Consider the following 115,343-nt stretch of genomic DNA (forward strand, 5'->3'; position numbering starts at 1 on the left):
GATTTTGCTCGCATCAAAAGCAACTTCTTCCCCACTGCGCTTGATTACATTCATGTCTGCTATCCCTTCCTGATTCCATATAGCAATAGTTGCATATCCAACTATTTGCGTTAACAGCTATAACTATACGGTCCGAAACCGGGAAGATCAAGTGAAATCATCCCGGCAGAATCATAATCAGATCAGGAAATCTGCTTGTGCATGAAAATACATTCAGGCGATTTATTTCCCGCCGGGAAAAGAATCTCCAGGAATGCTTTCATACAGCCCTCCTGCAGTTCTGCTGTCTTGTTTCACAGGAATTTCTTTTCCCGCCGAAAAGAAAAAAGTCTGCCGCAGTGACAGACTTCAGAGAATCTCAGTCGCCGAAGCTGACGCCGATCAGCCTGGTCTCCTTGATGATCTTTGCTTTCGGATCGATGGTCTTGAGCTTGCCGGCAACATCCTTCAGCGGCACTTTGACCATTTCACGGTTCTTGTAGCCGATCATGCAGCCGTATTCCTGCTTCAGCACCAGCATGCCTGCCTCAGCACCAAGCCTTGACGCAAATACCCGGTCATAAGCATCCGGCGTGCCGCCGCGCTGGGTATGTCCCGGAACGGTGACCCGGACTTCACGGCCCGTCTCCTTCGTGATCTGGTCGGCCAGCTCATAGGAAACAGACGGGAACTCATAGTTGCCGAGCTTCTTGCGGTATTCTTTCTTGGAAAGCTTTGCATCGACTTTCGAGATTGCGCCTTCCGCACAGGCGATGATCGTGAATCGCTTGCCGGCCGCATCGCGCTTCTCGATGACATCGACAACGTTCTTCAGATCATACGGGATCTCCGGCAGCAGGATGATGTCAGCACCGCCGGCAATGCCCGCATTGAGCGTCAGCCAGCCGGTCTTATGGCCCATGATCTCCACAATGAAGACACGGCCATGGCTGTTGGCAGTCGTATGAATCTCATCGATGCACCGGGTGGCGATATCGACAGCTGACTGGAAGCCGAAGGTCATATCCGTTCCCCAGAGATCATTATCGATGGTCTTCGGCAGCGTGATGACATTGAGCCCTTCCTCGCTCAGCAGATTCGCCGTCTTCGTAGACCCGTTGCCGCCGAGCACGACCAGGCAGTTCAGCTGAAGCTTGTAATAGGTCTGCTTCATCGCTGCAACCTTATTGTTCCCGTTTTCATCCGGATCATGAATTGTCTTGAACGGAACCCGGGAGGTACCGAGAATCGTTCCGCCTATCGTAAGGATGTTGGAGAAATCCTCTTCGGTCAGCAGCCGGAACCTGCCCCGCATCAGTCCTTTATACCCATCTTCAAATCCATAGAATTCCACAGGTTCTTTGGAATTCAGAGTGACACACTTGAAGACTCCCCGCATCGCTGCATTCAGCGCCTGGCAGTCTCCGCCGCTGGTAAGCATACCTACTCTTAGCATAGTCAGTCTCCTTACGAATCTTGTTCTGCATTTATTTTAGTATCGATCTGCCCATTTAGAAAAGAAGAAGCGGATGCACATCTTCGCAAAGTGCATCCGCATACTCTTCTTCATTCAGATATCCGCATACCAGCATCCGGTGAAGCACCCATTCCTGGCGCTTCTTGGCAGCCTCGTATCCATCTGACAGCTGATAGACCGAAGGTGCATTCGGAATTCCCGCCAGCATCGCTGCTTCGGCCGCAGTCAGATCAGAAGGATCCTTCCGGTAGTAATGCATTGCTGCGTCTTGTATTCCATAACAGCCATCACCGTAATAGTTCATGTCGGCATAGACCGCAAACAGCTCCTGCTTGGAAAAAGACCATTCCAGCCGGTACATTACGAGCACCTCTGCTCCTTTCTGCTGCAGACCTCTCGGTTCCCTCTGGAAATAGAAGTTCTTTGCAATCTGCTGCGAGATCGTGCTGCCGCCTTCGACGATTCTGCCAGCTTCAAGATTATGAAGCATCGCCCGGAAAAAGGACAGCCAGTCAAAGCCATGGCGGATGAAGAATCTCTGATCCTCCGCTGCGATCACTGCATGCACGAAGTCCGGATCAATTTCCTCAAAGGATACTCCCCCTGCCAGCACTTCTTCCGCAAGCGGTTCCGGAGCCTGAATTGTGACTGCTTTCTGATAGAGCTCTGCACTGGCTCGGATACCGATGCCGCCAGCTGCACAGCAGGTCAGAAGCATGAACAGGAAGAAGATCCGGACCTGTTTCTTCATTCGAGATTCAGTCTGCGATCCAGGATCAGCCAGGTAATCGCTCCATAGAGCACAATCTGCAGCAAAGGAACCAGAAGCTCCGCCAGCATTGCCTGTTCATTCAGGATCGAATCCGGCACCAGCGAAAGGCCGATCTCTGAAATGAGCCAGAACACCAGGATCTGAAACCCGATGTACGCAAGGAAGGCACCAAGCAGACGATGGCCGCTCCAGAGATGACCGACAGAAATCGATGCGTAGATCCTGGTGACCAAAGCGGTAACCGTCAGAATACCAAGCACAATCGAGAACAGCAGCGTCTTCTGATCCTCAGGATTCAGATGTACCTGAAACATTGCATTCATCATTTCGCCGATGCCCTGGAATCCGCCAAGCGAAGGATCGAAAACCACGATCAGAACTCCCGAAAGAACAACCACGAGAACTCCGATCAGCCCCCAGATCAGCGCCGTCAGCACTTTGGCAAAGATATGCGTTCCGGTAGACACCGGGATCGTGAACATCAGATATCCCTGGCTGCCAAGCAGGTTCTGGCAGAACCGCTGGATCACCAGCACGACCGTCATCACCATCGCCGCAATCAGCAGCACAGAGTAGATGATCGCGATCGTCAGCGAAACATTCGTATTGCGGCTGGACAGACCAAGCAGAATCGCTGCCACCAGCATCGCTCCATAAACCGGAAACAGAATTCTGCCAATGGAACGGAAATCGTATTTCAGAAGTTTTCCTAGCATGCAAACACCTCCCGGAAATAAGAATCCACGCTTTTTCCGGTTTCTTCCCGGATCTGATCCGTGGTCTTATGAAGCAGAATCTTTCCCTGCTTCAGAAACACCGCTTCGTCAAGAATGCTCTCAACATCCGCAATCAGATGTGTCGAAATGATAATCAGCGCATCCTGCCGGTAATTCGCCAGGATCGTCTTCAGAATATAATCCCGTGCCGCAGGGTCTACCCCGGCAATCGGCTCATCCAGGAAAAACACCTTGGCATTCCTGGAAACTGTGAGAATCAGACGAACCTTCTCCCGATTACCCTTGGACAATTGCTTCAGTCTCTTTTCCGGATCAATCGAAAGATCAAAAAGCAGACCCTCCGCCCTCTGCCGGTCAAAATCATCGAAGAAGTCCTGATAGAACGACAGAGCTTCAGACACTTTCATCCAGTCCTGCAGAAATTCGCGATCCGGCAGATATGCGACGATATTTTTCGTCAGAACTCCCGGCTTTTCTCCGCCGATCAGGATTTCCCCGCTGCTAGGCTGCAGCAGCCGGCATGCAATCTTGATCAGCGTCGTCTTGCCCGAACCATTCGGACCGAGCAGGCCGACGATTCTTCCCTGTTCCAGATTTAGATTCACATGATCCAGCGCAGTAAGGCTTCCATAGCGCTTGGTCAGATCATGGCATTCGAAAATACTCATGAATTCCTTTCCTCCTTTGCGTACGCTTCGCAAGCCAGTAGGATTTCCTCCTGGCTTAAGCCAAGACCCGTCAGTCTTTCAAACAATTCTCCGATATACTTCCTGCCAAGGGTCACCCTCAGGGCAGAAAGCTTCTGCCGATCTTCGGTCACAAATCTGCCGCTGGTCCGCTGACTATGCAGCAGGCCGTCCCGCTCCAGCTCGGCAAAAGCCCGCTGGACCGTATTCGGATTGACTCCGGCTTCCAGAGCCAGATCCCGGACCGAAGGCATTTTCTGGCCAGGGGCATATGTCCCGGCCGCGATCCCGGTCTCCAGCTTCTCGATGATCTGAAGATAGATCGGGCTGTTTCCTTCAAATCTCCATCCCATTGTTTCTCCTTTCTTCAGTCTTATTGTATTAGTGTCTTAATACACTATGAATATAAAGCACTGATATCATTCTGTCAACCAGTTTTCCTAACAAAAAAGTGCCCGGAATGAAGGAACCGGACACCTGCATCAAGCTTTCCCGTTCAGATAGAAAAGCCTGCGGAATTCTTTTTTCGATAGAAGGACAGCAAGGATCGCCATGCCAAGATCTGCAGCCGGACCGCTCCAGAGAATGCCGTCGATTCCGAACTTCGACGGCAGCAGCAATAAGCAGATCGGCAGCAAGATCACCTGTCTCTGCATGCTCATCTTCGGTCTGCCCTGGGCCGAGAAGAACCCCCGACGGAGCTCTGCAGGCCATTCAGCGTGACCAGCGGTCCTCTTCTTCAAACAGCTCCGGATGTCTTCTGCGGTAACAAAGCAGAGACGCAGTAATTTCAAGCTCCCGTTTCTGCTCTGCTTCTTCCAGCAGCCTCAGAGACAGTTTCTGATCTACCAGCTCATGGCGCAGAAAATAATTCACGGCCGGAAGCCTGGATTTCCGGATTGTCTGAAAAAGGCATGTCTCTTTTTCTGTTTCAAGAGCTTCCTGATATTTCTTTCTCATCAGGAAAGGATACCGTTCCTCCTGCTCTGCATAACCAAGCAATGCGGCCAGATGAATGGACGGAGTATGAAATATCTCCTGATCCGATCCGGGACTTACCAGGATCACGAGCTTCTCATCGCCCTCAAACATCTGATCATCCATCGTCCGGACCGAGGAAGGAATCTCTGCATATTCCAGCGCTGTACATGCTGCAAAGGCATGGGCTCCGATCCATTTCACACCATCAGGAACATATAACTTCTGCAGCAGATGCTGATTCCGGAAGGCTCCGCTCTGAATGGATTCAGTTCCCTCGGGAATCCTCGCGATCGCTTCCTCGCGGATTCTTCCCAGGCAGACATGATCGATCATGAAATATCCTTCTGCATCTGCCAGCTTTTCGCATCCTGCAAATACCTGTCTGCCAGCCTCGAACATCCCCGGAATGCATGCCAGCCGAGGATCTTCGCATTGCCTGGCACCGTCACTTCGGTCAGCCCGGTGCACGATTCAAATGCGCGCCAGCCAATTTCAATGCAGGTGGAAGGAATAGAGATCTTCCTCAGAAGAACATGTTCCCGAAATGCATCGGCTGTGATCCGGACGGTTCCTTCAGGAATCCGTGCTTCCCGGAGACTTCTGCGTCCTTTGTACAGAACTTTTCCGAGGAAGCAGAAGTCTTCGTTCCAGCTTGTTTCATTCTCGCTGTAATACTGATCAAATCTTGTTCCGGCAAATGCATTCAGGCCGACCGCCATGATCAAATCCGGGGCATGCACGATCTCCAGGGCAGAACACCACTGAAACGCACCTTCTTCAATCCCTTCGCATCCTTCCGGAATCGTGACAGAGATCAGCGTCGTATCATCCTTGAATGCCCCTTCGCCGATCATCCTGACTCCTTCCGGGATCTTCACATTTGAAGCATCTCCGAGGTAGCGGATCAGCTTGTCTCCTTCGATCCGGAAATCTTTCTCAGAGGTCATGGATCTCATTCTCCTTCAGCACAAGCCGGATGGCCCATGTCGGCACTTCCGGGATCTCATGTCCATGATCGAGAAACACAAACGCCGTCGGATAAGCCGGAGGCATGGCCGGATAGGTTCCGTATCCATCCGTGAAATAGATCAGTCCACGGAAATTGGAGAACGCATGGCTGCGGATCAGCTCATTGACCTTCTCGAACACCGGCCGGAAGTCGGTTCCTCCGAATCCCTTCAGCAACATCATACTCTTCAGATAAGCATCCAGGTCTTCCTGGCTTTTGATGGAGACATCTTCTTCGACTTTCGCTCCGCATTGGAGAATATGGATATTCACGCGGGAGAAGAAACTGTCGGTCTGCTTCAGCATGTTCCAGGTCTTCTGCACGAATTGCTGCACCAGATCTCCGGATACTGATTCCGAGGTATCGATCGCAATCACGATCTCCCGGACTTTCTTCACTTCCTTGTATTCCAGCGGTTCGACCAGCGGCATATTGCCGTAGTGATCCATGCCGTAGATATAGTAGATATAGTCGAACTCATCTTCATTGGTTTCGAGATTCTCGCCCAGCGAAGCAAACTTCTTCAGAAATTCCCGGTAGTCATATGTCTCCCGGTTCAGCTCCTTCAGAGTCTGCTTCAGATTGCCGGCCTGTTCGAGAACTTCATCAGTGAGTTCCTTGCCCTTCAGGAAGGCTTCTGCCTTCGGAGCACGGATTGCATTGACAGCAACACCGCCCAATGCGATTCTGCAGTCTTCGATCTTCTTTCCATCCATGCGTACCCAGGCGGCAGTGCCGATGATGGCAAGATCCATCGCCTTGCGTACGGAGAGCTTGAGATAGGCAGAACCTTCATGCGGATTCAGTTCAGGAATGTAGATCTCACTGATCAGCTCGCCCTTGGACTTTTCCAGGTCGTATTTGCGGAAACCTTTATAGAACTCATTCATATTGATGGTTCTCGTGTTACCGTCTTTGTCATACGTTTTCACAGAAGCATGCTCACCAAGAGAATCGGGACGGTATCTGCAGACGGGGACGCATTGACGATGTTTCCTGCCATCGTTCCTTTTCTGCGGATCTGCGCAGAGGCAACATAATGAGCTGCCTGGGCAACTGCCGGAAGATGCTTCTTCACTTCAGGATCATTCTGAATTGCGTAGAGCTTGGCAAGGGAACCGATATGAAGGCCATCGCCTTCGACGAATTCCACTTTGTCCAGGCCCTGGATGCCCTTCAGATCCACTACCCGCTTCAGCCCCTTGAGGGCTTTTGCCTGCACGAGAAAAATGACATCCGTGCCGCCTGCCATGACGCGCACATCGTCACATGCATTCAGCGCAGCTGCTTCCGGAAGGCTCTTTGCAAGTACGTAATCGAACTCGGGTAAAGCCATCAATGAACTCGTCCTTCTTTTTGATCATCAGTAACATACGCGCTATGTTGTATTCATACCTTAGCAGAACCCCAGAAGAAAAACCGGTAGCCCAGGATACCGGTAGATCATATTTTCACACAAAAAAAGCTCTGGAATCTCCAGAGCAGAAATCATTTATTCTGAATACGTCTTCAGCAGCCAGCGGAATTCATGCGGCTTCATGGCAACTGCCTTCGCATCAGTCTCTTCACCAGTCAGAAGATCAGTATAGACCTCAGGTTCATTGAGCCATGCTGTCTGATCATTTTCAGAGAAGTTGAACAATGCCAGCAGCTTCTCGCCTTTGCAATATCTGCCAAGTGCAAGAATCGAATCATTGTATGGTTCCAGCACCCACGTATCCGCATGCGCATCAAAGACGATATGAGACTGCCGCAGCTCGATCAGCTTCATGAGCCGTTGAAACAGCATGCCTTGCCTGGTCGCCGGATCCTTGCGCATTGCGGCAAGATCCCAGTCGAACTTTCCGCGGTGCAGATAGCGGGAATCATCTTTCTTCAGCGGATCTTCATGGTAGCTGTAATCATTCAGCTGACCGATCTCATCACCAGAATACAGCACCGGAATGCCGCTCTGGGTCAGCAGGAATGCATGCAGCATCACATCGAGATCGATCGAAGCACGCAGCTTGAAGTCATTCTTCTCATAAACCGCTGCTTCCGTTCCGCACAGCGAAGCCGTCGTTCCGCACAGTCTTGCGTCTTTCAGCCGCGGATCGTCGTTATACAGCTCGCCTCTGGAATCAGATCCCCAGTATCTGCCAGTCAGGAACGCATTCAGATATTTCTTGTGCGCAGCCTGCTCGATGCCGAACTGCGCCAGGAAGTCATAATCGAGACCCCAGCCGATATCATCATGGCAGCGGAGATAATTCAGGAATGTATCCTGCTTCGGCAGGGCGCAGACGGTTTCCATCTGGCGTCTCAGAAGTCTGACATCTCTGGTTGCGACCGTATTCCAGGTACTCGCCATCGTCGTCACGTTATACAGCATCTGGCATTCCGGCTTCTCAGCAGTTCCGAAATACGGGACGACCTTGTCCGGCTCCATGACCACTTCGCCAAGCAGCAGTGTGCCCGGGGCAGCGATGTCGGCTGCCATGTGCATGATCCGTACCAGCGTATGAACCTGCGGCAGATTGCGGCAGGTGGTTCCCAGCGTCTTCCAGATATAAGGCACTGCATCCAGACGGACAATGTCCACGCCCTGATTGCAGAGATACAGCATGTTCTCGCACATATCATTGAAGACCGTCGGATTGCGGTAATTGAGATCCCACTGATACGGATAGAACGTTGTCATGACGACTTTGTTCGCTTCCGGACACCAGCTGAAATTGCCAGGAGCAGTCGTCGGGAATACCTGCGGAACCGTCTTCTCGAATTCATTCGGAATCGTCCAGTCATCAAAGAAGAAATAGCGGTCCTGGTATTCTTTCTCGCCAGCCTTAGCCCGCTTTGCCCATTCATGATCTTCGCTCGTATGGTTCATGACGAAGTCCAGGCATACGGAAATATCATGTTTATGGCAGGAATCCGACAGATGCGCAAGATCATTCATCGTGCCGAGCTCCGGTTCCACCTTCCGGAAATCAGAAACCGCATAGCCGCCGTCGCTGCGTCCTTTCGGCGTTTCCAAGAGCGGCATCAGATGCAGATAATTTACATGGCATTCCCGGATATAATCCAGATGTTTTTCCACCCCGGAAATCGTTCCGGCAAAGCAGTCGGTATACAGCACCATGCCGAGCATAGAGCCCTGCTTATACCAGTCGCCTGCCTTGGTGCGTTTCTGATCCCATTTCTGCAGCTTCTTCGGCCGCTGGCTGTAGCAGCGATAAAGCATCGTCAGAAAGTAATCAAACGCATGTTCATCATGATAGAGCTCATTGTATAGCCATTGCATCTCTTCATACGAAACGGCAAGACGCTTCGTGAATTCCTTGTCCCATTCCGGTCTTGTTTTCATGTACCTTCCCCCTCAGTGAACTGCTGCGATCAGTGCTCTGACTTCTGCTTCCGAAGGCATCACCGCCAGAGCGCCTTTGCGGGTGGTTACGATGGAAGCGGCGGCATTGGCAAACGTCAGAATCGAACGGAGCTTCTCTTCGTTCAGAGCCTCCATTCCTTCCCTGAGAATACCATGGAGCACGCATGCCCCGAACGTATCTCCTGCCCCTGTCGTCTCAATCGTATTCGGCTGCAGAAAGGCAGGAACTTCTACCATCAGGCTTCCCTTGTAAGCCCGGCTTCCATCCGGTCCCATCGATAAGGTGATCAGAGGAATATGATAGGTCTTCTGAAGCAGTTCAATGCCTTCATCAAAGTCTTCTTTTCCGGTGAACCAGCGGATCTCATTATCAGAGATCTTCAGGATATCGCAATGATGCAGACCATAGTCAAACGCAGCTTTGGCATCTTCTTCGTGATGCCAGAGCGGCAGTCTCAGATTCGGGTCAAATGAACGCAGGCACCCGCTTTCTTCTGCCGTCGCAATCGCCAGTTTCGTTGCGGACAGCACCGGCTCATCCGTCATCGACAGCGTTCCGAAATGGAAGATCTTCGCATTGCGGATCAGATCGAGGTTCACTTCTTCCGGCTTCAGATTCATATCTGCGCCAGGATTCCGGTAGAACGAGAAATCGCGGTCTCCGTTCGGCAGCTTATGAACCAGGGAGAGTGTCGTATGCACTTCAGGATCGAATACCAGGCCGCTGCCGTCAATGCCTGCTTTCGTGATCGCTTCTGACAGCTGGGTGCCGAAGCCGTCTTTTCCTACTTTCCCGATGAATGAAACCGAATGCCCGAGCTTTGCCAGCATCGCCAGCACATTGCAGGGTGCGCCGCCCGGGTTTGCTTCAAACATCGGATTGCCCTGTTCCGAAGTACCGTTCTGAATGAAATCGATGAGCAGCTCTCCAAGAGCCGTCACATCCAGCTGATTCTTTCCCATGGTCAGTTCCTCTTTTCTTAAGCGTTTTCATTATATCGTGACTGAAGCGTCAGTTGATACTCTGTTTCTTCAAACCTCATAAAAATACCGCAGAATCAGAGAGACAGAAAAAAGCCCTGGGAGGAGTGCACCGCATTTCATCGATGCTCTCCGGCCAGGACCATCCGAAAGAGATTACTCGAAATGGAATTCTCCGCTTTTTCCGCCGGTCTTTTCAACCAGATGGACATCCGAGATCACCATGCGCTTGTCGATGGCCTTGCACATGTCATACACCGTCAGCAAAGCTACGCTGACGCCGGTCAATGCTTCCATCTCCACCCCGGTCTTGCCATCGGTACGGACCGTGCAGAAGGCAGTGATCTCATGCGTCTTCTCATCTGCCTCAAACGTCACCGAAGCATGGGTCAGGTTCAGCAGATGGCACATCGGAATCAGCTCGCTGGTGCGCTTGACCGCCTGGATGCCGGCTACCATCGCAACGGTATAGACATCTCCTTTCACGACCTTCTTTCCTTCGATGGCATCGAATACTTCCGCTGAGACCTGGATCGTGCCTCGGGCAGTTGCTTCACGATGCGTGATCTCTTTTTCTGAGACATCCACCATGCGAGCATTGCCGTGTTCATCAAAATGCGTGAATTCCATTGTTGTCCTCCCTAGAGTCTTTCCTCAGCCATCCTGTCAAGAGAATCCATCGTAACTGATTCATCAGCGAACTTTGGGATCCTTCAGATACAGCATCCGCTTCATGTCAAACTGCAGATAGTCCGGCATACCCTTCTCCTGAAGAATCGGCCAGTCTTTACGCTGGACCAGCCAGGTGATCACGTCCTCGCGCTCATAATTCTTCCGGTTCTCTGGCGGAATATAGAAGTTCTTCTCAAACGGAAGGCTGCTTTCATCTGCACCCTTTGCATCGATGCAGTTTTCTTTTCTTTCCCCGTAGATCGGAATGAAGTCATGAGCCCGGAAGCCAAGATAGGAGAAGTCCTCCGGGAGCAAGTCATCGCTGTGCAGCGTGATGCCCCAGCTCTCTGCCTTCACGGTATGATCATCCACTCGGACTGCGGAAGACAGATTCTTGCAGCCGGTCAGGACGGCAGCTGCCTTCGTGCGCGGATCCGCAAATACTGCCTTCGCAGTACCATGCACTTCGATGCTGCCATGATCCAGGATCAAGAGATCCTCCGAGAAGCGGTATACTTCATCGCGGTTATGCGATACAAGCACTGCAATGCCAGTATACTCCTTCAGGAGATCCAGCGTCTCCTGCTGCACACGGTCGCGCAGATACGCATCCAGTGCCGAAAATGGTTCATCCAGCAGGATCACATCCGGCGAATAGGCCATGATCCTTGCTAAAGCCGTACGCTGCTGCTGGCCTCCGGACAGCTGGTCAGGAAAATGCTTTTCGAGCCCCTTCAGCGCAAACTTCTCAATCATCTCCTGCACTCTGGCATTCTGTTCCTCTTTATTCATGCCATGCAGACCGGAACGGATATTCTGTTCCACGGTCATGTTCGGAAAGAGTGCATAGTTCTGGAACAGATAGCCGACATGGCGCTGCTGCGGCTTCAGGTTGATGTGCTTCTCAGAGTCAAAGAGCACTCTGCCATTCAGGACGATTCTGCCTTCATCCGGAGTCACAATGCCGGCGATGCATCTGAGGGTCATGGACTTGCCGCAGCCGGATGCTCCGAGAATGCCGATATGGCCTGCATCGGACGCAAAATGCATATTGAGGCAGAACCCCCCGAAATCCTTGCGGATGTCTGCTTCCAGTCTCATGATTTCCTCGCTTTCCTCCGTTCCCGGTCTTCGAGCATGTTCACAGAAATCAGCACGACAGCCGAGATCGCGATATTCACGAGCACCCAGGTCACCGCTCCGGCTTCATCATTCGTCCGCCAAAGCTGATATACCGTCGTCGCAATGGTTGCGGTCTTTCCCGGCGTATACCCGATGAGCATGCTGGTGGCGCCGTATTCGCCTAGTGCTCTTGCAAAGGCAAGCACGGCTCCGGCCAGAATCCCCTGCCGGCAGGATGCCATCTGGATATGCCAGAAGATATACGTATTAGACAGGCCGAGCGTTCTTCCGGCATAGGTCAGATTGCGGTCATAGCTTTCAAACGCCCCGCGGGCTGTCCGGTACATGAGCGGAAAGGACACCAGGGCTGCAGCAAGAACACCGCCCGGCCAGTTCATGACAAATGAGAGATCAAACTGAGCCAGAAACATGCCGATTGGTCTTCTTGCCCCGAATACCCGCAGCAGCAGCCAGCCGCATACGGTCGGCGGAAGGACCAGAGGCAGGGTCAGCACGACATCGAGAATGCCCTTCAGCACCTTCGGAAGTCTGGCGGTTTCATAGGCCAGGAAGATGCCGAGGAAAAACACGATGACACTGCTGATTGCCGCAATCCTGAGCGAATTCCATAACGGGAACCAGTCCATGTCCCCTCCTTTCCGAAAATCAGCATTACTCAGCCGTTACAGCAGAGAAGCCGACACTCTCGAAGACCTTCATTGCTTCATCTGTCTGCAGATAGTCGAGGAACTTCTTTGCACCATCCGGATTCTTGCCCGTCTTCAGAACTGCTGCCGGATAGATGACCTGTCCGCACATTTCAGGAGTTGCAGAATCAACTGAGGTCAGGCCAGCAGAATATGCATCGGTCTCATAGATGACGCCGCAGTCCACGGAAGCTTCGGAGATCTGGGTAGTGACTTCCTTGACGTTGGTGCCGTAAGTGATCCTGCCCTCATTGGCAAGCGTGGTTTCATCAAGACCATAATAAGCCAGAATCTTCTGCGTGTACTGTCCGACCGGAACATCGCTGTTGCCCATCGCCATCAGCACATCGCCATTCTTCAGAAGATCAGCCAGCTGATCGAAGCTTTCAATGCCCTTCGGGTTTCCTTCCGGTACGGCCAGCGTGACTTTGTTTTCCAGCAGATTGATTCTCGTATCCGGATCGACGAAATCAAGGCCTTCGGTATTCACATCAGAAGAAGCAGTGATATCAAGCTGATTCATCTGCTTCTGACCAGCCGAGATGAATAAGTCGCAGTCAGCCCCTTCCTGAATCTGCGTCTTCAAGGTTCCGGAAGAGTCGAAGTTGAAGGTCATGGTAACACCCGGATTCTCTGCTTCATACGTTTCCTTGATCTGGTTCAGCGTCTCGGTCATCGAAGCTGCTGCGAAGACAATGACCTCGGAATGTTCAGCAGCGGAAGCAGTCGTTTCCGCTGCTTCGGATGCTGCTGCAGATGCGGCGGCAGTGGAAGCTGCAGCAGTCGCTGCAGAAGAGCTGCTGCTTCCGCAGCCAGCCAGAGCAAGTGCGATTGCTGAGGTGAGTGCAATGAGTCGTTTCATAGGTTTACTTCTTATCCTCCTGTTTTATCTCAGCCGTATGCTTTTTTTATAATATACGATTCTGATCATATAAGCCCGCATAGCGGGCAGTGAGGACTGTTCAGGCGTCCGCGGTACCGCGCAGGATCCCAAGCCCATGAGGCAGAGCCGGCATCAGGATATCGAGGTCTTCCCGGCAGGCTTTCGGGCTTCCGGGCAGATTGATGATCAGCGTCTGTTTCCTGATGCCGGCCGTCTGACGGCTCAGCATCGCTTTCGGCGTGATCTTCAGAGACTGTGAGAGAATTGCCATCGCAATGCCTGGGGCCATACGGTCGCAGACTGCTTCCGTGGCTTCCGGCGTGATGTCTCTCTGCGAGAATCCGGTTCCTCCGGTCGTGAAAACGACATTGACCTGACGCTGATCCGCTAGGCGGATGAGTTCTTTCTGCAGGAATGGCTTCTCATCCGGAAGCAGGATCTGTTCCAGAACCTGAAATCCTTTCCCTTCGAGATACTCCCGGATCGCAGGTCCGCTCTTGTCTTCATAGATGCCTTTGAATGCCCGGTCACTGAGGGTGATGATCGCTGCAGTGAACGGATGGTCTTCTGCTAAAGGCTCCACAATGATTTCATCACCCGGATGAATCATTCCGCCTTTCAGCACCTTTGCAAACACGCCTTCTCTCGGCATGATGCAGTCGCCTACCGCCTTGTAGATGGCACAGTGATCATGGCATTCCTTGCCGATCTGCGTCAGTTCCAGCAGGCAGTCACCGACATGGATCAGAGATCCGACCTGAATCGAACGCAGGTCGATGCCATTCACTATCAGGTTCTCGCCGAAGGCACCATAAGCCACATCGATCCCCTTCTTCCGGAATTCTTCAATCTTCTCTTTCTCCAGCAGGCTGACCTGGCGATGCCAGTTTCCGGCATGTGCATCGCCGACGATTCCCCAGTCGACTTTCAGTTCTGCTTCGGGAATCACGTATTTCGCGGTTCCGCGATGATCGCTGATGCAGATGGCCTCCAGAGATCCTTTTCTGATTTCGTTATCCGCCAATTTCAATCATCTCCTGTTCTTCGGTAATTCTGTTCAGCTGCTCAAAGCAATGAGCCTGCGGCTTTTCTGTGATTGCTTCTGCAATAGCTTGCTTCAATACTTCCTGATGATCGTTCTGATCTCTCAGGATCGATCTCAGATCGACCGTATCGCCATAGCAGAGACATGGCTTCAGCTTGCCCATCGAAGTGAGACGGATCCGGTTGCACGAACTGCAGAACTTTCCGTGAATCGCTCCGATGAATCCGATCGATCCAGCAAAGCCTGAAAGACGCACATATTCTGCCGGCCCGTTGCCATGAACCCGATGATCTTCTTCGATGGGTCCGAACTCTGCTTCGATCTGCTTCTTCAGGTCTTCATTCGATACCGGCGGATACTTCTTTCCGTACCCGATCGGCATCATCTCGATAAACCGCACATCGATCGGAAGATCCTTAGATAGACGTACGAGATCTTTCCATTCACCGTCATTGACACCGGTCTGAAGCACCGTATTCACTTTCGTGCGGATGCCGCCTGAAACCGAAGCCTCAATGCCTGCCTTTACTTCCTGCAGACGGTCGGAACCGGTGATCATCCGGAATACTTCCGGCTTCAGCGTATCGAGCGACACATTGATCGCATCGATGCCTGCTTCTTTCAGAGCTGGAAGATTCTGCTTCAGCAGAATGCCGTTGGTCGTCATCGTGACCTGCTCGATGCCGGGGATCTCTTTCAGCCGCTTCACGAGATCCGCACATCCAAGTCTGACCAGAGGCTCTCCTCCGGTCACCTTGATCTTCGTGATACCAAGCGAAGCAGCAGCTTTCGCAATCTCGAGGATTTCTTCATAGCTCAGAATCTCATGCATCTGAACCTGCTGAATTCCTTCCGGCATGCAGTACCGGCATCTCAGGTTGCAGCGATCCGTGATCGAGATTCTGAGGTAATTGATCTCCCGTCCGAAGGAATCCTTCATCCGTCGAACCTTTCCAGAAGGACATGGAGATCGCCGCCGCAGACTTCTCCTTCTTTCGAAGCCGCATCTGCCGTCAGCGAATCATGGAACAGCTCATTGCCAAGACCCGTATCGAGCATCTTCTTCGCTTCCTTCAGAACCAGGGCTTCCAGCAGTCCTCCGCCGATTGTGTTGATGCCGGTTCCGTCTTCGACAATCAGCATCTTCGTACCGACTTCACGCGGTGCAGATCCGCTGCGCCCGACAATTTCAGCAAGCACTTTCGGACCATCATGGTCATAAGCTCCCTGCAGAATATCCTGCGGATAGCCATACTGCTTTCTGGCATTGCGCACCTGAATGACCTGCGCCAGAACCGAGATGGCAATCTCTTCCGGCGTCTCAGAATTGATCTCAAGCCCGATCGGCGCATAGACACTATTCACCAGATCTGCATCGTTTCCCTCATCGGTCATCTTCTGCTTGACCATCTGGATTCTGCGCCTGCTGCCCATCATGCCGATATAGGCATGCGGCTTCTTCAGAATCATGCGCAGGCAGTCTTCATCCCACTTATGGCCTCTGGTCACAATCACGAAGAACGTATCCGGGTTTCCAGGAATCTCAGCCAGGGCTTCGGCAAACGGCTTAGCGATCACATGTTCTGCTCCTGCTTCTCTGGCATTTGCAGCGAATTCCTCGCGGTCATCAATGACCGTGACTTCCATGCCGACCGTCTGGGCAAGCTTCAGAATCGGGATTGCCACATGGCCCGCTCCGCAGATCACCATCTGACTCGTGCGTCCGAGGCGCTCGATGAATACCTGCTGGCCATCCACTTCATGGAGGCCAGTCTCCTTCATCGCCGCAAGCTCTGCTTCATGAGCCTTCAGAAACGTGCAGTCATCTGACAGGAATACGGTCTTTCCATCGCAGTACAGTGCTTTCTCCATCTTCTCAGAACTGATCAAAGAAGCGCTATGCATTTCGAGATATCCGTCCAGGGAACGGAATGCATCGAAATATGCAGATAATTTCGTCATGAAATCGCTCCCCCCCTTACTTTCCGAATCCGCAGTTCGGGAACGTGCACGGATTGCAGCCAAGGCATAATCCGCCCTCCCCAAGCGCATCCATTTCCGCCTTCGTGACCGGGTCATCCGCCATCAGCCTCGGCAGAACGAGATCGAAAACCGTACGCTTTGCATACATGACACAGCCCGGCAGTCCGACAATCGGAATCCGCTTTCCATCCCGGTTCTTGTATGCAAGCATGAACATCGCTCCCGGAAGAACCGGTGCCCCGTAAGTGATCACTTCATCCGCAGCAAAACGGATCGCCGCCGGCGTCCGGTCATCCGGATCCACGCTCATGCCGCCGGTGCAGCAGATGAAATCTGCCCCGGCATCCAGCAGCTTCTGAATCGCTGCGACTTCCATATCTGAATCATCGCTGCATACCTCATGCCCGATGATCTCTGCCCCGAATGCCTGGAGCTTTGCAATCACGACCGGCGTGAACTTATCTTCAATCCGATGGGCATAGACTTCATTGCCCGTCGTGACGATTCCGACCTTCTTTTTCCGGAATGGCAGAATCCGGAAGATCGGCGCACCCTTAACCGCTTCTTCCACTGCTTCCATCTTCTCTTTCTCGATGATCAGCGGAATGATGCGCATCCCGGCAATCTTATCTCCCTTTTTCACCGGGAAGTCCCCATGGATGCTGGCAATCATCATCTGTCCGAACGAATTCACGGTATAGAGACGCTTGCGGTCAATCTTCAATAGACCGTCAATCATCGCCTTCGCTTCGATCTTTCCTTCCTTGATGTCATCCGAATGCGTGATCGTATCCTGATCGCCTGCACTGATGCGGTACAGCACCATTGCTGCATCATTCTCATGCATCATCGATTCATTGACTTCCCAGATATAGACATGATCCTTGCCGACTCTCAGCAGCACCGGCACATCTTCCTTCGTGATGATATGTCCCTTGCGGAACACCGGACCTTTCTTGACCCCCGGAACAATCTCCGTGATGTCGTGGCATAGCATCTGCCCGACGGCATCCTCCGTCTTCATGAGTTTCATACGTTCTCCTGCCTCTTCTCCTTCTGAATCTTCGCTTCTATTCCAAGTGCTTTGCGGTATCTCGCATCATGATGCCGCATCGCCTCTTCGCTTCTGCATTTCGCCCTGCTCGCCTCAAAGCGCTCCGCAAGACTTACCCTCTGATCTTCCCTCGTGATCTTGTCTGCGTAATAAAGCAGATCTGCTTCATTCAGCGGCGTCTGTTCCAGATATCCTTCGTCGTCATGGAATCTGACGATATCAGCAATATCAAGCCATCCTTCGCTTGCCAAAAGGTCAGCCGTACGACCTGCATGTTTCGGCAGCGCCCGGAGCAGATCATGAACGAGGGCCCCCTTCTCGAGAACCTCGCCATCATACGCTCCCTTCAGTTCTGATATTAATTCCGCACAGGTATCACGAACTGCTTTCATATGTGCCGCAAGCGGTTCTGATACTTCGCAGCGCTCATATAGATCTTTGATCTCAGTCTCACCCATCAATCCGATCGGCCGGTACAGCAGTTCCTGTACCGAGAGACTTCCATTCCAGCCAAGCACGGCGATCCCTGCTTCCGGCATCTTCACATCCAGAATGGAATCCAGACTGATCCCGCTGACCCTGCAGATCAGCGAACGGATCACGCCGCTGTGCGTCACGATGGCAAAGTCATCAGTGCTGTTATGGATCAGATCCAGCAGTTCCTGCATCGCCCGATCAGCGGTTTCCTCAAACGATTCTCCGCCAGGAGTCCGGTAGGATCCGATTGCCTTTCCGCGCTCTGAATATGCTTCCGGGAATTGTGTGCGGATGTCTGCAATCTTCTTTCCTTCCCAGGATCCGAGATTGATTTCACGGAAGGCTTCTGTCTTCAGCACATACGGAAGGCCGGAAGCTTCCGACAGTTCTTCGGCAGACCTGACTGTTCTGGAAAGATCCGAGGAAGCAATCCATCTTGCCTTCGTGCGCTTCAGCCATGCACCGTCAATCTGCATCTGTTTCCTGCCTGCTTCAGAAAGCGGGCAGTCAGTAATTCCGAGATACGTTCCTGGTTCCTTTTCTGCTTTTCCATGACGGATCAGATAGATCTTTCTCATGGTTCGCCTCCCTGCTTCAGGAAAACTGCAGAACCATGCAGATCCGCTAACGGGATCAGGTAAAGTCCATGCTTGCGGCAGAAACGATCCGCTGCTTCTCTGACACCCGGATACTGCAGGCTGGTATAGTCATGCAGAATGATCACGCCGCCCTTGGATAATCGCGGCCAGAAGTATTCCAGTCCCGCTTCTGCTCCGGCAGACAGATCGGGATCCAGGCTGACAAAGGCATAACTCGTTTCCGGAAGTCCCGATGCGCTTTCCGGAAAGTGGCCTTTCACGAATACTGCCTGCTCCGGATGCGGGAGCTTCTGCCGCACAAGTTCAATGGAAGTATCCGAGAAATCATTGCGGTACGTGCCTCCGGTTTCGTGTTTCAGATCTGCTTCCGCGAATCCTTCAAACGTATCAAGCAGATATAATTTCCGGTCCGGGAAGCAGCGATTGATTTCTCTGGCAAAGGCTCCCTGGTATACCCCGAGCTCAGCGGTGTCTCCAGGTACGTTCCTGTCTCTGATCTGTTCTGCAGCAAGTCTCAGTTCCGCAAGTCTCAGATCCTGAAGCTTCCGGAAGGATGAGATCGTCTCGATGGACCCATGATAGCCGGAGGCTTCGATCTGCTTGCGGATGGATTCGGCTGCTTCCTGATTCAGAACTGCAATCAGGATCAGATCCGGCGAAAGCTTCAAGCCTGCTTCCAGAGAAAGAACCGGAATATGGTCACTCTCTGTGTTCTGACAGGCTGGATTATTGTCCATGAAGCACACGACTTCGCCAGGGATCCAGCGGGATGCCATTGCCCCGCCCTGTCCGGCGCCGAAGATTGCAGTTTTCATGAGCGCACCTTCTTTTCGCGGCTGGATTCCGGAAACAGGGAACTTGCCGAGAACAGATTGCAGAATTCCTGTTCGGCCTGCCGTTCCACTCTTCTCGAAAGCTCTTCGTAAAGCTCCATCAATTCTTTTCCGCGTTCGGTCAGGACGGAACTGCCGCCGTCTTTTCCTCCGGCTCTTCTGGTAAGGATCCGGTAGCCGAGCTCTGCTTCGGCGCTGTGGATGATCTGCCAGCCTTTCGAATAAGAAAGCCCTGCTGCCTCACAAGCCTTACGGACCGAATGCGTTTCTTCAATCTCTTTCATCAGGTCAAAGGTTTCCGGTCCGAAGAAGCCCTGGCTGTTGACAAGCGTGACATTGGCTTCTGCCCGCATCAGCCGGCTGTTCTGGCGGTCGATCGCATACTGCAGATCTTCTTTGGTATCCATGTCCATGACCGCCCCGGCATCATCAACTGGCAGGAAACACGTATTCTGAGAAGAAAGCGAATCCAGTGCTCCTTTGAGACCGCGCTCGCCGGAATAAGCAAGAATCTTCGGAATGAAAGAACCGCTGAACAGTACCGGATGTCCGATCCGGTTATGGCAGATCGGATAGACCAGATCTTCTTTTCTGGTCATTTCCAGCCTGACCGTATCTTCGAGAAAAAACGGAATATCCACCGGCGTGAAGAATACCCGTTTCACGCTTCCTTCCAGTCTTGCCAGCCCGAGCTTCGCGCTGTCAAACATCTGACTCGTCTCATATTGTTCATTGCGGACGAATTCGACTTCGAGCGGAGCAAGTGCTTCTTCCACCTGGTCTGCCTGGTAGCCGGTAACGACCACGATCTTCTTCACGCCGCAGCGCTGAAAGTTCGTGATGACGCGGTCGGAAAAAGAACGGCCGCCGACTTCCATCAGCTGTTTGAACTGATTCATTCTTTTTGACATTCCTGCAGCAACAATCACCGCTCCGTACTGGTTCATATCAGCCTCGTATGTTATTTTCATACCATACGTATTTCATGCAGGCAAGTGAAAAAACAGACAAACATTCAGTTTCTGTAGCCCAGGCCGCAAGAATTTGTGAAAAAATGCTGAAACAAAAAAAGAGATTCCTGAAACCTGGTATCTCAGAACAATAGAAATCAGAGTGGATGGAAGATCGGTTTCATTCTGCCGGTACGGCATCGGATCGATTTCACCCCAGTCATATTTGATGCCATAGTCCACATGGTCGGTGATCGCAATCTTGGCAAGACCGAGCCGGATTGACGACATCTTCCCTCGAGCAGACGGAATCATCGCTTAATACGTATGCACATGATAATCACATTTCATCAGAATTCTCCTTCAGCAGATACTCAATCGAAAGCTTCCGCATCCCGATCCTGATGAGGGCGTAGAGATCCCTGATCACCTCCAGGGATGGTCTGATTTCTTCCGGAAGAGAAGAATCTTCGAGGCTCACGGATACTCCTTCCAGGGCACTGCACCAGCCGATCAGTTCCGGATTCATCACTGCCGCAAGTGCCTGGATCTGGAAATTCAGCAGTCTGGAAGGATCTGTCTTCAGCAGTTCGGCCTGATCTTTCAGACTGAAGCCAGGCAGATACTGAAGCTCACCTGCTGCAGAAGCGTATCCTCTGCAGAGATGATGAGAAAGGATGATTCCGCAGCCGGTTCCCTTTGCGGAAGGCTGATACACCGCCGCGAGATCTGAAACCTCCGGATGAAGCGAAGATAAGCCCATCACCGCAAGATTCATATCATTTTCAAGAAGGAACGGACGGGAGGAGACTGTCTTCAGTTCACTCTTCAGATCCTTTCTGGCAAGTTTTTCCCAGTCGCAGGTTTCTGCATAGCCATCGCGGCAGATGCCCGGAATCGAGAGCACCCAGATGGAAATTGCAGGATCTTCGTATTCTGCTTCCCGGATCTCATGAAACAATTCTTCCAGGGTTCCTTCGGCATAAACCGTTCTCTTTCCGGATATCAGATTTCCATGCAGGTTCAGGATATCTCTTTCTGCAGCACAGCCGTCCTTTCCTGCTGAGAGCAGCAGAAAACCGAGATGATGAAAGTCCGGATTCACCTGATACTGCTTGGATCTTCTGCCGCCGGTAGAAGTCTCCTCTCCGCAGCAGAGGATCTCATGATTCTCCATCATCTCTTTCAGATAATTCAGAATACCGGCATGAGATAAGTGCGTCTGCTCTGCCAGCTCATTTCTGGTATGGACCTTGCCATCATAGAAACAGCTCCGGATCATTCTGAGATTCTCCTGTTTCAGAGTTTCTGTCTTTGCCATTGCATGCCTATCATAGTGGTCCGGACCCGCTTATGTCAAGATATGACGAAAGTGGTTGAAACAGCCTCAGACTGCAGGTATCATAGGCTTATGAACCAATCAGAAATCAGAAAAACGGTAAACGCCTGCTGGTGGGCTTATATTGTCCAGGCGATTGTCAATAACTTCTCTCCGCTGCTCTTCATGCAGTTCATGAAAGAATGGAATCTGACCCTGGCAGAGATCACCCTGATCACCACGCTGAACTTCAGCATTCAGCTGTTTGCGGATGCGGTATCCGCCCCGATGATCCGGAAATTCAGAACGAGAAAAACCATCGTGCTCGGGCATGTGATGGCCGGTGCAGGTCTTCTGGCGATGACCATTCTCCCTTCCCTTCTGACTCCATTAGCAGGTCTTCTGATTTCGGCATGCATGTATGCCATCGGCGGCGGTTTGATCGAAGTTCTGATCTCACCGATCATCGAAGCATGTCCTTCGGACAATAAGAAAACTGCGATGGCCCTTCTGCATAGTTTCTACTGCTTCGGATTTGCCGGCGTCGTCGCGGTTTCTGCATTGTTCTTTCACTTTTTTACCACGAGTCACTGGCGCTTGCTGGCTGTTCTCTTTTCGATCATTCCGTTTCTGAATGGATTCCGCTTTTCCAGGATCTGGCTTCCAGAAGCGTTTCAGGAGGAAGCACCTGCTTCCCGCGCGCTCTTTCATTCCGGAACATTCTGGCTTCTGTTTTTTCTGATGCTCGGTTCCGGAGCGAGCGAACAGGCAGTTGCACAGTGGACAAGCACGTTCATGGAGTCCATTGGATTATCCAAAGCGGCCGGAGATCTTGCCGGGCCCCTGCTGTTCACGCTCTGCATGGGAGCCAGCCGGGCTATTTACGGTCGCTTCGGGCAGAAGCTTTCTCTGAATCGGGCAATGATTTTCTCAGTGATGCTGTGTCTTGGCTCTTATCTGGTTCTCTCTTCGGCTGCCGGTGTGATGACCGCGATCGGCTGTGCGCTCTGCGGATTTTCGGACGGCATCTTCTGGCCGGGAACGCTGTCGATTGCGGCATCCCTGATGCCTTCCGGCTCAGCATCCCTGTACGCGCTATTAGCCCTGGCCGGAGATCTAGGCTGTACGGCCGGTCCGACACTGGCAGGTCTTGTGGCTGCAGGAGCTGGAAACTCGATTCAGCATGGCATTTCCATTGCCATCCTGTTTCCGGTTCTGATCCTGATCTGCCTGCTCGTTCTCTTATTCCGCATTAAGGGCAGTCAGAGCTCCGGTCCGCTTCAGATACGAGAGGTAAGTCAGACTCAGAATGATCTGAACGGCAGAAGAACTCGGCGTTGACAATCCGATCCGGAATAAGGAAACCGGGGTCAGACGGCTCATGAAGTAGGCAATCGGAATCCGGACGCAGAACGCGCTGAGAATGCCCTGGATCATGACAAACTTTGTTCTGCGGATCCCATTGAAGAACCCGATGCAGCAGAAGAAGATCGGGGTCAGCAGACAGTCGATCGCATAGGCTTTCAGATAGTCTGCAGCTGCCTGGACGACCTGCTGATCTTCGGCAAAGAACCCTGCAAGCACATCACCATGGAAGAAACTGAGATAGCTCAGCACGGCACCTGCGCATAATGATGCAATAATCGCATCCTTCAGTCCCTGCATTACCCGTTCCGGCTTACCTGCCCCGTAGTTCTGAGCAGTGAACGCAGCCATCGACTGCATGAAGGCACTCGGCATCAGCATGATGAAGGCACAGACTTTCTCCGCCACGCCGACACCGGCAGAAGCAGTGACGCCGAGCACGTTGACAATCGCCTGGATCACCAGGAACGAAACACTGACAAGGAAATCCTGGATCGCGATCGGGATGCCGGTTTTCAGAATCTCACTGATCTGTGTCCCGTCCCATTTCAGCATCTTCGTTTCCAGTACAAATGGCATTTCTTTCCCTCGCAGCAAGAGAAGAGAAATCACTACCGAAAGCGCCTGGGAAGCAACCGTGGCAATGGCAGCACCAGCAGGTCCCATGTGGAACTCTCCGACCAGCAGCAGATCCCCGAAGATATTTCCAGTACAGGCAAGTGCGACCGCAATGAGCGGGGTTCTGGAATCTCCGATCGCTCGGAATATGCTGCCGATCAGATTGTACCAGGTGATGACAAACATCCCTCCCCCGCAGATCTGCAGATACTGCACCGCATAATGAAACGCTTCCTGAGGAACTTTCATGATTGATGCGATCGCAGAAGCACCGAAACCGACAAGAAAACTCATTCCAATTCCAAGAACCGTAAACAGCACGATGGAGGAGCCGAGAATTTCGCCAGCCCCGGCCCGGTCATGTTCGCCTGTTTTCCTTCCGAGCAGCACCGTGGTTCCCATTGCCAGCGAAGCCATGACGTTCGTCAGCGTCGTCATGATCTGGGCACCATTGGACACTGTAGAAACACTTGCCGCATCCGCAAAGCGCCCGACGATGATCAGGTCGGCAGCGCCATATAATGCCTGCAGCAGCAATGCAAGAAATACCGGAACTGCAAAGCGGATCAGTACGGGAAAGATCTTCCCTTCGGTCAGCTGATTTCTCATAAGACAACTCTCCTTCTGAAAAAAAACGGCCGGACAGACAGCAGGCATCTCAGCCTGCCATCTTATCCAGCCGTTCCTATCGCGTTATGCAAGAAACTGCCCTCCGATGAGCAAGAAACGTTTTACCAGACTCATGTTCATACGTCAAGCAGGTTCATTTATGTTTTCCTATGACGGATCAGAACCTGCTGCATGCATGGAAGCGGAAGTCGAAGAGCCCAGAGAAAAAAGAGAAACGGCAAAAACAGTTTTTCACAAAATAATATCGATTGACTAAATAGTTAGATTTTCTAACTTATTGAATGTGTGTTGTACAGACCGTACGTAAATCCAGCCCGTGCCTGCACGGTAAAACGATCTCACTGAAAGAAAAAGGACAATTCATATGTTCAGAACTCGTTCTTCCAGGACTCTTTTCATCATGCTTGCAATTCAGTCACTCCTCTCCCTGTTCATCGGAGTGGCTGATCTGGATCTTTCTTCCCTCCTGCAGGGAGATGGCGGTCAGTGGATGACCCTGCTTGCTTCAAGAGCGCCGCGTCTGCTGGCAATTCTCTGCACCGGGGCTGGAATGTCTGCTGCCGGACTGATCACGCAGCAGCTGGAAACCAGATGCACGATCAGATCGAATTCCTCATCTTGAAACGGCAGCGACTTCGTCCTATCTCCGCGGATGATCCGGATGGAATACCCTTCTCACTTTTCAGCTGTTCTTCGGAATAGTCAAATACCGTGCACGCTGCACCCGCTGCCGATAGAACCGGCAACTGCTGACCAGGCCGAGTGTACTCATTTACTGTTCAGAATCTGCGGAAACTAGTTTCTCGGCACGCATTTCGTGGTCGTGAGATGAATCTTCAGCGCGCCAGGAACTGCCTCCAGATATTCTTCATGAGAAATAGGCTTTCCCCATCCGTTCTTCACCCAGCGGTCGATGACGGACGCACTGATTTTTGTGATCGTTCATAGATAGGTCTCCTATGAGTACACGATAAAGGCAGCCGGTCGGGCTGCCCTCCTTGTCTTATTCCAGATTTTCTCCGTTGGAGGAGATGACTTTCTGATACCACCAGAAGCTGTCTTTGCGATAGCGGTTCAGCGTTCCGTTTCCGAGATCATCTTCATCGACATAGATGAACCCGTAGCGCTTGGACATCTGATTCGTGCTTGCACTGACGAGATCAATCGGCGCCCAGCTCGTATAGCCCAAGAGATCGACGCCTTCATCGATCGCTTCCGCCATAGCAAGGAAATGCGAGCGGAAGTAATCAATGCGATACGGATCATGAACCGTATGATCGCTCTCCAGCACATCCTTCATGCCAAGTCCGTTCTCGACGATGAACAGCGGCTTATGATACCGGTCATACAGATCGATCAGAGAAACTTTCAGTCCTTCCGGATCAATCTGCCAGCCCCATTCGCTGGAAGGAAGATACGGATTCTTCACGCCTAATACCGTATTTCCAGGAGTGCGCTCGGCATTGGGGTCAACGGATTCCGTCATGGACATATAGTAGCTGAAGGAAACAAAGTCCACCGGATAAGCCCTGATGAGTTCCAGATCGCCATCCTGCATCTTTGGCATCCATCCGTTCTTCTCCAGTCTCCGCTTCATCATAGCCGGGTATTCTCCGAATACCTGAACATCCGCGAATTCCATGTTGATGAGATTCTTTCTCTGCGCAGCAAGCACGTCTTTCGGAGCACAGGTGCGGGGATAGGTCATGAGCTTCGTGACCATGAGGCCCATCTTTGCCTCAGGCAGAAGCTCCTTCATCATCTTCGTGACCATCGCACCGGCAACGAACTGATGATGCGCAGCCTGATACACACACTGCTCAAGGCTCTTTTCCCGGCAGAATTCCGGAATGATGCCAGCCGTCGTGAACGGGTGGCGCACGATGCTGTCAACTTCATTGAAGTTCAGCCAGAGCTTCACATACTGACCGTATTCTTCAAAGCAGGTTCTTGCAAAACGGACAAAGCAGTCAATCACATGCCGGTCCGTCCAGCCGTTGTAATGCTCGGCCAGATACAGCGGCATCTCATAATGAGACAGCGTGACCAGCGGTTCGATGTGATCCTTCTTCATTTCAGAGAACAGGCGATGGTAGAACGCGACTCCTTCCGGATTCGGTGTTTCTTCTTCGCCCGTCGGGTACAGTCTCGTCCAGGCAATGGAAACTCTTAATACCTTGAAGCCCATCTCTGCAAATAGAGCAAGGTCTTCCGGGTAGCGGTGATAGAAATCAATCCCGCGGCGCTTCGGATAGTAAACCGTATCGTCCGTCGCCTTTGCTTCGGCGATTCCCTTCAGCGTCACGCCGACATTGGCAGCGTAGTTCTTCACATCGACATCCGGTTTATAAGTAGCGATATCGGCTACGCTCATGCCCTTTCCGCCGACATTCCAGGCGCCTTCGCACTGGTTGGCAGCGAGCGCGCCGCCCCACAGGAATCCTTCCGGGAATCTCATCTTATGCCTCATCCTTGTACAGAATCAGCGTTGCGATAAACGAAGCAGCCAGAGATACTCCGAAGCCCGCAAATGCCCAGACGATATTCTTCGGGTTAGCCGGATCGACGAACATCGCCATGCCGGCAAGACCAGGACCCATCGCAACGAATGCCTTGACATGCGCAAGACCGATCACGGCTCCGCCGAGGATTCCGCCGATCATGACGCCGGCCATTGCCTTCTTATGCTGGAGCGTGACGCCGTAGAGCGCCGGTTCCGTAATGCCGAAGATTCCGGAGATGCCTGCCGAGATTGCGGCAGCTCTGAGGTTCTCATCCTTAGTCTTGACCGCAACTGCCAGGCACGCGCCGCCTTCGGAGATATTGTGGGCCAGAGATGCCGGCATATACAGCATCTCCTCCCCCGCAGTCGTGATGGCGCTGACCGCATACGGAAGCAGTGCCTTGTGCATGCCCATCGAAATCATGAACGGAAGAATCGCCGCTAACAGAGGTACCGCAATCCAGCCGATCGTATCATAGACCCAGAGGATGACGGAGGTGATCAGCGTTCCGATGTTGTAGCCCAGCGGGCCAAGCACTAAGAGAGCCAGCGGCGAAACAATCAGGAAGCACATCATCGGGACGAAGAATACCCGGATGGCTTTCGGAGAAATCTTCGTGAAGAACTTTTCAACGAAATACAGCACTCCGACCGTCAGAATCGCCGGGAATACCTGATAGGCATATGCGATATTCTGCAGGCCGATGCCGAAGAAAGTCTGACCATCCGCAAGGGCCGCAGTAATCTTCGGAAGCAGCGTGACACCGACGATCGCAACCGCAGTCACACGGTTGCAGCCGATCTTGCTCGCCATGGTCACTGCAACCATCAGCGGCAGGAAGTACAGAGCCGCATCTGCTGCCTGCATCAGAATGAAATATACATCTCCGCTGGAGCTCATCCAGCCAAGCAGAACGAACAGAGACAGAATGGCCTTCAGGATGCCGGCACCCGCAATTGCCGGAACCAGCGGCTGGAAGACGCCGATCATGAAGTCAAGAATCTTTCCGCCGATGCTGGTGTTGTTCTCAGCAGGTTTCGGATCATCAGCTACGGTTCCGCCGGTGGTGAAGTCTGCTTTCTCTGCGATTGCATCATATGCCTCGATCACATCATTGCCGATGATGACCTGGGTCTGGCCGGCTGCTCTGACCACTCCGAGAACTCCCGGAGTCTTCTTCAGACCATCCATGTCTACCTTGCTGTCATCGCGGATCGTGAAACGCAGTCTTGTCGAGCAGTGTTCCAGATGCGAGACGTTCCCCTGACCGCCTACTTTCTGGATGATGGCATCTACCAGTGCATCATAGTCTTTTTTCCCCTCTTTGAACACCCGTAATGTAATCGGATTTAAACCGCTTTCAAAGCAGGAAGATTTTGTATAATGACCACTTTCAGTTGTCACTCATTCTGAATGAAAAGCAGAAGCTCCTGGCTCCTGCTCACTTCATCGCATCGAATTTTCCGAAGAACCACTGCTCTACCGTATGATAGACATCCTTCGGTGAAAACCCTTTCTTCCTGATCATAACCACAGGCAGTTCTCCCTGTGCACCGGAAACCGGAATGACCTTCTCCTCATTCCTGTAATGTTCCGGAATCAGGATCGAAGCACCTTCTTCCTGATGAAGATACCTGGCAAACCCATAGTCTCCGGTCGTCGCCAGAATCTGCGGGTGAATGCCCTCTTCCAGACACAGTGTCCGGAACCTCCGGTTCATGTTCTGCATTCCTGCGTGCAGGATGATCTTCTTCCCATCCAGATTTCTCAGCGTGAGCTTCTGAACATCCTTCAGATCCTTTCCGGGAATGACTGCCATGCGGTCCTTTCCGACTTCCCGGAAGTCAAAGGTGTCCGGGGTATCTCCCTTAGCCAGCACCGCAAAGAACGCTTTGTTGATCAGAATCCGATGCTCGCATTCCTGATCCGGCAGAGCTTCCCAGGCAAGCCGGATATCTTCATGCGTATCATTGAATTCCTGGCACAGCGGATACATCATGCGCATTTGGGAAACTGCAAACGGGAAACTCAGCTGCACTCTGCCTCCGGCAAGAAGCCTGGCATTCTTTCTTGCCTGCATGTACGAATTCAGCAGATGCCTGCTCTCTTCGTAGAAATAATCTCCGGATTCGGTCGGAATCACGCCGGATACACTCCGCCGGAACAGCTTGACCCTCAGATCGCTTTCCAGACTCTGAATACTCTTGGAAAGCCCCTGCTGAGAGATATAAAGTTCCTCAGCAGCCTTATGCATGCTGCGGACTTCATAGAGCTTCATGAAATAGCGCAGCTGTTTCTCATCAAGCATGATGTGCTCCTTTCCTATCTGCTGTTCTTCATCGAACCTTTCCGGATCTTTTCCAGGCGTTCCGGTTTCACTTCCCCGCAGGTTCTCAGATCGCCGATCATATTATCCACAACCTCGAAATTCAGTGCAGTGCCTTCTTCATCTGCAGTATAGCTTGCCGCATAGGCACGATCCATGCCATACGACTCTGCGGTCTCTTCTGCATCGATATTCGCCCCGAGGAAGATGAACTTCCATCCTGCTTCTTTCTCAGCTTCAATCATATTCCTGATCTCTCTGCGGCTGCAGACTCTGCTGCTGTTTTCCATGCCATCCGTGATGATCACAAACATCACATGCTCAGCCTGATAAGCTTCTGCCGTATTCTTCTCGGCATCCGAGATCTTCCGAATCGTGAATCCGATCGCATCAAGCAGAGCCGTGGACCCGCCGACCGAATACTGCGTTTCATCCATCGGCTTCACCGCCCTCAGATCGATCCGGTCATGAAGCAGTAAATACCGATCGCTGAACAGCACCGTCGTGACCAGACACTCTCCTGCTTCTTTCTTCTGCTTCTCCAGCATTGCATTGAAGCCGCCGATGGTGTCTTTCTCGAGCCCGCACATCGAACCGCTGCGATCCAGAATGAATACAAGTTCCGTGAGATTCTTCTTCATATCAGATCCTCCTTCTGATCTGTCTGAAGAATAGTCTCACTCTCCCTTCTGCTGGTCGCTTCGCAGGCGACATTTCCGATCAGGAACCTAACAGCTGCTGATCATAGCGGAACAGCACTTCGTTGATCTCATAGATATCATAGTTTCCATGGGTGATGAAATATGCAATGATCACATCGCTCACCTGGCTCATGGACAGCGAGTATCCGCCCTTTTCCAGCAGATCTTCCGTCTCTTCCCGGCTCAGCTTCAGCGCAATGCATAATGCCAGAATCGTGCGCTTGCCCGGCCGGTAGTCTTTCTGCGAACGGATCTTCGAAAACAGCCTGCGGTCAAGATTTGCTTTCCGATATACTTCCGCATCCGTAAGACCTTTCGCATCGATGATCCGGAACAATGCACTCTGAAATGACTCATCGAGATGTCTGACCGCATCATCGACGTCATCCTCTTCCAGGAGAATTCTTCCTTCCGGAAGCGCACAGGCTGACATCATCTCTGGTTCCAGATTCAGAGAGAGAAACGCCTCCAGCTGAGCATCCCTCTTCTCTGCTGCAGGCCGTTCCCGGACCAGATAAATCATCAGGTCATGATCTTCCAGGAACCTGCGGGCAGCAGATTCTGCAGCTTCAAAACTCACCTCTGCAGGATATCCGCATCTCAATGCAGAACTCATGGGAATCGCAATGCGCCGGCATTGTGATTCTTCTGCCTGCTCCAGTGTTTCCAGATATGCAGATTCCAACCGGCACTCGCTTTCTTGGGGAGAACCGGAATCATAGAACGGCACAGAGGCGGAAATGACATGCTCTGCAGAATCTGGAAGATCGTCCTCATTCTGCAGCCGGATGATTGCATCTGTCTTTTGCGGCTTTCGCACAATCAGAAATGGCATCTTCGTTCTCCCTCAGATCAGAATTCCTTTCAGGTGATCGCACTCATGCTGGATCACTTCTGCCACAAGACCGGAAAACTCCTGCTGATGCGGCTTCAGGAATGCATCCTGATACTTCACGGTGATCTTCTGGAATCTCCTGGTCTTCCTGGTGCCGGAAAGCGAAAGACACCCTTCTTCTGCTTCATAGGGTCCCTGTTTCCGGACAATCATCGGATTGATCATCGTCACGAGAACCAGACCATTCCGGACGCAGATGATCTGCTTCTGAAAGCCGATCATATTCGCAGCCATGCCCAGGCAGTCCTGCTCATGCACAGCCATCGTATCCAGCAGATCTCTTACGATCGCCAGGTCTTCTTTTCCAGCCAGTGAAGACGGAACCGAAAGAAACACCGGATCTCGATCAATGGGACGGATCATGAATCATTCCTCCAATCATACTTCTATGCATTCAGTATAGCGGAAACCGGAAAAGAAAATGTCCGAGTCCGGACATCCTCTTATTCATAATCGAAGCGGCCTTCGTTCTTTTCCTCCAGTGCCTTGATGATATGGTATGTGCACTCTGCGGCCGGGACCTGTATGCCTTTTTCTGCAGCCTTCTTCATCAGCACGCCGCAGAACATGTCAATCTCCGTCGGACGTTTCGCATCCAGATCCTGCAGCGTGGAATATCTCGTTGCCGGCGTATAGCGGTAGGAACCTCTCGGAAGAGGTCCGATCTCTATGCCATATGCTGCAGCAACCTTCCGTCCTTCTTCTTCCAGCTTCATGGAATACCAGAGCGCATGCTCGCTGTCGCTGTAGGCGCCAAGTCCGGTTCCAAGTACCGCCTGAGGAAGATTGTAGGCAATGTTCCGGATAAACTTCGTCCACTGACGCTTCAGGATATCCGGCACAAAACCAGTATGCAGCCTGGTTGTCGCAAAGAACTGCTCCAGAACCTCACAGGCCTCTGTCTTCTCCGGGGTATTCCGGTCTCCGTACCAGAGCCCATCAGGTCCCTCCGGATGATAGATCTCAATCTCATTGCCGGTGCGATGGGAGACGATCGTCATGTATGCATTCACGATCGGTTCCCAGCCGATCTGTTCTGCAATGAGCTCTTCCGAATCGATGCCATTGAGCAGACTCAGCACCATGGTCCGTTCATTTCCGGATACCGTATGTCCGGAATTCCTTCCGGCAATCCGGACGATATCTGCCATCGCATCCTTCAGACCGGTATATTTGACCGCCACAATCAGAAGATCCGCATCTGATGCTTCTGCTGCACTCTGCACATGAAGATCATAATGTTCTCCATTGATCTTCATGCCCTCTTTCCTTAGGCGTTCTGCCCGTGTTCCTTCTGCGACTATGACGAGATTGTCCTTCAGGGAATTCTGCATTCCCCAGACCATATCCCCGCCGATTGCTCCGGCGCCGAGCAATGCCACTTTCCGGATTTCCATACTGAATCCTCCCTGCTGCAATGTGCCTATGATACACGAACGCGAGCAGAAAATGCAGAAAAAACTCCTGACAGACTGCCAGGAGCCGGTTATTTTCCTTTCCGTTTCCCTTTCTTCAGTTCCTTCTCGATCCCGTCATAGACTTCCCCGACATTATGAGAAGCCAGGTCCTGCTCGAAATCATGCTGGATTTCTTGCAAGGAACGATCCAGGGCTTTATGGATATTCTTCCCGACCGGACAGTTCGGATTCGGGTTCTCATGAAAGCGGAACAGATCTTCCTCGCTGTTCGTCTCCACTGCCTTGTAGAGATCCAGGAAAGTGATCTCCGAAAGCGGCCGGGTCAGCGTGATGCCGCCAGGACCCCTCTTCACCTCAATGATGCCTGCATCCTGCAGCTGCAGCATGATATTTCTCACAATCACCGGATTCGACCCGATGCTGGCAGCGAGAAACTGGCTGGTGATCTTCTCATCTTTTCCGAATACTTCCGCTGCGACCAGCATATGAACCGCAATCGTGAACTTGGTTGATATCTGCATGTCTTCTTACCTTCTTGTCTTATTTTAACGCATGAAGTCCTTTTCTGAGAGGCAAATTCCATGATTCTGACCAGCTCTTTCCCTGCAGAATTTCCGCATATGAATGCATGGTCAGCATCCCCCTATGGTGAATTGACTGATGTTTCCCCGTTAATTACAATACTGAGGTACATACATCTGAATCTTCTCAGACCAGGCTGACTCAGACTGGATCGATTTTCTTTCAGAGAATGCACATGCAGGAGATTCGAGGAGATTCCATATGAGCAGCAAATCCTCAGGAACTTATGTGATTGATGAAAATTATAATGTGATCGCCGTGAATCAGACCATCCTGGATCTTTACCCTTCTCTGAAAGTCGGGAAGAAATGCTACCAGTGCCTGATGAACCGGAATGAACCATGTCCGCCCTGTCCGGTTGCTAATCATGTGCAGGGTCCGCAGACTTACATGGATCCGATCCGCCGCATCTATGAGACCGTTGATGCGGTTGAAATCAATCTGCCCGATGGTCAGCTCGGCCATGCTTTAGTCATTAGCACGGTCGGCGAAAGCGAGACGATCGCCGCAAAGCTTCCCCGTACCAGAGAAGAACTGGAGAAGCTCCTCGACCAGGAATACTTCGATACCCTGACTGACGGATCTACCCGCAAAGGATTCATCCGTGAGACGGAACGGATCTTCTCCAGAAGAAACAAGACCGATTATGCGATGATCCTGTTCGATATCCGCAACTTCAAGGCAATCAATGAGACTTTCGGAACCGAAGGCGGCGATCAGGTGCTGCGCTTTGTCTATCAGTTTCTTGCTCACAGCTGGCTGAAGCCGGCTGTTTCTGCCCGCATCGAATCTGACTGGTTCCTGTTTCTCGTGCCGAAGAGCTGTCTGAAAGAAGAACAGCTCAGCTTCCTTCTGAACCTGGACTGGGTCAAGGACAGCCGGGTTGTTCATCTGCACCTGCGCTGCGGCATCTACTACGTGGAGGAGAATGCTGCATCGGTTTCCACGATGGTTGACTGGACCATCATTGCCAAGCAGTCTGCAGGTCCGGGAGAATACAATACGTATGCCGTATTCACTCCGGACATGCGGGAGAAGTATGTAGACCGGGCCGAGATCCTCTCCGGCTTTGCCAACAGCCTGGCCAATAAGGAATTCCAGGTATACTACCAGCCCATCATCGAAGCTTCTACCGGAAAACTGTGTGCAGCTGAAGCACTGGTGAGATGGAATCATCCCCGCCGGGGATTCATTCTGCCGGGCAGATTCATTCCGGCCCTGGAAAGCAGCGGCTTCATCACCCAGCTGGATCAGTATGTGCTTCAGCATGTGTATTCCTTCCAGGAATATCTCAGAGCGAAGAAGCAGCCCATGGTTCCGGTTTCCGTGAATCTATCCCGTCAGGATTTCTACAACAATGCATTCATGAATGACCTGTTCACGATGGCAGAAGACAGCACGCTCCCGGCAGATTCGATCAGCTATGAAGTCACGGAGACATCAGTCGCGGTCTTAGGTGAGAACTGTTCCTATCTTCTGAACCAGATCCGTCAGATCGGTGCCAGAATCCTGCTTGATGATTTCGGCAGCGGCTATTCTTCTCTCAGCATGATCGGAAACTATTCGTTCGATACGGTGAAGATCGATAAGTCATTCATCGATCAGATCGAGACGAAGCCTTCGATCCGGGCAGTCATCGAATCCACGATCACGATGTGCCATAACCTCGGACTGACCACCGTAGCTGAAGGAGTGGAATCCATAAGCCAGCTGAACTATCTGAAAGAACATGGCTGCGATTTCATCCAGGGATACTATTATTCGAAGCCGCTCAGCGAGCAGCACTTTCTCGAATATCTCTCCGCCGCAGAAATCGCCGAGACGCATACTCTGCGTTCGTTTGATCAGAACGATCCTGGCAGGATGGATATGAAGAATCTCATGGACCTGGTCGATCATTCCGGCATGTTCATCCAGGTATGTCATCCGGAAGACTACAGCATGGTCTATGCCAATCAGATGACGCTCGAAATTTCCGGGCATCCGGATCTTCCCTATAAAGGAGCACGCTGCTATCAGTACATGCTCGGATTCAATGCACCATGCGGACACTGTCCGATGAAGCAGATGGGCAGTGAAAATGAGAAAGAAATCGAAGTGGATGATGGTGCACATGTATTCTCTCTGAAAGCAAGATATACCACCTGGAATGGCAGGAAGGTATTCATGGAGTACGGGAGAGACATCACGGATACTAAGAAAGCCCAGCATCGCTATGCGGATCAGATCCGCGGCATCCTCGAATGCATTCCAGAGGGCCAGGGCGTCTTCCATGTCGATCTGACCGAAGACCGCTGGCTGAGTTCCGGCGGCAATGCCCAGAACGCAAGAAACATGCAGAATATGAGCGATGTGAATACGCTCATTCATCAGATCGCCTCCTTTGTCCCGGACGAAGAAGGACAGAAACGGTTCTTCGATACGTTCAGCCGCGAAGCTCAGCTCAGGGCAAAAGCAGAACACCGCCATCAGATTCTGTTAGAGACAGAATCCTACTATGATGACCGTTCCATCAGATGGTCCCGCATCACCGCGCATCTGATCGAGAATCCGGAAACCGGCCATACTGAAAGCATCATCTATGGCGTCGATATCTCCAAGGAGAAAGCACACATCGAAGAAATAGAACGCGAACGCCAGAAAGAAAACCTCGAGAAAGACCAGCTGAGACAGAGAATCGATGAGACGATGGAGCTGTACCAGCAGGCGGACCGCGACCGCCGCTATGACTATCTGACGGGACTTGGAAGCAGACTTGACCTGCATGACTTCCTGAAGAAAGCAGAAGAACAGGAAAGAAGTCCGGTCACTGCAGTCGTGATGCTGGACCTGGATAACTTCAAGCTCGTCAATGATACGTACGGTCACGATGCCGGAGACCGCTGCCTGAAAATTCTCGGCGAGAAGCTCACCGATTTCGGCCTGCAGCATAAGATCACGTTCTACCGCTTCGGCGGTGAAGAGATCGTCGGCCTCTTCCGCAGCCCGGAAGAGAATGTCAGCAAAACGGTCAGTTCCATGCTTGAACTGATCCGCACTCAGGAGATCATTCTCTCGGACGGACAGGAAATCTCCGTCACCGCTTCAGCTGGCTACACCTCCATTCCAGGCGACTATCATGACATGATCACGAACGCCGATCATGCGATGTATGAAGCCAAGAAGCATGGCAAGAACCAGTCTGCCTGCCTGGATCGGGCAGAGTCCTGATCCTGTTTCTGATAGGAAATGCACTGTGCTGTTTCAGGTACAGTGCTTTTTTCTTTCCCTTTCTGTCATACAGAAGAAAGAAGAGGACGATATTTCTATGCCCCAGCAGGAATTCTGAATCAGTTCATTCTTTGAGCTGCCCAGGGCTGAAGCACCTGGGGTTTACGCCGTTTTTCTCTAAATTCTGCTGTCAGAAAACTTCATGATTATCATAAGACAGGCATGAAAAACCGGCCGGTGAAAATCCGCCAGCCGGCATAATCCGTATTTCTGTCTTCCGATCACATCAGAGGAAGCTCCCATGGATGAAGTACCACAGGTTCTTTCTTCAGATCCGCTTTCTGTTCTTCATTCAGGAAATCCTGATGAACCGCTGCTTCAAAGACATACGTGCGGAAGTAGTTCTCACTGCATGCATAAAGGCCATCTTTTCCGCTCTCTTTTCCCCAGGAATTCTCGATCTTCCAGCGAAGCGGCTTTCCGTCCTGATCCAGATGCACTCCGATCAGAAGGACATTATGAACCGCAGAACTTTCCCCAGTTTCCAGAAGATCCTTTCTGCTCATGGAAAGATCTCCGAAGCACTGTGAAAGCACGAAGCAGTCCGGATCAAAGATCCCTTCCTCCCGGCTGGAATACGCTCTGGAATCCAGACCAATCCAGACAGGCATGCCAGCTTTGAGCTGCGCAATGCATAATGCTTCAAGCTCTTCATACGGAAGATTCAGACGCACCCGGTTGTTCTCTGCCATCGTGCCGTTATCATGCGATACGATGCACACATGCATCGGCTCATAAGAAGTGGGCTCTGAAATCACATGAACATATTCCGAGAGATCCGTGCCAACATAAGTCTGATAGAATGACTTCGGCGTCAGATTCTTCACTTCATGAATCTGATTATTCCGATCACGCCACACATAATCAAAAGTCTGTACTGGTTCCCCGAACAGGATGCATTCCAGACGGTAGATCTGCTTCATCCCGTCCTGAATAATCGCTTCTCTTTTTTCCGGCTTAGCTGCCCGCAGCTCGGCAGCCTTCTTCCTCAGAATGCGGTTGGTCAGCTGGTTAGCCGAAGCAGTATGTTCAGAAGCCCACGTCTCTGGCATGACTTCTTTCGGAACGAGTCCGTATTTCATGATCAGCCCACGCACCTGATCCCAGACATTGCCATCCTGGATGCCATGGAACAGGTACTGAACCGCTCTGGAAGAAATCGGTTCCTCGGCGGTATCGGCCGCCATCTGCAGCCAGTTATTTGCTTTCTCCAGCTTGTCGTAGAACGCAAGATAGTTCTCTGAGAACTCAAAGGTCTCAACGCCCATCTTCGATGCTGCGGTTTCCCGCAGACCATTGAGCGCAGAAAACAGCCAGCATCTTCCGCTCTGTTTCTGGGCGGTAATCCCATGATGCTCAATTTCAATATTGAAAGCCATATGCAGCATCGCTGCTTTGCGATCATCGCAGCCAAGCTTCATGACATCTTCATGAGTTGCCGCAGCCGAAAGAATCCGATCCTGCTCCGTGATGGAATTCTGCAATTCTGATAGGCGCTCTGGTGTCAGCACTGACATTTGTTTCCTCCATGTCTTCTCTGAAGACTTTCTGTCTTTCAGAATACCGCAATCTGACAGAAAAGGAACCTGAGAAGATGTCATTCAGTTCCTCCATCTTCTGACGCAAGTCACCGATGAAACAGAATCCGAAGATCAGAGGATCCTCTCTGATTCCGTTGTTTTATCTGATGTTATGCTTCTTCATTTTCTCCTGGAAAATATCGGTGATGATCTTCCGGAGTTCCTCCCTTTCCTTTTCCGGAAGTTCTCCCGGCTTCTTTGCGACCGCATATAGCTCAGGATACTGTGCAGCAATGCGCTCGATGGTCTTGGTAGTCGCATGCTTTCTCACGAAGAACGGAATCTTTCTGATCCATTCTTCCGGCACGAGGGCAAGAATCTTGTCTGCAGCTTCCTTGTCGCTGATCTCTGCCGTCGATAAGCCGGCCTGTATTTCCTTCTGTTCCTTCTCTGTGAACTCCTTCAGTTCCATAATCTGGTCCTCCTGTCTCCTGAATGCAGAAGATGAACCGCATTCAGTTCAGATAAAGAGTCTACGTCATTATGATGCTGACCGCAATGATCCTGCACCTATGCTGCAGGATAGAGTTTCCCGGACCTGTTTTCAAATTCTTCTATCCTGATGAGATCATCTGATCTCCCTGTTTGAGAGCAGGATCCTTCTTCCGATGTCTGAGCAGACTGCCTCTTAGATGCAAAGACGACCCATTTATGAAATCCGATAATGCCCGATGAGATCATTGCGATGTTCCAGGATATCTTCTTCATAGCGGCGCTGGAATGGCCCGCTATGGTGAATCACATACGGAATTCCCTCTGCATTTCTATGATCTGATACAATCCCGATATGATTCCGGAAGATGACGATATCACCGCCCTGCCAGTCTTCAATCTCATTCAGATCCATACTGCATGGTATCGCATGATTTCTGAACCATACCTGAAGATTTCTCACCCTCCGGTAATCGATATTGGCATCCGGTGTTTCCACCTCATAGTCCTGAGGATTCTGACGGATATCCTGATCGACCAGCACCCTTAGGTCATAGCCTGCTCCTTTCAATGCCGCAGCAACGAGGTCCGTGCATACTCCGTACCCATCATCTGGATATCCCCCGGCATAGTATCTGCTCTGATAGCTCGGATGTGTTTCAGTATACCGAAGGGCACTCTGCAGAATATCTGTCTGATCATCGATCCCGTCTTTGTCTTCATCAGTCTGGCTGAAATAGGCAGAAATCTTGTCACGACAGCGATCCGGAAGCCGGGCAGAAGAGGTATGGTTCTTCAGGAACAGAGAAAAGAAGGCAGCGATGATCAGCACAGCCGCTGCCGCACTCAGCAGGATTCTTCTGAGATTCCTATGATTCGTCATAGACTGCACGCTCTGCTTTCTGCCAAGCCGGATTCCTGATCCGCTTGGAATTCTGCAATCACTCTGCAGGGCAGTCCTGTCATCCCAGCAAAGCTCATCGGATAAGTATTGATGATCAGATTCTTCTTTCCGCACAGCAATTTCAGATTGCAGAGATTCTCTGTAATAAACACCCCATGATCTGCACAGTACTGATCCTTCTGCACATGTTCTTTTCCTCTTCGTACGCCAGGACCGTCAATGCCGATGATCGATACTTCCTTCTGAACCAGAGCCTCGATCAGATGATCGGACAGCTGAGGATGATCAGTAAAATACTTCTTTCCTCCATATCCGACCCGTTCGATATAGCCGGTGCAGAAGGCCGCGAACATATTTTTCGAGACTGCGTCAATCGCAATATCAGATTCCTCGATGTCCCTGCCTTCCACGCTGCTTACGTCAAAGACAATTCCCGCTCTTCTGGTATATTCCAGGGGAAACTCTTTGTTCATGACATCGAAGTGCGTGCCAAGATGTCCAGCTATGGCTTTCTTTTCATTGCCCTGTGCATCCATAACCATCTGAGGGGTGATTTGCAATGAAATATCTACCAGCATTTGATTCTCCCTTCTGTTTCTTTCTGATTCTCTTGTCTGATAAAAGCAACCTGTTCTTTCAGAGCCGGGATTGTCTCATCGAGAAACCACGGATGATTCTTTCTCCATCTCTGATTCAGCGGACTCGGATGCGTGATGGGAAAATATTCCGGAAGATATTCCTGATAATTCCGCACGGTTTCAGTCAGGTTCTGTTTCTGACGGCTTTTCAGATAATATGCACAAGCATAGCGTCCGATCAGCACGGTCAGTTCGATCTCCGGCATTAAGGCAAGCAAGTCCGCATGATACGTTTCCGCAATGAAGGATCTCGGCGGAAGATCTCCGCTTCTGCCCTTTCCAGGGTAATAGAAATCCATCGGCATGATACTCGTATCCGGCCCGTAGAACTCCTCAGGGCTCATTCCCAGCCATTCCATCAGAACCTTCCCGGAAATATCATGAAATGGAATCAGAGATTCTTCTGCTTTTCTTCCCGGAGCCTGTCCGACAATCAGAATCCTTGCATGTTCATGAATCTGAAAAATCGGCGGAATATGCCGTTCAGTATAAGATCGGTTGCGCGGGTCCTGTTCAATATTCTGAATCACCTGTTCTAACGTTTTCATAGTGTTCTGCACCTTGCAAGATAGTAAATCAGCCGTCCCTCTCAAAAGGGAACTGCAGCCTTCCATAGACATCGCGATCAGAGCTTTTTCATCATCCAGAAGGCATCCCCGTAAGTTCCGTCTCTGTATTTCATATAATCCTGGAAAGTTCCGTACTTCTGAAATCCCAGTTTTTCATAGAGCGCGATCGCCCTTTCATTATCAGCGATCACTTCCAGTTCTGCCTGTTCATACCCTGCTTTCTCGGCAGCATCCAGAAGTACTTCCATCATTCTTTTCCCGATTCCTTTTCCGCAGTACTTCTGGTATAACGCGATGGCAAGTTCACACCGATGCCGGAATCTCATAAGCTCTGCCATCCTCATCAGCGAACAGGCCCCGGCAAGTCTTCCATCCGCAATCGCCACCAGCATCAGTTCTCTTTCTGCATCGATCTTTCTCTGAATGATTTTCTGTTCCTGTTCTTCGGAAAGAGAAACCTCTTCCGGCTCACGGATCAGATATGGAGTTTCTGAGCTTGTATCTTTCAGATATCTGATCAGAACAGCAGCATCGCTTGGTTCCGCATTTCTGAGAACTACTTCATGCCCATACCGATCCAGAAAATTATCGGATTCAACTCTCATTCTTCGTCCCCTTCACGACCTGCGCAATCCTCACTGAGGCATCTTTTCCACACTGCCGATTCAATCGTTTTCCATGAAGATTGTACCTTAGATCTCTAGAAAACGGAGACCACATCTGCATGTGATCCCCGTTCAGCAATCTCATGATGCACATCGAATCGAAAGAGAACCTTTCATCAAATCATCCTGATCATTGCTTCGCCAGCATGATTTCCATCTCCTGCCGTATGAATATAGTCGAGATATGGCTTCAGATAAGCCGGTGTCACGAGATACAGTTCCTCTTCGGGACATGTGCATGGCTTTGGCACAATCGCATCCGCATTCTGAGTCATCTCTTTTGAAAACTCCCGTTTCATGAATTCGATGCTTTCATTCAGCAGATCATTCACCGTTTCATAATGCAGATAGAACGTAGAACGATTCACCCCCGGCAGCTTCGCACGTCTCCTTGACTGTGATATAGGCAAAATCTTACTTTTCGAGCAGATGAAGAAAAGCCTGATCCATTCTCTCTGCGGTTGCAAAATATCAGCTTTCACTTCTGTTCAGATGGAATTCACCGCCTTTCTTCTGCTCTCCTTTTTCCAGCATTTCCTGTAAATCGGATAATTGGCAGCCATTCCAGCCAGACCTGCAATTCTGGCAATGACTCCGATCCAGAACGCTGCTGCAGTGCCGTCACCGATCACATTCATGGAAAGGCACATTCCTGCTCCTAACACCATGGCAGAGAGAATGCCGAACGTATAACCAAATACTGTGGCAGGAAGCTTTGCCTTCGCATCAAGCTTGCGGAGCGCAATCACTTTTGAGTTATCTTTCGGTGCATATTCATTTGCGAGATGTTCTGCGCAGATCTTATCTGTATTCATATGTTTCTGTCTCCTTCCTCAGATGACCCTATTAAACCCGATAAAAAGACAGGACTGAACAACACCTAGGAAGAAAAGTGTTGAGTTCATCTCCTTGCAGACTCTCGCCAGGAAGAGAGAATCATTGCTGTTCCTCACTCTGATCACTCGCCCGGCGATGATAGTGACGTCCCTTGTCTTCGTATATGGACTGATCTGCTTTTTTCAGGAGATCATCAATGTCATCCAGATTGCCATGATGCACTGCATAGCCAAGTGAGATGCTCAGACCCATGCTTTCACAGGCTTCCCGGATCGTCTGAATCAGGTGCCTTGCGCCTGCCTCATCCATGCCTTCCCGGATCACCAGGAATTCATCGCCGCCCATCCGGAATACATGATCGCGGTCTGCATACTTCACAAGAATCTCAGCAATCCTGCAGATCATCTCATCCCCTGCCAGATGTCCTTTCGTATCATTGACTTCCTTAAGCCCATTTGCATCGCCGGCGATCAGCGCGATGGTTTCTTCCGATGTGCGCGCATTCAGATAAGCCTGAAGACCAGCCCGGTTGCCGACACCGGTCATCGGATCTTTTTCACTGAGTTCCAGTGCCCCAGCCAGGTTATTCCGGTTCTGAATCATTACCGCAATGAAATCCGTCAGCGTATGCAGCACATAGCCAGCTCGATGGAGCTCATTCTCGCTGACATTCAGGACCAGCGTGAATCCAAGCGATTGTCCTGCAATTGCAAGGTGTCCTGAAATCACATTGCGGATCCCTTCCAGCGGCAGCCAGAACCCGGGATGTTTCCGGCAGTAAGCAGGATAATTGGCAATGATGAGGACTTTATTATCCTGAAACTGCTGATACAGCGGTTCCAGTCTGGAACGCAGCACACTCTGAAGCTCGTCCTTGACCGGCATCTGCCCAGGAACACACCATTCATACGTGCAATGCACGGTCCGCTCATCCCGTTCTTCAAAGACAAGCAGCCGGTCTGACTGCAGGTTCCATCCGATCTGGCTGACTGTCTTATTGATGCCGGTCCCAGGATCCTTCTCGGCCATTCCTGCTGTAATCGACTCATTCGCCCACAGCTCATCATTCAGAAGGTTATTCAGCTGCGCAGTGCTTGCATGATCCGCGGCCGGCGTGCAGATGTACAGCCGTACCATTCTTCCCCGCCATGGCAGGATCACATTCCTCGTGTCATACGTATTCCCGCTGGAAATGAACTTCTCGGACTTCGTGACAAACCGATCTGAAGGCAGCGTGCTGTTCCGGCAGAACTCACACGGCGTATCCCTGCCCTGCAGAACCTGATAGCACTTCTTTCCTTCATAGCTGTAATCCTCGGGCAGATGCAGATCACGCCTCATTGCCTTGTTCACAAACAGAAGATCAAGACTCTCCATATCAACCATCACGATCCGCTGCGGGGACGTTTCCAGCAGCTCCGGTGATAAATTGAGACTTCGGCGCTGCTCATCAGCTTCGCGAATTGATCTGAAAGTGCGATTCTGCTTTTCGATTCTGTTTTCCAGAAGGATCATCAAAGCTGCCGGTCCTGAAGTCTCCGACCCATATGCAATGCTGAGATCCAGAGAGAAATGACAGCCCACTCCATCAATCTCGTCAATTTCCTGCATTCCATTCCGGACCTTCTCTGCCGCATCCAGCAGTTTCTGACCATGCGCCTGCGGTCCGATCAGCAGAAAGCGGAAACCAGGAAGATGAGCAGCAGACGTTCCGTCAGGGAGATGTGCATTCCTGATCAGATCTGCTGCCATGCGAACCGCCTTATCAAAGAATTCCTCTCCGTACGCTCGGCTGATCCGCAGTGCATCATGCAGAGAAAGATAGATCGCTTCATATTCCTGCCCGCTGTTCCGGAAAGCCGCATCATGGGCATTTGCTGCAAGCAGGGATCCGTAGGCATTCAGAAGTCCTGTCATTCCGTCCTTTGTAAAAGAGTCTTCTTTTGCTTTTTCCCAGCTATGAACATACCCTGCGGTTCCCGCAATCCGATTGCCCTGATACCATGGGAATACCGTAATAGGCAGCATCTGGCAGACGCCGGAAACCGCCAGTGTCAGATGATAATGAATCGTTTCCCCATGTTCCAGAACCCGCTTCTCCATCTGCCGGAATTCTTCTTCATCCACAAGAATCCCAAGTTCCTGCAGCGTGCTCCCGATCACTTCTTCTTTTGTCTTCCTGCCGAAATAGGATAATAATTCATCATTGACTTCCAGATATCTTGTCAGCCAGATTCCAAAACAAGGCAAGCATCCGAAGAAATTATTATTTTTCGCAGTATTTCATAAAAAAGACCGTCCCAATTTTGCCGGGGCGATCTCTATACAACATACCTAATATCGATTCTGCTTGCTATGCTTTACCTCTTACCGCCTTTAATCCTTTCGTACTCGTCCATGTCAACACGGACATGCACCTTCATATCGGCTTTTTTGACCAGCAAACATACAGTCTCATATCAGAAACTGTTACAGAAATTATCTTCTTAAATGTTCTTCCGAATTTCTGATCATTAAGCGTTCTCTTTAACAGGGAAGCATTCCACTCGACTGCGCTTTTTTCTATACTAGTATTTAATTTTTTTCACTAGTATTTACCGTTTCAGCACCAGTTTCTATACTAGTATTTTGGTTTTCTTGGTTAGTTTCTTGGCTAGTATTTATCTTTTCTTAGTCAGTTTCTTGGCTGGTATTTCCTGTTTCTGTGTCAGTATGAATTGCATCTGAGGCATTATTGTCATTCTGTTTCCGGTAAATGTTGATTCTCAGATCCACCTCACCGCCAATAAATTCCGGTGCCTTAAGTCCTTCCTCCTGCACTTCCCGAATAATTCTCGGAATCCCGCTTCCCCCAGTGTTCAATCAGATGCATGTATGCAAAAGCATTGGCGATAGCCTCATTTCGGATTCTGGAATATCCCTTTTTCATCCGTTCGATGGTCTGACCCATTGGCAGCTTACCCGGCGACGTGATTTCGAGCCTGTCATCATACACCGCAATCTGCGTATTGTTATGATCCAGATAGCTGCGATGAACTGCCGCATTTACAACCAATTCACGGATACTATCCGGTGGGATCTCATAAACATCCTGCCGGTAGATGCCAACAAACTTTGCGCCCAAGTGAATATTGCGAAGGACATATTGAACCGCATTATCAACCTGCAGCCAGAGCGGACCGGAATACTCTCTGCGATCCACAAAAACTGCATTTGTTGATCCTTTGAAAACACCACATTGCATCACCGTATCGCTGCCAGCAATATCGTATACATATCATCATGACTTTTCCCGGCAAGGATATAAACACCCTGCCGCACTCGCTCCATCAGACCTTCCCTCACATACTTTGGAAGCAGTGCCTTGGAAAACCCCAGTTTCATGACCTGCTTTGTCGTTATGATGTTGTGATTTTCCTTTATATTTTTCATAACAATTGGATTGATCGGCACGGATATCTCCTTTCCAAATAACGTTTACTTTTATATCGATACCATGCGATATTTCGATTCAATTGTCTACTGTGCCTTCTGAGACTGCTATGCCATCAGCTTCTGTAATACTTCTCCAATATCCCCATCAATGCACACGGCCCTGTCTGCAATCTCCTTTGGGCAGTACGCCTCGCCCTTGTTGATGCAGGCATAGAAAGCCTTCGGATTCTCCTTCGTGTACTGCCAGAAGGGGTACTTTATGATGATCGGGGTATTTAATTTATTGCACACCAGTTCTGATCTTCAATACAAATCTTTCAGAATGTTTTTTCTGCCTTCATGAAATCCATCAAATTTACATGCTGGATACCATTTCTTTTCTGAAGCAGATAGTCCGTCGTAATAACGTATTTTGGGTAATTATCCCGGATCATCTCCAGCGGTTTATATTCTCTCTCTTCCGTTTCCCTGCTCATTGCAATCGTGTATGCAACCTGCACGTAGGAATAATTCATCGCCGCATCACGCATGATAAAATCACATTCAAGCTTACCGATCCTGCCAACGCTGACCTTGCTCCCCATACTTCTCGCATAGAAATAGACAATATTTTCCAGTACGGGTCCGAAATTAATCCGGTTATCTGTATTCAGTGCGAAGTAAAAACTCAGATCGCTTAGGTAATACTTTTTCTCACCGGCTATGGATTTGCGGGACTTCAAATCGAAACGATTACACTCATACAGAACCTTCGCATCCACCAACGCCTGAATATATCTCGCCAGCGTCTGTCTGGTTATCTTCTGTCCATTTTTCTCAAGATCCCTCTGCAGATTGGAAACGCTTGTCGTTGCGCCGAAATTGTTAATCAGATACTGGCGAACGGTCTCAAAGCTTTCCCGGTTTCTGATCTTAACCCGATGCCGTATATCTTTTTCAAAAATCTCCTGTACCACGCTCTCAGTATAACGACGCTTATCTTCCAGATTGTCAATCAACACAGCTCTCGGAAAACCGCCTTCCAGAATGTAATTCTGAAGTTCTATCATCGGATTGTCACTAATCTGCACGTGATAAAACGCTTTCATTTGCTCATATTCTTCAAATGTCAGCGTGAACATTTCAAATTCTATATATCTGCCTGTCAGCTTTGTAGCAAGTTCTCCGCTAAGCAGGTAAGAATTGGATCCCGTAATAAAAATGGAGCAGTTACCATCCTCCCGAAAACCATTTATAACCTCTTCAAATCCCTTCACATTCTGAATCTCATCTACAAAGATGTAATTCTGCTCCTCTTCATGAATCCCAGCAGCAATGAGATTTTCCAGTTGATCTGCTGTTTTGATTTTTCTGTATTTGCGCTGGTCCAAATCCAGATAGAGGATTCTATCCGCCGGTACTCCCTGCGCTTTCAGCTCGTCAGCGATCATTTTCATCAACGTTGATTTACCACATCTGCGCACACCTGTAATGACCTTGATAATATCGTTGCTCCGGTAGAACCCTCTGATTTTTTTCAGATACTTCTCACGAGTATACAGGTCCATTTTGTATTCCTTTCCTTATTGCATTTATATAGATCTCATACTCATCATACCATAGGCGGCGGAAAAGTGTGAGTTAACGCGTCATATTTTTCATTTTTATCAAATTCTGATGCGTTAAACCTCAATTTTCAAAGGAAACCCACTCTGGATCAAAGACTCTTCAGCACTTCCCCGATATCCCCGTCAATGCACACGGATCTCTCCGCGATCTCCTCCGGGCAGTACGCCTCCCCCTTGTTGATGCAGGCATAGAAGGCATTCGGATTCTCCTTTGTGTACTGCCAGAAGGGGTACTTGATGATGACCGGTGTATTGGATCCTACGCCAAGCTCCAGATAAAGAACCTGAAGATTCTTAGTCTTAAGCAGGAAGTCCGCATATGCCGCAGACGCTCTGTGCCACCCTTCATCCTCGACAAAGAAATCATCCGCACGAAGATTCATAGTAACATCCGAACCATCATCTGGACATTTCGGAATGAGCGATACCGGAATCTTCATTTTCAGTTCACCACTTTCCGGAACCTGAAACACCCCATTCTCGTCCCTTATGAACCCCTGAGCCTCCATTGCTTTCATTACCCATTCTTCATTATCATAGGTTTTCTGCACGGATGAATTGGCGCTCTGGAAAAGTCCATAGTCTCCTTGGGTGTAGAACAGACGCCTTTTATCGAATCCTGCTCTCTGAAACTGGTGATCTACGTTCGTTGTAACAACAAAATAATCCTTATCTTTCACAAGTGAGAGCAGTTCCCTATAGACAGGCTTCGGTGCATCAATATATCGGTTGAAATAGATATGCCTTGCCCACCACGCCCAGCGTGTTTCTTCATCGGGGAAGGGATAGAAACCGCCGGAATACATATCCTGGATGCCGTACTTTCTTGCAAAATCAAAGAAGGACCTTTCAAATCTCTCTCCGCTATAGGTCAGTCCGGCGGAAGTAGAAAGTCCGGCACCCGCTCCGACCACAATAGCATCTGCCTCTTCGATCTCTTTCTTTAATCCAGAGAGTCGTTCCTCCTTAGAACCTGTTTCGAATGTCATATTTCTGCTGAAATAACGCACCGCACTAAGTCCCTTTTGAATGCTCTCCTGATAACCGTTCGGCATTTCATCGTATAAGTTCTTCATAGTATTTTTTATCCTCATCCTTAAAAACATCAAAGATTACCCTTTCCATACTGCCCGGATGCTTTTTCATCCAATCGTTCACCGTTTGTACCGCAATCTCCGCCGCTCGTTTGTTCGGAAAGCGAAATTCACCGGTAGAAATACAGCAGAACGCCACGCTTTTCAAATTCTGATTAAGACACATATCCAAAGTGTTCAGGTAGCAGTCCGCCAAATCCTTCTCAAGTTCCGGCTTCAGCTCATATTGCACAATCGGGCCGACGATATGAATAATTTTCTTTGCTGGAAGATTGTAGGCATCCGTCAGCATAGGAACAGCAGTCGGCTGCTCATAATCTCTGCCGTATTTGATTCGCAGCTGATTCATCTGTCTGCTGCATTCTGCTCGGAGCTGGACTCCGGCAAAAGTGTGAATGCAGTTGTCAATGCAAGCGTGCATCGGAACAAAGCAGCCCAGCATCTGAGAATTTGCAGCATTGACGATAACATCCACAGCAAGCCTTGTGATATCACCCTGCCAAACAGATAGACCATCGCGGATTTCCGGGATATCTGAAAGCCGTACGATACCTTTTTCTTCTGCTCTACCTTTCAGATATTCATCCTGAACAGCGAGTACATCATCTGAAAAAGCCTTCGGCATACGGATGTTCATAAGCGATCGAAGAATGCGTCGTTTTCCTTCGGTGTCTTTAGGCGTTTCCAAATCTTTATATTGAACAGAATCTGTTTTAAATTCCTCTACGAGATAATCCAGCCGCTGATCTTGTGTCATTTTCTCATTCATACTTTACCTTCTTTCCACCGCACCTGCAGGACATTTCGTCATGCAGTTCCCACAATGCAGGCAGTGTTCCTGCTCGATAACATAGGGACTACTATCTGTCATGATGCAGCCCTGCGGACAGACTGCCGCACAATTTCCACAGCCGATGCAGGCATCAGTAATGAAATATCCCTCTGCCTTTTTCTCTGCTCCGCCAAAGGTAAAGGAGACACGCTCGATCGGTTTCTTGGAAAGATCAAACCACTCACCGCTGCCCTCATAGATCTGAAACACCGTCAGAGAATGCATAGACTCCTCTGTTGGATATATCTTACGCATATACGGATTTTTCTCGAACAGTTCCGGAATCCTCTCATATCCAAGCTCCCGAACTTTTCCACGGATAGAAACAGCCACGCTGCTCATGGTATCCTCGCCTTTCATCGCAGTCAGGGCAAGAAATTCTCTTTTCTTCAGTCTGTCATAAAAGCCTTTGCCCTTTGCGGTAAGGAAATACAACCCATTTTCATCACTGTCCATCATGTCGATTGCTGCCGTCACCGGAAGGCACTCGTCATCGACAGTGGCTACAATTGTTCGATGTATTTCATTCACAATATAGTCAAGATAGTTTTTTGCTTCCACATTAAATACCTCCTGTTCAAAAGGACTCCGACGCTGTCTTCCCCGGAGTCCCGTTTTGTCAGGTTTTTTGTCAGAATGTCCTGCATTCCTGTCCTCAAGTCCGCTATGGTGTACTTTTTCATTTCATCTTCCATAGCATTCTGAATGTTTTTCAGCTTGTCATCCAAAAGAGCATGGATGTTTCGTCCTACCGGACATTCCGGACTCGGTTTTTCATGAAACCTGAATAAATCTCCGCCTTCAACAGGCTCTATAGCCGGATATACATCATAAAAGGATATATCCGACAGTTCTCTTGTTGGCGAGATTCCGCCAGGTTCCCCTTGCTACTGTGATAAACCCTGCACTCTGCAGCTGTATAAGTATTTTTCAAATGATGACCGGATTGGTTCCTATACTTCCCGCGAGAAAATCACTCGTAACCTTATATTCATCCTTAAACGTATCCACACAGGTGAAAATATGTAAAGCCACCGTAACTCTGCTCGATATCTGCATATAAACCACCTCAGGCTACCATTCTGCATCACACATGCTGTAATTTTGCTGGTTATATTAGAATTTGCCGTTCTGGTTCTGCCATGTCTCTTTATCAGCAATGGTTTCCATGACATCCCAATGCTCTACCACCTTGCCGTTCTCAATCCTCCACAGATCGTAGTAGGAAGTAGGAGTTCCGCCAAAGGTACCCTCGGAAACGGCCAGTACATAATTGCCCTGTGCAAGAACCTGATGGATATTCTCATAGATCATCTGAATGCCCTGCTTTCCAAGTGCCTCCAGAGCAGCGCCGAGGCCGGAAAGGCCGTCAGCAATTCCTGTGTTGTGCTGAATATAGGTGTCACCGTCAAAGTAGGAAGGTGTCTTTTCGGGAGCCTTGCCCTGCATTACATCATGAAGGAAGTTCTTGATGATATCACGGTTCTCCTCAGTCTTATCGAGGTCTTCCAGCGAATCGTAGCCGTCAATCTGAGTATGACCGGACGGATTTGGTTCTGCCTTGGCCGCGAGATTGTCCCAATGCTCGGCGATCTTGCCATCAGCATCAAAACGGAAGATGTCAAAGGCGACCTGTTCTCCGGCTCCTGCGAAGTTATATATAGTCTGCAGGAACACCTTGTCACCATCCTCGAATGCACGAATGTTCTTGACAGTAGTCTTAACGGGAGCGGATGCAAGAAAGGCAACGCTGCCTGCAAAAGCGTCAGCGCCTGTGCCATAAGCGAGGTTGTGCTGAATGTAGCCGGGAGCAAGAAGCTCCTTTGCCTTTGCGGTATCACCGTTTGCGAATGTGCCGATAAGTGCCAGTGCCTTTTCTTTCTTTGTCATGATGGTATCCTCCTTAGATTGTCACTAATGATTTCATCAGTTGTAACCACAATGGTTTCATCTGATGAGCGTAATATAGCACGCTGCAATTGTAATGTCAATAATTACATCTATTTTTTCAAGTAAAATTTCCGGACCCTTTTTATGCGTCCGGAATTTATTATTTGTTCTGATATCTATCTCACAGCCACAACTCCCCAACATCTAACTTGGCAGCTCAACATAGTGACATCTCTCGCAGCAACTCAACTCTCACACTTTTTGAGCCGGATTGCCCTTGAATAAGTTGCCGAGAAGCGTTCGTACTGCCCGATGCCAAATTTGCTCGATTGCCCGAAAACCTCTGTATTACTGGGCTTTCGCGTCTATTTTCCTTCGACCCTTGACATCATGCAGACCGTCTCAACATGCCCCGAGACAGTGGAAAATATAATCATGCTGCCTGACTGTCTGTCAGAACATGTCAAAATTCAGTCTCCGTTTGCGGAAACATATCTAAAACTCAAGTATCAAATGAGGAAACATATCTAAAGGAATCAAGGCGCAAAACTGGAAGTTAGCGATTTCTTTTTCCGGTATTCTCTGTCCCACGGATTTCCTCATGATAGAAATAATCCACGATCACCGGATGCCCCTGTGGGACTCTGCCATAAGGCATTTCATTATCTACAAAGGCACAATCATACTTCCTAGCCATTTTCTCAGCTTTTACTTCAAGTGCTTCAAAGTAGCTACGGTTATGCTTGTTATAGATCTCGTCGTAAAGTGGTACAAGATCAGGATTTTTTCCAGCGATATAATCCATAATTGTCTTTTTGAAACCGCCTCGAAGATTGAGATTTTCGAGCCAGAACAGATCGCACTGATCCTTTACCCGCTCAAAGATTGCTTCAAAATCCGTGATACCGGGGAATACCGGGGATACGAAACAGACTGTACGGATACCTGCCTCATATACCTGCTTCATAGCAGCGATACGGCGCTCAATGCTCGAAGCAGAATCCATATCATTCTTGAAATTTTCATCCAGTGTGTTGATCGACCATGAAACGGTTACACGTCCAAGCTTCTTCAGCAGATCAATATCCCGTACCACAAGATCCGACTTTGTGCAAATCAGAATATCTGCGTCACTGCCAATCAGCTGCTCCAGAAGTCTTCTGGTATTCCCGAATTGCTCCTCCTGTGGATTGTAGCCATCTGTCACAGAACCGATAACTACCCGCTGTCCGGCATATTTCTTCGGATTTTTAATTTCCGGCCAATGCTTCACATCAAGGAAAGTGCCCCATTCCTCCTTGTGCCCGGTAAAGCGCTTCATAAAAGAAGCATAGCAATACTTGCAGGCATGTGTACAGCCCACATAGGGATTGACCGAGTAACCACCTACCGGCAGACTAGACTTAGTCATAATGTTCTTTGTTTCCACCTCACGAATGAGGATTCCATTTATTTCTTCTTCCATGATTTCTGTACCTCTAACACTTTATTAAATTCTTCCGGCATTTCCTGAATCATATTTTCATCCCCTATGATAGGGACAAGGTCTTCCTTCATAAACACCGGAATGCCAAGCTTATGTGCCTGGTCCGCCAGAGACCATGCCCATTCCGGCTCCGTATGAATCTTCCTGCTCTGAGCTCCGGTCATGGTGCCGACAACGATCCAATTGATTCCGGAAAGGTCAACTGTGCCGGGATCGTCGAATAACGGCTCAAAGGTAACATGGTAATGTTTTGCTCTGACGTTTTTCCGAAGGGCGTCGATACGCCACAGTTTTGCTTTCCTCGTCACCGTAACGCCAAACCATGCGTTTTCCAGATCGGTATCAAAATCCATCAAATCAGGTCGCTTGGTAAGGAACAGGAACTGATGTTGTGGATTTTCACGGATCTTTGCAAACACCTCGTCTCTCCATTCCGGCTTCCATCCAGAGAGATCGCTCATGCCGGTGAGAAGAAAGTTCTGCGGACGTTTCTTTTCCATCATCCTGAGCTTGCCTGGAAAGAACTCAGGATCAGCGAAGTCATCAATCATATGCCAGCGTTTCACGTTGTTGCGGGCATAGCAATATGTACACCCCACTGTGCAGCCAATGACGATATTCATGTTCTGAATCTGATCTTTGATACAAATACTCATGACTTCTGCCACTCCTCAAGATTCTTTCTGATGCGGTCGAGGTATTCCTCAAACTGGGCAATTTCTTCCTCAGAAAAACCTTTGTAGTAAATACTGCCCATCTCATCAGATACAGAATCGTACTCGCCCTTTAAGGCATGTGCTTTCTCAGTTAGAAACAGGAGTGTTTTTCTTTTGTCCGTTTCAGATTGAACACGGCTTATCAGCCCTTGATTTTCCATTCTTTCCAGCATCGTAGTAAGAGATGTTATCGCTAATCCGCATTTAGTCGAGAGTGACCTGATTGAGATACCATCCTCCTGCCACAGCACATAAAGAATACGTCCCTGGGCTCCATTAAACGCATCAATATTCTTTTCACTGAGAATCTTCTCGAAAATCCGGTCTCCAAGTTGTTTTATTTTAGTGACAAGAAATCCTCCATTCATGTCCATGCAAAAGCTCCTATATAGTAGTTTATTAAAAATATACTATATAGGAGCTTTATTACCAAGAGTTTATATGTCTTAATAGGTAACTTCTGTTTTTTTCAATTCTCCAAACTTGAAGTTGTTAATTACAGTCTCAGAACAGCGATCAGTTCTTCGCCGTCCATTTCACCGGTTTCTTCGAAACCGAAAGAGCGATACATCTGACGGGCAACTGCATTATCGGGTTCATATGATAGCCAACAGTATTCCGCTTTTCCACAAGGCATAGATTTTATGAATTCTAATGCAAGGCTGACTGCTTCTTTCCCGTACCCTCTGTTTTGATATGCCTTATCGATCATAAGACGCCACAGGTTATAGTTTCCCTTTGCAATTTCAGGTGCATCCGTCCAATAATCATCAACATCAAAACCAATCATCAGGAAGCCTACAGGCTTATCCTCATCATATATACCAAACGGGAATGCATGACCGTTTCCCGTAATTGCAGTATACGCTTCAATGATGCTGATCTCATTGGTGGCAACGAAGTTCTTCTGCGATTCCGATACCGTCAGTTTCAGGATATCCCAGACATTATTACCATTTACTTTTTCTAAATGAAGCATATATCTTTACCTCGCTAAATTCCGATTTATATCTTGGAATACGTATCTTGTCTTATTCCAAGTGGCTTTGAAATCAGTGGCAATTATATTCATCTCATCAGCACAATTTTGTTACTTAGTATATCATGTTTGGAATTCGTGAAAAACGTAAAAGCCGTCCCGATAGTCCGAGACGGCAAAAAAGCGATGAGAGGCGGTGCAGATAATGATTCTGCACTGCCTCCCTTTCTGTTCCTGCTCAAATAGCCTTTCCACAGTCACAACCCCTGAAAATAGCAAAGCCACAGTCTCGCCAGTTAAAAATTCATCAAAATAGCCTTCCCACAGCCACGCCAGACCAACTTTTACATTTTTTCTATAAGAAAACGCGGCACCCGTCTCACTTCTCAGAAAGACGGATGCCGCAGAAATGGCTTAAACACTGGCTTTTCCAGCCCTCTTTCAATTTGTTCTTGTTAGCAGAGCCACTGTCTCGACGTTGTTCCACGTGAGCAGCAAAAACTCCATGGCGGTATTGCTCCTGATCAAGCATTCACAAGTTTCAGAAACTTTTTATCGTTCATCTGCTCATTCGTAATATATTCTCCGTCATGAAACAACGCATAGTTTGTAATCGGAGTCGGAGCATTCTGTGCTTTCTCTCTGCTTTCGATATGGATCGCATGGAATGGTATATCATTTTCTCTGGCAGTCTGCTCCAGCACTGGAATATACTTCGCATTGAACGGACACTGGCTGGTGTAATACAGTACATAACCTTTTTCTTCTATGCGCGGATGCTTTGCACATTCCCTGAAATGAGGCTTGTCTGCATCCGTCACAAATGGCAAGTACCACAACTGAATGCCATTGTCCGCCTCGTCGCATACGGTAAAGCCCTTATATTTCAGAAACTTAGGGTCGGCAAGGAACGGCTTCTTCTTAGCTGCTGCCAATATACACAGTCCTTTCTTCCCCTTTTCTTTACTGTCCTCAATGCAGGCGTTCAGCAAGTCTGCAGAATAGCCATGACCTTTGAAGGAACCGGACACCCACAGGCAATCGATATACATATAGCCGTCAGCCTGGATTGGAACCCACGCGTTCTCAGCCGGGATATATTCTATAAAGCACTTTCCCCGCTCCACACTCTTCAGAAAGACAAGTCCCTCTTCAAACCTGTCGGCCAGCCACGCCTTCTTCGATGACACCTGAACATCCTTATTATTGGAAATGGCACAGCAGATATGCTCCTTTTCAAGATTTTCCTTTGTAACTCTGATATACTCCATAGGATCAATTCTCCTTCACTTTTATCGGATGACGGATCACGGTCCTCAGCTTCTCCGGTGCTGCTTTCCGCGCATCGCTCAGATAAATCTCATGGTGCATGCGTTCGTCCGTAATATCAAGAGCATATCCCTGCTCTTCCATAAATCTGTGCATCGCCGCTACCGTGGCAGGCTCATCATCATAAGCCCCGATATGCATACACTGAACACACAGCCCTTCATCATAGGTAAAGAACTCAACTTTCGAAAAATCCTGTTTCTTCTTTGCCGCAGCTTCTTTGACAGCCCAGTCAAAATCATCTTTCGTCACAAAATCCGGCAGACGGATGACGGAGATCCACCGGAAAGAATCCTTATGGGTATAATCGACACCGATCACTCCATCCTGCCACCAGAATCCTTCCAAAGGCGGCACCACATAATCAAAATATCCATCGATCTGATAGCTGCCTTTCTTACTCATCTTGATCGTAAAAGCAATACCGTACAGAAGACCTATCGCCTGTTTGTACTCGCCTTCCTCATCATTGGGATCCCCGCTGCCGCGTACCGCGATAAAATTCATTTCCGGCACAGTTACTATTGAAGGTGTTCCTTTCGGCATATAGAATTCTTGGTATTCTTTTTTGAAATCAAATGCCATAAATGTTAATCCTCCTCATAAAGCTGTAATGTCTCCTCTGCATTCCTGCGGATAATATCCCGCGCTTCTGCCGGCTCCAGCACTTCAGCCTTCGCTCCGAAAGTCATGAGCCAGGTCACAAGGTTTTCCATATCCGTGTAGTCCGCTGTAAAGAGCAGTCTTCCATCATCCGCTTCTGTAAAGCAATCAGGTCCGAAGTCTTCGATCAGGCGCCATTTCATATCCGGTGAAAATAACGCCTTAACCTTAATCTCACCCGGAAATATTTTTTCAGCTGAAAGACCCGGCATAGGTGCATCTCGACAGACAAATTCTTTATCCGTTTCTGTAACGCGATCCATGCGATTCAGCTTAAACAATCTATAATCCTTACGATCCATACACCAGCCCCAAAGGTACCAGCTTGACCATCGAAATACCAGATAATAAGGTTCAACCGTCCGCTCGCTGTCACCGGACGGAGCATAATACCGAAACCGGACCATGTGCCTGTCTCCGATCGCATCCTGTATCGTTTCTATCTTCGGCGCCAGCGAATCCCGATACCACGATGACAGATCGATCAAAATGGAATCCCGTCCGCTGATGAACTCAGAAGATCCCGCCTGTATTTTTTCCATCAGCTGACCGTAATAACTGCTCCCGCTCACGCTGTCCAGGCTTCTCAGTCCTGCAAGGATCATCTGCATGTCCCTGGATGTCAGGATCGTCCTGTCCATCCGGTATCCGTCCATAATACTGATCCCGCCGCCAGTGCCCTGAACTGTACGAACAGGAATACCGGCCTTGCAAAGGTCCTCGATATCTCGGTTAATCGTCCTGCGAGACACTTCAAACTTTTCTGCCAGTTCAGGAGCTGTTGTCTTGTCTTCCTGCAATAAGATTGACAATATTCCTATCAGCCTGTCTATCTTCATGTTCTCTTACGCTCCATTTATATACTAACGCATATAACACGACATCTGTATGTTATGTTTGTTATATCAGAGCAATGCAATTTCAGCAAAAGGAAAACCTGTGGAAATCCCCTATCACGGTTCATTCCACAGGTTTTTTCACATACTCTTCAAACTTTAGTAGTCTGTCAAATGTCTTTCTCTGAACTCTTGATCCTGTAATAATCCTCAGCATCAACGCTAATCTCAACACAGTCCTTCGGCTTCGCATTTTTCTTGCTCAAGAGGCACACCGTCTCGATGTGTGTTTCACTGTCCAAACTATTTCCGATCGGTATACTCATATCGCTGTCGATGATCGGCAGACGGAAGGTAATCGACTTCAGCCACTGTCCGCTGGTCTGCCGCTCTTCGTAGATCTGGATCTCTTCGATGAGGGTTTCCATCAGCTTCCGCTGCTCCTCCTCGTTCATCAGCTTATAAAACTTATCGAAGTAAATCAGAATCTTGTAGATGTTATCCCCGGTGACCTTTTCAGACTCAATGGACTGCTTCTTTGCCCTAGCCTCTATGAGGCTCTGCTCCTGGTCATCGATCTTATCGTACATCCGGTACAAACGGTCATCCAGATCGGCCTTGCGGCGGTTATAATGACGTTCATCCGGATCCAGCTGTTCGATCTCTTCCAGGGTCTTCCGCTTCATGGCGTAGGACTGCTTCAGCTGTTTCTCCAGCACCTTGATCTCCTGATCGATGGCCGTGGTGTCCACCTTCATATTGATCTTTTCCTGCATGAGCGAGGCAAAGCGCGGATTCGAGACCAGTTTCGTGATGATCTCGATCACGGAAGCATCCAAAACCTCTTCCTGGATCTGCTTTTTATAATCACATTTATGACCACGAGTCATGGTCCTGTGCTTGCAGCCGTAATAGTAAAAATCCTTATACTTTGATCCATCTTTCCGGTGCTTGATACTTTTATTACCGTACATCCCTGCGCCGCATACAGGGCATTTTACAAGGCCTGACAAGAGGTGTGTCTTCGTATCCTTCGCCTTGTTCACATGCTCGTATTTCTTTGCCTGGGCGATCATTTTGACCTGGGCCTGGTTCCACAACTCTTCCGAGACGATGCCTTCATGCAGGCCATCCACTACCAGGTAATCATCCTGCTCGACCAGCTTGTATTCGTTGCGGGTGCCATGCACCTTTTCCGTTTTACGGCGGCCATAAGCGATCTTTCCGCAGTACACCGGGTTCTTGATGATACGGCGAATAAGTGCGGAATCAAACAGCGGATTCTTTCCATTATGACGGGCAATCTTATGGATCCCGTGATTTTCCAGATACTTGGCAAGACCATTGGCGCCGATATCCGTGGAGACCCACTGTTCAAAAATGGTGCGGATCGCCGGAGCTTCCTCCTCATTGATCTCCAGTACACCATCCTTCAGGCTGTATCCATAAGGCGGAAAACCACCGTTCCACTTGCCGTCCCTGGCTTTCTGAATCCGGCCCTCCATGGTTTGGACACGAATATTCTCACGCTCGATCTCTGCGACTGCTGACAGAACGGAGATCATCAACTTCCCGGCATCCTTTGAAGAGTCGATGCCATCTTCCACGCAGATTAGATTCACACCGAAATCTTGCATCGTCTGCAGCGTGGACAGGACATCTGCAGCATTCCTCCCGAAGCGCGACAATTTGAAGACCAGTACAAAGGAGACATCATCCTTGCCGGTCTTAATGTCTTCCATCATGCGGTTAAACTCGTCGCGACCTTCTATGGACTTTCCGGACTTGCCGGCATCCTCATACTCCCCCGCAACCTCATAGTCATTGAATTCCGCAAAGGCGCGCATGCGGGTCCGCTGGGCATCCAGGGAATAGCCATCGATCTGCATTGTGGTCGAAACGCGGGTATAAATATAGACCTTGATTTTCTTATTTTCCATCAACGGCTCCTCAAAAGTTTGGACATACTTTCCACGTGCATCTTACCATATATATGTCCATTTTTCAATAAAAAAGAAGGCCGACTCCATGGAAACATCCACAGAATCGGCCTGATTGTTATGCAGCCTGTCTCGCTTCTGCACTAAGCCGCATATATCTTCGATACACTTCTTCGATGCCTTTCAGCCTGCTTTGCTGTCTGGGATCCGGCAGTGCGTCCAGATCCATCTCCCCGGCATATTTCTCTATCATATTGGCGAGAAAATCCGCCAGGCCGCTCCACACATCATTCTCGTACATCCGCATCCCTCCCTTTCGTTTTATTCCTTTCACTCCGATCGTCACGGGCGTAGGCCTCCAATACCTCCGGCGGGATCCGCTCCAGAAGGGCCACCGCAGCGTCATAGTCACGACGAAGCTGCAGATCTGCCATTCTCTTTAAAACGCTCTCCTGGCGGCTTTCCTTCAGTTCTGCCGTAAGGGTTTCGTTTGCCAGTTCAAGCGCCGCGTTTTCAGCCTTCATGGAACCGAAAACCTTGCTGTATTTCCGGACCTGCGTGCTCATCTTCTCTACACTTGGGATATACTTATCCAGCACCTTACCGATCTCGGCAGCCTTAGCCTTCGCATTGAAGGCATTGACCTCCGAGAGCAGACCCTCCAGCTTCCCCCTTTGTTTATTGAGCCGTGTCATCTCTTTGAAGACCCGGGGAGGGATATAGTCCCTGCCGGTTTCGCTGGCGCTTAATCCCCTTTCAAGCTCCGGGAACCTTTTGACCATATGCTCCCAGTAGGCATCCTGCCACTTGATGAGTTTTTTCTTGTTGCCGATGATCTCTTTTGCCGAAAGTCTGCCGTCTTCCGTCAGCGGGACAAAAGAAAGGTGCATATGGGGCGTTTTCTCGTCCATATGCACCACGGCTGAAATGATCGTATCAGGATTCTGTTTCTGTTTGATGAACTCCAGTGCTTCCCGGAAGAAGGCTCTGATTTCCTTCATACTCTTTCCCTGGAAGAACTCAGGACTGGCGGTGATCACTGTCTCCACCAGCCTAACACTGTCCGTCCGGGTCCGGCATCCGGCTTCTCTGATCTGTCTTTCTGCTTCCGTCCGGTACCGGCCCTGAGGTTCAACCAGATGGAAATTCAGATGAGTCCTGCCAGGGTCGATATCCGGGTTACTGGCATAAGACTCTTTGGTTCTTTCGTCATGGGCCTCGATCTTCCCGATCTCCGGCCCCTTATATTTCATAAATCGCATGATCGCGTACTGCGGTGCTGCCATAGTGTCTGCTCCTCCTTCAAACTCTGTAGTGGTAAAGACTTCCTGATTATTGTGTTCGTACGTACATGCGTACAGACGGTACCCTGGATGGGCTCCGTACGCTTGTACGCACGTACGCATGATTTGACAGCTTTATTTAAGAAATGGGTTATCATGATCGATGACCTCGACGCCGCGATATCCCCGGCAGCGTTTCTCCTTCCCTCGATAGATGTTGTTATCCGGGATCAGATGATACGTTTCCGCATACTGGGAAAGGAAATTGGCGAAGCTCTTCATGGAAAGCGCATTGTCCGCATTGTCATCACACCATTCCTTATAAGCCGCATACAGATCGCAAGTCGCAGCCTTACTGTCTTCATGGAAAGTGAGGTACCCTTCGGATGCCAGAAATTCCAGGATGTTGTTCGCGTCCTTCACAATAGCATCGATGTTGTCCTTTGACCGGCCACTGATGTTAAACCGGTAATCATTGGCGACAAGCCGCTTAAGTCCCTCCAGGCACCAAAGAAAGATACTCTCTTTTTCCGCGATCAGCTTTTCGACAAGATAGGGATCGTCAACACGGCCTTCCGGCTTGTCCTTCGTGGTGATTACGATCTGCCGTCTAAAGAACCCATCAGACCGATCGTGAAGTGCGGTAAGGGCTCCGTTCCCAAAGCAAAGGAATCGGACATACAGGAGGCTCTGATAACTCTGGATGCCTTTCCGTTCGACATCCATCTGGCACTCGGAAGTGACAATGGATTTGATATAGTTCGTCTTAGTCAGCGCACTCATATCCATATCGTCATCCACCATGAGCAGCTTATCCTCCAGGTCTGCCCTGGCAAAGCGGTTTGTTTCAACTTTCTGAATGCTGGTGGTGTTCATATTGATCCCGAGGATCGACCGCATCACCAGTCCGATCCGGGATTTGCCTTCGCCGCCCTTTCCGATCATCAGGAGCATCTTCTGGGCCTTCGTAGTAGGAAGCAGGCAATATCCCAGGTACTCCTGCAGGGTCGGGATATCTTCTGGGACCAGAAGCTCCGAAAGGAAGTTCAGCCAGACGTTCGCTATGCCTGCCGCCGAGTTGTATGCGACCTCCAGCCGGTTCCGGCAGTATTCCTTTTCTTCACTGAAATGACCGTCCAGATACCAGGTACCGTTTGAAACATGGATGCGGTCCTGATGCAATGGTGGCTCATCAGCGAAGGCCATCATCCTGACTGCCTTCAAAAGGTCCTCTACCTTTCTGGCAGTTCCTGATTTGACCCAATCACAGATCTCCATAAAGATTTCGCGCTTTAAGGCGGCCTCGTCAGAGATAAGACCATCGACGGTATACAGCTTCCCATGGACACATTTCATAGGATGCGCCTCGAGAAACGAACAGCAGAATGTCATCTCATCGATCCTGCGGTCTTCCGTGAGCCATACCGGGGCATCAGGAGGCAGCGTTGATTTTCTCGGCATTATCCGACCTCCTTTCCTTCTCATGGGCTCTGTTCACGCAGTCCTCAAGTCCGGTGATTTTGCCATCCTGCATCAGTTCCATGACCACAGCCTTCCGCTGTTCAAGATTGCCGACCGTTAAAAGGTCTGCCAGATATTCGATATAGGCGAACATCTGGCAGGCTTCCACAAAGCGGTCATCCGGCTCTTCTTCCATCGAAGTGGGTGCATACTGCACCTTCCAGTTCTCCAGAAGGTGCAGATAATCACAAAGCACCCGCTGACAGTAGCGTTCATCATCACGGAACGCCCTGATCATCGGGTGCCTGGGTTTTGCAAGTGCAGCGACCTTCGGCGGATTATCCGGGTCGATTCCAAAATCCTCCGCGATCTTTCTGGCCGCCTCATAGAGACTGAGATCAAACAGTCCTGCGACCAGGTCGATCACATCACCCTTCGCTCCGCATCCGAAGCAGTAATAGAAGTCCGGATTGAGCTTAAGGCTTGGATGGCGGTCATCGTGGAAGAGACACCGGGTCATGTTATGGCAGGTCACGGTAAGCCCGTATGCCCTGGCAGCCTCCGGCACGCTGACACTTGCTTTAACAGTTTCAAAATGGTTCATAGTGCATTTCCTCCTTCAGAATTATTTGGATTTTTCATCCTGGTTTCTTATACGGAGAAAATGCCGGGGAACTTAAAAATGAGGCGGTTCTGGGATTTGGAAGAAGCAGAGAGGGTGAAAATTGCAAAAATGCAATCGAGACCGGATTATGGGACAGTTATATGCGTAAGATAAACTCGTAGAAACAATGGCAACGAATCCCACTGGACAATTTTTCGGTTTTGAAGAAAAGTGTCCAGTAAGACCACGAGACAGCAAAATCAATGAGGATTCCCATCCTACAACAATTGTAATCATTTGATTGCATTTGTTTTCTTTCTGTGGTATGCTATAGGTGGTTAAGGTATGACCATAAACCATTATCAAGTCAGGAGGATAATACGATGGCAAGCACATTAGTTCAATTCAGGACAGAAGATACAGAAAAACTCCGTGCCGTTCAGATCCTTGATCGTCTCGGGCTCTCTCTTCCCGCATATCTGAGGATGTGTGTTTCAAGGCTGAACCAGGAAAACGGTATTCCTTTCAGTATGAAAATAGAGGAAGAAACCAATCCCGGTATCCGCGCTCTTCAAAGGGCCAGTCGGATCGCAGAGGAATATGGCATCTCAGACATGACTCTCGAGGAGATCAACGCTGAAATCGCAGAAGCAAGGAAATAAACGCCTATGAAGTATTATGTGGTTATCGACACGAATGTCCTCGTCTCAGCAGTTCTGAAGTCACACTCTGTTCCGGGGAGCATCGTTGAACTTGCCTTTGACGGGCCAATCATACCCATTCTAAATGAGGCGATAGAAAAGGAATATCGGGAAGTACTTTCCCGTCCAAAGTTTCATCTTCCTGAAGATCTCATAGAAGGCATTATGAGCACTTTTCATAAACGTGCCATTTATGTCGATGCCGAGCATCTTGACGTTGAACTGCCGGATCCCAAAGATCTCGTATTCTATGAAGTGGTTATGGAAGAACGAAAAGAGGAAGAGGCTTATCTTGTGACCGGAAATATCAGGCATTTCCCAAACAGACCCTTTATCGTGACCCCTCGGGAGATGCTGGACATTATCCTAAGGGATCAGGATTTCCGAGATGAGTAATCCCTGACCAGAAAAGAGGCCGCCATGTCCGACACTTATCTCCCCGGCGATACCCGACAGCGTATCCAGGACCTTATCAAAAACAGGAAGATCACCCAGGCCGAACTTGCCGAAAAGGTCGGCCTTTCAAACAGCGCCCTCAGCCGGTATCTCCAGGGGCGGACAACGAACCTGGGCGATGGTTTCATCATCCGGATCGCCAATTACTTTGATGTGTCGACGGACTTCCTTCTTGGTGAAACGGATATCCCAGATCGGAAGAATTATGATATTGAGGAGCTTAGGCTCTCGGCGGAGACAGCAAAACTCCTGTATACGGGGAAGGTCGATGCATCCGTACTGAATCAGCTGATCGAGCATCCCCGCTTTCCGCAGCTACTGCTTTTACTTGCACGGTATCGGGACGAGACCATGATTGCTGGGATCAATGCGATGAACCAGATCCTGACCTTCATACGATCTCTCACTCTGGATCAAGCAAACCTTCATCCGGAAGATGCAGATACAGCGAAAAATGCCGCACAGGATTTGAGGTTGCTTGCTACTCCTCCTGTCACAGCTGATACGAACACGATCCAGAATCTTTTTATGCAGATCGTACGAGATATAAAGAAAAATGCAGAGTCGGCGTCAGAAGCACAGCAGGCCGCGACCACCGAAGTGTTAAAGCTGCTGCGAGAGAATTTGACCAAAGATGGTGAGTCAGTTGATCTCAGCAAGCTGACCGCTGAAGATCTGACAGTAGCGGTTATGAAGACCATTTCAGAAGCTGGCATACCGGAAGAAAAGCTCACATCACTTGGCGCCAGTTTCCTGGATTTGTTGAATGCTCTAAAGGAACCGGATCATGACGAATGAGGAACTCTGCATTCTGGCGCAAAGCGGAAATGCCGATGCAGAGAATGAGCTGATTGATCATTTGCTTCCTTCCCTTAAAGCACTGGCTGCCAAATTTGAGGCGCAGTACTCTGGCCTTCAGGTTGAAGCAGACGATCTCCTTCAGGAGGGAGCCATCGGCTTGCTAAGGGCTGTTCACTCTTTCCTTCCGGATAAAGGCAACCTGTTTCAAACCTACGCATCCCGGGTTTCCGAAAATGCCATGATGGATTACGTCCGGAAATGTGCATCTGCCGTTCCTTCCACAGGTCAGATGTTAAGTCTCGACATTGAACCCTATAACGATCCGGACAATGATGAGAGCAGTTTTTACGACAGGCTTTTTTCAGAGTACACAAAGACACCGGAACAGATTTATATCGAAAAAGAAACATATGAAGAAGTCCATCATGCCCTGGATATGATCTCCCCCAGGGAACGCACATATCTTCGTTACCGCTACGGCTTTGACGATGATCTTCCCCACGATAGGGTAGAGACTGCAACCCATTTTCATTTAAGTGACAGCCGCGCAAAGAGCATTGAACGAACCGCTCTCCATAGTTTCCGCGAAGAGCTCCATTGGTAATATCAGTAATCTCATTGTCTGGTTTTTGTATACCTCTATCCTCGATCCGGCCCGGAATCGGCACCGTGACAGGAGTCACGCCACCATTCCTATTGCGTCGTTCAATTGTCCGCTTCCATCACGGAAGCGACCTTTTCTCTCCGCAATACAAAGACAGCAGCCTGTGCTTCAACTGTGCACACGCTGCTGTTTTGCTGCCGGCTTTCGGATAAAGGTATAACACACTAGACTTTCCACGGAAAGTCGTGTGCCAAAAGGGACTCTGTCCCCTTCGGAATCCTCTGCCACGAAACCTATGGTTTCTTTGGAATCTTCCTTTTCTTCTCCGGCAGTTCTTCCCACATATTCCGAACCAGATCGCATAGGAACTCCTGATTATCCACGTCATCAACCAGAAGCATCTCCTTCGCCCCATCATAAGGCAATTCCAGCTCTGCATCCGGCATCAACTTCACCGCCATTGGAACCGGCTTTACGAGAAGCCTGTCATCGTATATTCCGCCAAATACCTTTCCGCGATAATATAGAATGTATTCGCCCATCATCGCCCGGCTGCTGATTTCATCCAATTCTGATAATTGCTCCAGAACAAAGTCCAGATACTCTTTTGTTGATGCCATGTTCAGCCTCCCTCTTTATAGGTCAAATATACTCATCTGCGGATATTTCTCCGGCAATTCACTCATAAACCGGAAACAGTCCTCCGGACTTGAGAGAATCCCGTTTTCCTTACAGATTCTTTGAAATATCTCAGTCAGTTCTCTGGCTTTTGGACTTGGCAGATCATATGCATTTCCATACCTTTTGATATAGCGTTCCTTCATCCCCGGAAAATGCTTGTCCAGCGCGGCGTAATAATATTCCCGGTCTCCCTCCCTGAGTGTCAGCCCCATTCCAAAATCAATAATCCCTTTGACACCGACCCGAACGCACGCATGCAGGATAGATGTAATATTTTCTTCCGTATCATTGATGAACGGCAAAATCGGAGTCAGCCAAACTACAGTAGGAATTCCCCTTTTCTGCATTTCTTCCAGTACTTCTATCCGCCGCTTTGTATTGCAGACATTCGGTTCCAGTACCTGGCACAAGCCATCATCCCATGTCGTGAGCGTCATCTGCACCACACATTTTGCGGAGCGGTTGATCTCCGAAAGCAAATCAATATCCCGAAGGATACGATCCGATTTCGTCTGTATTGCGGCCCCGAAACCATTCTTCAGGATGATCTCCAGGCACTTCCTGGTCAGCCGCAGCTCTTCTTCACAGTGCATATAGGGATCCGACATTGCACCGGTTCCGATCATGCACTTCTTTCTTTTTGAACGAAGAGCAGACTCTAAGAGTTCCGGAGCATTCTGCTTTACTTCTATATCTTCAAAAGGATGCGTAAACTGATAACACCTGCTCCGGCTGTCACAATAAACACAGCCGTGGGTACATCCCCGATAAATGTTCATTCCAAAGTGTCCGCCGCTGCCGGTCAGAATCCCTTTTGCATCAACAAAATGCATTTTATCAGCTCCCTTTTACTTTAATCGGATGCCTGATCCCGGTTTTCAGTTTCTCAGGTGCAACCTTCCTGGCATAGTCAATCAACAGAAGGGCAGATGCAAACATCGCACATCCATACAGCATATAGAACCTGAACTGATTCCTTCAGCGTCCCGAATCCGAATACGGCATCCAACAGAAGCAGATGTATCGTAATTCCAGCGATGTACATGACGGATACCACCGTCAGATTCGCGAGGAATGTTATCCGTACAAGTCTGCTTCTTCCAAACACGGTACACCGCAGAATGCTGTCCTCCCCTGGAATCAACCAAGTGACACTTTATCGCAACCGAGTGGAAGAATAAACTGTAACACTTTAATATCTGCGGCTCAGGATCTGATATACAATAAAATACAGAACGGAAATCCCACATGTTATGTAAAAACAGGCAAATCCGTAAGGTTTCAAATCGATCGAAACCAATACAACCCCAACTATGGCAAGTGCCTGGATCACGATAATCAGCGTCACGCTTCGTGATTTTTCGGCTATAAAAGCAAGACGTTCATCCTGATTGGCAATCTCCAGCTTTTTCGCATATTCCGGATTATGTCTGACTCTCCAATCCCCAACCAATCGATTCAGACCGTAGGCAAAAAGGCCTGCGCCGACTGCACAGGCCGCGATTGGAAGATCCATTACAGTGTTTAGGACCAGAAGTCCGATTCCAAGGACCGTTATAATAATATATACCTGCTTAGGATAATTCCCTTTCATGCTTCGTCAACCTCCTCATAAATAAATATATCTTCAATTTTCAGCTCAAATGTCCGTGCCAGCTTAAAAGCCAGTGTTATCGACGGATTATAACGTTCTCCTTCCAGGGAAATGATCGTCTGACGTGTCACCCCCAGAAGGTTTGCCAGATCCTGCTGCGTCAATTGTCTGGCCTTTCGCAATTCTGCAATTCGATTTTTCATATACACCTCTGCAACATGTAAAGTTTGCTTTACTCTTAGAAGCATAACATGCGCAAGTCGGCATGTCAAGCATGCTTTACATGTTCATTCCGGCTTTATAGAAAACTTTCCTTCCGGGTCCGGATCCGAAAAATGCCATAGACGCAAATAGGAATGCCAATATATCAGCATTCCTATCTTTCTCGCCAAATTGAGTTTTGGGATTTTATATCATTTGAAAATGCCTGAACGCCTCTGTAATCGCCTCTTCTTTCTCCTTTGGTGTCTCCGGCGACCTGCTGTCCTCATTCTTCGGAAGGTTATAATTCTTCCTCTCTATGATCCCGCATTTTCGCTTGGTCTTCGCGATATTCAAATGGCTTACATGAAATCCGTACTTCTCCTTCACCCACTCCTTAATCTCCTGATAGGTCGCCTTACTCTCCGCCGCCGTCAGATCCATCTCATCCATATCTACCTTCACGCTGATATGATTCTTTGCTTCGGAAAGTTTGGACAATAAACATACCGTCTCCACGTGATCCGTCATCGGAAATAAATCAACCGGAACGATCTTCTTTACCCGATAGCCTCTGCAGGTCAGATTCTTGATATCTCTTGCCTGAGTCTTCGGAAAGCAGGAAATATAGACAATCCGATCCGGTTTCATTTTCGCTAAATGCTGCATGAATCCCTGAGTCATTCCAGATCTGGGCGGATCGAGGATCACGACATCCGGGCAATCGATCAGCCGATCCAGAAAGCGGTTTGCATCATCGCAGTAGAATTCTGCATTCGTGATGTGATTCAGCTTTGCATTATGCTTTGCATCTCTGATCGCTTCCGGACTGATTTCCACTCCGATTACTTCTTTCGACTGCTTAGCCGCAATCAGAGAGATTGTTCCGATTCCGCAGCACGCATCAAGCACTGAATCATTTCGGGTAATTCCTGCCAGATCGATGGCAGTCTGATAAAGAACCTCAGTCTGTACAGGATTCACCTGATAGAAAGAAGCAGGAGAAATATGGAACTTCATGCCAAGCAGTTCATCCGAAAGATATCCAGGACCATACAGGACTCGGCTTCTTTCTCCAAGTACCATACTCGTATGTTTCCGATTGTAGTTCAGAACGACGGTCTCAATCTCCGGAAATCTCTGAGTCAGAAGACTGACAAACTTCTTTGCGCCAGGCAGTTCCTCAGATCCGATCACAATGACTGCCATTGCTTTTCCCGTCGCATGAGCCACCCGGATATAAGCATGTCTCAGGACCCCTCTTTCAGTATCTTCCTCATACGCAGGCAGATGCATCTCCTCAGCAATCTCGATGATTCCCTTTAAGATCCGGTTTGCTGTCTCATTCTGGATCAGGCATGATCCGGAAGACACAATCCGGTGTGTATGCTCTGCATACATACCGGCCACGAGTCTTCCATTCCGGTCTGTTCCGAACGCCGCATAGACTTTATGCCGATAATGATAAGGATTCTTCATTCCAATGGTCAGTTCGACATGATATTTCGGGTACAGCCTTGAGAGCTCCTCATGCTTGTGCTTCAGCTGCTCTTCATAGCTTTCATGCAGTCTGGTGCAGCCGCCGCAGATCTTCTGTACCCGGCATTCCTTGTTCATAGCACTACCTCCCGGAGATTATGGACAGCATGATCCGAAGCATTCCTAAGCACTTCATAGGACTGATGGCCGCAAGCCACCAGAACATAATTGCGGATGCCGATCGCTTTTGCAGTTTCCATGTCATGCAGCGTATCGCCGATATACATGCATTCATCCGGATTCACACCGGAGCGGATCATCCAGTGCTTTGCCATTTCCACCTTGGATTCCGCAAGCATATTATCCATGCCCATCCGTTCCCGGAAGTATCCGGCGATCCCAAGCTGTTCAGTCTGCTTCAGGAGTTTCTCCTCCTGGCAGGCAGAAAGAATCACGTTCTGATAGCCCTTCTCTTCAGCTTCCGCAATCTTCTCCAGAAATCCATCGGTCAGACGGCAGGATGAGAATCCTTCATCATACCGTTCATTGAACTCCACGGAGATCTGCTCATACGACTCATGTTCAAACGTATATCCGAGCTTGTAATAGTATTCAATCACCGGAAAGCAGAACAGACTCCGGTACTGTTCTCTTGTGTATCCTGCCTTCATATGCCGTTCCATGAGCATTTCATTCTCAATCTTCAGGCAAAGATCAAGATCATCCAGTATCGTTCCGTTGTAGTCCCAGATCAGTGTTTTCATGGCATTCCTCGCTAGGCATCATTCTATCACAGGCGACTTCTGATCAGACCATTCCGGAAAGAACCTTACAGAATGCACGGAATGACTATGGCATCAAAGCCAGTCACGATCAAGACTGGAGGTATGAAAGAATACAGCAGGCTGAATGAGCTTCCGAAAGGAAAAGCAGAAAATCATTTTATTCACGGATGTGCCGTGTTCGAAGGCGGAGGCTGGCGGGGAGTATATACCCAGGGGGTCATCGATGAGCTGATGATCCAGGGAATCAATCTCGACTGTTCCATCGGGGTATCGGCAGGAGCGCTGATGTCCGTCAACTATCTGACCGGACAGATCGGAAGAGGACCATATATCACTCTGAAATACCGGCATGACAGCCGGCAATGGCGTAAACCCAATTCAAGGTTCACGCCTTATTTTCTTTTTGGTCGCAAGAGAGGAAGCTGCAGCTTTCGCAAGCGCAAAAAAGCCCCTGTCAGGAAAAGAATCGTAAATTTTTAATATGTATTCAGAGCCTTATCGGGATTAGAATCAGATACAGAGGAGCTGCCTCTATACTACGGCTGGAATCAATGGTTGGAAGTCATGATTCCAGCTTTTGTTATTTTCAGAGGGGGATTTCGTCTTCCATCAAGACGGTGCCTGGTATTGTTGATCTTCCCTTTGAATTTGTCCCAGCGTTTCAGATGCCGGTCCCCGCGAACCATTACTTTAAACCTGCTGCACTCTTTTATACATGAACAGGCATATTTCAGCGAAAACTTCTTCTTGAAGAATGCCCGCACAAATGACGATGAATGGCACTTTTCAATGATGTTTTTATTGTTGATGAGATGCTCTTTGTCTTTCTGGATTTTTTCAGAAGCAGCGTTATAAAGCAGACTTTTCAGATTGCTGAAAATAAATCGGGACATTATCTCGTTATAGATCACATTTGCACGGGCGCTGTTGAACTCTTCAATGTCGATCAGATTCTTTAAAATATCATATCCTGTCTCAATGTCCCATCGGTCATTGTGATACAGATTAACGATTTCATCATGAGAGAATTCCTCCTGAGGCAGATTGGTAAAGTATTCCGTATCTGCGGATTTCGGCACCCGGATCTTGTTTCCACTGCCGGTGGTATGCTCTTCTTCGTATTCATAATGATTTCTGAGCAGTCTGATACGCATCTCCGGATGTTCAGAGATAAAGGTCTGTATTGCCGGCCGTATGATCCGCTTCTGCCATATTCTGTCAATCAGAATTGTCAGCCATGTATCTTTGCATTCTGCCGGGATCTCAGCTCTCTGCTTTCTGAAGAAATTGCTTTTTGCCCGAACGAGGTATTTCCAGCCTTTCATCTCACAGTATTTGAAAAGTTCAGCACTGCCATAGTAACGATCAGCCAGGAGAATGACCTTATCATTCTTCAGAACCGATTCCAACGCTTCAAGATGCTGAAAAAGAAGCGGAATTTCTGAAGTATCACAATGCGCCACTCTGAAATCAAGGATGATATGGTTAAGAACATCATATGCGATAGAAACCTTTGCCTGCGGTATCCCATAATGAGCTTCTCCATTTTTATATCCGCACTTCCGTCTTCCGAAGGTTTCTCCCAGGGATGAATCATCAGGCAGATTTATAAACGTTCCATCTATGGCGATCAGAAGATATCCTTTGTAATTTCTCTTTTCCATTGTCAGGTAAATCCGATCCAGAAATAATTCCTGGATCTTCTGCCAGACGCCATGATTGAGAATTGACATCCGTTTCAGAACAGCCTGCTTGGACGGCCTGTCGTTAATACGCAGATCGCTGTAGAAACAGTTAATATCTTCGCTCAGAGTCCTGCCATGACGAAAAATGAGATAGTTGAGCAGGTAACGCAAAGGCATCTTGCCATCTTCTCTTGTAAAAGAGGACTTGATAATTCTTGCAGCCTCAAACAGGGATGGATCATGAATGATGGAAGCGAAAGCCTCAAGGACATTACTGAGGCCCATAAGATCCTTTACTACTAATCGGAATTATCGTCGTATACGAGGCGCGGTTTCTTTTTCGCGAAAGCTGCGCGAATATAAGGAACCTGATCATTATCGAACAGCCCCAGTTCTCTGATTGTACGGTGTTTAACCTTTCCATCTTCCCGATAAGACTCAGTAAGGTAGATAAAGGAAGTTCCCTTTCTGCCTTTATTATTAGGTACTACTTTGACAAACATAACAGCCTCCTTTCCTATACTACATATACTTATATTATGCGTATTAAGAAGATTATTTATCAAGATATATCTATACTACATTCCGCCTGTTCGCAGCAGATCTCAGCGCAAAAGAAAAGGCGTAGACCCTTATTTTGGGTTTACGCCATTGCCGGCATGACAGCCGGTTTGTGGGCTGGCGCGCATTGATCGAGAACCATGGCATCTCCGGCTTCCGATTCATGCATGAAGGCGTTGAGCAGATCTGGCCGGCAGACAATGCCCGCTATTACCGCCAGGACCTTCGGCATGTAGCAATTGCCACAGACATGAAGACGGGGATGCCAAGATACTTCGAAAAAGGAAAAGATCCCTGGTTCTGGCGAGGAGTACGAGCAGGCGCCACCGTTCCCTTTCTGTCGGAACCCGTTGTCATAGAAGGAGTCCCCTTCATGGATGGAGGAATCTCTGATCCGATCCCTCTGGAATGGGCACTTACTCAGGGATATGAAAAGATTCTGATCGTCAAGACCAGACCGGAAGGATGGAGACAGGAAAGAGACTACCCTGCCCGCCTGTGTGATTCTTTTTATAAGAAGTATCCGGAATTCGATGAAAAGCTGAAAACCATGAAGCACAGGACCAACCGGATTCTGAATCATATTGATGAGCTGGAGGAGAATGGGAGAATCTTCGTGATCAGTCCCTCTGAGAACATCCGGATCCCGATGTTCTCAGGAGATATGGAAAAGCTCGGAGCTCTCTATGAGCTAGGAAGAGCCGATACAAGAGCCTCTGCACCTAGCCTCAGAGAATATCTGAGCGAAACAGAATAAGATGAAGCAAGACAGATACTGCCTGTTCATGAAAACCGGGCCATAGGAATTGTTTTCCGCATTGGTCCAGTTTTTCCATCCGCATGCAGATGATTCAGCCAAACTTTCGCCAGGAATTGGTTCAGATGTTTCTGGAGATGATTCTGAATTGTCATATCCTATTCAGTGATCTCAACCTGGTTTCCTTCTATTGCACAGATACAGCTCTCATAGTAGCCATCTCCGGTTGTTCTGGGCCCGCTGATCACCTGATAGCCATCCCTCTTCAGAGTCTCCGTGAGTTCATCCACCCTGGCTTTGCTGCCGACACTGAATGCAATATGAACATACCCGGTCCTTGCCGTTCCTTTTTCCGGATCCGTCATGCCTGGCTTGTTCATGATTTCCAGACGTGCTCCATCAGAAAAAGACAGAAAATAGGATCTGAAGCCTGTATTCCTGTTGTGATAAAGCTGATTCGAAACAGCGCCGAAGTATTTCTCAAAGAACTGCTTCGTCCCTTCCAGATCATTTACATACATAGCAATATGTTCAATCCTCATCAGTTTCTCCTCGGAATCTCTGCCCGCAAAAGAAAGCTCACCTTTCTTTCGCTTCTTGAATCATCATCCTGATTGCTTCGATTGCTGTCTTCAGGCACGAATTCATGTCTTTATCTGAAGCATACTCTTCGAACCCGAGCTTTCTGCGCTCCTGGTTCTGGAATACCAGGAGCACAGTACTGACCTTTACATGCCGTACTGATGCAATGGTATAGAGTGCAGCAGATTCCATCTCAGAGCAGAGCGTACCGCCCTTCAGCCATGCATTCCATTTGTTCTGAAGCTCGTAGTCCACACCCATGGTCTCAGGCTGCTGCTGACCATAGAACGAATCCTTGCATTCCACAATCCCGACATGATACCGGTACCCGAGCTTCTTTGCTGCATTCACCAGATTCATCGTCACATCAAAATCAGCAACTGCAGGAAACTCAATCGGCATGTATTCCTTTGAGGTTCCTTCCATCCGGATCGCTCCGGAAGCAATCACGATATCACCAGGAATCACATTCGGATCCATGCCTCCGCTGGTGCCGGTACGGATAAACGTATCAGCCCCGCAATGAATCAGCTCTTCCATTGCGATTGCCGCAGAAGGCCCTCCGATTCCGGTAGAGCATACACTTACTTTTTCTCCATTCAGAGTTCCGGTATAGGTCGTGAATTCCCGGTTTGATGCAATCAGCTTAGGATCATCAAAGTATTCTGCGATCCGCTTGCATCGGCCTGGATCTCCAGGCAGAATCACATACTTTCCTACGTCTCCTGGTCTGATGTGCAGATGAAACTGATAGTCTTCTTTTGTCTTATCCATGATTGAATAAGATTATATAACATCATGAAAAATTCCGCATGGTTATGCCGGGAAAATAATATTTTCCAAAAGCGGTTGACGGTTTTAGCCGTCAACGTCCTGCTTTACCCACCTTTCAGTACTTGGCAAGCAGGGCATACTCGTAAGAGTATGCGGATTTTCGTACGGAACCGTCATCGCCTCGGTAACTGGCGAGCAGTGTTCCGATCCGGATCAGAACCTCTTTCGCCAAATCTGGCTTGTTGGGATAATCCCAAACCCTTATGATCGCACAGGTGCGAGCTACGCGTTTTCACGCTTCCAAAGACATTATGTTCTTCAGAAAGTTAATTCAAGAAAGAGACAAAACATATAATTACGCTTCTTTGGATTAACGCCATTCTGTTTCACAAGCTGTCGATGATTGCCATAAAATCATCATATGAAATACAGGAAACACCCAGTTCTTCACACAGATTCGGAAGTTGTGCAGAATGTGGTTTATAGTTTTCATTGGTGACGACTGTAGCAGCTAACGCTTTCGCCTTAGCTGCTATGTAGACGTCTGCTGACGGCCGATTCTCCAAAATGTTCTTTTGATGAACTGTCTCCCGCATTTTGGCATTTATAAGCAGTTGGCTAATAATAACGGATTCCTTGTCATCTGGATTCTTGAACATATCCTTATGTCCATGGAACCATTGATACTGATCTGTTTTTTCCGAAAACTGCCTTGTAAGTTCATTGTAGCATTCATCTACAGAGATAAACTCTCCTGCCTTTATCTTCTCATCAATCTTTTCCCATACTTCTTCAAACCGTTTTCCCTTTTTGGGGAAGAAATTCAGAAGTGTGCGGATGATATTGGTATCCAGAATATATATCATCTGCTCACCCCCCTGAAATAGACGGTTTCAAGGTTCGGTAGGTGATCCACCTTGCTTTGTAGCATCTCACTTGCACGGACGCTATCTATCTTTCCAGAAAAATACTGCTTGAACACATCGCCTGCATATCTCTGTCCAAGATAGGTAAGCTGCGTGTAGTAATGGTTTCCGCCTCGGCCCTGACCTTTTTTCTTATCGCCATTACGGATTGCGTCACCGTAAAAAAACTCTTTAAGGTCGTTGTATTCTGCAGAGGTCATCATTCCCATCTTGTAAAGCTTGTACATGATGGCCTCTTTGCTGACAGAATATAGCGTTGCCAGTTCTTCAATGCGATCCTCGTTTATAGGCCTCTTTGTTAATTCCAGCTTGAAATCGTCCATCGGAACCAGGAAAGCATTTGCAAAGGTGTCACACGCTTTTTCAATCTCTGTCTGCTGATTGTTTAAAGCAACATAGTAATCATCCCGGATAATCTCAGCGCCACTAGTATCTGAAATCAAGTGATACAGCTCATGGAACAAGGTAAAAATCTGCCGCGCAAATGACATAGAATTGTTGATGACGATCACAGGGAAATGGTCATCATTCAAGCAAATACCTGAAATCCGATTATCCTTAAAAGCATCCTTGAATACATAAATACCAAGATCGTAGAATTTTTCACGGAATATCTCAAAGACAACCTTTGTGCTTTTTCTGGCTTTTTGTGCAGAAATAGGAAACTCTAATTGCATTCTAAAAAAGTTGCAAAGTTGGTCAATATCATTGGGAAAACTGCTTCTTTGCGCAATGATACTCTCTTTGTTTCCATACAACTCATCCAGACTAAGTTGATAGACTTTTGCCTTTTCAAACTGGATGATGACGTTTTTGCTGAACGAGTTTACTATCTCATCCGGTAACGTCCGCAAATCTCCCTTGATTGAAGGAAGCTGCGGGGGCTCAGGGAAAAAGAACACGGCACTTGGCTTCCGGAATACATCACTGATCTTTTTCAGCTTTGCATATGTTGGATGCTCCGTTCCGTTTTCCCAATTAAGATAGCGGGAAATATCAACGCCGATAGCCTGTGCAGCTTCATCAGGAGACATATTATAGAATTCTCGTGCCCAGCGAATGATCTCACCATTTACGCCACTGAGTGCTTCAGCCAACAGACTCACCTCCTTTTATTTGCTTCATTTGTGCGGTCTGTTTATTGATTCGAGCAGTTTTTCACCAATCTATTTATGAAGCCGCTCTATACCGCGTGTACACATATTCGTAAATACGCTGGCGGTATTCGGAAATGCTGATTTCGTCATAACACTCCGGCAGCTTCGCCCAAAGTGTATCGCGGATCAAGTTGTCCACAGCGGCCTTCGTTTCCTGTTTGTCTGTCCAATGATCCAGTTCAGCAATCTTTGCCTTGATCTTCTTCGGAAGGCTTGCGGCCACTCCTTGATCTTCTTGATATCCGATTTGGAAAGGTCATCCCGGAAAAGCATATCGTAGAGGGACAGTTCTTCGTCATTCTCGAAGCCCTCGCGGACATACCGCTGCTCCTCCTTATCCAGACTGTTGGCCAGATCCATCAGATCCATAAAGGTTTTTTCTATGGTGGCGCGGTCCTGCTCACTGTTATAATCCGTGATGATCTGCTGATACCGCTCATAATAATTGATGCGGTCGGGATTATTGAAAAGCAAGCGGTCCAGTTTTTGCTGAATCAGCTCCTCCAAATCCTTCATCACGAGGTTCTTTTTCTTAACCTTCGCAAATTCCCGGCGCAGCAGATCAAAGTCGATAGCGCTGATATCAAACCGGCGCGGCTCTTCTTTGACCATAAGCGGCATATCGTCTATTTCAACATACTCGCTGATAATAGAATTGATTTCAACCATCAGATCGGTCGTGTCAACGTGACGGCGCTTTTTCTGCAATTCCGCATAAATTGCAGCGATGGCTTCATACTCTTTCCGAGTGGGTCCGGTGATATCGTCACGATCTGTATATTTCATCAGGCGGATCAATTCCGTAGCATATGTAGGGAATGATCTTCTTCCTCCTTCTGCTGATCAGATATAAATTCCATCATATCGTTGGGAGAGCATTCCATTGCGCGGCAAATGCTCTCTACCTTATCCAAGGCGATGTATTGCCCATTCTTGATTTTTGTAATTATATTTGCGGATATACTGGCCCTACGCATCAGCTCAGCGTTGGATATATCGCGTTCAATCATCATATGCATTAATGGTTTATAACTAACGGCCATATCATCAGCCTGCTTATCTCAAATGTACATTCATTGGATCACATTTCTGTGAAAAAATCAACGGATACGTTGCAAACTAGAAACGCCAGTTCAATATTACTATTTAATAGGGAGGGTTGTTATATACTCAAACGGTTTTCTTCGGTTCGCTTCCCGGAAGAAAAGAAAGATAAATCTTATTCATATCAGTATCATTATTATTAGTCTTAATTGAGTTTGGTTTTCACACTTCAAGAAGTTCCATCCTGCAATAACCCATTTGATTGAAGCGATCAAAAGGCAACAAAAAACGGACTGCTGCAAAAACAACAATCCGTTTATGTTTGCCAACCCGTTCAGACAGATGCCCAAATCGTTTATGATACAAAACTTTCTTATGAGCACCCGCCTTTGGGCAGGAGCCTTCTGTTTTGGCTTAATAATGCGATAATCGGCTCTTTTATCAGCTGTTCTTCAGCTCCTCAAGCCAGAGATTCACACATGCATCACTGGGCATGCGCCAGTCGCCTCTGGGGCTGAGAGTGACCGAGCCGACCTTCGGACCATCCGGCAGACAGCTGCGCTTGAACTGCTGATGGAAGAAACGGTTATAGAACCGGATCTCTGCCGTGCGGATCGTTTCCGGATCCAGCTCCGGGTAAGCGGTCATTGCCATACCCAGAATCTTATCCGGTTCAAAGCCATATCTCATCATCCAGTAAAGGAAGAAATCATTGAGGTCATACTTGCCGATCTTCTCTTCCGTCTTCTGCGCAATTGCTCCGTCTTTATTCGGCGTCAGCTCCGGAGAGATCGGCGTATCAATGATCGAAAGAAGAACCTTCTTCAGATCTTCTCTGCCGCAGGTCAGTGCATATGCCCTGCAGATATACTGAACCAGCGTCTTCGGAACGGAAGCATTGACTCCGTACATGGACATGTGATCGCCATTATACGTGCACCATCCAAGGGCAAGCTCACTGAGATCGCCCGTTCCGACTACCAGACCATTCTCCATGTTCGCGGTATCCATCAGAATATACGTGCGCATGCGGGCCTGGGCGTTCTCATAGGTCGTATCCCCTTCCCCCTGATATGCTTCGCTGTGTCCGATCGCAGTCAGATGATCACGGACAGCCTTGCCGATCTCCACCTCCCGGATTTCAACATCCAGAGCTTTCATCAAAGCAATGGCATTGGAATAAGTCAGCGAAGTCGTATTGCCTTGATTCGGCATCGTGATCGCAATAATGCGCAGATCCGGAACCATCTTCCTCGCTTCTGCACAGACTAATAGAGCAAGAGTAGAATCCAGTCCGCCCGAGATGCCGATGACCAGGGTATGAATCCCCGTTGCTTTCACCCGGGTAGCCAGGCCATTTGCCTGGATCTGAAGAATCCGGTGGCACCGCTCCTGCAGCAGCTGATCATCCGAAGGAACAAACGGCATTCTTGGATAAGAAACCTGCTCTTTCTTCAATGCTTCCACAAGCTCAGCCGCCGTCAGCTCTTCTTTTCCGCCAAGCGGTTCAATCGACACCGGAACCCTGCGGAACCACCCGCCGGATTCACTCGGAAACGTATTCTGATGCGTCCGGTTATGAATCAGCACATCCAGATCCGTGATTGCCGTGAGAACCGTCTCAGGCTCCGGATAGATCGTTTCTGCTTTCAGGCTTCCGTTTTCTGCAATCATGCAGTGACCGGAAAAAACAAGATCTGTAGAAGATTCCTCCATCGCAGAACTTGCATAAAGATACGTGCAGTAGCAGTCTGCAGACTGATGCTTCACGAGCGAACGCCGGTAGTCCTGCTTGCCGATGACTTCATCGCTGGCACTGAGATTGGCAATCAGATTCGCCCCGGCCAGACATGCATGCGTGCTCGGCTTGTCAGGAACCCATAAATCCTCGCAGATCTCTATGCCGAGAACTGCTCCTGAATGATCATCTGATGCTAAGAGATCAATGCCGAAGGGGACTTCCTGTCCATGGATCAGAATCGTTCTGCCGATCACATCCTTGCCGGAAGAAAACCATCTTTCCTCATAGAACTCACTGTAGGTCGGCAGATTGATCTTCGGGACAATGCCGGCAATCTCTCCTTCAGAGATCACGGCAGCACAGTTATAAAGACTGTTCTCAAAGCGAAGAGGAACCCCGACCACGATGGTCATCCCATGCCACGAAGAACTTGCTTCCGCGATCTGAACAAGACCCTCTTCGGCCGCATTCAGCAATAAATCCTGCCCGAAGAGATCAGCACACGTATAACCCGTAAGACAAAGCTCCGGAAATACCAGCAGACCAAGATCCTGATGGGCTTCTGCACACGAGATGATCTTCTGCGTGTTATAGGAAACGTCTGCAATCTTCAGAGCAGGAACTGCGGTTCCCACCTTGATCATATGATTCTTCATAAAATCTCTCCCTTAAGCAGCTGAGGCTTCAGTCCATGAAGCTCTTCCGGAACCATCTGCTCGAGTTCTTTCAAGTCCTGCTGGATTTCCAGATATTTCTGACGAACTTTCGTGGAACTGACATCCTGGGTTTCTTCCGGCAGGGAAACAATCGTGAAATACGGAGAAAGTGTTCTCAGATACGGATCATTCTGTATCAGTCTATGAGGATCATCATGACTGCGGGACATGCATACAATGCCGAACTCCCTGCAGATCTCTTCTACATGAAGCCAGCCATGTTCCAGTTCCGGCAGCTTATCGCTGCCCATCAGCAGTCTCAGTTCATATCCCTGCTTTCTTAACCAGCAAAGGGTCTCATAAGACCGCGGCTGGCTGCTCTGTTCAATCTCATAAGCAGACACTTCCATCCATGGCCGGGAAATGCTGATCATTCTGAGCATATCCAGCCGTTCCTGATCCCCGAAGGCAAAGTCCTTGCCCTGATCCTTCTCGACATAGACCTGCTTGGTCGGAACGAAGATGACCTTGTCAAAGTCCACTGCCTTCCTGGCCGTATCTGCAGCCAATAGATGAGCAGCTGTAGGCGGATTGAAAGCCCCGCCGAACATCAGCGCCGTGCTCAAATCCAGCCTCCATGAAGCTGCTGATACATATTCTCCCGTACTTCCGCAACTGCTCTGGTCATATCCACATAATGCTGATGGGGCATCTCCGGGCGAAGTTCGGACTCCCAGACCCGATGCTCAAGCTGCTCACGGATGAAATCTTTCTTTGCCCTGATATCAGGCAGATCAATAGCCAGCTGGCCATTCAGGATATGCGGAATGAGAATCTTCTCCACATGCACCGGAATGATCGTCTTCACATGATCAAACGCATCCGGATCCAGGTTCACGACCTCAATCGGCTCTCCTTCCCGGATCATCTCATGATCCAGGGCGATGATATCGCACTGTCCCTTGCCCTCTTCATCAAATACTCTCCAGGCCATCAGCTTGCCCGGAATAATCGCCTTGGAAGCAGAATCGCTGCACTTCATCTTCGGCGAATATGAGCCATCCGGCTGCTTCACCGCAACCAGCTTGTACACTCCTCCGAACACCGGGGACGTCGCACTTGTAATCAGCTTCTCACCGACTCCATACGAATCAAACCTCGCGCCTTCATAGATTTCCATATCAGCCATCTTCTTCTCATCCAGAGAATTCGAGGCAACCAGCTTGATGTACGATTTGCCCGCCTTGTCGAGTGCCTTGCGCAGCTTCTTGTAGCCGCGGGCAAGGTCGCCGCTGTCAATCCGCGCAGACTTGACACGCTTATTCGGATCATCCGGATACTTCGAAATCAACCAGTCATCCAGCTTGATCAGATTCGGCAGGCCTGACTCAAAGATATTGTACGTATCCAGCAGAAGCGAAACATTCTCCGGATAGGTCTCTGCATAAGCCTGGAATGCCTCGTATTCAGACGGATAGAACTCAATGAAGCTATGGGCAATCGTGCCGACTGCCTTGACTTCCGGTCCGTATTTCATCTCTGCCAGGCAGTTGGCCGTTCCGACACACCCGCCGAGGACTGCTGCATACGCACCATCATTGCCAGCGCTTTCCCCTTGTGCTCTTCTGGTTCCGAACTCCATGACATTCCGCGGGGTATGCGTGGAAAGTCCGCTGATCTTGGTCGCTTTCGTAGCAATCAGAGAATGGAAATTCATCGTCTGCAGAAGATACGTCTCAATCAGGATTGCCCCGACCATATCGCACTCAATGCGGACCATCGGCACCTGCGGATAGCAGACTGTCCCTTCCCGCAGGGCATACATATCCCCTTTCCAGCGGTAGGTGCGCAGGTATTCGCAGAACTCTTCACTCATGCCCTTGGAACGCAGCCAGATCAGATCCTGCTCATTGAAATGATAATTCAGGAGGAACTTGACCAGCTTATCCTGCCCGCAGGCAATCGAGAAACCGCCCCGGTCCGGATTCTCCCGGAAGAACATATCAAACACCATGACGGAATCCCTGAATCCATGCAGAAACAGGCAGTTTGCCATCGAGAATTCATAGAAATCCGTGACCATTGCCGGATTGTCATAATCTTCATCCGGAATATAAGGCTGTACTTTAATCTCACTCATACCTTCAGTCCTTCTTCATGCGGATATGCTTCTTTCCCGCTTTCTGATTCAGATAGTCTGTGATCTCCCTTTCATCCTTCGCATCAAAATTGACTGCCACGGTATATTCGCCCTTTTTCTTCTTCGCATCCTTGTCCTCGCAGACGAAGAACACTCTGAAATTCTTCTTGTATACCGCACAATCGTAGGCTTTGACATCTTTCCATGGGGTTAAGCGTCCCATCGAGCCGATGCCTTCCTCTCCGATTCCGTCTCTTAGAATCAGAAACGCGATGATGCACATCGTCATCGCTGCAAACCTCACGAAATCAAGGGCAGAGCGGTAGACCACAATGGAAAGCAGCGACAGCACTCCGGCAGCCGCAAACAGAATGCGGCTGGCAGTCCACATCCTGTCCTTGTATTTCAGATTCTTAACGCAGCGGAAATACCCCATCAGCATCCATACACCGAGGCCTCCGAACAGCGCAGTCAGCAGCAGGTTTGAAGATGTATCCATGAATGATTTCTTCCTCTCTAATAGCCAAGTGCTTCATTCACGAGAAGCACATGAATTCTTCCCGGCGTCCCCGAACGGCGCGTCGTCACAATCTGATTGCAGATGGTGGACGGTGTGCTGCAATGCATGCACTGACCGGTCTTCGTGCACGGATTCGTCTTGTTCAGACGGATATTGTTCGCTGGAGCAGCCAGCAGCTCCACCCGCTGCACCGCTTCTTCCAGATTCTTCACGATCTTGTTCGTGCCGGCAATCACATAGACTTTCTTCGGTCCGTAGATCAATGCGGCAAGCCGGTTTCCTTTTCCATCGATGTTGTAAAGCTCTCCCTCTTCGGTCACAGCATTGGTACTCATCAGATAGACATCGGCCAGCAGACTTTCATGAAATATCTTTTCCGGATCATCCGTATGATAGCGATCCAGAAACCGGTAGTCCGGATTGCCCGTCAGCCAGCTGACGATTCCAAGCTCAGATAGCGTCATGGAACCGCCGATTCCGATCGAAGCACCTTTCTCGATCGCACCTTTCAGATAGGAAAGCACTTCTTCCTTTGTTTCAAAATAATCCGCACCGAATCCATGCGTGCGCAGATGGCTGATGCAGCTATCAGCCCTTAAAGCAGCTGCAGTTGTTCTCGGATCCTGCATAACAGCACTCCTTCTTCCTGTCCCTGTCATTATAACAGACGGAAATCCCCCTTGAAACAGGCTTCAGGACGCAAGAAAAGCCGGATTTCTCCAGCTTTCACTTCAGCGGATTTCCGCAATGGTTCCGTCATCTTTCCAGATCGAATCGGCAGGCACGACCCCGCGCACGCAGCTCGTCGGATAGACGCGGCTGTTAACCCCGATCACGGTTCCGGGATTCAGCACGGAATTGCAGCCGACCTCGACATGATTGCCGAGCATTGCCCCGAACTTCTTGAGGCCAGTCTCAAGACGATCTGTGCCATCGTGTACCACAACAAGCTTCTTGTCGCTCTTGACATTGCTGGTGACCGATCCTGCCCCCATATGAGAATAATATCCGAGAATCGAATCGCCGACATAGTTATAATGCGGAGTCTGCACATGGTCGAACAGAATCACATTCTTGAGCTCGACCGAATTGCCTACGACACAATCCGCACCGACTAATGCAGAACCGCGGATGAAGGCACAATGACGCACTTCCGTGCGCGGCCCGATAATGCATGGCGCACCAAGATATGCAGAAGGAAATACCTTGGCAGTCTTATGAACCCATACATGCTCGGATACTTCCGTATACTCCTCAGGATCCAGCTTTTCGCCAAGATCCAGAATCAATTGCCTGATCCCGGCAAGTGCTTCCCACGGATACGTAAACTGAAGCAGATAATCTTTTGCTATGGTATGATCCAGGTCATACAGATCTTTTATCGTATAAATCATGTTCTTTCGCCCCTGCAGGCTATTATACCTCAGGATTTCCTCAGAATCTGCTCCATGATGACATCGGTATGCGGCTGATTCTTCCGCAGCTCTCGTGCCCATCCCTGCCGGAGATCAATCACGAGATCTGCCTCAGCTCTGCCGCCGGAGTTCAGATCCACCTGCACGAATCCATTCTCTGCATGGAATGATTCCGGATTCTCAAGGTACGAAAGAACTGCCGAATTCTCATCCCCGATCGGCCCCGGAATCAGCACCCGGCTCAGATCCCAGGCAAAGAAACTTTTTGCGGCAGCCGGATCCAGGGCCAGACGCTTCTGCGTGATCGAATCCCGTTCATTCTTCAAGGAACCTGCACAGACGAGAAACGTCCTGATATGCGGAATCACTTCCGGATGAAACAGAACGAGTTCTGCCGGATCAGTCAGTGCAGAAAGAGAGACATAGGTGACCTCTTCTTCTCTGCATAGGAATTCTGCAATCTCATCAAGATCTGCTGCTTCCCCGGCCCTGCTCCACGTGCCAAGCATCGGCTCTGATGCCCCGCGGAATAAAGGAACAGAAAAACCTTCCGGAATCTCTTTCCCCATGCATGCACAGAACGATGCTCCGATCACCTGATTCCCCAGGGATTCCAGAACGCGGAAGCTGTTCAGATCCAGATCAAGAAAGTATTTCATCGGATGGTTTCCTCCAGAGATGAGATCATCTTCGCAAAGATCTTTCTGTAAGCAGGCACATCCACTTCATATGCATACCGGAAGCCAGTCTCTTCTTCAGCGTCTTCCAGCCAGACCCTGCCATAGCTGAGTGTACTTGCCATCTCAATCCTTGCTTTCGCATTCCGGAACTTCAGAAAGCCAGGATCAGCCATCGCTGCCGCAGCAACGGCATCATGCATAGCCTCGCCATGACGGAATGCAATCAGCTGCCGCATGATGGAACGCACTTTTGGGTTCAGACCTTCAGACATCTCTTCAAACTCGTCCAGAGAAATCACGCACCGGGACGTGATATCAAGACCGATCATCGTGATCGGGATCCCGCTTTCAAACACCTTCTCAGCCGCAAAGACATCATGCGTCACATTGGCTTCTCCGTACGGCGTCACATTGCCTACAAGCTGCGAGCCTCCCATCATCGTGATGCCAAAGATCTTCCGCTTCAGATCCGGATAGCGGATCAGTGCCATCGCAACGTTCGTCAATGGGGCAACCGTCAGCAGCTGAAGACCTTCATTCTCTTCGGCTTCTTCATGGATCTTATCCCATGCTCTCAATGGGTCCAGCGGCAGACCGGGATCCGGGATCTCTGCTTCTCCAAGGCCATTATGTCCATGCGCACTGACAACCGGCTCTCCGAATGGCTCGGTCAGATAGGAATCTGCCCCATAGGAAACCGGAACCTTGCAATGAAACAGATTCAGAATGCGCTGAGCATTTTTCGAGGTTACGGATGTGGTGTTGTTGCCGCCCATGGCGGTCACTGCTTTCAGATCGAATACTTCCCGGAACGCACAGACCATTGCAAAGCAGAAGAAATCATCTACGCCAGGATCGGTATCCAGAATCAATGGAATTGCCATAACTGCCTCCGCATTTCAGCAAACTTTCACTCTGCAGACATAATTCTGCGTCAATTGCTGACTATATTATAGGCAGGAAAGAAAGGAGAAATTGTCATGAAATCCATTGATCTGCAGAATTACCTCGGCAAGCATGTACTGGTTTACGCACAGAATCACAGGATCTGCACTGGCAGCCTCACCGGTCTTCACCGGGAAGGAGGAAAAGAGATCATGACCCTCTCCTCCACGACTGCGGACCGCAAGATTCCGGTATCTGCAATTCAGTATGTAATCGAGACCCCTTCCCGTATCAACTACAACTGCTGAGGGACGAACGGCATGGAATAACCCATGCCGTTTTCTTGATCAGAACGAAAAGATGCCAGCTGCAATAAACGCCGATCAGATCCGGATCATGCCAGCAAAAGGATGATCATTGCGGATTAACACATTGATAGGAGATCACTTTCCATACTCCGTCTTCTTTGCCGAAGAGGATGATATACTTGCGTCCGTCCTCTGCCCCATCACCTGTCAGCCTGGGGACAGCTACTGTAGTTTCGTCAATGGTCTCCCAGGACGGGTTGTCGCTATATGCAGTGAACCTCCCCGACTAAGTGCTGACGCACTATAGACAGGGCTTCCAAGGGCTTGTGTGCCCTCAGACTTCCGTCTGCACAAACGATACGGTATCAGCACAGCACACAAGCCGAAGCTTATGCACCCATCTGTACTAACGTTTCTCAGACTTATGTCGGGATCGTCAGCCTGCCGCAGGAAGCAGAGGGCACAAGACCCTGTTGATCTTCCATAGGTCAGCTAACGTCCTTTGGGTTCCACTCCCGATCCCAGAGACTTTTGTCATAAGATCGGGTGATTCCATTAACAGCCCGCGGATAAAATAACGGGCCCCGATGTTGTAGCTGGCGGAAAGGTCGCAATTGTAGATCTTTCCGCTTTTGAATACACAGACGTCATATGGCGTATCTTCTGATACTTCTCTCCCGCGCTTGACACGTCCGGTTCCGTCATACGCAAGACGGCTGGTTCCCCATGCATTGACATGAGAAATGCGAATCCCATAACGATGGGCAAGACTTTCTACGGTCTTCTGAATGTCAGCGTGCTTCCACATGGCAAGCTTCTGCTTCTTACTGCCTCGCTTTCTGCCTTTCGCATTAAGATGCTCCATGACAATGACATCGCACTCATTCGCAATGGCAAAGTTCACAATCTCTCGTGCAATCTGATGTGCAAGATTCCTGTTTCTTCGCTTTGCGATATTCCAGAGCCGTCCGGAGTCATGTGATCCATGCAGAGACTGGAATACAGACACCCGATGCAGGGCATTGCTCAAAAAGTCTTTTTCTCTTCCGCGCATAATGAACTTACGCGCCAGGACAGTACCCTTAGAGTCCATGACACTGCATACCGCATCTGTACTAATTCCAAGGTCGACAGCACATATCTTCTGCTCCGATACAGGTTTTGCGGACAATTCTACAGTTTCCGTTACTGCAAATCTCAGCTTCCAGCATCCGTATTTCTTCTCCAGCACAGGAGCGGAGATATCTCCGCTCCTGCCTCTCTTGTCAAGATAATCAACATCCGTCTTAGATAGGCGAACGGTATCCCATACCCAATCGTTATTGCGGAGCACCTTGATCTTTGCCACATAAGGCAACACTTCACCAGTCTGTTCATCGATCACAGGCTTATAAGTGTTGCCACGATACAGTGCAGGCATCCGGTGCTTACAGGAATCCAATTTCGGGGCCTCTCCCTTACTGCCGTTTGCCTCCCAGTTCTTCAGAGAGGACTGATACGCAGAAACGATACCAAGCGCCTGCATAATAGCGGCTCTGCGATAATAGGATGGGAACTTTGGAAACTTCTGATCGAAGGAATCAGGTGATACAAAGCCATCAGAGGAATGAATGATGCACTCCATCATCCGCAGGCGCGCAAACGAACTGTCTGTATCAGAAAGATTGTTCCAGTTCAAAAGAGCGGTATGCACCAGATGTGAGACGGCATCCGAAAAGAGATTCGCTGTTCTTTTCAGCGCATCATGGCTGTCTCGAATGCGTACACCATAGCTTCCTACAACCTGCATTTTCTTTCTCTTATATACAGTATAACACTTTTAGTGGTATGTTTAAATAGAAGGAAGTGTAGATATGGACTATTACTCTGAATATCATAGGAACAGGCATTCTATTTATAAGCTTCAGTATCATTTGGTTGTAGTTACAAAATACATACATCCGGTGCTTACTGGGGAGCTCGCCAACAGGCTGATTCAGATCAGCCGCGAAGTGGTAGAAGGCGATTGGAAATGCCGAATCCTGGAAATTAATACAGACAGGGATCATGTGCATCTTCTTTTTGAAGCCTCTCCACAGACGCAGCTTTCTAAATTGGTGAATAGTTATAAAACCGTTACTTCCCGTCTGTTACGAAAAGAGTTTTCTTCTGCATTGAAAAAGTATTACTGGAAAGACCTTTTCTGGTCTGACAGCTACTTCCTAAGCACCGTATCTGAAACCACCGAAGAGGCTGTCAGAATCTATATCCAGGAACAGGGAAAACGCGATAACGAAGGCTATCGCCGCCCTGCGGGCAGAAGAAAGGCGGCTAACCCCGCCTAAACAGCTTGCGCTGCTATAGACGGGGAATGCGCCGCCACTAATTCAAACCCAGCAGATGAAGCTTCAGCATACTCCCTGACGCAATCGAGCAAGCTGTACTTGTTTCAGGAGAGAACTATGGCTCAATCTGAATGACCGCTGAACATGCAGATGATAAGCCAAAAAAAATCAGTCTCCGGTTTCTGGAAACTGATTTTTCCTGTTACTTCTTCTCGCTGACGCGGTATCCGTTCTCGTCGGCATCGACGACAATCGTCTTGCCGGCAATTGCAGGGTCTTCGAGAATCACTTTGGCCACATCGGTTTCGATGGTTCTCTGGATATGCCGCTTCATCGGACGCGCACCGAATGCAGGATCCGTGCCGCAGGAGATGATCCGATCTTCGGCAGCCTCGGTGATCTCAAGCTTGACGTCCTTCTCAGCCAGACGGTCTCTCAGCTGATTCAGGAACTTCTGAGCAATCTGCTTCATCGTATCCTTGGTCAGCGCATTGAAGACGATGATTTCATCAATCCGGTTCACGAACTCCGGCTTGAAGAACTTCTTCACTTCTTCCATGTAGTGCTCATGACGCTCTTTTGGATCCGGATCGAACGCATACTGTGAACCGAGGTTCGAGGTCATGATGATGATCGTGTTCTTGAAGTCCACGGTCACGCCTTTGGAATCAGTGACTCTGCCATCATCGAGAATCTGCAGCAGAACATTGAACACATCCGGATGTGCTTTCTCGACTTCATCGAGGAGCACGATGCTGTAAGGATTCCGGCGGACTGCCTCGGTCAGCTGTCCGCCCTCGTCATAGCCGACATATCCAGGAGGCGCACCGATCAGACGGGATACGCTGAACTTCTCCATGTACTCCGACATATCAATCCGGATGATCTTGTTCTCATCATCGAACAGCTGTTCTGCCAGAGCTTTCGCGACTTCGGTCTTGCCGACACCAGTCGGGCCGAGGAACAGGAAGCTTCCGATCGGACGGTTCTCATCCTGGATATCTGCCTTCGAACGCATGATGGCGTCCGAAACCAGCTTCAGAGCTTCGTCCTGACCCATGACCCGCTTTCTGAGAGCTTCCGGCAGGTGCAGGATCTTCTGCCGCTCGGTTGCCATCAGACGGGATACTTCAATATGCGTCCAGCGGGAGACGATCTGAGCGATCATCTCTTCATCCACGACCTGACGGATCATGGAATCCTTGCTTTCCTTTGCCGAAGCATCATCAATCTTCTTCTGCAGCGCAGGGATCGTATCATACTTCAGCTTTGCTGCTTTCTCGTAGTCAGCGTCATTCTGTGCCTGCGTCAGCTGCAGCTTCGCCTGTTCGAGCTGCTCGCGGTAGGTCTTGACGTCATCGAGTTCTTTCTTCTCTTTCTGCCACTTCGAGAACTTCTGAGCCTTTTCTTCATTGAGGTTTGCAAGTTCTTTTTCGATCTCGTTCTTGCGCTCCACGGTCTTCGGATCCGTCTCGTCTTTCAGAGAAGTCTCTTCGATCTGCAGGGTCATGATCTTCCGATTCAGCTCATCGAGGTCTGCCGGCATGGAATCCATTTCCACTCGCAGACATGCACATGCTTCATCGATCAGGTCAATGGCCTTATCCGGAAGATACCGATCAGTGATATAGCGGTTGCTCAGAGTAGCAGCAGCCACGATTGCTTCATCCTTGATCTGCACGCCATGATGACTCTCAAAGCGTTCCTTGAGTCCTCTGAGGATCGAAATGGTATCCTGAACCGAAGGCTCGGAAACCATGATCTTCTGGAACCGGCGCTCCAGTGCCCGGTCCTTCTCGATGTACTTGCGGTATTCATCAAAGGTCGTTGCACCGATGCACTTCAGCTCGCCTCTTGCCAGCATCGGCTTCAGGAGGTTCGCAGCATCCATGGATCCTTCCGTCTTGCCTGCACCGACCAGATTATGAATCTCGTCGATAAACAGGATGATATTGCCATTTGCTTTCTTGACGGAATTCAGCACGCCCTTGAGACGTTCCTCGAATTCGCCACGGTACTTGGCCCCGGCAATCAGCGCACCCATATCCAGTTCGATGAGCTGCTTGTCCTTGAGTCCTAACGGCACATCGCCGTTGTAGATACGCCATGCAAGTCCTTCGACAATAGCAGTCTTGCCGACGCCCGGTTCACCGATCAGAACCGGATTGTTCTTCGTCTTGCGGGAAAGAATCTCGATGACCCGGCGGATTTCCTCATCTCTGCCGATGACCGGATCGATCTTTCCGTCCTTGACATCCTGGACCAGATCATGCCCGTATTTCTTCAGAGCATCAAGCTGGCTTTCATTTCCCTTGTCATCCATCTTCATTCCAGCCCTTCTTTCTTCTTCGGCCTTGATCACATCTTTCAGCGTGAAATGGAACTGCTTCATGAGATCATTGCAGACCGGAGCATTCGTTTCCAGCAATCCGATCAGAAGAGCGGCCGTGCCCATATACGTATCGCCCTTCTTCTTCATGTAATCCAGCGCATGCGTATAGCCTTCGCTCAGGTATCTGGACAATGCCGGCTGACCGCTGTCAGTCGTAGTGGAAAGTCTTGCCAGATACTGATTCACGAATTCGAGCATCTTTGCCTTATCGGCTTTGACTCTCTCCCAGATCCCATCGAGACCATTGTCTTCGATCATCGCCGCCAGAACATGTTCCGGCGTCAGCTCCGGGTTATGATTCTCCTGCGCTTTCGTCAGTGCAGCCATGATGATCTGCTGCAGCTGTTCAGTCATCTTTTCAATATCCATGAGAGATCACCTCCTGTTTCTGGTTTCCCTCAGTCATTCTCTTTATTTGAAGGAGCGGCGGAACCGATCCCAGACAGATTCTTTCTCCGGGCTGTCCTCAAGCTCCTTCAGCTGTTCATAGAGTGCTTTTTCTTTTGCACTGAGTTTCTTGTCAATCTTGATCCGTACCGTGCATAGCTGATCTCCTGGCTTGCCCGTGCGTAAATCAGCAACCCCTTCTCCGCGCAGTCTCAGCTGCGTGCCATCCTGGGTTCCTGCCGGAATCTTCATCGAAACCTCACCGCGGATCGTCGGTACATCGACCGTCGTTCCGAGTGTCGCATCCACTGCGGAAACCGGGATATCCAGGAGGATGTTCCGGCCATCCCTGACGAACTGCTCATGCGGCAGAACATTGATCTCCAGATACAGATCTCCATTCGGGCCGCCATTCGTTCCGCGCTCGCCCTTGCCCGCAACTCTTAACTGCTGGCCGGATGCGATGCCTGCCGGGATCTTCACATCCACGGTGACCTTCTTGCGCTCGTAGCCCTTGCCGCCGCAGGTCGGACATACGCGGCGGATCCGCTTGCCGGTTCCGCGGCAGTCCGGACATACATTCTGCGACTGGAATACTCCGAATGCGGTCCGCTGCTGGGAGATGACCGTACCGGTGCCATGGCAGGTCGGGCAGTCTTCGATATCCGAAGGCGATGCCGCACCGCTGCCCCCGCAGGAACTGCATACTTCATCCACCGTCAGGTTCAGGGTCTTGGTCGTTCCGAAACATGCTTCCATGAACGTGATATCCATGCGCATGAGCCGGTCCTGGCCCTTGCGAGGCTGCGAAGAAGCACGTGACGAAGACCGTCTCGAGCCGCCGAAGCCGCCCATATCTCCGCCGAAGAAACTGGAGAAGATATCGTTCAGGTCATCGAAGCTTCCGGACGTGAATCCGCCGTACTGGCCGAATCCGCCATCCGCCTGAGCACCGTCCATGCCGGCAAATCCGAACTGATCATACTTCTGGCGCTTATCCGGATCACTGAGAACTTCATAGGCTTCATTAATTTCCTTGAACTTCTCCTCGGCATCCGGCGCCTTGTTCACATCAGGATGATATTTCTTGGCAAGAGAACGATATGCTTTCTTGATTTCATCATCCGTTGCCGATTTCGAGACGCCAAGCACCTCGTAATAATCTCTCTTTTCTGCCATTTCCGCGTGCCTCTTTCCTTATGCGGGGAAACCCCGTAGAAGACAAATTCCCGGAGTTTCTTCCAGGAATCTGCCGCATACACAGTGATTACTTCTTTTCCTTGAAGTCCGCATCCACTACATCATCATCGGACTTGGAACCAGTGCTGCCGGCATTCTGCTGAGTGCCTGCACTCTGCTGCTGGCCGCCGGCATTCTGATACATGGACTGAGCCATCTCATTGGCTGCCTTTTCCAGGGCATCCATCTTTGTCTTCAGACCATCCATATCATTCTTGTCAATGCATTCCTGCAGCTCATCGCGAAGCTTCTTGACCTCATCCTTCTGAGCCTGCGTGACATTCGGGTTCTCAGTCTTCAGAGTCTCATCAATCTGATTGATGTAAGCCTCTGCCTTGTTCTTGGTCTCGATGTCTTCCTTCTTCTTGTCATCCTCAGCCTTGTTCGCCTCAGCTTCCTTCACCATGCGGTCGATCTCAGCATCAGAGAGATTGGAAGAATTGGAAATCGTGATGCTCTGTTCCTTGCCGGTACCCTTATCCTTAGCGGACACATGCACGATACCGTTGACATCGATATCAAACGTGACTTCAATCTGCGGAACACCTCTGCGCGCCGGTGCGATGCCATCGAGCTGGAAGTTGCCCAGCGTCTTGTTATCAGCAGCCATCGGACGCTCACCCTGCAGGACATGAATGTCAACTGCCGGCTGATTATCCGCAGCCGTAGAGAATACCTGGCTCTTCGAAGTCGGGATCGTGGTGTTTCTCGGAATCAGAACGGTCATGACACCGCCGAGTGTTTCAATACCAAGAGACAGCGGAGTGACATCCAGCAGAAGGACGTCCTTCACATCGCCGGCGATGACGCCGCCCTGAATTGCAGCACCGATTGCGACGCACTCATCCGGGTTGACGGACTTGTTCGGCTCTTTGCCGAGCTCTCTTCTGACTGCTTCCTGAACTGCCGGGATACGGGTAGAACCGCCGACCAGCAGAACCTGATCAATGTCATTGGCAGTCAGCTTTGCATCCTTGAGCGCCTGACGGACCGGTCCCATGGTCTTGTCGACCAGGAATTTTGTCATCTTATCAAACTCTGCACGAGTCAGCTTAGCTTCGAGGTTCAGAGCACCGCTGCCATCCTTTGCCATTGCGATGAACGGCAGGGAGATATCGACTTCCAGCATGCCGGAGAGGTCTTTCTTTGCCTTTTCAGCAGCATCCTTGAGTCTCTGCAGGGTCATGTTGTCTGCTTTGAGATCAATGCCATGCTCTCTGCGGAAGTTGTCAGCAAGCCAGTCGATGATCACGTTATCGAAATCATCGCCGCCCAGATGAGTATCGCCAGCCGTAGCCAGAACTTCGAACGTGCCATCTGCGATATCGAGGATACTGACATCGAAGGTGCCGCCGCCGAGGTCATAAACGAGAACCTTCTGTTCCTTATCGCCCTTATCGATACCGAATGCAAGAGCAGAAGCAGTCGGCTCATTGATGATACGGACAACATCCAGACCAGCAATCTTGCCGGCGTTCTTGGTTGCCTGACGCTGTGCATCGTTGAAGTATGCCGGAACAGTGATGACAGCCTTCTCGACCTTCTCACCAAGGTATCCTTCTGCATAGTCCTTCAGGTAGGACAGAATCATTGCGGAAATCTCTTCCGGCGTGTACTGCTTGCCTTCCAGAGTAACCTTCTCATCGGTACCCATCTTTCTCTTAATGGAATACACGGTATTCTTGTTCGTGATCATCTGACGCTTTGCAGCATCCCCGACGATGCGGTCGCCGTTCTTGAATGCAACGACAGACGGAGTGGTGCGGTTGCCTTCCGGATTGGTGATTACCTTAGGCTCCTTGCCTTCCATGACTGCAACACAGCTATTCGTAGTACCTAAGTCAATTCCGATAATCTTAGACATAATATTCTTTTTCCTCCTGAGCTTATTCGCTCACCTTTACCATAGCGGCTCTTAACAGCCGATCTTTCAGCTTGTATCCCTTCTGAAGCACCTGAGTAACCATGCCGGGCTTCACGCCTTCGACATGCTCGGTCATCATTGCCTGCATCAGATTCGGATCATATTCTTTTCCGTCTGCTTCGATTTCCTCGACCCCTTCTTTCTTCAGGGCTGCAGTCAGACTCTTCAGAACCATCTCGAATGCCTTGCGGTAATTCTCATCATTCGTATCCGCAGCCTTCACAGCCAGGGCCCGCTCGCAGTTGTCGATGCAAGGGAGAATCTCCTTGGCAAAGTCTGCGATGTGGTACTTCATGTGCTGATCGAATTCGTTTGTCAGCCGCCTGCGGGTATTTTCGGTATCCGCATAAGCTCTGGCATAGGCATTCTTCAGCTTGTCTACCTGTCCCTGCAGTTCTGCATTCTGTTTCTTCAGGGCTGCGATTTCTTCTGCCTTCGGATCAGGTGCAGGCTTCTTCTCTTCTTTCTTTTCGGAAGAAGCTTCTTTCTGTTCTGCAGGTTTCTGCTCCTGTTCCTTCGGAGCAGCCTCGCTGCTCTCCGAAGGTTCCGGCTGCTTCTCAGCTTCCGGTTTCTTCATGTCCTGTGTTTCTTCGCTCATTTTTTCTTTCCATCGCCTCCGGATCGATACATGTCTTCTATCATCTGGGCAACATAGTCCAGCATCGAGACAACCCGTTCATAATTCATCCGGGATGGCCCGACGACCATCAGCTGCCCTTTCTCATCTTTATTCACATGGAACGTACTTCGGACAATTGCCACATCATTGACCCATGTCAGTTCTGCACCCTTGCTGGTCGTTACCGTCACGGCATGCTCGGAATTGTTCAGTTCTTTCCACTTGGAAGTATCATCGAGCACCGACATCAGCTTCTTGAGCTTGCTGATATCTTCGAATTCCGGCTGATACAGCATCTTGTCCTTGCCGGAGAAGTAGACGTTCTCGCTGGCAAACTTCACGAATGCCTGCACGAATGCGGTGAACAGCACATCGTGCTGCTCCACGACCTGGCCAAGCTCCGGTTTGAGCTCTTCCATCCGCTGGACCAGCTCGCTGACCGGCACATCCTTGAGCCTCTGATTCAGCACATCGGTGCACGTCTCGATGTCCTTGATGGATATTGCCCGTTCGAAATGGAAGTTCTTCGTTTCCGTATGACCGGTATTCGTGATGAATACGGCTACGGCATTCTGATCGTCAATCGGGAACAGCTTGATATGCTCCAGGCGCTGGGAGCTGGAATCAGGCCCCACCGCTCCTGTGGTCATATTGGTCATCTCGCTGAGGATCTGACAGCTCTGCTCGACCGCTTCCTGCACGTTGAGGTTTGACGCATCGAAGGCAGATCGGATGGCAACTTCCATCTTCTTGTCGATGTTGGAATCCTTCAGCAGATTCTCGCAATAGAACTTGTATCCGGCAGTGCTCGGAATCCGGCCGCTGGAAGTATGAGTCTTTTCGAGATAGCCCATTTCTTCCAGAACCTGCATATCATTGCGGATCGTCGCACTCGAATACGGGAGCTTGTATTTCTGCTGCAGAGTCTTGGAGCCAACCGGTTCTGCGGTTCGGATATATTCATCCACGATCGCTTTGAATATTTCTATTCTTCTTGGTGTCAGCATTCCGAATCGCCTCCTTTTAGCATTCATTTCGTTTGACTGCTAACAGTATAGCTCGAGGGTTTAGCACTGTCAATATTGGTGTGCTAAATCTTTTTGAATTTCTGAATCCCGCATAACCATGCCTTTTTCCTAAAGAAAAACCATCCGGAGATGGTCATATCTGCTGAAGTTTTTCTGTCACTCTGCCAATGATCGGCCGGGGCACGAAGCCCTCCAGGCTGCCGCCGTTGGAACCGATCTCCTTGACTGCCGAAGAGGACAGAAAGGAATACTCCGGCCTGGCAATGAAGAACAGTGTCTCGATCGTATCATCGAGCATCAGGTTCGCAGTAGCCTGCTGCAGCTCATATTCATAATCGGAAACAGCGCGGATGCCTCTGATGATGACGCCGGCATGATGGCCTCTTGCAAACTTTACGGTCAGGCCGCTGCCGATCGCCACATGTACATTATGGACATTCGTCAGCGCTTCGATGCTCTGCTCAATCATCTCGGCCCGCTCTTCTTCCGTGAACAGAACGTGCTTGTTCGGATTTCTCATGATAACGACCGTCACTTCATCAAAGGCATGAGATGCACGCTCGATGATATCGAGATGGCCGTTCGTGATCGGGTCGAATGTTCCGGGGTAGATTGCTTTCATATGTGTTCTCCTGCTTTTTCCTTATAATATGTGACTTTCGAGATGCCGTAGATCTTTTCCAGAACCCGCTGAAGCGAGCCGATGGAAGCAGCAAAGGATTCTTCCTTCAGGGATTCCACGGCAATGACTGCTCCGGGGTTCAGCAGATGTTTCTCTGACAGCAGGGATAGAATCGCTTCATTCTCCTGTTCTGCATACGGAGGATCGAGATAGACGATATCTGCTCTGACTTCTTTCTCTGCCAGCAGCTCGATGGCTTTTCTTGCAGAAACGTGATAGACCGTGCACTTCTCTTCAGTATGAAGAGAAGCGATATTGTTCCGAATGATGCGGCAGGCCGCAGGATTGCGGTCAGCGAAATACGCATGTTCCATCCCCCTGCTCAATGCTTCCAGGCCGACTGCACCAGAGCCTGCATAAAGATCGAACACAACCCCGCCGGAAAAGAAGCCGCCAAGCGTGGAAAAGACTGCTTCGCGGACTTTGTCGAGCGTCGGTCTGGTCAGGGAACCGCTGAGGGTTTCAAGTTTCCGGGATCCCCACTCCCCGGCTACGATTCTCACTGGATTTCCTTTCTGCGATAAGCGGAGATGACAGCCTGGGCAATGCCGATTGCCGACATGAACGACAGGGTCGAAGAACCGCCGGAAGAAATCATCAGCAGCGGGACGCCGGTCAGCGGAATCAGTCCGGTAACTCCGCCGATGTTAAACAGGCAGTGGATGACTAAGTATAATGCCGTGCCGACCAGGATGATTCTGCCCTTCTCGCTTCTCATCTTCATCGCATAGCGGAACAGCTGGATGACAATGATCAGATACGGGATGAAGATCAGCAGGAAGCCGATCAGGCCCATCTCCTCGACGACGATTGCGAGAATGAAGTCGGTATTCGCGGCCGGGAAGTTCGTGTATTTGCGTACGGAGTTGCCGAAGCCCAGTCCCGTCCAGCCGCCGGAAGCAAAGCTGATCAGGCCGTTGACGAGCTGATAGCCGGTATTATAGCGGTCGACGAAAGGATTGATGGAAGAAAGGAAACGGTTCTTCTGATATTCCTTCAGCGGCAGTTTCTCGATGAGCGCAACGCCCTGATCCGTCATCAGAAACAGGAAGAATACGATGCCAAGAATCAATAGACCTGCAATGAGTCCCTGAATCGGCTTCAGCTGCTTGTTTGCCGGAATGAGCATGCAGAAGGCAGCGATCAGCACGATGACGGCAGCCGAACCGGCATCAGACTGAAATGCCGCGATGATGATCAGATAGCTGAAGATGAAGATCAGCGGCCGCTTCCAGATATCCCTGCCCCGCGGATAGCGGGTGCGCACATCGCCGCAGTATGCGGCAATGATGAGATAGGTCATGATCTTGGCGAATTCAGATGGCTGAATCGAGATATCCACACTGCTGACCGGAACCCGGATCCATGCCCGGGCGCCATTGACTTCCGGGAACACGAGGCATGCCATCAGCGCAAAGCCCATGCCGATGGCAAGCGGAGGAAACTTCGAGCTCTGCAGGTACTTCAGCGAGAACCGGCGGGCAAAGAAGCACATGGCATAATAACCTGCCGCAAGAAAGACAATCTGCTTCAGAACGACAAGCAGAAGATATCTCTGATTATTGACCGCAAGACCCATCGAGGCACTGGCGATCATCAGCAGTCCGTATACGGAAAGCACGATCATCGCTCCCTGAATGGCACGATCGCTCTTTGCGGGCATGCGGAGAGACAGCAGTTTCTGTTTTTTCTTCGGCACTGCCGCCAGCCGGTTCTGTTCCAGAACAGTCATAATAGCAGTAAGATTGTAGCACAAAGGATGAGTCTCTTTATTTCCAAATGGGAGAGCATCCTGCCCTGTACCCTGCAGATCAGAGAGGAAAAGTTTGGATTAAGCGCTTACAGCGCCGCTTTCTGATGCATTTGTTTTTGACATGGAATCACTTTCTGCTAGAATACCGTATGGAGATTGAGAAAAGAGTATGATTATTAATAATGATACGATTATCAAAGATGATAATCCTGTTATCCGTGAGAAGTCTGAGGAAGTTCCCCTTCCTCTTTCAGAAGAAGACAAGCAGCTGTTAAGAGATATGTTCCAGTATGTCAAGGACAGCACCGTGCCGGAGCTTGCTGAGGCTAGAAACCTCCGTCCGGCAGTCGGCATCAGTGCGATCCAGCTTGGCGTGAAGAAGCAGCTGACGGCAGTCATCGTCAAGGAAGAAGACTCGGCTGGCAATGAGAAAGTCTATCAGTACATGCTTGCCAACCCGAAGATCGTTTCCGCGTCGGTGCAGCCGGCATATCTGGAATGCGGCGAAGGCTGTCTGTCCGTACCCGAGGAACATCAGGGATATGTAGTCCGACATGCCCGGGTTACGGTGAAGGGCTACGACCTTCTGACGGATTCGAACATCACGATCCGGGCAAGAGGATATCTTGCCATTGTCCTTCAGCATGAGCTGGAGCACTTCAAGGGAGTTCTGTTCTATGATCACATCAGCAAGAAGGATCCGTTTGCCAAGGTTCCCGGCGCAATGGTGATCTGATTTCTGCATTGTGCAGTCTCCAAAGAATGATATAATGCGGTTGACGGATTCAATCGCATCTGGAAATGAGGTTTATAATTAATGGAAGAAAAAGCAAAAGCTGTACGGCCGGCTCATTATACGCAGGTCCCGGAACCGGATTACAGCAGGAATGCGATCAATCACAAGACTGACACCCTTGTTTATGCTATGGGCGGACTCGGGGAAGTCGGCAAAAACATGTACTGCTTCGAACACGATGACGAAATCATCATCGTCGACTGCGGCGTGCTGTTCCCGGAGGATGAACTGCTCGGCATTGACTATGTCATTCCGGACTTCTCCTACCTGCAGAAGAATGCGTCCAAGATCAAGGCGCTCATCATCACCCATGGTCATGAAGATCATATCGGCGGCATCCCGTTCTTTCTGCGCTCGATCCATCTGAAGCAGATCTACGCACCGCGCTTTGCCAAGGCACTGATCGAAAAGAAACTTGAAGAGCATCATCTGACCAGAGCCTGCAAGGTCATCGAGATCAACGGCGACAGCCGGGTCCGCACGAAATACTTCAATGTAGGCTTCTTCAATACCGTTCACTCGATTCCGGATTCTCTCGGAGTCCTGATCAATACCCCGAACGGACGCATCGTCGAAACCGGCGACTTCAAATTCGATCTCACCCCGATCGGCGTGCAGTCCGATTATCAGAAGATGGCATATATCGGCCAGGTCGGCGTGACCCTGCTCATGAGCGACAGCACGAACTCAGGCGTTCCGGGCTTCTCGATTTCCGAGAAGAAGGTTGCCATGGCAATCATGGAGCAGATCCGCAAGACCCCGGGCAGACTTCTTGTCTCGACCTTCGCGTCGAATGTCAACCGTCTGAACCAGATTCTGCAGGCAGCCGTTGCCTGCAACCGCAAGGTTGCTGTCTTCGGACGTTCCATGGAGAATGTGCTGGAGATCGGCAGAAAGATCGGATTCATCAAGATCAGCGATGAAAACTTCATCACCGGCAACGATCTGAATACCCTCCCTGCCAACCGCATCTGCATTGTCTGCACCGGATCGCAGGGTGAACCGATGGCTGCTCTTTCGCGCATTGCGAATGGCACGCACAAATACATTCACATCATTCCAGGCGATACAGTCCTGTTCAGCTCCAACCCGATTCCGGGCAATGGCGTCAGCGTCAGCGGTGTCATCGATCAGCTGACAAGAGTCGGCGCCAACGTCGTCGTCAACTCCCCGCTCACGTCTTTCCATACCACCGGACATGCGCCGCAGGAAGAGCAGAAGCTGATGCTGAACCTGATCAAGCCGAAATACTTCATGCCGGTCCATGGCGAATACAAGATGCTCGTGCAGCATAGTGCTACCGCCCAGGAAACCGGTGTTCCGGAAGATCACTGCTTCATCTGCTCGAACGGCGACATTGTCGTGCTGCGGAATGAAGAAGCCTTCATCGCCAACGAACGGATCCAGACGGATGCGATCTATGTTGATGGCAACGATGCCAGCGGCTTATCTACCAGCGTCATCAAGGATCGTCAGATCCTTGCAAGCAGCGGTCTGGTTGCGGTCATCGTGACCATCGACAGCCGCTATAACAAGATCCTCTGCCGGCCGAGCATCGTCTCCCGCGGATTCGTCTATATCAAGGACAATCAGACCCTGCTCAAGGAAGCAGAACTGGTCGTCTACGATGCCCTGAAGCAGAAGATGCAGCAGCGCACGACCTTCGGCGAACTGAAGAACTGCATTCGCTCTTCGCTTGAGCCATGGCTGTTCCAGCGCACAAATCGGAATCCGATCGTGATTCCGGTCATCCTGAATCAGAAGGCTGCGATTGCGGAGATTCAGGCAAAGGCCGCAAAACCGCACACCCGCACTGCTTCTCACAGCGCAAAATCAAAAGAAAAAGAGAAAGCCGAATAAGTAATTACGCAGGCCGAAATCATTCCGCCTGCGTTTTCTTATTGCTTTTTATTGCAATTTATACTATTTTTCCGATATGAAATCTGTCGTATTCTCCGATGCTGATGCCGGGATGACCGGATACTTTACGATCCTGTACTGCCTGCGCAGCTGTTCTTTCTGTTTTCCAGGCAGCCGCCTGGCCATGTATCAGGGCGATCTGATCCTTGCTCCGGAGGCATTTGTCTACAAGACCTCAAGCCGCGGCAGCCTGATCTCACTGACGTTCCGGGAATCTTTCTTCACGGAAGATCTCCGGAAGGAACTGAAAGACTGCACCGTCCTTTCCCGCTTTCTTTCCGGAGAAGTATGGCAGCCGATCTTCTTCCGGGCCGAAGAGAACCCGGTTCTCGCCGACTGGACCACACTGCTGAAGGCAGAGGCAGTCAGGAACCAGGACCATCATGAACGGATCATGAAAGTGCTGATGCTCGGGTTCTTCATGACCATTGACAGCTGCGTCCCGGCAGAGATCGAACCATCAAGTGCATTTCTGGAATCCAATACGAGATTTGCCGAAATCCTGGATTACATGAAAGAGAATTATGCGACGGCAACCCTGGAAGATACGGCTGCCCGGTTCGGCTACAATCCGAACTATCTCTCCACCCGCTTTCGTACGGTCACCGGAAAGACCTTCAAGCAGAAACTGCTGTCAATGCGGCTGGACGAAGCAGAGCATCTGCTGACAACAACCGATCTGAAGATCGATGAGATCTCCACCCGAATCGGCTTCCATGACAAGAGCTACTTCATGAAGAAGTTCCATGAGCAGTATCAGATGACCCCGGCCCGCTACCGGAGACTTCAGAAGAAGAAAGCAGCAAAAGAGACCAGTGCAGAGAAGTCAGAAAAAGGGCAGAACTGATTGATGAAGTTCTGCCCTTTCATTTACCGATATGTCAACAGGAAACGCTTCAGCGTCTCTCTGCTGCACCGGCATGTGCTTTTGCAGCTTCAAGACCAAGCCGCATGAGTTCGGCGCCGGCCTCGGACTTAGTGCAGATATGGTTCTGAATCCGGAAGCTTTCTACTTCTGCATTCAGGTCATCATCTGCTGCCACGCTGATCATCTGCATGTTGTAAGCCATGTCCTGTTCCTCCTTGCTTGCCCGTATTATAGCGAAGAGAGAGCTGATTCCGATCAGCGATCGTTCCGGAATCATGAAGAGTTTTCATGAAATAAGCTTTCTGCAGCAAAGAAGTTTCTGCAAGCGCTTCACATCAGGATCTGATGAGGCATCACGTCTTTCGGGATCAGGCACTGATACGGATCATCCTTGGTCCGTTCTGCAAATTCCTTCTTTGCGGCTTCCACTGTTTCCGGGTGTTCATAGAGAGACTCTGCTGCCAGAGCCAATACCTCAGACCCCTTCAGCATGCCTTTCATCGCGATCTCGCTGGCGCCTTCAGCTACCCATTGCCATGAATGCGCATTGGCACCGTAGCTGTAGCAGGCCGTATTCAGGGTTGCGGTCGGCACAACATAGCTCACATCGCCGACATCGGTGGATCCCATCTCGCAGCGATCGGAATGAATCGTCTCAACGAAGTAGTCATCGATCACAGAAGTCTTCTCTGACTCCAGCAGCTTCTGCTTGTCTTTGACCGGATACGGAATCTGATCCAGCGTATAGGGTTCCTTCCAGGTGTCGTAGAACTTCTTCGCATAGGCCAGGTCTTCCTTCGTATAGACCGGAGCACCGGCTTTGCGGAATGCATCAGCCAGCACATCCTCCAGCGTGAAGTTCACGATCGTATTCGAGAGGCCTTCATCAAACAGAATATCAACGGAAGTCTCCGTCATCAGCGCTGCTCCCTGGGCAATCTTCTTGACCCGGTCATAAAGAGCAAGGCACTTGCGGTTGTTCGTGGAACGGATCAGATACTTGACTTCTGCTTCGGCCTGAACAACATTCGGCGAGCTGCCGCCGGTATTCGTGATCGCATAGTGGATGCGGTCCGTGCTTTCCATATGCTCGCGCAGATAGTTGGCACCGACATCCATGAGCTCGACCGCATCGAGAGCGGATCTGCCGTTCTGCGGTTCGCCAGCCGCATGGGCAGCGACGCCATGAAAGCGGAAGTTGGCAGAAATGCAGCTCTGCGAACTGCCGGTGCATACCTGGTGGAATACGGACGGATGATACGAGAACGCGAGATCGACGCCGTCAAAGGCCCCATCTCTTGCCATGTAGGCTTTTCCGGACCCTGCTTCTTCACCTGGGCATCCGTAGATCCGGACCGTTCCCGGAATGCCCTTCTCTTTCAGATAATCGCGGATCAGGAGTCCTGCTCCGATCACGGCGGTGCCGAGCATATGATGTCCGCAGCCGTGTCCCATCGGTTTTCCATCCGGGCATGGTTCAGGAACATCCGGTTTCTGGCCGAGTCCGTATAATGCATCGAACTCACCGAGCAATGCAATCACAGGATGCCCGCTTCCATAGGAAGCACGGTAGCCGGTATGCGTATGGCAGAGATCGGTTTCCACCGCAAAGCCCTGCGATTTCAGATACTCAATCTGCGCATTGCTCGATTCGACTTCCGAGAATCCTGGTTCCGGATGCGAATAGACGAATCTTGCCAGTTTCTTCAGATCTTCTGCGTATGGGTTATTCATGTTCTTTCTCCAGCTTGAAGCAGGCCGCCGAATGTCCGCCGTAGTCTTTCATAGCCGGCATCTCGTGATGGCAGCGTTCTTCCGCAAACGGACATCTGGTGCAGAATGGGCAGCATACCGGCGGATTGATCGGAGAAGGAATCTCTCCCTGCAGAATCTGGCGGTGGCTGTTCTTGCCCTTGATCGGGTCAGGAATCGGCACTGCTGACAGCAATGCCTGGGAATACGGGTGAAGCGGGTGATGATAGACCTCACGGGCTTCGCCGATTTCGACGAGGTGGCCGAGGTACATGACGCCGATGCGGTCGGAGATATGCTCGACCATGGCCAGGTCATGGGCAATGAAGAGATAGGCAATATGGAGTTCATTCTGGATCTGCTTGAGCAGATTGATGATCTGGGCCTGGATGGAAACATCCAGGGCGGAGATCGGTTCATCGCAGACGATGAATTCCGGGTTCAGGGCAAGGGTTCTCGCGATCGAGATCCGCTGCCGCTGGCCGCCGGAGAATTCGTGCGGATAGCGGCGGATATGGTCCGGTTTCAGGCCGACGAGCTTCAGCAGCTCTTCCGCTTTCTCTTCCTGTTCTTTTGCGGTGCCGTAGAGATGATTGATCTGCATCGGTTCCTTGATGATTTCGCCGACCGTCATGCGCGGATCGAGCGAGGCATACGGATCCTGGAAAATCAGCTGGCAGGTTCTGCGGAACTCATGCAGGTCTTTGCCCTTCAGCTCTGTGATGTCCTTGCCCTTCACGAAGATCTTGCCGCCAGTCGGATCATAGATCTTGACGATTGTTCTGCCGAGCGTGGATTTGCCGCAGCCGGACTCTCCGACCAGACCGAACGTCTCACCGGGATACACATCAAACGACACATCATCGACTGCCTTGACGATCTGCTTCTTGGCAAACATGCCTCTGGTCACATCAAAGTACGTCTTCAGATGCTGGATCGATACAATGGGCTGTTCACTCATACCGGACTCTCCCCCTTTCTGCGCTTCACTTCATTCAGCCAGCAGGCACTCTTGTGGTTCTCGGTGAACTGGGTGAAGGCCGGCATCTGTTTCCGGCAGATCTTCATCGCCTTGCTGCAGCGGTCCGCAAACGGACAGCCGACCGGAGGCTTCAGAAGATCCGGCGGAGAACCAGGAATCGGCTGCAGTTCCTTGTACGTATCGTCTTCCGGATTCGTGATGCAGTTCAGCAGACCGATCGTATACGGATGGGTCGGATGATAGAAGATATCGAGATCCGTTCCGGATTCGACAATCTTGCCACCGTACATGATGTAGATGTAATCGCACATCGAAGCGACGACGCCGAGGTCATGCGTGATCAGGATGACGGAAGAACCTTCCTTCTTCGACAGGTTCTTGATCAGGTCGAGAACCTGGGCCTGGATGGTCACATCCAGAGCAGTCGTCGGTTCATCCGCGATGACTAACGATGGCTTATTGGCTAAGGCAATGGCGATGATGATACGCTGGCGCATGCCGCCGGAGAATTCATGCGGATACTGAGTCATCCGCTTTTCCGGTTCATTGATGCCGACTTCCTTCAGCAGTTCAATGGCCCGCTTCGTCGCTTCGGCATCGCTGACCTTGTTATGGTTCAGAATGATTTCCTTGATCTGTTTTCCGATTGTCAGGGTCGGATTCAGAAAGGTCATCGGATCCTGGAAAATCATCGACATCTCTTTGCCGCGGATCTCATCCATGCGTTTTTCATATGCTTTCTCATCCTTGAAATGAGAAGCCGTGATGTCTTCGCCATTCAGGATGATCTCGCCGGATTTGATTCTGCCATTGCCTGCCAGAAGTCCCATGACGGAATACATCGAGACGGACTTGCCGGATCCGGACTCGCCGACGATGCCGACAATCTCGCCTTCATTGACTTCATACGTGATGCCCCGTTCTGCATAGACGGTGCCCTGGTCGGTGCTGAAATTCACGACCAGATCATTGACTTCAAGAATATGACGGGTCATGTTCACTGCCCCCGTTTCTTCGGATCGAGCGCGTCATTCAGCGCATCGCCGATAAAGTTCAGAGCCAGCATCGTGAGGCAGATTGCCGCAACCGGCCATACCATCTGCAGCGGATAGGAGCTGATCAGAGAACGGGCATCGTTTGCCATCGTGCCCCAGGAAGCCTGCGGAATCGAGATGCCGATGCCGACAAAGGACAGGAATGCTTCGGTGAAGATGGCACTCGGAACCATCAGAGTCGTGTTGACGATGATCGGGCCGATGCTGTTGGTAATCAGATGGCGGAACAGAATCCGGGCATCCGAAGCACCCATGACTCTGGCACACTGAGCATATTCCTGTTCTTTCAGGGACATGACCTGGGCTCTGACCTGACGGGCAAGTCCGACCCAGGAGCTCACGCAGATTGCCAGCAGCACGGACCAGACATTCGATCCGAACACCAGCATGATCAGGATGACGTACAGCAGGGTCGGGACAGCATAGATGATATCGACGATCCGCATCATGATCAGATCGACTTTGCCGCCGCAGTATCCGGCAATGCCGCCGTAGATCGTGCCGATCACGAGATTGATGCCAGCTGCCGCAAACCCGACCGACAGAGAGATTCTCGCGCCGTACATCACCCGCACGAAGATATCTCTGCCGAACTTATCCGTTCCGAACAGATGGGCAAGCGATGGCATCGCATTGCGGGTCGTCAGATCCTGTCCGTCATACGTATACGGAGAGAACATCGGCACGAAGATCGCTAAGAGAATCATCACGATCAGGAACACGAGGCTGACTACCGCCAGTTTGTTCTTTCTGAAATTGCGCCATACATCCGACCAGTAGGTACGGGATTCCATGGCTACGAATTCGGCGTCTTTTTCCGAATCCGGAAGCGGTTCGAATTCGCTTTCCGGAACACTCTGAGCATCCGGATACGGCTGTTTCATTTCCAGTTCAGACATGTTTTCCCTCCTTTACTTCAGACGGATACGCGGATCGATCATCGCCGTGATCAGATCGGTCACGATGTTGGCAACGATGATGGCAGCACCATAGATGATGGTCAGCGCCATGATCATCGTATAGTCACGGTTGGAGACACTGTTGACAAACTCAGCGCCGATACCCGGAATCGAGAACATCGTCTCGACGACGAATGAACCGGTAAGAAGTGTCGCCAGCAGCGGTCCGGCATAGGTGATGACCGGAATGCTGGCATTCTTCATCGCATGATGAAGAATTGCCCTTTTCTTGCTGGTGCCCTTGGAACGAGCCAGGATCATGTAATCCTGCTTCATCTCCTCAGTTAAGGAGGATCTGGTCAGACGCGAAATCATCGCAATCGGACTCATTGCCAGGGCAACGCTTGGCATGATGTAGCTCTGCGGGGTATTGAGACCGATGACTGGCAGACAGTGCAGCCAGACACCGAACACGAACATCAGCAGCAGCGCCAGCAGGAAGCTCGGCACGGACACACCGATCGTACCGAAGAATGCAGCAAGGCCCTGCACCCATGCTTTATTCGAGAGGGCAGATGCGATGCCCAGCGCAATGCCGGCAACCATCGCAACCACGAAGGCAGCTGCGCCAAGCTTTGCTGTCGTCGGCAGACCCTTCTGAATAATCGACATGACCGTTGTTCCCTTGCGGTTCAGGGACGTTCCGAAATCACCATGCAGCACATTTTTCAGATAGGCCAGAAACTGCACGCTGATCGGCTGATCGAGCTGATATTTCTGAATCAGCACATCTCTGACCGATGCAGGAAGACGTGAGGTCTCCCCGGCAAACGGAGAACCAGGGATGGAATGCATCAGGAAGAACGTGATGAACATCAATGCAAACAGCGTCACGATTCCGAGCAGAATTCTCTTAGCAAGATACTTCCCCATTCCCTTCTCCTTTCTCCAGATACGTATGGAACCACTCTGTCATTTCCTTCAGCCTCCGGATTCTGTGCTGAGGCTTGCCCGAACGGCTGAGTCCATGGTTCTCTCCTTCAAACATCACCATCCTGGCAGGCACATGGAAATACTTCATCGCCGTATACATCTGCATTCCCTGATCGATCGTGCAGTTGTAATCGCATAAGCTGTGCAGGAACAGAATCGGGGTCTTGGCATGATCCGCATAGGCAAGCGGAGACTGTTTCCACATCGCCTGCATATCGCTCCACGGATCTGCAGCCATCTCATTGGAATCAAACGAGACGCCGATCTCACTTGCTCCGAAGTCCGATACCCAGTTCGAGACCGAACGCTGCGACACGATTGCCGCAAAGCGGTCGGTATGCCCTTCAATCCAGTTGCTCATGAAGCCGCCATAGCTGCCGCCGCCTGCTCCGATTCTCTCCGGATCAATCGGAAGCTGCTTAAGCACCTCATCCGTGAAGTCCATCAGATCTTCATAATCGATCGTTCCGTACTTTCCGCGCAGGTCTGCATACGCTTCGCCATAGCCTTCGCTGCCATGCGGATTGCAGAAAAAGACATAGTATCCATCTGCCGCCAGCGTCTGCATCTCATGGTAGAACGTCAGTCCGTATGCACATCTCGGACCGCCATGAATCTCAAGCACGCCAGCCGCCCGTTCTTTCGTTGCGCCTGCAGGTTCGAGATAGAAGCCTTCGACGATATCGCCATTCCGGTTCGTGAAGGACAGCTTCTTCACCGGTGAGACGACATGTTCCCTCAGATAGGACGCATTCGGATCATAGACACACTTTCCATTCACGCATACCTGGCTCAGGCCATTGACCGGAGCCTGGATCGTGATCAATCCTGCATCCGTCTTCGCAAAGTTCAGAATCACGCCGCCTTCTGCATCTGCTGCTTCTGAGATTTCTCCGTCTGCAGACAGCTTGTAGAGATCCGTATGCGTATGGCACATTGCCGTGAAATAGACTTCGCTTCCGCTTCCGGCAAACACCGTTCCCGAAGGACGCAGCGTATCCGTCAGCGGTGTATCGCCGATCGCAAGATCTTCCGCATTCTGATGAACAGGAAAATACGTTCCGGTCTTCGGATCAGCCTGATAGAAATCACACAGCTGTCCGAGTCCCCATGGCTTCATGTCGGTGCCGGCAAATACGATTGCCTTGTCCGTGAATGTGCAGAAGCTGACCCTCATGAATCCTTCCGGAACGAGGATCTGCTTTTCTCCAGTCGAGATATCAAGCAGCTTCAGCGTGCTTGTCTCCGGCAGAATGTCATCGAACGTCCGGCTGATCCAGAGAACCTTAGAGCCATACACGCAGGTATGCGCGGTATCCTCATTCTGATCCGTGATATCCTTCAGTTCTTTCGTTTCAGGATCAAAGAGGAATAATCCCGATCTCTTTCCTGCCACAAATCCTCTGCCATTTGCCCATACCGGAATCTCTTCCGCCACATGCACATCGCTGGCCTTTTCTTTCGGATCCAAACGATAGCGGTCTCTGCAGATTTTCAGCAGATACTTTCCTTCCGGAAGCTTCCAGATCTTCTCAACGTCTTCATCCAGTTCAAATGCTGGCACTGCCTCACCGCCATTCACATCGATGCGATAGAAGCTGCTGTGCGGATCCGTTTCCGATTCTTTCCGTCCGCTCATGAAGAGGATCGTGCGATCGTCTTCGAATACTGCCATGTCATCACTGTTTCCGGACGTAAGCTGAGATACCTTTCCGGTTTCCGGAACCAGGACATAGAGATTCCTGTGTTCCTTGTTCTCCTTGAGGTCCGGAGTGATTTCCGTGAAGACTGCGGTCTCCTGATCCGGGCTCAGCACCAGATGATTCAGGCAGCTGAGCTTTGCAATGTCTTCTTTTCTGACAAGTTCCATTTCAGATCCTTTCTTAAAATGAGGCAGAGGAGTCAGACTCCTCTGCCTGGGAATCATTTGAAATAGGCGTGGCCGTAGAACGTATTCGTTCCATCCAGCTCATATCCGGCCAGGTCCGCATTCACCAGATACTGTGACGTGTACTGGAACAGCGGGATCACATAGACATTCTCGTAATAGAGATATTCTTCTGCTTCATGGCACTTCGTGATGAATTCTGCCGGATCGGCGATCTGCTTGATATCCGCTACCATCTGATCGAACGTCGCATCATCCACTGCTGCAGTGACCTGAATTCCTGTGGTCCAGAGATCGAGGAACTGGATCGGAGAATCACCTGCGGAATATCCGTAACGGGCAATCTCGAAGTCGCCCTGATCGAGCTGATCATAGAAGACGCCGGACTCGACTGCTTCGAAGTCTACCTCGATTCCGACTGCCTGCCACATCTGCTGCAGGACCGTCGCAACATCACCGTGGATGCCGGAGTTCGAATACTTGTAAGTGATATGCAGCGGGTTGCTTTCATCATATCCGGCTGCTGCCAGAAGTGCTTTCGCATCATCCGGATCATACGAGATCGTCAGTCCCTTTTCTTCCGCTTCCTTGTCGCCTTCCTCACGGAAATCTCCGTCATTTCCAGCTAAACCGAAAGGAATGTAGCCATTCAGTACCGGATAGAAATCCGTTCCGCCGAGCACATCAGTGAGTGCATCCTTGTCAATTGCTTCAGCCAGTGCCTTGCGGACATTGACATCCTTTGCCCAGTCAGGACCGGTATCGCCGGAATTGATTGCCAGGAAGTAGTTGACCGGAGTATTGAGCAGCCAGAGGCTGTCAGTACCTTCATAGCTCTTAGCAGTATCAATCGTAACCGAATCAGCGATATCAATCTCGCCGGACTGGAATGCAACTGCCTGAGAATCCTGATCAGTCATGACCTGGAAGGTAATCTGGTTCATCGTGATCGAATCCGCATCGAAGTAGGAATCATTCTTGACCAGCACTGCCTTGTCATTCTCATTGAAATCCGTCAGCGTGTACGGACCAGAAGTAGCATATCCGGCTGTCATCGACCAGAGGGAATCATGCTGAGGCGTGCCCTGCGGAACCGGAGTCCAGACATTGCTCGTCATCAGCCCCGGCAGATAGGTGCATGGAACCTTCAGGGTAAGAACCAGAGTCTGATCATCCGGTGCTTCAATGCCGACATAGCTGTGATCAGCAGTCGTGCAGTCGAAGTCACCGCCGGCCTCCAGAGCTGCCTGATTGTATTCTGCAGCACCCTGGATGAAGCTCGTCATATCATAGATTGCCCAGGCATTATCCGCACCATAGGACAATGCTCTGAGATAGGAATAGACAAAGTCTCCTGCGGTGATCGGCGTGCCATCCGACCACGTAATGCCATCCTTCAGATGGAACGTATAAGTCAGGCCGTCATCGCTGACTTCATAGCTGTCGGCCAGCTCCGGCTGTGCGACGCCAGAGGTATCTGTACGGAACATGCCGGAATAGATATGCGTGATGACATGGTTGTTGACGGTCTCGGTATTGAGGGCCGGGTCCAGGGTCGTGAACTGCGAACTGGTCGCGACGACGATTGCGGAATCTCCGGAAGCTGCTGCGGCAGTTTCCGTTCCTGCAGATGCAGTGCTGCTCGCTGCGGAGGAACCGCTGCTGCACGCAGCCAGCGATACAGCCAGCCCTGCTGCGAATAATGACTTGAGCCAATTTCCTTTCATATTCTTTCTCCCTTGCTGTGGTATGAACGTAAAAAGCCATCCCATGAAGAAGTGTTCTTCAGAGACGGCTTCAGCCGCGGTACCACTCTGCTTGCCGGTCATGCCGGCCGCTCTTAGCCGTTAAAGCCGGCTTACTCCGTCCCTACTGATCATTCAGGACAGCTTCTCCCAGATGCGTTTCCCCAAAATGGATGACTGCCGGACTTCCACCCTCTCCGGCTCGCTATCGTCCCTGTCTCAGGTACTCTTCTGTTCTCTGAAGATATTAGCATCTTACTACCCGCAAATGAAAATGCAAGCATTTATTACATGTTTTTTTCACCAAGTAAAAAGTATTTACATTTATATGAAACAATTTTACATCAAGGAATTTAAAGCCATTGTTCCCAGAGTCAGTCGTAATAGCAGTATCCGTAGAAGGTGCTGCCGCCATCTGCCTCATAGCCATGCAGTCCTTCCTGGACCAGATATGCGGAGATGTTCTGGAACAGCGGATTCACATAGACATTCTCGTAGTACAGATAAGATTCTGCCTCATGGCAGGCATTGATGAATTCACTCGGATCTGTGATTTCCTTGGCATTCTCGACCCTCTGATCGTAAGTCGGATCATCTACAGCTGCAGTGATCTGCATCCCGCTGGTCCAGATATCAAGAAACTCGATGGAAGAATCTGAAGCGTTCAGTCCATACCGGGCAATCTCGAAGTCGCCGGCATCAAGCAGGTCATAATAGACGCCGGATTCCACTGCTTCAAAGTCTACTTCCACCCCAATTGCCGTCCACATCTGCTGCAGCACGGCTGCGACATCAGCACCGATGCCGGAATTGGAATACTTGTATGTGATATGCAGCGGATTGCTTTCATCATATCCGGCGGCTGCCAGCAGTGCCATGGCATCCTCCGGATCATACGAAATCATGTTTCCGGCATCTTCTGCTGCCTGATCGCCTTCTTCACGGTAATCACCGTGATTGCCGGCAAATCCTTTCGGAACATAGCCATACATCGGCGGATAGAAGCTCTCGCCGCCTATCACGTCAGCCAGAGAAGTCTTGTCAATCGCTTCTGCACATTTCATCAGTCTTTGCTTCTGACCATCTCTTGCAGTCAGAGAAGCTGGTCGCCAAATTCTCTATACATTATTTCTGACCAATTTGTCCCTAGGAGTGGCATCTTAAGAAAACTCTGTTTCTTGTCATCGACAGAGTCATTCAGAAAAATCATGAAACCGCAGAATCAGGACCAGTCAGGACATGAAAAAAGACAGATCTGTGTATCACAGGTCTGTCTGAGTTCTGACTACTTCTGTCTTGCCTTCATCAGGATAATTCCGCTGCAAGATCCGAGCGTGATCTCATCCTGATCTGTCTGAATGAGTTCCGGCATCGTCTCTTTCAGCTGAGCGATGTTCTCCAGCATGGAATAGCCGGAAGTATCCGTGCGGTAATGCATCAGGATCGCAAGCTTCGGTTCGACCCGCTCGATGATCGCACGGGCAATCCGGGAGTCGATGGTATAATAGCCGCCGCATGGAATCATGATCACATCCGCATGATGAAGACGGCTGATTTCCTCGATGTTCAGCATTCTGCCGAGATCTCCGAAATGCACGATCTTCTCACTGCTGTTTTCCAGGATCCGGATCTGATTCATGCCGCGCTTGGTGCCATTAGCGTCATCGTGCGGGACGATCAGCGCGCTTTCTTCATAAGGGCTGTGCAGCTTCCGCCTGTTCATCTGAATGAGATGAGCAGCGTTATGGTCTTCATGAGGATGGCTGATGAAGACTTCATCTGCGGTGATCGTGCGAGGAAGCTTCAGTCCCGGTACACTGTAGTCTTCATAGGGATCGAATACGGCACTCCAGCCGTTATCTGCTTCCAGGCGGAAGCAGGAATGTCCGTAATAAGTAATTGCTGTCATAAGAACCTCCTGAAACAGCAAAGGAAGGGTTTCCCCTTCCCTGCACTGTCTGTTTACTTGACCTGGATGATCTTCATCATGTTCGCAGAACCCTCGCCTGTCGGGTACCCGGCGGTGAGGATGATCAGCTGACCAGGCTTGATGCCGTAACCCTTTGCGAACAGGCATGCCAGGTCATCATCATTGGTCATATTATTCTGCACATCCGAGAAAATCGGAGTCACGCCCCAGTAGCTTTCCAGCTTTCTCTGGGTGCTCTTCGTAAATGTAATTGCAAGAATCGGAACACACGGACGGAATTTGGAAATTCTGCGGGCCGTCGTGCCACCCTGGGTGAAGGCAACGACTGCACCGACATTCTCGAGGGTCAGGGTTGCATCGGATACGGAAATACCGATCGCATCCTGAATCGTGCGGTTGCTGGAACGCTTGGAGATTTCCAGACGATCGCGGTAAGGGATGATGCGCTCTGCTTCTTCGCAGATCTCAGACATCATCTCGCAGGACTCTACCGGATATTCGCCGGCAGCAGATTCTGCACTCAGCATGACGCCGTCGGAACCATCGAGCACTGCGTTGCAGACATCAGAAGCTTCTGCACGCGTGCAGCGCGGATTGTGGGTCATGGAATCCAGCATATGCGTAGCAGTGATCGCCGGCTTGCCGATGATGTTTGCCTTCTTGATGATATTCTTCTGATAGACCGGAACCATCTGGGTCGGTATTTCCACGCCGAGATCGCCGCGGGCAACCATGACGCCATCAGCAGCTTCCAGAATGGAATCGATGTTGTCATAGCCTTCCTGGTTCTCGATCTTCGCGATGATCTGAATCTTCGGTTTTCCTTCTTCAATCAGAATCTTGCGGATCTGGTTGACATCGCTTGCCCGGCGGGTGAAGGAAGCGAAGATGAAATCGACATCATTCTCGCAGCCGAAGCGCAGGTCTGCTTCATCCTTTGCAGAAAGGAACGGCATCGAAAGCTTGACACCAGGCACGTTGCAGCCCTTGCGGGAGCTGATCGGCCCGTTGACTTCGACACGGCACTTGAGCTCATTGCCGTCATTCTCGAGAACGGTGAGCCTCATCTTTCCGTCATTGATCAGGATATAGTTGTTCGGCTTCAGATCATCAAAGAGCTCCGGGCAGTCGATATGGAAACGCTCATGCGTTCCTTCGATCTCGGCTTTCTCCACATAGACAATCTCGCCTTTGTGATATTCCTCGACATCATTCTTGAAGACGCCGCAGCGGATTTCAGGTCCCTTGGTATCCAGCGCAACGGCCAGATTGATTCCGCTCGTATCGCTGACTTCACGGACTCTCTTGATTCTCTCGAGGTGCTCTTCATGCGTACCATGAGAGAAATTCATGCGGGCAATATTCATGCCGGCATTAGCGAGCTTGAGGAGCGTATCCTTGTCTTCGCTTGCCGGGCCGATGGTGCAGATTACTTTCGTTTTCTTGAATAAGTGATTCTTCTGATCTTCCATTTTGAGATCCCCTTTCAGCTGATTCTATACCAGACGATCAAACAGTCTGTAGAGACGCTTGCGGCTCTGCCGCGGGCGCTCCAGCGCTTCATTGATCGGCATGGAGGTAATGCAGTTATCGATGATTCCGACACACTGACCGCCGATCCCCTCCATCAGGAGATCCACAGCCTTCTCACCCATCATGCTGGCAAGCATGCGGTCCTTCGGAGTCGGGCTGCCGCCGCGCTGAATATGACCAAGCACGGTTGCTCTGCCGCTGAACCCTGTATTCTGCGAAATCTTCTTGGCCAGCGCATCCACATCCGTGATCTTCTCGGAGATGATGATGATCGCATGGTTCTTATGCACCGCTTCGCCAAGATATCTCAGTTTCTCCAGCACTTCGAGCTCATCATAGCCGGTCTCCGGCGTGATGACCATCTCCGCACCGCAGCTGATTGCCGTATATAATGCGAGATCGCCGCAATGATTGCCCATGACCTCGACCACACTTGCCCGATGATGTGAGCTGCTCGTATCTCTGAGCTTATCGACACACTCGACGCACGTATGCAGAGCTGTATCAAAGCCGATCGTGAAATCCGTTCCCGGAATATCATTGTCAATCGTTCCCGGCAGACCGATGCAGTTGATTCCTCTCTGCGTCAGCGCCAGCGCTCCGCGGTAGGAACCATCGCCGCCGATGACGACCAGGGCATCAATACCGCTCTTCTTCATCGTCGCAACGCACCTCTCCTGCACTTCATCTTCCTTGAACTCCGGAAGCCGCGCCGAACCAAGCTTCGTTCCGCCGCGATCCAGAATGTCCGAAACGGAAGAACGGGTCATTGTCTCAAAATTCTCATCCAGAAGTCCCCGGTATCCGTCCCGTACACCTACCACCTCAATACCGTTGCTGAGTGCAACGCGGGTGACCGCACGGATCGCTGCATTCATTCCAGGGGCATCGCCGCCGGATGTCAGAATCCCAATCTTACGGACCATTCCGCTATCCTCCAAATCGCCCTTATTCTACCATTATTCTGTGGATTGATAAAGATGACGACGATCGCTCCCAGCAAGGAAAACCGGTTCTGCAAGTACCCGGATCCGCTCCATGATCCGTTCTGATTCCATCACATCCTCATTTCCCTTTGAGCTGACGGTGAAATGATCCTTCAGAGACGTGAAGTCCTCGTTGGACGTGAACCACGTCATGCGGTGATTCTGCATGCGTGCATCCAGTACCGACAGCAGCAGAGACCTTAACCGATCCGTCACTTCTTCCGAACCGATATCATCCAGAACCAATAGGTCTGCAAACTTCATCCTGGACACTTCCGTGCGGAACTCGCCGGAATAGTACGTCGCATTGACCCGGTCTGCCCAGGACGGAACATGCACGAATGCAGGCCGTCCATCAAAGCCAGCAACATAGTTCGCCGCACACGCCGCCAGATACGTCTTGCCGGTACCCATCGGCCCGTAGAGATAGATTCCCTGATGATTCTCGCAGGCAGTGCTGACCTTCAGAACTGCATCTGTGTACTCCTTTGATTCTCCAGACATCCGGATCTCCCGGAACCGGACGCAGGAAAGCTCCTCGCCGAGATCCGAGATCAGGTAATTGGAAAGATGCGCAGTCTTCTGCTCCGCTTCCCGTTCATACGGGCACGCCTGCATCGTCTCCTGCAAAAGACCGTCATAGGACAATCCCATGCGGTATCCTTTCCGCTTCTGCCGGCACTCGGAAAGAGCCTTGCAGCCAAGACACGGCGCTACTTCTTTCCGCCACCGCTTGAACGTATAGGCCCTATCTTCCAGAACGCTTTCCGGAATCTCTTCCTTCTCCAGCAGTT

Annotated in this window: 122 protein-coding genes and 1 other annotated feature (2 of these 123 running past the window's edge); of the genes, 14 read left to right on the plus strand and 108 right to left on the minus strand. The window is 50.0% G+C overall.

All coding sequences use genetic code 11. The features are described from left to right. From nrdD to C7E00_RS08640, 25 genes are all read right to left on the minus strand, one after another. Positions 1–54: the start of an anaerobic ribonucleoside-triphosphate reductase gene (nrdD, locus tag C7E00_RS08515; protein ID WP_105303885.1), read on the minus strand. 2,148 nt of this gene lie to the left of the window's left edge; the window shows 54 of its 2,202 coding nt (coding positions 1–54); its start codon is at positions 52–54; the stop codon falls past the left edge of the window. A 304-nt stretch (positions 55–358) separates the two neighbouring features. Continuing rightward, positions 359–1,435 (minus strand): 6-phosphofructokinase, encoded by a 1,077-nt coding sequence (locus tag C7E00_RS08520; protein ID WP_105303886.1) that lies wholly within the window; start codon positions 1,433–1,435, stop codon positions 359–361. Positions 1,436–1,490: 55 nt separating this feature from the next. Beyond that, positions 1,491–2,207, minus strand: a complete 717-nt coding sequence (locus C7E00_RS08525; protein ID WP_105303887.1) for a biosynthetic peptidoglycan transglycosylase — start codon at positions 2,205–2,207, stop codon at positions 1,491–1,493. Then, the gene (locus C7E00_RS08530) at positions 2,204–2,944 is read right to left on the minus strand and encodes a hypothetical protein (RefSeq protein WP_105303888.1); all 741 of its coding nucleotides are present in this window, start codon (positions 2,942–2,944) and stop codon (positions 2,204–2,206) included. Before C7E00_RS08530 ends, C7E00_RS08525 begins: the two co-directional genes overlap by 4 nt. Continuing rightward, positions 2,938–3,633: an ABC transporter ATP-binding protein gene (locus C7E00_RS08535; protein ID WP_105303889.1), complete on the minus strand. Its 696-nt coding sequence runs from the start codon at positions 3,631–3,633 to the stop codon at positions 2,938–2,940. Before C7E00_RS08535 ends, C7E00_RS08530 begins: the two co-directional genes overlap by 7 nt. After that, entirely contained in the window at positions 3,630–4,004 is a 375-nt protein-coding gene (locus tag C7E00_RS08540) for a GntR family transcriptional regulator (protein ID WP_105303890.1), read from the minus strand. The genes C7E00_RS08535 and C7E00_RS08540 overlap by 4 nt, the downstream gene beginning before the upstream one ends. A gap of 129 nt (positions 4,005–4,133) precedes the next feature. Next, on the minus strand, positions 4,134–4,313 hold the full coding sequence (locus C7E00_RS08545; protein WP_105303891.1) for a hypothetical protein: 180 nt from the start codon (positions 4,311–4,313) through the stop codon (positions 4,134–4,136). A 52-nt stretch (positions 4,314–4,365) separates the two neighbouring features. Then, on the minus strand, positions 4,366–4,965 hold the full coding sequence (locus tag C7E00_RS08550; RefSeq protein WP_167836534.1) for a leucine-rich repeat protein: 600 nt from the start codon (positions 4,963–4,965) through the stop codon (positions 4,366–4,368). Then, a complete protein-coding gene (locus C7E00_RS08555; protein WP_167836535.1) occupies positions 4,962–5,579 on the minus strand; it encodes a leucine-rich repeat domain-containing protein in 618 nt (205 codons plus the stop codon). The genes C7E00_RS08550 and C7E00_RS08555 overlap by 4 nt, the downstream gene beginning before the upstream one ends. Beyond that, complete coding sequence (locus C7E00_RS08560; RefSeq protein ID WP_204378595.1) at positions 5,569–6,573, minus strand: VWA-like domain-containing protein; 1,005 nt, start codon at positions 6,571–6,573, stop codon at positions 5,569–5,571. Before C7E00_RS08560 ends, C7E00_RS08555 begins: the two co-directional genes overlap by 11 nt. Continuing rightward, positions 6,570–6,977 carry an FAD binding domain-containing protein gene (locus tag C7E00_RS08565; protein WP_105303895.1) on the minus strand — a complete coding sequence of 136 codons (408 nt, stop codon included), beginning with the start codon at positions 6,975–6,977 and terminating at the stop codon, positions 6,570–6,572. The genes C7E00_RS08560 and C7E00_RS08565 overlap by 4 nt, the downstream gene beginning before the upstream one ends. Positions 6,978–7,133: 156 nt before the next feature. Continuing rightward, positions 7,134–8,987 (minus strand): alpha-amylase family glycosyl hydrolase, encoded by a 1,854-nt coding sequence (locus tag C7E00_RS08570; RefSeq protein WP_105303896.1) that lies wholly within the window; start codon positions 8,985–8,987, stop codon positions 7,134–7,136. A gap of 12 nt (positions 8,988–8,999) precedes the next feature. Continuing rightward, positions 9,000–9,971: a carbohydrate kinase family protein gene (locus tag C7E00_RS08575; protein WP_105303897.1), complete on the minus strand. Its 972-nt coding sequence runs from the start codon at positions 9,969–9,971 to the stop codon at positions 9,000–9,002. Positions 9,972–10,145: 174 nt separating this feature from the next. Beyond that, positions 10,146–10,619, minus strand: a complete 474-nt coding sequence (gene moaC / locus C7E00_RS08580) for a cyclic pyranopterin monophosphate synthase MoaC (RefSeq protein ID WP_105303898.1) — start codon at positions 10,617–10,619, stop codon at positions 10,146–10,148. 63 nt (positions 10,620–10,682) lie between these two features. Next, positions 10,683–11,762 (minus strand): sulfate/molybdate ABC transporter ATP-binding protein, encoded by a 1,080-nt coding sequence (locus tag C7E00_RS08585; protein WP_105303899.1) that lies wholly within the window; start codon positions 11,760–11,762, stop codon positions 10,683–10,685. Next, positions 11,759–12,430 carry a molybdate ABC transporter permease subunit gene (gene modB, locus C7E00_RS08590; protein ID WP_105303900.1) on the minus strand — a complete coding sequence of 224 codons (672 nt, stop codon included), beginning with the start codon at positions 12,428–12,430 and terminating at the stop codon, positions 11,759–11,761. Before modB ends, C7E00_RS08585 begins: the two co-directional genes overlap by 4 nt. Positions 12,431–12,455: 25 nt before the next feature. After that, complete coding sequence (gene modA / locus C7E00_RS08595; protein ID WP_105303901.1) at positions 12,456–13,352, minus strand: molybdate ABC transporter substrate-binding protein; 897 nt, start codon at positions 13,350–13,352, stop codon at positions 12,456–12,458. A 100-nt stretch (positions 13,353–13,452) separates the two neighbouring features. Then, positions 13,453–14,397: an MOSC domain-containing protein gene (locus C7E00_RS16495; protein ID WP_239928548.1), complete on the minus strand. Its 945-nt coding sequence runs from the start codon at positions 14,395–14,397 to the stop codon at positions 13,453–13,455. After that, positions 14,387–15,358 carry a GTP 3',8-cyclase MoaA gene (moaA, locus tag C7E00_RS08605; RefSeq protein ID WP_105303902.1) on the minus strand — a complete coding sequence of 324 codons (972 nt, stop codon included), beginning with the start codon at positions 15,356–15,358 and terminating at the stop codon, positions 14,387–14,389. The genes C7E00_RS16495 and moaA overlap by 11 nt, the downstream gene beginning before the upstream one ends. Next, on the minus strand, positions 15,355–16,380 hold the full coding sequence (locus C7E00_RS08610) for an XdhC family protein (RefSeq protein ID WP_154503406.1): 1,026 nt from the start codon (positions 16,378–16,380) through the stop codon (positions 15,355–15,357). The genes moaA and C7E00_RS08610 overlap by 4 nt, the downstream gene beginning before the upstream one ends. Positions 16,381–16,396: 16 nt before the next feature. Continuing rightward, positions 16,397–17,434 (minus strand): molybdopterin-binding protein, encoded by a 1,038-nt coding sequence (locus C7E00_RS08615; protein WP_105303904.1) that lies wholly within the window; start codon positions 17,432–17,434, stop codon positions 16,397–16,399. After that, positions 17,431–18,510: a histidine phosphatase family protein gene (locus C7E00_RS08620; protein WP_105303905.1), complete on the minus strand. Its 1,080-nt coding sequence runs from the start codon at positions 18,508–18,510 to the stop codon at positions 17,431–17,433. Before C7E00_RS08620 ends, C7E00_RS08615 begins: the two co-directional genes overlap by 4 nt. Continuing rightward, a complete protein-coding gene (locus C7E00_RS08625; protein ID WP_105303906.1) occupies positions 18,507–19,346 on the minus strand; it encodes a TylF/MycF/NovP-related O-methyltransferase in 840 nt (279 codons plus the stop codon). Before C7E00_RS08625 ends, C7E00_RS08620 begins: the two co-directional genes overlap by 4 nt. After that, entirely contained in the window at positions 19,343–20,311 is a 969-nt protein-coding gene (locus tag C7E00_RS08630) for an NTP transferase domain-containing protein (protein WP_167836536.1), read from the minus strand. Before C7E00_RS08630 ends, C7E00_RS08625 begins: the two co-directional genes overlap by 4 nt. A 343-nt stretch (positions 20,312–20,654) precedes the next feature. Next, positions 20,655–21,635, minus strand: coding sequence for an ROK family protein (locus C7E00_RS08640; protein WP_105303909.1), 981 nt, complete (start codon positions 21,633–21,635; stop codon positions 20,655–20,657). Between the two features lie 90 nt (positions 21,636–21,725). Between C7E00_RS08640 and C7E00_RS08645 the strand changes: the two genes are divergently transcribed. Then, positions 21,726–22,973: an MFS transporter gene (locus C7E00_RS08645; RefSeq protein ID WP_105303910.1), complete on the plus strand. Its 1,248-nt coding sequence runs from the start codon at positions 21,726–21,728 to the stop codon at positions 22,971–22,973. On the opposite strand, the gene C7E00_RS08650 is transcribed toward C7E00_RS08645, so the two are convergent. Beyond that, the gene (locus C7E00_RS08650) at positions 22,875–24,224 is read right to left on the minus strand and encodes an MATE family efflux transporter (RefSeq protein WP_105303911.1); all 1,350 of its coding nucleotides are present in this window, start codon (positions 24,222–24,224) and stop codon (positions 22,875–22,877) included. The genes C7E00_RS08645 and C7E00_RS08650 overlap by 99 nt on opposite strands. Before the next feature lie 385 nt (positions 24,225–24,609). Here C7E00_RS08650 and C7E00_RS08655 point away from each other — a divergent pair, with 385 nt between their 5' ends. Further along, complete coding sequence (locus C7E00_RS08655) at positions 24,610–24,867, plus strand: iron chelate uptake ABC transporter family permease subunit (RefSeq protein ID WP_105303912.1); 258 nt, start codon at positions 24,610–24,612, stop codon at positions 24,865–24,867. Between the two features lie 381 nt (positions 24,868–25,248). Here C7E00_RS08655 and C7E00_RS08665 read toward each other — a convergent pair whose 3' ends face one another. The 8 genes from C7E00_RS08665 to C7E00_RS08700 all read right to left on the minus strand — a co-directional run bounded on the left by C7E00_RS08665 (position 25,249) and on the right by C7E00_RS08700 (position 32,610). Continuing rightward, positions 25,249–26,703, minus strand: a complete 1,455-nt coding sequence (locus tag C7E00_RS08665) for a glycoside hydrolase family 1 protein (protein WP_105303914.1) — start codon at positions 26,701–26,703, stop codon at positions 25,249–25,251. A 1-nt stretch (position 26,704) separates the two neighbouring features. Further along, positions 26,705–28,153, minus strand: coding sequence for a PTS transporter subunit EIIC (locus tag C7E00_RS08670; RefSeq protein WP_204378597.1), 1,449 nt, complete (start codon positions 28,151–28,153; stop codon positions 26,705–26,707). 37 nt (positions 28,154–28,190) lie between these two features. Continuing rightward, complete coding sequence (locus C7E00_RS08675) at positions 28,191–29,057, minus strand: LysR family transcriptional regulator (protein WP_105303915.1); 867 nt, start codon at positions 29,055–29,057, stop codon at positions 28,191–28,193. Positions 29,058–29,071: 14 nt separating this feature from the next. Continuing rightward, the gene (locus tag C7E00_RS08680) at positions 29,072–29,716 is read right to left on the minus strand and encodes a vWA domain-containing protein (protein WP_105303916.1); all 645 of its coding nucleotides are present in this window, start codon (positions 29,714–29,716) and stop codon (positions 29,072–29,074) included. Positions 29,717–29,795: 79 nt separating this feature from the next. Beyond that, positions 29,796–30,611, minus strand: a complete 816-nt coding sequence (locus C7E00_RS08685) for a macro domain-containing protein (protein WP_105303917.1) — start codon at positions 30,609–30,611, stop codon at positions 29,796–29,798. A 12-nt stretch (positions 30,612–30,623) separates the two neighbouring features. Next, a complete protein-coding gene (locus C7E00_RS08690; RefSeq protein ID WP_105303918.1) occupies positions 30,624–31,034 on the minus strand; it encodes a peptide deformylase in 411 nt (136 codons plus the stop codon). An 80-nt stretch (positions 31,035–31,114) separates the two neighbouring features. Further along, complete coding sequence (locus C7E00_RS08695; RefSeq protein WP_105303919.1) at positions 31,115–32,068, minus strand: ketopantoate reductase family protein; 954 nt, start codon at positions 32,066–32,068, stop codon at positions 31,115–31,117. An 89-nt stretch (positions 32,069–32,157) separates the two neighbouring features. Beyond that, a complete protein-coding gene (locus C7E00_RS08700) occupies positions 32,158–32,610 on the minus strand; it encodes an Rrf2 family transcriptional regulator (RefSeq protein ID WP_105303920.1) in 453 nt (150 codons plus the stop codon). A 262-nt stretch (positions 32,611–32,872) separates the two neighbouring features. Between C7E00_RS08700 and C7E00_RS08705 the strand changes: the two genes are divergently transcribed. Further along, on the plus strand, positions 32,873–35,881 hold the full coding sequence (locus tag C7E00_RS08705) for an EAL domain-containing protein (protein WP_105303921.1): 3,009 nt from the start codon (positions 32,873–32,875) through the stop codon (positions 35,879–35,881). Between the two features lie 281 nt (positions 35,882–36,162). On the opposite strand, the gene C7E00_RS08710 is transcribed toward C7E00_RS08705, so the two are convergent. From C7E00_RS08710 to C7E00_RS08855, 30 genes are all read right to left on the minus strand, one after another. Then, positions 36,163–37,458, minus strand: coding sequence for a C1 family peptidase (locus tag C7E00_RS08710; protein WP_167836537.1), 1,296 nt, complete (start codon positions 37,456–37,458; stop codon positions 36,163–36,165). 163 nt (positions 37,459–37,621) lie between these two features. After that, the gene (locus C7E00_RS08715) at positions 37,622–37,933 is read right to left on the minus strand and encodes a hypothetical protein (RefSeq protein WP_105303923.1); all 312 of its coding nucleotides are present in this window, start codon (positions 37,931–37,933) and stop codon (positions 37,622–37,624) included. 237 nt (positions 37,934–38,170) lie between these two features. Beyond that, entirely contained in the window at positions 38,171–38,836 is a 666-nt protein-coding gene (locus C7E00_RS08720; protein WP_105303924.1) for a DUF1287 domain-containing protein, read from the minus strand. Next, a complete protein-coding gene (locus C7E00_RS08725) occupies positions 38,833–39,435 on the minus strand; it encodes a cyclase family protein (RefSeq protein WP_105303925.1) in 603 nt (200 codons plus the stop codon). The genes C7E00_RS08720 and C7E00_RS08725 overlap by 4 nt, the downstream gene beginning before the upstream one ends. Further along, a complete protein-coding gene (locus C7E00_RS08730) occupies positions 39,426–40,043 on the minus strand; it encodes a uracil-DNA glycosylase family protein (protein WP_105303926.1) in 618 nt (205 codons plus the stop codon). The genes C7E00_RS08725 and C7E00_RS08730 overlap by 10 nt, the downstream gene beginning before the upstream one ends. A gap of 77 nt (positions 40,044–40,120) precedes the next feature. Beyond that, the gene (locus C7E00_RS08735) at positions 40,121–40,669 is read right to left on the minus strand and encodes a GNAT family N-acetyltransferase (RefSeq protein ID WP_105303927.1); all 549 of its coding nucleotides are present in this window, start codon (positions 40,667–40,669) and stop codon (positions 40,121–40,123) included. Positions 40,670–40,845: 176 nt separating this feature from the next. Continuing rightward, a complete protein-coding gene (locus C7E00_RS08740; RefSeq protein WP_105303928.1) occupies positions 40,846–41,097 on the minus strand; it encodes a hypothetical protein in 252 nt (83 codons plus the stop codon). A gap of 120 nt (positions 41,098–41,217) precedes the next feature. Then, the gene (locus tag C7E00_RS08745; protein WP_105303929.1) at positions 41,218–41,544 is read right to left on the minus strand and encodes a dihydropteridine reductase; all 327 of its coding nucleotides are present in this window, start codon (positions 41,542–41,544) and stop codon (positions 41,218–41,220) included. A 121-nt stretch (positions 41,545–41,665) separates the two neighbouring features. Further along, positions 41,666–43,816 carry a diguanylate cyclase domain-containing protein gene (locus tag C7E00_RS08750; RefSeq protein WP_105303930.1) on the minus strand — a complete coding sequence of 717 codons (2,151 nt, stop codon included), beginning with the start codon at positions 43,814–43,816 and terminating at the stop codon, positions 41,666–41,668. 550 nt (positions 43,817–44,366) lie between these two features. Further along, complete coding sequence (locus C7E00_RS08755) at positions 44,367–44,768, minus strand: ATP-binding protein (RefSeq protein ID WP_204378598.1); 402 nt, start codon at positions 44,766–44,768, stop codon at positions 44,367–44,369. Between the two features lie 41 nt (positions 44,769–44,809). Then, positions 44,810–45,019, minus strand: a complete 210-nt coding sequence (locus C7E00_RS08760) for a type IV toxin-antitoxin system AbiEi family antitoxin domain-containing protein (RefSeq protein WP_135358194.1) — start codon at positions 45,017–45,019, stop codon at positions 44,810–44,812. An 87-nt stretch (positions 45,020–45,106) separates the two neighbouring features. Further along, the gene (locus C7E00_RS08765) at positions 45,107–45,292 is read right to left on the minus strand and encodes an SIR2 family NAD-dependent protein deacylase (RefSeq protein WP_105303932.1); all 186 of its coding nucleotides are present in this window, start codon (positions 45,290–45,292) and stop codon (positions 45,107–45,109) included. A gap of 26 nt (positions 45,293–45,318) precedes the next feature. Next, complete coding sequence (locus C7E00_RS08770; RefSeq protein ID WP_105303933.1) at positions 45,319–46,548, minus strand: ATP-binding protein; 1,230 nt, start codon at positions 46,546–46,548, stop codon at positions 45,319–45,321. Positions 46,549–46,697: 149 nt separating this feature from the next. Beyond that, complete coding sequence (locus C7E00_RS08775; RefSeq protein WP_239928549.1) at positions 46,698–47,714, minus strand: SIR2 family NAD-dependent protein deacylase; 1,017 nt, start codon at positions 47,712–47,714, stop codon at positions 46,698–46,700. After that, complete coding sequence (locus C7E00_RS08780) at positions 47,665–48,471, minus strand: protein-ADP-ribose hydrolase (protein ID WP_204378599.1); 807 nt, start codon at positions 48,469–48,471, stop codon at positions 47,665–47,667. Before C7E00_RS08780 ends, C7E00_RS08775 begins: the two co-directional genes overlap by 50 nt. Positions 48,472–48,474: 3 nt before the next feature. Then, entirely contained in the window at positions 48,475–49,095 is a 621-nt protein-coding gene (locus C7E00_RS08785) for a 4Fe-4S binding protein (RefSeq protein WP_105303935.1), read from the minus strand. Next, a complete protein-coding gene (locus C7E00_RS16500) occupies positions 49,062–49,403 on the minus strand; it encodes an Rrf2 family transcriptional regulator (RefSeq protein WP_338022643.1) in 342 nt (113 codons plus the stop codon). The genes C7E00_RS08785 and C7E00_RS16500 overlap by 34 nt, the downstream gene beginning before the upstream one ends. A gap of 247 nt (positions 49,404–49,650) precedes the next feature. Beyond that, the gene (locus tag C7E00_RS08795; RefSeq protein ID WP_105303936.1) at positions 49,651–50,424 is read right to left on the minus strand and encodes a nuclear transport factor 2 family protein; all 774 of its coding nucleotides are present in this window, start codon (positions 50,422–50,424) and stop codon (positions 49,651–49,653) included. Between the two features lie 556 nt (positions 50,425–50,980). After that, on the minus strand, positions 50,981–51,889 hold the full coding sequence (locus C7E00_RS08800) for a radical SAM mobile pair protein B (RefSeq protein ID WP_105303937.1): 909 nt from the start codon (positions 51,887–51,889) through the stop codon (positions 50,981–50,983). Then, complete coding sequence (locus C7E00_RS08805; protein WP_105303938.1) at positions 51,874–52,566, minus strand: radical SAM mobile pair protein A; 693 nt, start codon at positions 52,564–52,566, stop codon at positions 51,874–51,876. The genes C7E00_RS08800 and C7E00_RS08805 overlap by 16 nt, the downstream gene beginning before the upstream one ends. Next, entirely contained in the window at positions 52,563–53,000 is a 438-nt protein-coding gene (locus C7E00_RS08810) for a radical SAM mobile pair system MarR family transcriptional regulator (RefSeq protein ID WP_105303939.1), read from the minus strand. Before C7E00_RS08810 ends, C7E00_RS08805 begins: the two co-directional genes overlap by 4 nt. A gap of 122 nt (positions 53,001–53,122) precedes the next feature. Beyond that, positions 53,123–53,605: a GNAT family N-acetyltransferase gene (locus tag C7E00_RS08815; protein ID WP_105303940.1), complete on the minus strand. Its 483-nt coding sequence runs from the start codon at positions 53,603–53,605 to the stop codon at positions 53,123–53,125. A gap of 524 nt (positions 53,606–54,129) precedes the next feature. Beyond that, the gene (locus C7E00_RS08820) at positions 54,130–54,876 is read right to left on the minus strand and encodes an N-acetyltransferase (RefSeq protein ID WP_105303941.1); all 747 of its coding nucleotides are present in this window, start codon (positions 54,874–54,876) and stop codon (positions 54,130–54,132) included. A gap of 4 nt (positions 54,877–54,880) precedes the next feature. Further along, positions 54,881–55,519: a GyrI-like domain-containing protein gene (locus C7E00_RS08825; protein ID WP_105303942.1), complete on the minus strand. Its 639-nt coding sequence runs from the start codon at positions 55,517–55,519 to the stop codon at positions 54,881–54,883. 5 nt (positions 55,520–55,524) lie between these two features. Further along, positions 55,525–56,436 (minus strand): helix-turn-helix transcriptional regulator, encoded by a 912-nt coding sequence (locus tag C7E00_RS08830; protein WP_105303943.1) that lies wholly within the window; start codon positions 56,434–56,436, stop codon positions 55,525–55,527. Positions 56,437–56,603: 167 nt separating this feature from the next. Beyond that, positions 56,604–58,373, minus strand: coding sequence for a recombinase family protein (locus tag C7E00_RS08835; RefSeq protein ID WP_105303944.1), 1,770 nt, complete (start codon positions 58,371–58,373; stop codon positions 56,604–56,606). A gap of 118 nt (positions 58,374–58,491) precedes the next feature. Continuing rightward, a complete protein-coding gene (locus C7E00_RS08840) occupies positions 58,492–58,674 on the minus strand; it encodes a hypothetical protein (protein WP_105303945.1) in 183 nt (60 codons plus the stop codon). After that, positions 58,661–59,659, minus strand: coding sequence for a MobV family relaxase (gene mobV, locus C7E00_RS08845; RefSeq protein ID WP_105303946.1), 999 nt, complete (start codon positions 59,657–59,659; stop codon positions 58,661–58,663). The genes C7E00_RS08840 and mobV overlap by 14 nt, the downstream gene beginning before the upstream one ends. Positions 59,660–59,791: 132 nt before the next feature. Beyond that, positions 59,792–61,117 carry a DNA primase family protein gene (locus C7E00_RS08850; protein ID WP_105303947.1) on the minus strand — a complete coding sequence of 442 codons (1,326 nt, stop codon included), beginning with the start codon at positions 61,115–61,117 and terminating at the stop codon, positions 59,792–59,794. After that, positions 61,089–61,721: a CHC2 zinc finger domain-containing protein gene (locus C7E00_RS08855; protein WP_105303948.1), complete on the minus strand. Its 633-nt coding sequence runs from the start codon at positions 61,719–61,721 to the stop codon at positions 61,089–61,091. Before C7E00_RS08855 ends, C7E00_RS08850 begins: the two co-directional genes overlap by 29 nt. A 383-nt stretch (positions 61,722–62,104) precedes the next feature. Between C7E00_RS08855 and C7E00_RS08860 the strand changes: the two genes are divergently transcribed. The 4 genes from C7E00_RS08860 to C7E00_RS08875 are packed head-to-tail and all read left to right on the plus strand — an operon-like array spanning position 62,105 to position 64,283. After that, a complete protein-coding gene (locus tag C7E00_RS08860) occupies positions 62,105–62,383 on the plus strand; it encodes a type II toxin-antitoxin system RelB/DinJ family antitoxin (protein WP_105303949.1) in 279 nt (92 codons plus the stop codon). 6 nt (positions 62,384–62,389) lie between these two features. After that, on the plus strand, positions 62,390–62,818 hold the full coding sequence (locus tag C7E00_RS08865) for a putative toxin-antitoxin system toxin component, PIN family (protein WP_105303950.1): 429 nt from the start codon (positions 62,390–62,392) through the stop codon (positions 62,816–62,818). A 24-nt stretch (positions 62,819–62,842) separates the two neighbouring features. Then, positions 62,843–63,676, plus strand: coding sequence for a helix-turn-helix domain-containing protein (locus C7E00_RS08870; RefSeq protein WP_105303951.1), 834 nt, complete (start codon positions 62,843–62,845; stop codon positions 63,674–63,676). Further along, the gene (locus C7E00_RS08875; RefSeq protein WP_105303952.1) at positions 63,666–64,283 is read left to right on the plus strand and encodes a sigma-70 family RNA polymerase sigma factor; all 618 of its coding nucleotides are present in this window, start codon (positions 63,666–63,668) and stop codon (positions 64,281–64,283) included. The genes C7E00_RS08870 and C7E00_RS08875 overlap by 11 nt, the downstream gene beginning before the upstream one ends. Positions 64,284–64,576: 293 nt before the next feature. Here the strand turns inward: C7E00_RS08875 and C7E00_RS08880 are convergent, their stop codons facing one another. The 6 genes from C7E00_RS08880 to C7E00_RS08910 all read right to left on the minus strand — a co-directional run bounded on the left by C7E00_RS08880 (position 64,577) and on the right by C7E00_RS08910 (position 69,002). Then, positions 64,577–64,903, minus strand: coding sequence for a TfoX/Sxy family protein (locus C7E00_RS08880; protein ID WP_105303953.1), 327 nt, complete (start codon positions 64,901–64,903; stop codon positions 64,577–64,579). Between the two features lie 15 nt (positions 64,904–64,918). Continuing rightward, the gene (locus tag C7E00_RS08885) at positions 64,919–65,797 is read right to left on the minus strand and encodes a radical SAM protein (RefSeq protein ID WP_105303954.1); all 879 of its coding nucleotides are present in this window, start codon (positions 65,795–65,797) and stop codon (positions 64,919–64,921) included. A 359-nt stretch (positions 65,798–66,156) separates the two neighbouring features. After that, on the minus strand, positions 66,157–66,558 hold the full coding sequence (locus C7E00_RS08895; RefSeq protein WP_105303955.1) for a DUF2178 domain-containing protein: 402 nt from the start codon (positions 66,556–66,558) through the stop codon (positions 66,157–66,159). Continuing rightward, positions 66,555–66,761, minus strand: a complete 207-nt coding sequence (locus C7E00_RS08900; RefSeq protein ID WP_105303956.1) for a helix-turn-helix transcriptional regulator — start codon at positions 66,759–66,761, stop codon at positions 66,555–66,557. Before C7E00_RS08900 ends, C7E00_RS08895 begins: the two co-directional genes overlap by 4 nt. A 205-nt stretch (positions 66,762–66,966) precedes the next feature. Continuing rightward, positions 66,967–68,376, minus strand: a complete 1,410-nt coding sequence (gene rlmD, locus C7E00_RS08905; protein ID WP_105303957.1) for a 23S rRNA (uracil(1939)-C(5))-methyltransferase RlmD — start codon at positions 68,374–68,376, stop codon at positions 66,967–66,969. Continuing rightward, positions 68,373–69,002, minus strand: a complete 630-nt coding sequence (locus tag C7E00_RS08910; RefSeq protein WP_105303958.1) for an HAD family hydrolase — start codon at positions 69,000–69,002, stop codon at positions 68,373–68,375. Before C7E00_RS08910 ends, rlmD begins: the two co-directional genes overlap by 4 nt. 81 nt (positions 69,003–69,083) lie before the next feature. Here C7E00_RS08910 and C7E00_RS08915 point away from each other — a divergent pair, with 81 nt between their 5' ends. After that, a complete protein-coding gene (locus tag C7E00_RS08915) occupies positions 69,084–69,503 on the plus strand; it encodes a patatin-like phospholipase family protein (RefSeq protein WP_239928552.1) in 420 nt (139 codons plus the stop codon). 68 nt (positions 69,504–69,571) lie between these two features. On the opposite strand, the gene C7E00_RS08920 is transcribed toward C7E00_RS08915, so the two are convergent. Both C7E00_RS08920 and C7E00_RS08925 read right to left on the minus strand, forming a co-directional pair. Next, positions 69,572–70,993 (minus strand): IS4 family transposase, encoded by a 1,422-nt coding sequence (locus tag C7E00_RS08920; RefSeq protein WP_105303959.1) that lies wholly within the window; start codon positions 70,991–70,993, stop codon positions 69,572–69,574. Positions 70,994–71,007: 14 nt separating this feature from the next. After that, positions 71,008–71,211: a 2-C-methyl-D-erythritol 4-phosphate cytidylyltransferase gene (locus C7E00_RS08925; RefSeq protein ID WP_105303066.1), complete on the minus strand. Its 204-nt coding sequence runs from the start codon at positions 71,209–71,211 to the stop codon at positions 71,008–71,010. Between the two features lie 134 nt (positions 71,212–71,345). Here C7E00_RS08925 and C7E00_RS08930 point away from each other — a divergent pair, with 134 nt between their 5' ends. Beyond that, the gene (locus C7E00_RS08930; protein WP_135358195.1) at positions 71,346–72,026 is read left to right on the plus strand and encodes a patatin family protein; all 681 of its coding nucleotides are present in this window, start codon (positions 71,346–71,348) and stop codon (positions 72,024–72,026) included. A 158-nt stretch (positions 72,027–72,184) separates the two neighbouring features. Here the strand turns inward: C7E00_RS08930 and C7E00_RS08935 are convergent, their stop codons facing one another. From C7E00_RS08935 to C7E00_RS09000, 14 genes are all read right to left on the minus strand, one after another. After that, entirely contained in the window at positions 72,185–72,568 is a 384-nt protein-coding gene (locus C7E00_RS08935) for a VOC family protein (RefSeq protein ID WP_105303961.1), read from the minus strand. 37 nt (positions 72,569–72,605) lie between these two features. Further along, on the minus strand, positions 72,606–73,382 hold the full coding sequence (gene udp / locus C7E00_RS08940) for a uridine phosphorylase (protein WP_105303962.1): 777 nt from the start codon (positions 73,380–73,382) through the stop codon (positions 72,606–72,608). Positions 73,383–73,768: 386 nt separating this feature from the next. Further along, positions 73,769–74,248: a DUF4411 family protein gene (locus C7E00_RS08945; RefSeq protein WP_105303963.1), complete on the minus strand. Its 480-nt coding sequence runs from the start codon at positions 74,246–74,248 to the stop codon at positions 73,769–73,771. Continuing rightward, on the minus strand, positions 74,245–75,405 hold the full coding sequence (locus C7E00_RS08950) for an ImmA/IrrE family metallo-endopeptidase (protein ID WP_105303964.1): 1,161 nt from the start codon (positions 75,403–75,405) through the stop codon (positions 74,245–74,247). Before C7E00_RS08950 ends, C7E00_RS08945 begins: the two co-directional genes overlap by 4 nt. A gap of 186 nt (positions 75,406–75,591) precedes the next feature. Beyond that, entirely contained in the window at positions 75,592–76,263 is a 672-nt protein-coding gene (locus tag C7E00_RS08955; RefSeq protein ID WP_204378600.1) for a type I restriction enzyme endonuclease domain-containing protein, read from the minus strand. After that, positions 76,260–76,508, minus strand: coding sequence for a helix-turn-helix domain-containing protein (locus C7E00_RS08960; RefSeq protein WP_105303965.1), 249 nt, complete (start codon positions 76,506–76,508; stop codon positions 76,260–76,262). The genes C7E00_RS08955 and C7E00_RS08960 overlap by 4 nt, the downstream gene beginning before the upstream one ends. Positions 76,509–76,950: 442 nt before the next feature. Continuing rightward, the gene (locus C7E00_RS08965; protein WP_105303966.1) at positions 76,951–78,906 is read right to left on the minus strand and encodes an NAD(+) synthase; all 1,956 of its coding nucleotides are present in this window, start codon (positions 78,904–78,906) and stop codon (positions 76,951–76,953) included. Next, the gene (nadD, locus tag C7E00_RS08970) at positions 78,903–79,532 is read right to left on the minus strand and encodes a nicotinate (nicotinamide) nucleotide adenylyltransferase (RefSeq protein ID WP_105303967.1); all 630 of its coding nucleotides are present in this window, start codon (positions 79,530–79,532) and stop codon (positions 78,903–78,905) included. The genes C7E00_RS08965 and nadD overlap by 4 nt, the downstream gene beginning before the upstream one ends. Continuing rightward, positions 79,529–81,046: a nicotinate phosphoribosyltransferase gene (locus C7E00_RS08975; protein ID WP_105303968.1), complete on the minus strand. Its 1,518-nt coding sequence runs from the start codon at positions 81,044–81,046 to the stop codon at positions 79,529–79,531. The genes nadD and C7E00_RS08975 overlap by 4 nt, the downstream gene beginning before the upstream one ends. Before the next feature lie 4 nt (positions 81,047–81,050). Further along, on the minus strand, positions 81,051–81,545 hold the full coding sequence (locus tag C7E00_RS08980; protein WP_105303969.1) for a hypothetical protein: 495 nt from the start codon (positions 81,543–81,545) through the stop codon (positions 81,051–81,053). A gap of 17 nt (positions 81,546–81,562) precedes the next feature. Next, positions 81,563–82,195 carry a lactate utilization protein gene (locus C7E00_RS08985; protein WP_167836538.1) on the minus strand — a complete coding sequence of 211 codons (633 nt, stop codon included), beginning with the start codon at positions 82,193–82,195 and terminating at the stop codon, positions 81,563–81,565. Positions 82,196–82,297: 102 nt separating this feature from the next. Beyond that, complete coding sequence (locus C7E00_RS08990) at positions 82,298–82,960, minus strand: acyltransferase (protein WP_154504776.1); 663 nt, start codon at positions 82,958–82,960, stop codon at positions 82,298–82,300. A 29-nt stretch (positions 82,961–82,989) separates the two neighbouring features. Beyond that, positions 82,990–83,640: a hypothetical protein gene (locus C7E00_RS08995; protein ID WP_105303971.1), complete on the minus strand. Its 651-nt coding sequence runs from the start codon at positions 83,638–83,640 to the stop codon at positions 82,990–82,992. Beyond that, positions 83,637–84,545 (minus strand): nucleoside hydrolase, encoded by a 909-nt coding sequence (locus C7E00_RS09000; RefSeq protein ID WP_105303972.1) that lies wholly within the window; start codon positions 84,543–84,545, stop codon positions 83,637–83,639. Before C7E00_RS09000 ends, C7E00_RS08995 begins: the two co-directional genes overlap by 4 nt. Before the next feature lie 96 nt (positions 84,546–84,641). On the opposite strand from C7E00_RS09000, the gene C7E00_RS09005 reads away from it, so the two are divergent. Further along, positions 84,642–84,854 (plus strand): hypothetical protein, encoded by a 213-nt coding sequence (locus tag C7E00_RS09005; protein ID WP_105303973.1) that lies wholly within the window; start codon positions 84,642–84,644, stop codon positions 84,852–84,854. A gap of 436 nt (positions 84,855–85,290) precedes the next feature. Here the strand turns inward: C7E00_RS09005 and C7E00_RS09010 are convergent, their stop codons facing one another. Further along, the gene (locus C7E00_RS09010) at positions 85,291–86,643 is read right to left on the minus strand and encodes an IS200/IS605 family accessory protein TnpB-related protein (RefSeq protein ID WP_105303974.1); all 1,353 of its coding nucleotides are present in this window, start codon (positions 86,641–86,643) and stop codon (positions 85,291–85,293) included. Between the two features lie 64 nt (positions 86,644–86,707). On the opposite strand from C7E00_RS09010, the gene tnpA reads away from it, so the two are divergent. Then, positions 86,708–87,178, plus strand: coding sequence for an IS200/IS605 family transposase (gene tnpA / locus C7E00_RS09015; protein WP_105303975.1), 471 nt, complete (start codon positions 86,708–86,710; stop codon positions 87,176–87,178). A gap of 202 nt (positions 87,179–87,380) precedes the next feature. Here the strand turns inward: tnpA and C7E00_RS09020 are convergent, their stop codons facing one another. The 8 genes from C7E00_RS09020 to C7E00_RS09055 form a co-directional block, all read right to left on the minus strand. After that, a complete protein-coding gene (locus C7E00_RS09020; protein WP_105303976.1) occupies positions 87,381–89,939 on the minus strand; it encodes an ATP-dependent Clp protease ATP-binding subunit in 2,559 nt (852 codons plus the stop codon). 42 nt (positions 89,940–89,981) lie between these two features. Beyond that, positions 89,982–91,136: a molecular chaperone DnaJ gene (gene dnaJ, locus C7E00_RS09025; protein WP_105303977.1), complete on the minus strand. Its 1,155-nt coding sequence runs from the start codon at positions 91,134–91,136 to the stop codon at positions 89,982–89,984. Positions 91,137–91,224: 88 nt separating this feature from the next. Further along, positions 91,225–93,060 carry a molecular chaperone DnaK gene (gene dnaK / locus C7E00_RS09030; RefSeq protein ID WP_105303978.1) on the minus strand — a complete coding sequence of 612 codons (1,836 nt, stop codon included), beginning with the start codon at positions 93,058–93,060 and terminating at the stop codon, positions 91,225–91,227. 22 nt (positions 93,061–93,082) lie between these two features. Beyond that, positions 93,083–93,718, minus strand: a complete 636-nt coding sequence (gene grpE / locus C7E00_RS09035; RefSeq protein ID WP_105303979.1) for a nucleotide exchange factor GrpE — start codon at positions 93,716–93,718, stop codon at positions 93,083–93,085. After that, entirely contained in the window at positions 93,715–94,746 is a 1,032-nt protein-coding gene (gene hrcA, locus C7E00_RS09040; RefSeq protein ID WP_105303980.1) for a heat-inducible transcriptional repressor HrcA, read from the minus strand. The genes grpE and hrcA overlap by 4 nt, the downstream gene beginning before the upstream one ends. Before the next feature lie 154 nt (positions 94,747–94,900). Further along, positions 94,901–95,389 (minus strand): pantetheine-phosphate adenylyltransferase, encoded by a 489-nt coding sequence (gene coaD, locus C7E00_RS09045; protein ID WP_105303981.1) that lies wholly within the window; start codon positions 95,387–95,389, stop codon positions 94,901–94,903. Then, positions 95,386–95,952 (minus strand): 16S rRNA (guanine(966)-N(2))-methyltransferase RsmD, encoded by a 567-nt coding sequence (gene rsmD, locus C7E00_RS09050; protein ID WP_105303982.1) that lies wholly within the window; start codon positions 95,950–95,952, stop codon positions 95,386–95,388. The genes coaD and rsmD overlap by 4 nt, the downstream gene beginning before the upstream one ends. Then, positions 95,949–97,205, minus strand: coding sequence for an FtsW/RodA/SpoVE family cell cycle protein (locus C7E00_RS09055; protein ID WP_239928553.1), 1,257 nt, complete (start codon positions 97,203–97,205; stop codon positions 95,949–95,951). The genes rsmD and C7E00_RS09055 overlap by 4 nt, the downstream gene beginning before the upstream one ends. Before the next feature lie 166 nt (positions 97,206–97,371). On the opposite strand from C7E00_RS09055, the gene def reads away from it, so the two are divergent. From def to C7E00_RS09070, 3 genes are all read left to right on the plus strand, one after another. Further along, positions 97,372–97,938, plus strand: coding sequence for a peptide deformylase (gene def / locus C7E00_RS09060; protein WP_105303984.1), 567 nt, complete (start codon positions 97,372–97,374; stop codon positions 97,936–97,938). Between the two features lie 81 nt (positions 97,939–98,019). Then, entirely contained in the window at positions 98,020–99,858 is a 1,839-nt protein-coding gene (rnjA, locus tag C7E00_RS09065; protein WP_105303985.1) for a ribonuclease J1, read from the plus strand. A 112-nt stretch (positions 99,859–99,970) separates the two neighbouring features. Continuing rightward, complete coding sequence (locus C7E00_RS09070; RefSeq protein WP_167836539.1) at positions 99,971–100,765, plus strand: helix-turn-helix domain-containing protein; 795 nt, start codon at positions 99,971–99,973, stop codon at positions 100,763–100,765. 49 nt (positions 100,766–100,814) lie between these two features. Here C7E00_RS09070 and C7E00_RS09075 read toward each other — a convergent pair whose 3' ends face one another. The 13 genes from C7E00_RS09075 to C7E00_RS09135 all read right to left on the minus strand — a co-directional run. After that, on the minus strand, positions 100,815–101,063 hold the full coding sequence (locus C7E00_RS09075) for a hypothetical protein (RefSeq protein WP_105303987.1): 249 nt from the start codon (positions 101,061–101,063) through the stop codon (positions 100,815–100,817). 53 nt (positions 101,064–101,116) lie between these two features. After that, positions 101,117–102,520 carry an amidohydrolase gene (locus C7E00_RS09080; RefSeq protein ID WP_105303988.1) on the minus strand — a complete coding sequence of 468 codons (1,404 nt, stop codon included), beginning with the start codon at positions 102,518–102,520 and terminating at the stop codon, positions 101,117–101,119. Next, positions 102,513–103,499, minus strand: coding sequence for an ABC transporter ATP-binding protein (locus C7E00_RS09085; RefSeq protein ID WP_105303989.1), 987 nt, complete (start codon positions 103,497–103,499; stop codon positions 102,513–102,515). Before C7E00_RS09085 ends, C7E00_RS09080 begins: the two co-directional genes overlap by 8 nt. Next, complete coding sequence (locus tag C7E00_RS09090; protein WP_105303990.1) at positions 103,496–104,515, minus strand: ABC transporter ATP-binding protein; 1,020 nt, start codon at positions 104,513–104,515, stop codon at positions 103,496–103,498. The genes C7E00_RS09085 and C7E00_RS09090 overlap by 4 nt, the downstream gene beginning before the upstream one ends. 2 nt (positions 104,516–104,517) lie before the next feature. Continuing rightward, a complete protein-coding gene (locus tag C7E00_RS09095; protein ID WP_235897254.1) occupies positions 104,518–105,474 on the minus strand; it encodes an ABC transporter permease in 957 nt (318 codons plus the stop codon). Positions 105,475–105,486: 12 nt separating this feature from the next. Beyond that, complete coding sequence (locus tag C7E00_RS09100; RefSeq protein ID WP_105303991.1) at positions 105,487–106,407, minus strand: ABC transporter permease; 921 nt, start codon at positions 106,405–106,407, stop codon at positions 105,487–105,489. Continuing rightward, a complete protein-coding gene (locus tag C7E00_RS09105; protein ID WP_167836540.1) occupies positions 106,388–108,337 on the minus strand; it encodes an alpha/beta hydrolase family protein in 1,950 nt (649 codons plus the stop codon). Before C7E00_RS09105 ends, C7E00_RS09100 begins: the two co-directional genes overlap by 20 nt. Before the next feature lie 53 nt (positions 108,338–108,390). After that, positions 108,391–110,082: a peptide ABC transporter substrate-binding protein gene (locus C7E00_RS09110; protein ID WP_105303993.1), complete on the minus strand. Its 1,692-nt coding sequence runs from the start codon at positions 110,080–110,082 to the stop codon at positions 108,391–108,393. Positions 110,083–110,139: 57 nt separating this feature from the next. Beyond that, positions 110,140–110,348: a binding site (T-box leader), on the minus strand. Between the two features lie 126 nt (positions 110,349–110,474). Continuing rightward, positions 110,475–111,164 (minus strand): ABC transporter substrate-binding protein, encoded by a 690-nt coding sequence (locus C7E00_RS09115; RefSeq protein ID WP_105303994.1) that lies wholly within the window; start codon positions 111,162–111,164, stop codon positions 110,475–110,477. Between the two features lie 221 nt (positions 111,165–111,385). Beyond that, complete coding sequence (locus tag C7E00_RS09120) at positions 111,386–112,009, minus strand: MBL fold metallo-hydrolase (RefSeq protein WP_167836541.1); 624 nt, start codon at positions 112,007–112,009, stop codon at positions 111,386–111,388. A 53-nt stretch (positions 112,010–112,062) separates the two neighbouring features. Next, entirely contained in the window at positions 112,063–113,502 is a 1,440-nt protein-coding gene (gene pyk, locus C7E00_RS09125; RefSeq protein WP_105303996.1) for a pyruvate kinase, read from the minus strand. A 24-nt stretch (positions 113,503–113,526) separates the two neighbouring features. Next, on the minus strand, positions 113,527–114,489 hold the full coding sequence (pfkA, locus tag C7E00_RS09130) for a 6-phosphofructokinase (RefSeq protein ID WP_105303997.1): 963 nt from the start codon (positions 114,487–114,489) through the stop codon (positions 113,527–113,529). 33 nt (positions 114,490–114,522) lie between these two features. Next, a protein-coding gene (locus C7E00_RS09135; protein WP_105303998.1) for an ATP-binding protein crosses the window boundary here: on the minus strand, positions 114,523–115,343 show its 3' portion. It continues 100 nt past the right edge of the window; the window shows 821 of its 921 coding nt (coding positions 101–921); its start codon lies beyond the right edge, outside the window; it ends in the stop codon at positions 114,523–114,525.

It is taken from the genome of Anaerolactibacter massiliensis (assembly GCF_900290205.1).
Lineage (GTDB): Bacteria > Bacillota_I > Bacilli_A > Erysipelotrichales > Erysipelotrichaceae > Bulleidia > Bulleidia intestinalis.

Coding starts and splice junctions, on each gene's coding strand:
- C7E00_RS08520 (WP_105303886.1), bottom strand. CDS start 1,435: ATGCTAAGAGTAGGTATGCTTACCAGCGGCGGAGACTGCCAGGCGCTG.
- C7E00_RS08525 (WP_105303887.1), bottom strand. CDS start 2,207: ATGAAGAAACAGGTCCGGATCTTCTTCCTGTTCATGCTTCTGACCTGC.
- C7E00_RS08530 (WP_105303888.1), bottom strand. CDS start 2,944: ATGCTAGGAAAACTTCTGAAATACGATTTCCGTTCCATTGGCAGAATT.
- C7E00_RS08535 (WP_105303889.1), bottom strand. CDS start 3,633: ATGAGTATTTTCGAATGCCATGATCTGACCAAGCGCTATGGAAGCCTT.
- C7E00_RS08540 (WP_105303890.1), bottom strand. CDS start 4,004: ATGGGATGGAGATTTGAAGGAAACAGCCCGATCTATCTTCAGATCATC.
- C7E00_RS08545 (WP_105303891.1), bottom strand. CDS start 4,313: ATGAGCATGCAGAGACAGGTGATCTTGCTGCCGATCTGCTTATTGCTG.
- C7E00_RS08550 (WP_167836534.1), bottom strand. CDS start 4,965: ATGATCGATCATGTCTGCCTGGGAAGAATCCGCGAGGAAGCGATCGCG.
- C7E00_RS08555 (WP_167836535.1), bottom strand. CDS start 5,579: ATGACCTCTGAGAAAGATTTCCGGATCGAAGGAGACAAGCTGATCCGC.
- C7E00_RS08565 (WP_105303895.1), bottom strand. CDS start 6,977: ATGGCTTTACCCGAGTTCGATTACGTACTTGCAAAGAGCCTTCCGGAA.
- C7E00_RS08570 (WP_105303896.1), bottom strand. CDS start 8,987: ATGAAAACAAGACCGGAATGGGACAAGGAATTCACGAAGCGTCTTGCC.
- C7E00_RS08575 (WP_105303897.1), bottom strand. CDS start 9,971: ATGGGAAAGAATCAGCTGGATGTGACGGCTCTTGGAGAGCTGCTCATC.
- moaC (WP_105303898.1), bottom strand. CDS start 10,619: ATGGAATTCACGCATTTTGATGAACACGGCAATGCTCGCATGGTGGAT.
- C7E00_RS08585 (WP_105303899.1), bottom strand. CDS start 11,762: ATGAGACTGGAAGCAGACATCCGCAAGGATTTCGGGGGGTTCTGCCTC.
- modB (WP_105303900.1), bottom strand. CDS start 12,430: ATGGACTGGTTCCCGTTATGGAATTCGCTCAGGATTGCGGCAATCAGC.
- modA (WP_105303901.1), bottom strand. CDS start 13,352: ATGAAACGACTCATTGCACTCACCTCAGCAATCGCACTTGCTCTGGCT.
- moaA (WP_105303902.1), bottom strand. CDS start 15,358: ATGAAGGATTCCTTCGGACGGGAGATCAATTACCTCAGAATCTCGATC.
- C7E00_RS08610 (WP_154503406.1), bottom strand. CDS start 16,380: ATGACGAAATTATCTGCATATTTCGATGCATTCCGTTCCCTGGACGGA.
- C7E00_RS08615 (WP_105303904.1), bottom strand. CDS start 17,434: ATGAAACTCATGAAGACGGAGGATGCCGTCGGGCAGATGCTATGCCAC.
- C7E00_RS08620 (WP_105303905.1), bottom strand. CDS start 18,510: ATGAGAAAGATCTATCTGATCCGTCATGGAAAAGCAGAAAAGGAACCA.
- C7E00_RS08625 (WP_105303906.1), bottom strand. CDS start 19,346: ATGAAAACTGCAATCTTCGGCGCCGGACAGGGCGGGGCAATGGCATCC.
- C7E00_RS08630 (WP_167836536.1), bottom strand. CDS start 20,311: ATGAACCAGTACGGAGCGGTGATTGTTGCTGCAGGAATGTCAAAAAGA.
- C7E00_RS08640 (WP_105303909.1), bottom strand. CDS start 21,635: ATGGCAAAGACAGAAACTCTGAAACAGGAGAATCTCAGAATGATCCGG.
- C7E00_RS08645 (WP_105303910.1), top strand. CDS start 21,726: ATGAACCAATCAGAAATCAGAAAAACGGTAAACGCCTGCTGGTGGGCT.
- C7E00_RS08650 (WP_105303911.1), bottom strand. CDS start 24,224: ATGAGAAATCAGCTGACCGAAGGGAAGATCTTTCCCGTACTGATCCGC.
- C7E00_RS08655 (WP_105303912.1), top strand. CDS start 24,610: ATGTTCAGAACTCGTTCTTCCAGGACTCTTTTCATCATGCTTGCAATT.
- C7E00_RS08665 (WP_105303914.1), bottom strand. CDS start 26,703: ATGAGATTCCCGGAAGGATTCCTGTGGGGCGGCGCGCTCGCTGCCAAC.
- C7E00_RS08675 (WP_105303915.1), bottom strand. CDS start 29,057: ATGCTTGATGAGAAACAGCTGCGCTATTTCATGAAGCTCTATGAAGTC.
- C7E00_RS08680 (WP_105303916.1), bottom strand. CDS start 29,716: ATGAAGAAGAATCTCACGGAACTTGTATTCATTCTGGATCGCAGCGGT.
- C7E00_RS08685 (WP_105303917.1), bottom strand. CDS start 30,611: ATGCCATTTCTGATTGTGCGAAAGCCGCAAAAGACAGATGCAATCATC.
- C7E00_RS08690 (WP_105303918.1), bottom strand. CDS start 31,034: ATGATCCGTCCCATTGATCGAGATCCGGTGTTTCTTTCGGTTCCGTCT.
- C7E00_RS08695 (WP_105303919.1), bottom strand. CDS start 32,068: ATGGAAATCCGGAAAGTGGCATTGCTCGGCGCCGGAGCAATCGGCGGG.
- C7E00_RS08700 (WP_105303920.1), bottom strand. CDS start 32,610: ATGCAGATATCAACCAAGTTCACGATTGCGGTTCATATGCTGGTCGCA.
- C7E00_RS08705 (WP_105303921.1), top strand. CDS start 32,873: ATGAGCAGCAAATCCTCAGGAACTTATGTGATTGATGAAAATTATAAT.
- C7E00_RS08710 (WP_167836537.1), bottom strand. CDS start 37,458: ATGTCAGTGCTGACACCAGAGCGCCTATCAGAATTGCAGAATTCCATC.
- C7E00_RS08715 (WP_105303923.1), bottom strand. CDS start 37,933: ATGGAACTGAAGGAGTTCACAGAGAAGGAACAGAAGGAAATACAGGCC.
- C7E00_RS08720 (WP_105303924.1), bottom strand. CDS start 38,836: ATGACGAATCATAGGAATCTCAGAAGAATCCTGCTGAGTGCGGCAGCG.
- C7E00_RS08725 (WP_105303925.1), bottom strand. CDS start 39,435: ATGCTGGTAGATATTTCATTGCAAATCACCCCTCAGATGGTTATGGAT.
- C7E00_RS08730 (WP_105303926.1), bottom strand. CDS start 40,043: ATGAAAACGTTAGAACAGGTGATTCAGAATATTGAACAGGACCCGCGC.
- C7E00_RS08735 (WP_105303927.1), bottom strand. CDS start 40,669: ATGAGAGTTGAATCCGATAATTTTCTGGATCGGTATGGGCATGAAGTA.
- C7E00_RS08745 (WP_105303929.1), bottom strand. CDS start 41,544: ATGAATACAGATAAGATCTGCGCAGAACATCTCGCAAATGAATATGCA.
- C7E00_RS08770 (WP_105303933.1), bottom strand. CDS start 46,548: ATGGACCTGTATACTCGTGAGAAGTATCTGAAAAAAATCAGAGGGTTC.
- C7E00_RS08775 (WP_239928549.1), bottom strand. CDS start 47,714: ATGTTTTTAAGGATGAGGATAAAAAATACTATGAAGAACTTATACGAT.
- C7E00_RS08780 (WP_204378599.1), bottom strand. CDS start 48,471: ATGAATGAGAAAATGACACAAGATCAGCGGCTGGATTATCTCGTAGAG.
- C7E00_RS08795 (WP_105303936.1), bottom strand. CDS start 50,424: ATGACAAAGAAAGAAAAGGCACTGGCACTTATCGGCACATTCGCAAAC.
- C7E00_RS08800 (WP_105303937.1), bottom strand. CDS start 51,889: ATGGAAGAAGAAATAAATGGAATCCTCATTCGTGAGGTGGAAACAAAG.
- C7E00_RS08805 (WP_105303938.1), bottom strand. CDS start 52,566: ATGAGTATTTGTATCAAAGATCAGATTCAGAACATGAATATCGTCATT.
- C7E00_RS08810 (WP_105303939.1), bottom strand. CDS start 53,000: ATGGACATGAATGGAGGATTTCTTGTCACTAAAATAAAACAACTTGGA.
- C7E00_RS08815 (WP_105303940.1), bottom strand. CDS start 53,605: ATGCTTCATTTAGAAAAAGTAAATGGTAATAATGTCTGGGATATCCTG.
- C7E00_RS08820 (WP_105303941.1), bottom strand. CDS start 54,876: ATGGAGTATATCAGAGTTACAAAGGAAAATCTTGAAAAGGAGCATATC.
- C7E00_RS08825 (WP_105303942.1), bottom strand. CDS start 55,519: ATGGCATTTGATTTCAAAAAAGAATACCAAGAATTCTATATGCCGAAA.
- C7E00_RS08830 (WP_105303943.1), bottom strand. CDS start 56,436: ATGAAGATAGACAGGCTGATAGGAATATTGTCAATCTTATTGCAGGAA.
- C7E00_RS08835 (WP_105303944.1), bottom strand. CDS start 58,373: ATGGAAAATAAGAAAATCAAGGTCTATATTTATACCCGCGTTTCGACC.
- C7E00_RS08840 (WP_105303945.1), bottom strand. CDS start 58,674: ATGTACGAGAATGATGTGTGGAGCGGCCTGGCGGATTTTCTCGCCAAT.
- mobV (WP_105303946.1), bottom strand. CDS start 59,659: ATGGCAGCACCGCAGTACGCGATCATGCGATTTATGAAATATAAGGGG.
- C7E00_RS08850 (WP_105303947.1), bottom strand. CDS start 61,117: ATGCCGAGAAAATCAACGCTGCCTCCTGATGCCCCGGTATGGCTCACG.
- C7E00_RS08855 (WP_105303948.1), bottom strand. CDS start 61,721: ATGAACCATTTTGAAACTGTTAAAGCAAGTGTCAGCGTGCCGGAGGCT.
- C7E00_RS08860 (WP_105303949.1), top strand. CDS start 62,105: ATGGCAAGCACATTAGTTCAATTCAGGACAGAAGATACAGAAAAACTC.
- C7E00_RS08865 (WP_105303950.1), top strand. CDS start 62,390: ATGAAGTATTATGTGGTTATCGACACGAATGTCCTCGTCTCAGCAGTT.
- C7E00_RS08870 (WP_105303951.1), top strand. CDS start 62,843: ATGTCCGACACTTATCTCCCCGGCGATACCCGACAGCGTATCCAGGAC.
- C7E00_RS08875 (WP_105303952.1), top strand. CDS start 63,666: ATGACGAATGAGGAACTCTGCATTCTGGCGCAAAGCGGAAATGCCGAT.
- C7E00_RS08880 (WP_105303953.1), bottom strand. CDS start 64,903: ATGGCATCAACAAAAGAGTATCTGGACTTTGTTCTGGAGCAATTATCA.
- C7E00_RS08885 (WP_105303954.1), bottom strand. CDS start 65,797: ATGCATTTTGTTGATGCAAAAGGGATTCTGACCGGCAGCGGCGGACAC.
- C7E00_RS08895 (WP_105303955.1), bottom strand. CDS start 66,558: ATGAAAGGGAATTATCCTAAGCAGGTATATATTATTATAACGGTCCTT.
- C7E00_RS08900 (WP_105303956.1), bottom strand. CDS start 66,761: ATGAAAAATCGAATTGCAGAATTGCGAAAGGCCAGACAATTGACGCAG.
- rlmD (WP_105303957.1), bottom strand. CDS start 68,376: ATGAACAAGGAATGCCGGGTACAGAAGATCTGCGGCGGCTGCACCAGA.
- C7E00_RS08910 (WP_105303958.1), bottom strand. CDS start 69,002: ATGAAAACACTGATCTGGGACTACAACGGAACGATACTGGATGATCTT.
- C7E00_RS08915 (WP_239928552.1), top strand. CDS start 69,084: ATGACTATGGCATCAAAGCCAGTCACGATCAAGACTGGAGGTATGAAA.
- C7E00_RS08920 (WP_105303959.1), bottom strand. CDS start 70,993: ATGGGCCTCAGTAATGTCCTTGAGGCTTTCGCTTCCATCATTCATGAT.
- C7E00_RS08925 (WP_105303066.1), bottom strand. CDS start 71,211: ATGTTTGTCAAAGTAGTACCTAATAATAAAGGCAGAAAGGGAACTTCC.
- C7E00_RS08935 (WP_105303961.1), bottom strand. CDS start 72,568: ATGAGGATTGAACATATTGCTATGTATGTAAATGATCTGGAAGGGACG.
- udp (WP_105303962.1), bottom strand. CDS start 73,382: ATGGATAAGACAAAAGAAGACTATCAGTTTCATCTGCACATCAGACCA.
- C7E00_RS08945 (WP_105303963.1), bottom strand. CDS start 74,248: ATGATATATATTCTGGATACCAATATCATCCGCACACTTCTGAATTTC.
- C7E00_RS08960 (WP_105303965.1), bottom strand. CDS start 76,508: ATGGCCGTTAGTTATAAACCATTAATGCATATGATGATTGAACGCGAT.
- C7E00_RS08965 (WP_105303966.1), bottom strand. CDS start 78,906: ATGAAGAATCATATGATCAAGGTGGGAACCGCAGTTCCTGCTCTGAAG.
- C7E00_RS08975 (WP_105303968.1), bottom strand. CDS start 81,046: ATGAGTGAGATTAAAGTACAGCCTTATATTCCGGATGAAGATTATGAC.
- C7E00_RS08980 (WP_105303969.1), bottom strand. CDS start 81,545: ATGGATACATCTTCAAACCTGCTGCTGACTGCGCTGTTCGGAGGCCTC.
- C7E00_RS08985 (WP_167836538.1), bottom strand. CDS start 82,195: ATGCAGGATCCGAGAACAACTGCAGCTGCTTTAAGGGCTGATAGCTGC.
- C7E00_RS08990 (WP_154504776.1), bottom strand. CDS start 82,960: ATGATTTATACGATAAAAGATCTGTATGACCTGGATCATACCATAGCA.
- C7E00_RS08995 (WP_105303971.1), bottom strand. CDS start 83,640: ATGAAATACTTTCTTGATCTGGATCTGAACAGCTTCCGCGTTCTGGAA.
- C7E00_RS09000 (WP_105303972.1), bottom strand. CDS start 84,545: ATGGCAATTCCATTGATTCTGGATACCGATCCTGGCGTAGATGATTTC.
- C7E00_RS09005 (WP_105303973.1), top strand. CDS start 84,642: ATGAAATCCATTGATCTGCAGAATTACCTCGGCAAGCATGTACTGGTT.
- C7E00_RS09010 (WP_105303974.1), bottom strand. CDS start 86,643: ATGCAGGTTGTAGGAAGCTATGGTGTACGCATTCGAGACAGCCATGAT.
- tnpA (WP_105303975.1), top strand. CDS start 86,708: ATGGACTATTACTCTGAATATCATAGGAACAGGCATTCTATTTATAAG.
- C7E00_RS09020 (WP_105303976.1), bottom strand. CDS start 89,939: ATGGATATTGAAAAGATGACTGAACAGCTGCAGCAGATCATCATGGCT.
- dnaJ (WP_105303977.1), bottom strand. CDS start 91,136: ATGGCAGAAAAGAGAGATTATTACGAGGTGCTTGGCGTCTCGAAATCG.
- dnaK (WP_105303978.1), bottom strand. CDS start 93,060: ATGTCTAAGATTATCGGAATTGACTTAGGTACTACGAATAGCTGTGTT.
- grpE (WP_105303979.1), bottom strand. CDS start 93,718: ATGAGCGAAGAAACACAGGACATGAAGAAACCGGAAGCTGAGAAGCAG.
- hrcA (WP_105303980.1), bottom strand. CDS start 94,746: ATGCTGACACCAAGAAGAATAGAAATATTCAAAGCGATCGTGGATGAA.
- coaD (WP_105303981.1), bottom strand. CDS start 95,389: ATGAAAGCAATCTACCCCGGAACATTCGACCCGATCACGAACGGCCAT.
- def (WP_105303984.1), top strand. CDS start 97,372: ATGATTATTAATAATGATACGATTATCAAAGATGATAATCCTGTTATC.
- rnjA (WP_105303985.1), top strand. CDS start 98,020: ATGGAAGAAAAAGCAAAAGCTGTACGGCCGGCTCATTATACGCAGGTC.
- C7E00_RS09070 (WP_167836539.1), top strand. CDS start 99,971: ATGACCGGATACTTTACGATCCTGTACTGCCTGCGCAGCTGTTCTTTC.
- C7E00_RS09075 (WP_105303987.1), bottom strand. CDS start 101,063: ATGATTCCGGAACGATCGCTGATCGGAATCAGCTCTCTCTTCGCTATA.
- C7E00_RS09080 (WP_105303988.1), bottom strand. CDS start 102,520: ATGAATAACCCATACGCAGAAGATCTGAAGAAACTGGCAAGATTCGTC.
- C7E00_RS09085 (WP_105303989.1), bottom strand. CDS start 103,499: ATGAGTGAACAGCCCATTGTATCGATCCAGCATCTGAAGACGTACTTT.
- C7E00_RS09090 (WP_105303990.1), bottom strand. CDS start 104,515: ATGACCCGTCATATTCTTGAAGTCAATGATCTGGTCGTGAATTTCAGC.
- C7E00_RS09095 (WP_235897254.1), bottom strand. CDS start 105,474: ATGTCTGAACTGGAAATGAAACAGCCGTATCCGGATGCTCAGAGTGTT.
- C7E00_RS09100 (WP_105303991.1), bottom strand. CDS start 106,407: ATGGGGAAGTATCTTGCTAAGAGAATTCTGCTCGGAATCGTGACGCTG.
- C7E00_RS09105 (WP_167836540.1), bottom strand. CDS start 108,337: ATGGAACTTGTCAGAAAAGAAGACATTGCAAAGCTCAGCTGCCTGAAT.
- C7E00_RS09110 (WP_105303993.1), bottom strand. CDS start 110,082: ATGAAAGGAAATTGGCTCAAGTCATTATTCGCAGCAGGGCTGGCTGTA.
- C7E00_RS09115 (WP_105303994.1), bottom strand. CDS start 111,164: ATGAAATGTGCAGAAGCGATTGACAAGACTTCTCTGGCTGACGTGATA.
- C7E00_RS09120 (WP_167836541.1), bottom strand. CDS start 112,009: ATGACAGCAATTACTTATTACGGACATTCCTGCTTCCGCCTGGAAGCA.
- pyk (WP_105303996.1), bottom strand. CDS start 113,502: ATGGAAGATCAGAAGAATCACTTATTCAAGAAAACGAAAGTAATCTGC.
- pfkA (WP_105303997.1), bottom strand. CDS start 114,489: ATGGTCCGTAAGATTGGGATTCTGACATCCGGCGGCGATGCCCCTGGA.